General features: G+C 54.5%; 104 protein-coding genes, 4 tRNA genes and 1 other annotated feature (1 of these 109 running past the window's edge). Of the genes, 92 read left to right on the top strand and 16 right to left on the bottom strand.

Translation table 11 applies throughout. The features are described from left to right. Positions 1–309, top strand: partial view of an ABC transporter substrate-binding protein gene (locus NQZ67_RS07450; protein WP_257444254.1) — the end only. Its footprint begins 1,014 nt before the window's first position; the window shows 309 of its 1,323 coding nt (coding positions 1,015–1,323); its start codon lies off the left edge, out of view; it ends in the stop codon at positions 307–309. Positions 310–370: 61 nt separating this feature from the next. Here NQZ67_RS07450 and NQZ67_RS07445 read toward each other — a convergent pair whose 3' ends face one another. Then, positions 371–1,471 (bottom strand): coiled-coil domain-containing protein, encoded by a 1,101-nt coding sequence (locus NQZ67_RS07445; protein ID WP_257444252.1) that lies wholly within the window; start codon positions 1,469–1,471, stop codon positions 371–373. Positions 1,472–1,552: 81 nt separating this feature from the next. On the opposite strand from NQZ67_RS07445, the gene NQZ67_RS07440 reads away from it, so the two are divergent. After that, on the top strand, positions 1,553–2,722 hold the full coding sequence (locus NQZ67_RS07440) for a class I SAM-dependent methyltransferase (protein WP_257444250.1): 1,170 nt from the start codon (positions 1,553–1,555) through the stop codon (positions 2,720–2,722). A gap of 74 nt (positions 2,723–2,796) precedes the next feature. Here the strand turns inward: NQZ67_RS07440 and NQZ67_RS07435 are convergent, their stop codons facing one another. Beyond that, positions 2,797–3,033, bottom strand: a complete 237-nt coding sequence (locus NQZ67_RS07435) for a DUF2626 domain-containing protein (RefSeq protein ID WP_257444248.1) — start codon at positions 3,031–3,033, stop codon at positions 2,797–2,799. A 266-nt stretch (positions 3,034–3,299) separates the two neighbouring features. On the opposite strand from NQZ67_RS07435, the gene NQZ67_RS07430 reads away from it, so the two are divergent. From NQZ67_RS07430 to NQZ67_RS07270, 33 genes are all read left to right on the top strand, one after another. Next, a complete protein-coding gene (locus NQZ67_RS07430; RefSeq protein ID WP_257444247.1) occupies positions 3,300–3,950 on the top strand; it encodes an RsfA family transcriptional regulator in 651 nt (216 codons plus the stop codon). Positions 3,951–4,115: 165 nt separating this feature from the next. Then, on the top strand, positions 4,116–5,081 hold the full coding sequence (locus NQZ67_RS07425; RefSeq protein WP_257444245.1) for a ketopantoate reductase family protein: 966 nt from the start codon (positions 4,116–4,118) through the stop codon (positions 5,079–5,081). Between the two features lie 33 nt (positions 5,082–5,114). Next, positions 5,115–5,513, top strand: coding sequence for a DUF3397 domain-containing protein (locus NQZ67_RS07420; RefSeq protein ID WP_257444243.1), 399 nt, complete (start codon positions 5,115–5,117; stop codon positions 5,511–5,513). Positions 5,514–5,666: 153 nt separating this feature from the next. Then, positions 5,667–7,310, top strand: coding sequence for a bacillithiol biosynthesis cysteine-adding enzyme BshC (gene bshC / locus NQZ67_RS07415; RefSeq protein ID WP_257444241.1), 1,644 nt, complete (start codon positions 5,667–5,669; stop codon positions 7,308–7,310). Between the two features lie 20 nt (positions 7,311–7,330). Beyond that, positions 7,331–8,599, top strand: coding sequence for an adenosylhomocysteinase (locus NQZ67_RS07410; RefSeq protein ID WP_257444239.1), 1,269 nt, complete (start codon positions 7,331–7,333; stop codon positions 8,597–8,599). Between the two features lie 145 nt (positions 8,600–8,744). After that, positions 8,745–9,182 (top strand): division/cell wall cluster transcriptional repressor MraZ, encoded by a 438-nt coding sequence (gene mraZ / locus NQZ67_RS07405; RefSeq protein WP_257444237.1) that lies wholly within the window; start codon positions 8,745–8,747, stop codon positions 9,180–9,182. A 30-nt stretch (positions 9,183–9,212) separates the two neighbouring features. After that, complete coding sequence (rsmH, locus tag NQZ67_RS07400) at positions 9,213–10,163, top strand: 16S rRNA (cytosine(1402)-N(4))-methyltransferase RsmH (RefSeq protein WP_257444235.1); 951 nt, start codon at positions 9,213–9,215, stop codon at positions 10,161–10,163. A 64-nt stretch (positions 10,164–10,227) separates the two neighbouring features. Beyond that, complete coding sequence (ftsL, locus tag NQZ67_RS07395) at positions 10,228–10,629, top strand: cell division protein FtsL (RefSeq protein WP_257444233.1); 402 nt, start codon at positions 10,228–10,230, stop codon at positions 10,627–10,629. Positions 10,630–10,640: 11 nt separating this feature from the next. After that, entirely contained in the window at positions 10,641–13,022 is a 2,382-nt protein-coding gene (locus NQZ67_RS07390) for a penicillin-binding protein (RefSeq protein WP_257444231.1), read from the top strand. A gap of 151 nt (positions 13,023–13,173) precedes the next feature. After that, positions 13,174–15,120 carry a stage V sporulation protein D gene (locus NQZ67_RS07385; RefSeq protein WP_257444230.1) on the top strand — a complete coding sequence of 649 codons (1,947 nt, stop codon included), beginning with the start codon at positions 13,174–13,176 and terminating at the stop codon, positions 15,118–15,120. An 88-nt stretch (positions 15,121–15,208) separates the two neighbouring features. Then, on the top strand, positions 15,209–16,696 hold the full coding sequence (locus NQZ67_RS07380) for a UDP-N-acetylmuramoyl-L-alanyl-D-glutamate--2,6-diaminopimelate ligase (protein WP_257444228.1): 1,488 nt from the start codon (positions 15,209–15,211) through the stop codon (positions 16,694–16,696). Beyond that, a complete protein-coding gene (locus tag NQZ67_RS07375; RefSeq protein ID WP_257444226.1) occupies positions 16,693–18,108 on the top strand; it encodes a UDP-N-acetylmuramoyl-tripeptide--D-alanyl-D-alanine ligase in 1,416 nt (471 codons plus the stop codon). The genes NQZ67_RS07380 and NQZ67_RS07375 overlap by 4 nt, the downstream gene beginning before the upstream one ends. 4 nt (positions 18,109–18,112) lie before the next feature. Next, positions 18,113–19,069, top strand: coding sequence for a phospho-N-acetylmuramoyl-pentapeptide-transferase (mraY, locus tag NQZ67_RS07370; protein WP_257444224.1), 957 nt, complete (start codon positions 18,113–18,115; stop codon positions 19,067–19,069). 267 nt (positions 19,070–19,336) lie between these two features. Continuing rightward, complete coding sequence (murD, locus tag NQZ67_RS07365; RefSeq protein ID WP_257444223.1) at positions 19,337–20,761, top strand: UDP-N-acetylmuramoyl-L-alanine--D-glutamate ligase; 1,425 nt, start codon at positions 19,337–19,339, stop codon at positions 20,759–20,761. 45 nt (positions 20,762–20,806) lie between these two features. Continuing rightward, on the top strand, positions 20,807–21,904 hold the full coding sequence (gene spoVE, locus NQZ67_RS07360; RefSeq protein WP_257444221.1) for a stage V sporulation protein E: 1,098 nt from the start codon (positions 20,807–20,809) through the stop codon (positions 21,902–21,904). 5 nt (positions 21,905–21,909) lie between these two features. After that, positions 21,910–23,013: an undecaprenyldiphospho-muramoylpentapeptide beta-N-acetylglucosaminyltransferase gene (gene murG, locus NQZ67_RS07355; RefSeq protein WP_257444220.1), complete on the top strand. Its 1,104-nt coding sequence runs from the start codon at positions 21,910–21,912 to the stop codon at positions 23,011–23,013. Positions 23,014–23,170: 157 nt separating this feature from the next. Further along, complete coding sequence (murB, locus tag NQZ67_RS07350) at positions 23,171–24,076, top strand: UDP-N-acetylmuramate dehydrogenase (protein WP_257444218.1); 906 nt, start codon at positions 23,171–23,173, stop codon at positions 24,074–24,076. Positions 24,077–24,091: 15 nt separating this feature from the next. Beyond that, complete coding sequence (gene murA, locus NQZ67_RS07345; protein WP_257444216.1) at positions 24,092–25,369, top strand: UDP-N-acetylglucosamine 1-carboxyvinyltransferase; 1,278 nt, start codon at positions 24,092–24,094, stop codon at positions 25,367–25,369. A 106-nt stretch (positions 25,370–25,475) separates the two neighbouring features. Further along, the gene (locus NQZ67_RS07340) at positions 25,476–26,255 is read left to right on the top strand and encodes a cell division protein FtsQ/DivIB (protein ID WP_257444214.1); all 780 of its coding nucleotides are present in this window, start codon (positions 25,476–25,478) and stop codon (positions 26,253–26,255) included. Between the two features lie 309 nt (positions 26,256–26,564). Further along, complete coding sequence (gene ftsA / locus NQZ67_RS07335; protein WP_257444212.1) at positions 26,565–27,809, top strand: cell division protein FtsA; 1,245 nt, start codon at positions 26,565–26,567, stop codon at positions 27,807–27,809. Between the two features lie 17 nt (positions 27,810–27,826). Next, complete coding sequence (gene ftsZ / locus NQZ67_RS07330) at positions 27,827–28,948, top strand: cell division protein FtsZ (protein ID WP_257444211.1); 1,122 nt, start codon at positions 27,827–27,829, stop codon at positions 28,946–28,948. A gap of 254 nt (positions 28,949–29,202) precedes the next feature. Continuing rightward, on the top strand, positions 29,203–30,120 hold the full coding sequence (gene spoIIGA, locus NQZ67_RS07325; protein WP_257444210.1) for a sigma-E processing peptidase SpoIIGA: 918 nt from the start codon (positions 29,203–29,205) through the stop codon (positions 30,118–30,120). 38 nt (positions 30,121–30,158) lie between these two features. After that, complete coding sequence (gene sigE / locus NQZ67_RS07320) at positions 30,159–30,881, top strand: RNA polymerase sporulation sigma factor SigE (RefSeq protein ID WP_257444209.1); 723 nt, start codon at positions 30,159–30,161, stop codon at positions 30,879–30,881. A gap of 114 nt (positions 30,882–30,995) precedes the next feature. Then, positions 30,996–31,778: an RNA polymerase sporulation sigma factor SigG gene (gene sigG, locus NQZ67_RS07315; RefSeq protein WP_087567858.1), complete on the top strand. Its 783-nt coding sequence runs from the start codon at positions 30,996–30,998 to the stop codon at positions 31,776–31,778. Positions 31,779–31,939: 161 nt separating this feature from the next. Further along, on the top strand, positions 31,940–32,221 hold the full coding sequence (locus NQZ67_RS07310; protein ID WP_257444207.1) for a YlmC/YmxH family sporulation protein: 282 nt from the start codon (positions 31,940–31,942) through the stop codon (positions 32,219–32,221). Between the two features lie 69 nt (positions 32,222–32,290). Next, complete coding sequence (gene pgeF, locus NQZ67_RS07305; RefSeq protein ID WP_306812749.1) at positions 32,291–33,154, top strand: peptidoglycan editing factor PgeF; 864 nt, start codon at positions 32,291–32,293, stop codon at positions 33,152–33,154. A 9-nt stretch (positions 33,155–33,163) separates the two neighbouring features. Next, a complete protein-coding gene (locus tag NQZ67_RS07300; protein ID WP_257444206.1) occupies positions 33,164–33,883 on the top strand; it encodes a YggS family pyridoxal phosphate-dependent enzyme in 720 nt (239 codons plus the stop codon). Beyond that, complete coding sequence (locus NQZ67_RS07295; protein WP_257444204.1) at positions 33,880–34,359, top strand: cell division protein SepF; 480 nt, start codon at positions 33,880–33,882, stop codon at positions 34,357–34,359. The genes NQZ67_RS07300 and NQZ67_RS07295 overlap by 4 nt, the downstream gene beginning before the upstream one ends. Positions 34,360–34,366: 7 nt before the next feature. Then, entirely contained in the window at positions 34,367–34,645 is a 279-nt protein-coding gene (locus NQZ67_RS07290) for a YggT family protein (RefSeq protein WP_257444202.1), read from the top strand. 9 nt (positions 34,646–34,654) lie between these two features. Beyond that, the gene (locus NQZ67_RS07285; RefSeq protein WP_257444201.1) at positions 34,655–35,437 is read left to right on the top strand and encodes a YlmH family RNA-binding protein; all 783 of its coding nucleotides are present in this window, start codon (positions 34,655–34,657) and stop codon (positions 35,435–35,437) included. A gap of 117 nt (positions 35,438–35,554) precedes the next feature. After that, positions 35,555–36,055, top strand: coding sequence for a DivIVA domain-containing protein (locus NQZ67_RS07280; protein ID WP_257444199.1), 501 nt, complete (start codon positions 35,555–35,557; stop codon positions 36,053–36,055). Between the two features lie 74 nt (positions 36,056–36,129). Beyond that, positions 36,130–36,435 (top strand) — a binding site (T-box leader). A gap of 53 nt (positions 36,436–36,488) precedes the next feature. Then, on the top strand, positions 36,489–39,581 hold the full coding sequence (ileS, locus tag NQZ67_RS07275; protein WP_257444197.1) for an isoleucine--tRNA ligase: 3,093 nt from the start codon (positions 36,489–36,491) through the stop codon (positions 39,579–39,581). Positions 39,582–39,668: 87 nt separating this feature from the next. Beyond that, on the top strand, positions 39,669–40,004 hold the full coding sequence (locus tag NQZ67_RS07270) for a DUF5665 domain-containing protein (protein ID WP_257444566.1): 336 nt from the start codon (positions 39,669–39,671) through the stop codon (positions 40,002–40,004). Here the strand turns inward: NQZ67_RS07270 and NQZ67_RS07265 are convergent. After that, positions 40,001–40,738 carry a TraR/DksA C4-type zinc finger protein gene (locus NQZ67_RS07265; protein WP_257444195.1) on the bottom strand — a complete coding sequence of 246 codons (738 nt, stop codon included), beginning with the start codon at positions 40,736–40,738 and terminating at the stop codon, positions 40,001–40,003. The genes NQZ67_RS07270 and NQZ67_RS07265 overlap by 4 nt on opposite strands. Before the next feature lie 213 nt (positions 40,739–40,951). Here NQZ67_RS07265 and lspA point away from each other — a divergent pair, with 213 nt between their 5' ends. From lspA to pyrE, 10 genes are all read left to right on the top strand, one after another. Continuing rightward, on the top strand, positions 40,952–41,503 hold the full coding sequence (lspA, locus tag NQZ67_RS07260; protein WP_257444193.1) for a signal peptidase II: 552 nt from the start codon (positions 40,952–40,954) through the stop codon (positions 41,501–41,503). Continuing rightward, positions 41,481–42,428, top strand: a complete 948-nt coding sequence (locus NQZ67_RS07255; RefSeq protein ID WP_257444191.1) for an RluA family pseudouridine synthase — start codon at positions 41,481–41,483, stop codon at positions 42,426–42,428. Before lspA ends, NQZ67_RS07255 begins: the two co-directional genes overlap by 23 nt. Positions 42,429–42,571: 143 nt before the next feature. After that, positions 42,572–43,807 carry an LL-diaminopimelate aminotransferase gene (locus NQZ67_RS07250; RefSeq protein ID WP_257444189.1) on the top strand — a complete coding sequence of 412 codons (1,236 nt, stop codon included), beginning with the start codon at positions 42,572–42,574 and terminating at the stop codon, positions 43,805–43,807. Between the two features lie 355 nt (positions 43,808–44,162). Next, entirely contained in the window at positions 44,163–44,735 is a 573-nt protein-coding gene (gene pyrR, locus NQZ67_RS07245) for a bifunctional pyr operon transcriptional regulator/uracil phosphoribosyltransferase PyrR (protein ID WP_257444187.1), read from the top strand. Between the two features lie 2 nt (positions 44,736–44,737). Then, the gene (locus tag NQZ67_RS07240; protein ID WP_257444185.1) at positions 44,738–45,637 is read left to right on the top strand and encodes an aspartate carbamoyltransferase catalytic subunit; all 900 of its coding nucleotides are present in this window, start codon (positions 44,738–44,740) and stop codon (positions 45,635–45,637) included. A gap of 28 nt (positions 45,638–45,665) precedes the next feature. Continuing rightward, positions 45,666–46,952 (top strand): dihydroorotase, encoded by a 1,287-nt coding sequence (gene pyrC, locus NQZ67_RS07235; RefSeq protein ID WP_257444183.1) that lies wholly within the window; start codon positions 45,666–45,668, stop codon positions 46,950–46,952. A gap of 112 nt (positions 46,953–47,064) precedes the next feature. Then, positions 47,065–48,210, top strand: a complete 1,146-nt coding sequence (carA, locus tag NQZ67_RS07230; protein WP_257444182.1) for a glutamine-hydrolyzing carbamoyl-phosphate synthase small subunit — start codon at positions 47,065–47,067, stop codon at positions 48,208–48,210. After that, the gene (carB, locus tag NQZ67_RS07225; protein WP_257444180.1) at positions 48,197–51,415 is read left to right on the top strand and encodes a carbamoyl-phosphate synthase large subunit; all 3,219 of its coding nucleotides are present in this window, start codon (positions 48,197–48,199) and stop codon (positions 51,413–51,415) included. Before carA ends, carB begins: the two co-directional genes overlap by 14 nt. 74 nt (positions 51,416–51,489) lie before the next feature. Beyond that, the gene (gene pyrF, locus NQZ67_RS07220; protein ID WP_257444178.1) at positions 51,490–52,224 is read left to right on the top strand and encodes an orotidine-5'-phosphate decarboxylase; all 735 of its coding nucleotides are present in this window, start codon (positions 51,490–51,492) and stop codon (positions 52,222–52,224) included. Beyond that, positions 52,217–52,864 (top strand): orotate phosphoribosyltransferase, encoded by a 648-nt coding sequence (gene pyrE / locus NQZ67_RS07215; protein WP_306812748.1) that lies wholly within the window; start codon positions 52,217–52,219, stop codon positions 52,862–52,864. The genes pyrF and pyrE overlap by 8 nt, the downstream gene beginning before the upstream one ends. An 89-nt stretch (positions 52,865–52,953) precedes the next feature. On the opposite strand, the gene NQZ67_RS07210 is transcribed toward pyrE, so the two are convergent. Then, a complete protein-coding gene (locus NQZ67_RS07210; RefSeq protein WP_257444177.1) occupies positions 52,954–53,691 on the bottom strand; it encodes a class I SAM-dependent methyltransferase in 738 nt (245 codons plus the stop codon). Between the two features lie 134 nt (positions 53,692–53,825). On the opposite strand from NQZ67_RS07210, the gene NQZ67_RS07205 reads away from it, so the two are divergent. The 6 genes from NQZ67_RS07205 to NQZ67_RS07180 all read left to right on the top strand — a co-directional run bounded on the left by NQZ67_RS07205 (position 53,826) and on the right by NQZ67_RS07180 (position 62,937). Continuing rightward, the gene (locus NQZ67_RS07205) at positions 53,826–55,559 is read left to right on the top strand and encodes a methyl-accepting chemotaxis protein (protein WP_257444175.1); all 1,734 of its coding nucleotides are present in this window, start codon (positions 53,826–53,828) and stop codon (positions 55,557–55,559) included. 182 nt (positions 55,560–55,741) lie between these two features. Next, complete coding sequence (locus NQZ67_RS07200) at positions 55,742–56,503, top strand: ABC transporter ATP-binding protein (RefSeq protein WP_257444173.1); 762 nt, start codon at positions 55,742–55,744, stop codon at positions 56,501–56,503. Beyond that, on the top strand, positions 56,469–57,545 hold the full coding sequence (locus NQZ67_RS07195) for an efflux RND transporter periplasmic adaptor subunit (RefSeq protein ID WP_257444171.1): 1,077 nt from the start codon (positions 56,469–56,471) through the stop codon (positions 57,543–57,545). Before NQZ67_RS07200 ends, NQZ67_RS07195 begins: the two co-directional genes overlap by 35 nt. Before the next feature lie 3 nt (positions 57,546–57,548). Next, a complete protein-coding gene (locus NQZ67_RS07190; protein ID WP_257444169.1) occupies positions 57,549–60,449 on the top strand; it encodes an ABC transporter permease in 2,901 nt (966 codons plus the stop codon). Positions 60,450–60,455: 6 nt separating this feature from the next. Further along, positions 60,456–61,352 (top strand): ABC transporter ATP-binding protein, encoded by an 897-nt coding sequence (locus NQZ67_RS07185; protein ID WP_257444168.1) that lies wholly within the window; start codon positions 60,456–60,458, stop codon positions 61,350–61,352. Continuing rightward, positions 61,345–62,937: an ABC transporter substrate-binding protein gene (locus tag NQZ67_RS07180; protein WP_257444166.1), complete on the top strand. Its 1,593-nt coding sequence runs from the start codon at positions 61,345–61,347 to the stop codon at positions 62,935–62,937. Before NQZ67_RS07185 ends, NQZ67_RS07180 begins: the two co-directional genes overlap by 8 nt. Before the next feature lie 61 nt (positions 62,938–62,998). Here NQZ67_RS07180 and NQZ67_RS07175 read toward each other — a convergent pair whose 3' ends face one another. Then, on the bottom strand, positions 62,999–63,511 hold the full coding sequence (locus NQZ67_RS07175; protein WP_257444165.1) for a 2'-5' RNA ligase family protein: 513 nt from the start codon (positions 63,509–63,511) through the stop codon (positions 62,999–63,001). A 148-nt stretch (positions 63,512–63,659) separates the two neighbouring features. Between NQZ67_RS07175 and NQZ67_RS07170 the strand changes: the two genes are divergently transcribed. The 17 genes from NQZ67_RS07170 (at position 63,660) to NQZ67_RS07090 (ending at position 82,350) form a co-directional block, all read left to right on the top strand. Then, positions 63,660–63,827, top strand: a complete 168-nt coding sequence (locus NQZ67_RS07170; RefSeq protein WP_257444598.1) for a hypothetical protein — start codon at positions 63,660–63,662, stop codon at positions 63,825–63,827. Between the two features lie 89 nt (positions 63,828–63,916). Beyond that, positions 63,917–63,993: transfer RNA gene (locus tag NQZ67_RS07165), tRNA-Met, on the top strand. Positions 63,994–64,031: 38 nt separating this feature from the next. Further along, positions 64,032–64,108, top strand: a tRNA-Ile gene (locus NQZ67_RS07160). Positions 64,109–64,132: 24 nt separating this feature from the next. Then, a tRNA-Leu gene (locus tag NQZ67_RS07155) sits at positions 64,133–64,218 on the top strand. Positions 64,219–64,996: 778 nt separating this feature from the next. Continuing rightward, positions 64,997–65,212: a hypothetical protein gene (locus NQZ67_RS07150; RefSeq protein WP_257444163.1), complete on the top strand. Its 216-nt coding sequence runs from the start codon at positions 64,997–64,999 to the stop codon at positions 65,210–65,212. A 238-nt stretch (positions 65,213–65,450) separates the two neighbouring features. Further along, a complete protein-coding gene (locus tag NQZ67_RS07145; protein ID WP_257444161.1) occupies positions 65,451–66,887 on the top strand; it encodes a glycosyl hydrolase in 1,437 nt (478 codons plus the stop codon). A 59-nt stretch (positions 66,888–66,946) separates the two neighbouring features. Then, positions 66,947–67,984, top strand: coding sequence for a substrate-binding domain-containing protein (locus NQZ67_RS07140; protein ID WP_257444159.1), 1,038 nt, complete (start codon positions 66,947–66,949; stop codon positions 67,982–67,984). Between the two features lie 426 nt (positions 67,985–68,410). After that, positions 68,411–69,778: an ABC transporter substrate-binding protein gene (locus tag NQZ67_RS07135; RefSeq protein ID WP_257444143.1), complete on the top strand. Its 1,368-nt coding sequence runs from the start codon at positions 68,411–68,413 to the stop codon at positions 69,776–69,778. Positions 69,779–69,923: 145 nt separating this feature from the next. Next, positions 69,924–72,860 (top strand): extracellular solute-binding protein, encoded by a 2,937-nt coding sequence (locus NQZ67_RS07130; protein WP_257444562.1) that lies wholly within the window; start codon positions 69,924–69,926, stop codon positions 72,858–72,860. Positions 72,861–72,965: 105 nt separating this feature from the next. After that, on the top strand, positions 72,966–73,853 hold the full coding sequence (locus NQZ67_RS07125) for a carbohydrate ABC transporter permease (RefSeq protein ID WP_371825279.1): 888 nt from the start codon (positions 72,966–72,968) through the stop codon (positions 73,851–73,853). Positions 73,854–73,857: 4 nt separating this feature from the next. Next, positions 73,858–74,724: a carbohydrate ABC transporter permease gene (locus NQZ67_RS07120; protein ID WP_257444141.1), complete on the top strand. Its 867-nt coding sequence runs from the start codon at positions 73,858–73,860 to the stop codon at positions 74,722–74,724. A gap of 15 nt (positions 74,725–74,739) precedes the next feature. Further along, the gene (locus NQZ67_RS07115; protein ID WP_257444140.1) at positions 74,740–76,203 is read left to right on the top strand and encodes an SMP-30/gluconolactonase/LRE family protein; all 1,464 of its coding nucleotides are present in this window, start codon (positions 74,740–74,742) and stop codon (positions 76,201–76,203) included. Further along, complete coding sequence (locus NQZ67_RS07110; RefSeq protein WP_257444139.1) at positions 76,184–76,804, top strand: Yip1 family protein; 621 nt, start codon at positions 76,184–76,186, stop codon at positions 76,802–76,804. Before NQZ67_RS07115 ends, NQZ67_RS07110 begins: the two co-directional genes overlap by 20 nt. Positions 76,805–76,819: 15 nt before the next feature. Further along, a complete protein-coding gene (locus tag NQZ67_RS07105) occupies positions 76,820–79,393 on the top strand; it encodes a DUF5696 domain-containing protein (RefSeq protein ID WP_257444137.1) in 2,574 nt (857 codons plus the stop codon). A 20-nt stretch (positions 79,394–79,413) separates the two neighbouring features. After that, positions 79,414–80,292, top strand: coding sequence for a carbohydrate ABC transporter permease (locus NQZ67_RS07100; protein ID WP_306812763.1), 879 nt, complete (start codon positions 79,414–79,416; stop codon positions 80,290–80,292). A 27-nt stretch (positions 80,293–80,319) separates the two neighbouring features. Next, on the top strand, positions 80,320–81,324 hold the full coding sequence (locus NQZ67_RS07095; protein WP_257444126.1) for a carbohydrate ABC transporter permease: 1,005 nt from the start codon (positions 80,320–80,322) through the stop codon (positions 81,322–81,324). A 36-nt stretch (positions 81,325–81,360) separates the two neighbouring features. Then, positions 81,361–82,350 (top strand): glycoside hydrolase family 113, encoded by a 990-nt coding sequence (locus tag NQZ67_RS07090; RefSeq protein ID WP_257444124.1) that lies wholly within the window; start codon positions 81,361–81,363, stop codon positions 82,348–82,350. 48 nt (positions 82,351–82,398) lie between these two features. Here the strand turns inward: NQZ67_RS07090 and NQZ67_RS07085 are convergent, their stop codons facing one another. After that, the gene (locus tag NQZ67_RS07085; protein WP_257444122.1) at positions 82,399–82,887 is read right to left on the bottom strand and encodes a CBO0543 family protein; all 489 of its coding nucleotides are present in this window, start codon (positions 82,885–82,887) and stop codon (positions 82,399–82,401) included. Positions 82,888–83,032: 145 nt separating this feature from the next. Between NQZ67_RS07085 and ung the strand changes: the two genes are divergently transcribed. Continuing rightward, entirely contained in the window at positions 83,033–83,710 is a 678-nt protein-coding gene (gene ung, locus NQZ67_RS07080) for a uracil-DNA glycosylase (RefSeq protein WP_257444120.1), read from the top strand. A gap of 70 nt (positions 83,711–83,780) precedes the next feature. Here ung and NQZ67_RS07075 read toward each other — a convergent pair whose 3' ends face one another. Next, entirely contained in the window at positions 83,781–84,737 is a 957-nt protein-coding gene (locus tag NQZ67_RS07075; RefSeq protein ID WP_257444119.1) for an S-layer homology domain-containing protein, read from the bottom strand. A gap of 166 nt (positions 84,738–84,903) precedes the next feature. Between NQZ67_RS07075 and NQZ67_RS07070 the strand changes: the two genes are divergently transcribed. The 10 genes from NQZ67_RS07070 (at position 84,904) to NQZ67_RS07025 (ending at position 99,694) form a co-directional block, all read left to right on the top strand. After that, positions 84,904–84,976: transfer RNA gene (locus NQZ67_RS07070), tRNA-Val, on the top strand. Positions 84,977–85,745: 769 nt separating this feature from the next. Next, entirely contained in the window at positions 85,746–86,096 is a 351-nt protein-coding gene (locus NQZ67_RS07065; protein WP_257444117.1) for a hypothetical protein, read from the top strand. Between the two features lie 854 nt (positions 86,097–86,950). After that, positions 86,951–87,421, top strand: coding sequence for a hypothetical protein (locus NQZ67_RS07060; protein ID WP_257444116.1), 471 nt, complete (start codon positions 86,951–86,953; stop codon positions 87,419–87,421). Between the two features lie 165 nt (positions 87,422–87,586). Next, positions 87,587–87,949, top strand: a complete 363-nt coding sequence (locus tag NQZ67_RS07055) for a PIM7 family immunity protein (protein WP_257444115.1) — start codon at positions 87,587–87,589, stop codon at positions 87,947–87,949. A 260-nt stretch (positions 87,950–88,209) separates the two neighbouring features. Then, positions 88,210–88,383 (top strand): hypothetical protein, encoded by a 174-nt coding sequence (locus tag NQZ67_RS07050; protein WP_257444114.1) that lies wholly within the window; start codon positions 88,210–88,212, stop codon positions 88,381–88,383. Between the two features lie 328 nt (positions 88,384–88,711). After that, on the top strand, positions 88,712–89,104 hold the full coding sequence (locus NQZ67_RS07045) for a hypothetical protein (RefSeq protein ID WP_257444113.1): 393 nt from the start codon (positions 88,712–88,714) through the stop codon (positions 89,102–89,104). 100 nt (positions 89,105–89,204) lie between these two features. Next, on the top strand, positions 89,205–89,525 hold the full coding sequence (locus tag NQZ67_RS07040) for a hypothetical protein (protein WP_257444112.1): 321 nt from the start codon (positions 89,205–89,207) through the stop codon (positions 89,523–89,525). A gap of 1,050 nt (positions 89,526–90,575) precedes the next feature. After that, on the top strand, positions 90,576–95,297 hold the full coding sequence (locus NQZ67_RS07035; protein WP_257444111.1) for a VWA domain-containing protein: 4,722 nt from the start codon (positions 90,576–90,578) through the stop codon (positions 95,295–95,297). A gap of 2 nt (positions 95,298–95,299) precedes the next feature. After that, positions 95,300–99,094 (top strand): transglutaminase domain-containing protein, encoded by a 3,795-nt coding sequence (locus tag NQZ67_RS07030; protein ID WP_257444110.1) that lies wholly within the window; start codon positions 95,300–95,302, stop codon positions 99,092–99,094. A gap of 9 nt (positions 99,095–99,103) precedes the next feature. After that, positions 99,104–99,694: a hypothetical protein gene (locus NQZ67_RS07025; protein ID WP_257444109.1), complete on the top strand. Its 591-nt coding sequence runs from the start codon at positions 99,104–99,106 to the stop codon at positions 99,692–99,694. Positions 99,695–99,817: 123 nt separating this feature from the next. Here NQZ67_RS07025 and NQZ67_RS07020 read toward each other — a convergent pair whose 3' ends face one another. Next, complete coding sequence (locus tag NQZ67_RS07020) at positions 99,818–99,994, bottom strand: YjfB family protein (RefSeq protein WP_257444108.1); 177 nt, start codon at positions 99,992–99,994, stop codon at positions 99,818–99,820. 98 nt (positions 99,995–100,092) lie between these two features. Then, positions 100,093–100,257: an asparagine synthase gene (locus NQZ67_RS07015; RefSeq protein ID WP_257444106.1), complete on the bottom strand. Its 165-nt coding sequence runs from the start codon at positions 100,255–100,257 to the stop codon at positions 100,093–100,095. Positions 100,258–100,462: 205 nt separating this feature from the next. Between NQZ67_RS07015 and NQZ67_RS07010 the strand changes: the two genes are divergently transcribed. Further along, complete coding sequence (locus NQZ67_RS07010; RefSeq protein WP_257444104.1) at positions 100,463–100,678, top strand: alpha/beta-type small acid-soluble spore protein; 216 nt, start codon at positions 100,463–100,465, stop codon at positions 100,676–100,678. Between the two features lie 67 nt (positions 100,679–100,745). On the opposite strand, the gene NQZ67_RS07005 is transcribed toward NQZ67_RS07010, so the two are convergent. Continuing rightward, positions 100,746–101,027, bottom strand: a complete 282-nt coding sequence (locus tag NQZ67_RS07005; RefSeq protein WP_257444103.1) for a hypothetical protein — start codon at positions 101,025–101,027, stop codon at positions 100,746–100,748. 185 nt (positions 101,028–101,212) lie between these two features. Between NQZ67_RS07005 and NQZ67_RS07000 the strand changes: the two genes are divergently transcribed. The 3 genes from NQZ67_RS07000 to NQZ67_RS06990 all read left to right on the top strand — a co-directional run bounded on the left by NQZ67_RS07000 (position 101,213) and on the right by NQZ67_RS06990 (position 102,677). Continuing rightward, positions 101,213–101,848, top strand: a complete 636-nt coding sequence (locus tag NQZ67_RS07000) for a hypothetical protein (protein WP_257444101.1) — start codon at positions 101,213–101,215, stop codon at positions 101,846–101,848. Further along, the gene (locus NQZ67_RS06995) at positions 101,849–102,310 is read left to right on the top strand and encodes a hypothetical protein (RefSeq protein WP_257444100.1); all 462 of its coding nucleotides are present in this window, start codon (positions 101,849–101,851) and stop codon (positions 102,308–102,310) included. A gap of 157 nt (positions 102,311–102,467) precedes the next feature. Next, the gene (locus NQZ67_RS06990) at positions 102,468–102,677 is read left to right on the top strand and encodes a hypothetical protein (RefSeq protein ID WP_257444099.1); all 210 of its coding nucleotides are present in this window, start codon (positions 102,468–102,470) and stop codon (positions 102,675–102,677) included. A 20-nt stretch (positions 102,678–102,697) separates the two neighbouring features. On the opposite strand, the gene NQZ67_RS06985 is transcribed toward NQZ67_RS06990, so the two are convergent. After that, a complete protein-coding gene (locus tag NQZ67_RS06985) occupies positions 102,698–102,886 on the bottom strand; it encodes a DUF2524 domain-containing protein (protein WP_257444098.1) in 189 nt (62 codons plus the stop codon). Between the two features lie 155 nt (positions 102,887–103,041). Here NQZ67_RS06985 and NQZ67_RS06980 point away from each other — a divergent pair, with 155 nt between their 5' ends. Next, a complete protein-coding gene (locus tag NQZ67_RS06980) occupies positions 103,042–103,191 on the top strand; it encodes a hypothetical protein (RefSeq protein WP_257444096.1) in 150 nt (49 codons plus the stop codon). A gap of 59 nt (positions 103,192–103,250) precedes the next feature. After that, on the top strand, positions 103,251–103,511 hold the full coding sequence (locus NQZ67_RS06975) for a DUF3892 domain-containing protein (RefSeq protein WP_257444094.1): 261 nt from the start codon (positions 103,251–103,253) through the stop codon (positions 103,509–103,511). Positions 103,512–103,589: 78 nt separating this feature from the next. Here the strand turns inward: NQZ67_RS06975 and NQZ67_RS06970 are convergent, their stop codons facing one another. Continuing rightward, positions 103,590–104,315 carry an MBL fold metallo-hydrolase gene (locus NQZ67_RS06970; protein ID WP_257444092.1) on the bottom strand — a complete coding sequence of 242 codons (726 nt, stop codon included), beginning with the start codon at positions 104,313–104,315 and terminating at the stop codon, positions 103,590–103,592. A gap of 149 nt (positions 104,316–104,464) precedes the next feature. Here NQZ67_RS06970 and NQZ67_RS06965 point away from each other — a divergent pair, with 149 nt between their 5' ends. The 3 genes from NQZ67_RS06965 to NQZ67_RS06955 all read left to right on the top strand — a co-directional run bounded on the left by NQZ67_RS06965 (position 104,465) and on the right by NQZ67_RS06955 (position 105,858). Next, positions 104,465–104,677 carry a hypothetical protein gene (locus NQZ67_RS06965; RefSeq protein ID WP_257444091.1) on the top strand — a complete coding sequence of 71 codons (213 nt, stop codon included), beginning with the start codon at positions 104,465–104,467 and terminating at the stop codon, positions 104,675–104,677. A 164-nt stretch (positions 104,678–104,841) separates the two neighbouring features. Then, complete coding sequence (locus tag NQZ67_RS06960) at positions 104,842–105,429, top strand: stalk domain-containing protein (RefSeq protein WP_257444090.1); 588 nt, start codon at positions 104,842–104,844, stop codon at positions 105,427–105,429. Positions 105,430–105,543: 114 nt separating this feature from the next. Then, positions 105,544–105,858: a DUF1292 domain-containing protein gene (locus tag NQZ67_RS06955; protein ID WP_257444088.1), complete on the top strand. Its 315-nt coding sequence runs from the start codon at positions 105,544–105,546 to the stop codon at positions 105,856–105,858. Between the two features lie 70 nt (positions 105,859–105,928). Here the strand turns inward: NQZ67_RS06955 and NQZ67_RS06950 are convergent, their stop codons facing one another. Both NQZ67_RS06950 and NQZ67_RS06945 read right to left on the bottom strand, forming a co-directional pair. After that, the gene (locus NQZ67_RS06950; RefSeq protein ID WP_257444086.1) at positions 105,929–106,345 is read right to left on the bottom strand and encodes a DUF1885 family protein; all 417 of its coding nucleotides are present in this window, start codon (positions 106,343–106,345) and stop codon (positions 105,929–105,931) included. A gap of 91 nt (positions 106,346–106,436) precedes the next feature. Beyond that, positions 106,437–107,906: an aminotransferase class I/II-fold pyridoxal phosphate-dependent enzyme gene (locus NQZ67_RS06945; RefSeq protein WP_257444084.1), complete on the bottom strand. Its 1,470-nt coding sequence runs from the start codon at positions 107,904–107,906 to the stop codon at positions 106,437–106,439. A gap of 183 nt (positions 107,907–108,089) precedes the next feature. On the opposite strand from NQZ67_RS06945, the gene NQZ67_RS06940 reads away from it, so the two are divergent. After that, the gene (locus tag NQZ67_RS06940) at positions 108,090–109,280 is read left to right on the top strand and encodes an MFS transporter (RefSeq protein ID WP_257444082.1); all 1,191 of its coding nucleotides are present in this window, start codon (positions 108,090–108,092) and stop codon (positions 109,278–109,280) included. 48 nt (positions 109,281–109,328) lie between these two features. Here the strand turns inward: NQZ67_RS06940 and NQZ67_RS06935 are convergent, their stop codons facing one another. After that, positions 109,329–109,910 (bottom strand): GNAT family N-acetyltransferase, encoded by a 582-nt coding sequence (locus tag NQZ67_RS06935; RefSeq protein ID WP_257444080.1) that lies wholly within the window; start codon positions 109,908–109,910, stop codon positions 109,329–109,331. Positions 109,911–110,135: 225 nt separating this feature from the next. On the opposite strand from NQZ67_RS06935, the gene NQZ67_RS06930 reads away from it, so the two are divergent. Then, complete coding sequence (locus NQZ67_RS06930) at positions 110,136–113,168, top strand: efflux RND transporter permease subunit (RefSeq protein ID WP_257444078.1); 3,033 nt, start codon at positions 110,136–110,138, stop codon at positions 113,166–113,168. A 64-nt stretch (positions 113,169–113,232) separates the two neighbouring features. Here NQZ67_RS06930 and NQZ67_RS06925 read toward each other — a convergent pair whose 3' ends face one another. Then, positions 113,233–113,889, bottom strand: a complete 657-nt coding sequence (locus NQZ67_RS06925) for a DUF1054 domain-containing protein (protein WP_257444077.1) — start codon at positions 113,887–113,889, stop codon at positions 113,233–113,235. Between the two features lie 277 nt (positions 113,890–114,166). Between NQZ67_RS06925 and NQZ67_RS06920 the strand changes: the two genes are divergently transcribed. Together NQZ67_RS06920 and NQZ67_RS06915 are read left to right on the top strand one after the other, a co-directional pair. Further along, entirely contained in the window at positions 114,167–114,763 is a 597-nt protein-coding gene (locus NQZ67_RS06920) for a YkzI domain-containing protein (protein ID WP_257444075.1), read from the top strand. A 243-nt stretch (positions 114,764–115,006) separates the two neighbouring features. After that, a partial coding sequence (locus tag NQZ67_RS06915; protein WP_257444074.1) for an NAD(P)-binding domain-containing protein occupies positions 115,007–115,343 on the top strand: 337 nt, incomplete at its 3' end.

Genomic DNA, 115,343 nt, shown 5'->3' with positions numbered 1-115,343 from the left:
TGGATCCAGGAGATGACGAACGCGGCGGTTGGGATGGAGGAGCTGCTGAAGGAGCGCAAGCTGCCCGTGCGGGCGTCTTTATATGACAGCCCCGATGGACTGCTCGCCCAGACGGTCGAGACGCCTCCCGACTGGTGGTTACGCGTGCTAAACGAGAAATCGGCCGAGCCGGCAAGCTATCATCCGGATCCGGATTGGCCGCTCCGATGGAAGGCGTGGCAGGAAGCGTGGGTGGACGGGGCGGAGAACGAGACACGGTTCCGCGACTTTGCCGATGCAATCGAGGCTTTGAATCCTGCTTCGAAATGATTATTGTTCATGCTCGAAATAGAAAAAGGATGGCCCAGGGCCATCCTTTTCGCTACCGGGCTCACAGAGATACGCTAAGCTTAATGGTCAGCTCTCCGTCTTTGACGGTTACGGAATTCGCCTTCAGGAAGCTGGTAATCAGTCCGGGGTAGAACCCGAGATCGAATTCCTCCTCTAAGGCGGCCCGCGTCGTATCCGGAAGCGTAAATCCGTTGAAGACCAGCTCATCCACATGGAACATAATGCCGTTTTTCGGTTCTTCAATGAGGCTGTAGTGTCCGCTTACGCTGATTTCAATATCGTCCCGCTTGCCATAGGCCGTAATTTTGCCATCCTCGAATTTGAAGGAGAAGTAGTTGAATCGCTCGTCCTGTTCACGCAAAAATTCGTTCAGCTTGTCTTCCGGCACGCGAATCGTATACTGGAAGCCTTTTGTTTCCATCATGTCCTTGTTATTCTGAATCCATCCGGGCAGCTCGCCCATCGCTTTCGATAAGGCTTGGAAATACGAACGGACCTCCGTCAGCCCTTTCTTCTCCCAGAAGCTGGTCAGCTCCTCCATCAAGAGCCTAATTCGGTCGGCGTCGCTACGTCCGGCCAGCTCACCCTCGAGCTGCGATTCGAGAGCGATGACGCGGTCGCGCTGAATTTTCAGCTTCTCTTCCAGAGCGAGCAGCTCGGCTTGTTTGTCCTCGAGAGCCGTATATTCGTCCTGCAGTTTGCGATATTGTCCGATGTAAGCGTTCAAGGTATGCTTGTCTTGCGTAAGTATAATATCGATATAGTCCCAAATGGTGAACAGCTTCGACCATGAATCCGCCGACAGCAGCGAGAGATAAAGCATATCCCGTTCGCCCATGTAATAGGATCGAAGGACGTCGCCGGCTTGCTCGCGCTTGCCGTCTATGGCCAGCTCCTGGCTGGCAAGATCTTGCTCCTTCACGGACATCGTCTCGAGCAAAGCTTCCTTCTCAATCGCGATTCTTGAAATTTCTTTATCGATCTCAACCACGGACAGGCTCTTCTCAAGCAAAGAATGAACATCGTCAGGGGCTGGAGGACTTTCTTCGGCAAGAACGGGCAGTCGCAGCAGCAGCAGCGCGATAAGAAACGCGAATAGAATAGCGGCCGCTGTCCGAATGCGGGTAAGGCTATCAATCAATGGCATCCTCCCTCCTCAGCAACTAGTGTATGCGGAAGCCCATTCTATTATATCTTACATTTGGAAAAGGAGGAAATCGGCATGACAAGCTTTCCGGATACTCCGCTGGCCGTCCAAATCGCTGAAATGATCGCCCGATCGGACAGGAAAGGCGCATACATAGACTCGGCCGGCCGGGCGGATGCCCTGGCGTCGATAACCTTTCGTCAGTATATGGAAACATGCCTATACGACTCGCAATATGGCTATTATCGTTCCGGCAAGGCAAAGGTTGGGAAGGAAGGGGACTTCTATACGAGCTCGGCGGTCGGAAGCATCATGGGCGAAATGATCGCAAGCTATGCGCATCAGTACGGCCAATCAACAGGCGGTGCATTGTCGATTGCGGAATGGGGAGCCGGAACGGGCAGGCTGTCGGCGCACGTCGCGGCTGCTTGTCATCGTCTCGATCCGAAGCCGTGGTTTCGCCAGCTGCTCATCGAAAATCTCCCTTCCCATGCCGAAGAGGCGGCGCGTGCTCTTCGCGGGATCAGCCATACCGAACCGCCCGTCATTATTTCGTCGGAGCAGCTTTATTCCGGGTATGTCGGATGGATGAGCGAGCGGCCTTTGCTGCTAATCGCGAATGAGCTGCTGGATGCATTCCCCGTGCATCGCGTGACAATGCACAAAAGAAAGCTGATGGAGCTCGGCGTAGCGGTCAAACCCGGGCAAGGGTTTTTTTATACGCTGATGCCGTTAACGGAACCGAAGCTAGAGGACTGGCTGTCCCGGGACGGTATCATGCTTCGGGAGGGTCAGATCACGGAGGTGTGTCCAGGTGCGAGAGATTGGGTCATGCAGCTCGGAGCATTATGCGAGAGAGGCAGGGTCATGATAATCGATTATGGCCATGATGCTGCAGAATACGCGGCCGAGCACCGGATGAAGGGGACGCTGATGACATACGCCAATCATCAGGCTAGCGACTCGCCGTTCAATCGACCGGGCGAACGCGATATAACGGCTCACGTGTCGTTCGATTTCATTCGCTCTTGCGCGGATGAAGCGGGGTTTGATGTCGTCTATTTCGCTACGCAAAAACAGTTTTTGGTCGACCAGGGCGTCTTCGGACTGCTTGGGAGCCATGACGGCGCCGATCCGTTCGGAGAGTCTGCGCGACGAAACCGGGCCATCAGGCAGCTGCTGCTCAGCGACGGCATGAGCGAAAGCTTCAAAGTGATGCTGCTTGAGAAGAGGCTTCCTCTATAAAGACATAGAAAAAGGCTGTCGCCGCACGGAGTGTAATCCGTATGGTGACAGCCTTGTTTGTTGATGATAATGGTCTAGAATGGCAAGTCCATCTTGAAGACCGACCAGTAGGTGAAGCCTACGAACGATATCGCCATATATCCCCAGAACATCAATATGTATGTTCTCTCGGAGAAATTCAAGTAGCCTAAAAATACGAACGCGACAGCTTGCGCGAAGAAGAGCAGCGCGAATTCCGTCATGTGGCCTGCAAAAGCCATCAGTCCGATTACTAAGCACCAGAAGCCAAGTACTCGATACATGCGTGCCATGATACATCCCCCTTTTTACCCCAGCGCCGATTTTCTAAATTTCATTATAGCGTCTGCCTTTGGCAGTGTAAACCAAAATACGTGACGAATTCGCAAACTTTTTGCTTAAACGCGCGGATTCGTTTACAGTTTGCTCAACAATCCGCCTAATCATGTATGAGGTCGCAAAAAAATGGATATACAAATTACTATCCGATAGATTCTATGAACTCTACCAAGGGCATAGTGATAAGTAAGCGTCTTTTACGTTAGGAGGTTTTGATTGCATGACAGCAGTTAGACAAGATGCGTGGAGCCCGGACGATGATCTCATTCTCGCCGAAGTTACGCTGCGCCATATCCGGGAGGGGAGCACGCAGCTCGCCGCCTTTGAGGAAGTAGGCGAAAGAATCGGACGCACATCCGCTGCATGCGGGTTCCGTTGGAACAGCTGCGTACGAAAACGTTATGAAGATGCGATCCAAATCGCGAAGCAGCAGCGCCAGAAGCGCAATTATTTGAAGAAGCAAACGGTTACACCTACATCTCAAGTCTCTTCCCTTACGGTTTACGATACGGAGGAGCGCTCGTTCAAGCAGGAAGTCGGTGCGCTTGACGAAGGTCTGTCCGTTGATGCCATCATCCGTTTTCTGCGCGGATGGAAAACGAACTATCAAGATTTATCGAGACAGATTAAGTTATTCGAGAAGGAATTGAAAGACAAGGAAGAGGAGCTATACCGGCTGCGGAGCGAGAATGAGAGACTGACTAAAGAAGTGAACAGCGCCCAGACGGACTACCGGACCGTAAACGACGACTACAAAACGTTGATCCAAATAATGGATCGCGCACGGCGTCTCACGGTGCTATCGAACGAGGAAGAAGCCAAGCCGCGTTTTAAGATGGACGCCAACGGCAATTTGGAACGTATTGAATAAGTTTTTACCGAAGAGATAGTGAAGCAACCCAGAAACCCGCCGTTCCCGTAACGGCGGGTTTCTTCATGGGGTGACAACCCGATCGCTTTTCAGATGAAATGTTGAAAGTGTATAATACGTAGGATTGAAACGGACAGATGAAGACGGGCGGAGGAGAGGAGGAGAATGATGCGAATTGAAGTCGTTGGCGCGGGGGCTATCGGGCTGTTGTTTGCCGCTAGACTGGCAGGGGCAGGCGTTGATGTGAAGGTTTGGACAAGAACGCAGCGTCAGAGCGAGCTGATCCGAAAGCAGGGGATATCGTTGCTAAACGAAGCCGGGGAGGCGGTGCTCCATGCGGACAGCGATTGGCTGCATCCCGATCGGGTAATGGCTCATCGCCAGGAAGAGCGCACTTGGATTGTGCTTGCGGTAAAGCAGCAGGCGATCGATGCTGAGCTGATCGATTCGCTACGGGCTCTTACGGCAAGTAATGTGGGAGAAAGCTCAATACTTTGTCTGCAGAACGGGATCGGTCACTTGGATAAGCTTGCGGCAGAGCTTCCATGGGTGCCCTTGTATGCGGCCGTCACGACCGAGGGCGCCAAGAGGGAGGATGAACGTTCGGTTCGCCATATCGGAACAGGCATGCTGTGGATCAGCGAAAAGGCGCAAAACCTGGTCGCAACTGGCGAAAAAAGCGACAAAGCTCAAAAAATGTTGCTGAAATCGCTTCGAAAGGCAGGATTCGAGGCTTCACTGTCGAATGAGATGGAGAATCGGATTTTCCAGAAACTGCTCGTCAACGCGGTCATCAATCCGCTGACCGCTATATTCGACGTCGCGAACGGCGAGCTTCCGAATGATAAGAACCGTCTCTCGCTGATGGAAGCCTTGCACAGCGAGACGTACGGCATTTTGACGGAGGCCGGCATGAAGGACCATGCAGACAGCTGGAATAACGTCCTCGAGGTTTGCCGCCGCACGGCAGCCAACGTGTCTTCCATGCTTGCCGACGTGAGGGCAGGCCATCCGACCGAGATTGATGCCATTAACGGGGCCGTAAGCAAGCTAGCTGCGAAGCAAGGCATGGCATCGCCTTTGAACGACGCGATGACGGCCATAATCACAACCTACAGTCGATCTAAATAATAACTTCTTTTTAATGATGAAAGGTGGACGAGCATGGGCGCACTATGGGATAAGATCGAATGGCTTTATTCATTAATCGCGCTTATACCGATCCTCCCCTTCGCGATCGTCCTATTCGGCTATGGCGCTTATATTCAGAATCGGAAGAAAGCTTTGCTGCTCGCCATGGACGTATCGAACGCGTTTTTTATCCTATGCGTCGCAGCTTTGTTCAATATGTTGTTCGACAGCAATTTCGGTCTGTACGGCATTTTGCTTGTCATGATTTTGGGCGGAGGCTTGATCGGAAACGCGCAATTCCGCAAACGCGGCAACGTGGATGTCAAACGGGTGTTTCGGGCGATTTGGCGCATGAGCTTTTTTGCGATGACCGCGCTTTACCTTGTGTTTATGATCATTCTGATCGGACGAGTCGTATTTACCGTAGCTTAAGAGTCCAAGACCGAACGTCTCTGCGATGCAGAGGCGTTTTGTTTTGACGGGCGGCTTCGACTTTGTGTACAATGGCTGTGGCAAATCTTTTCGAAATGGGAAGGCTATATTGGACTAATTCCTTTATCGATATAATCGGGAGGCGAGAGAGGCATGCTCACGAAAGAATCGTATGAACTTCCGATTGCTCAGCCTTTGACGGAGGCTTATATGAAGCAGTCGGACGGCCGGATTCGGGAGCTGTACGGCTATCATTCGGGCAACGAGCAAGACTGGGTAAGGCGGCTTAACTCCCTGGAGGAGCACGCGGGCCGGAGAGCGGATAAGAGCAAGCTCGCCGATGCGCTGCGCGCGTATAACCAGAGGATCGGCGTGTCTAACGAGACGATGTCATCCATTGATCTCATCGCGGAAGGCTCCCCCGTCGTTATCGGCGGGCAGCAGGCGGGCTTATGGACGGGACCGCTGCTGGTCATACATAAAGCGGTAACGATTATACAAGCGGCGAAATCGGCCAGCCAGCAGCTAGGACGCCAGGTTGTTCCCGTCTTCTGGATTGCCGGAGAGGACCATGACTGGGACGAAGCGAATCACGCTTACGTGATTACGGCGGAGCAGGAGCTGCGCAAGCTTTCGGTTGCGAGACCGGAAGGGCCGCGGACCTCGGTAAGCGGCACGGCCGTCACAGCCGAAACTTGGAAGCAGCTGCTGCAGGAGCTGGAGCAAGCGCTGCCGCATTCCGAATTCAAACCGCAAATGCTGGAGAAGCTGGCGGAGCTCGCGCGCCAATCGGGCTCTCTAAGCGATTTGTTCGCGGGCATCCTCGCCCAATTGTTCGGATCCGCAGGAATGGTTCTAGTCGACGCCGACGATCCGGGGCTGCGCAAGCTGGAGTCGCCGATGTTCGCCAGGCTGCTGCGCCATAACGACGAGCTCGAGAGAGCGTATTTGGAGTCGGCGGACCGCGTGAAGTCGCTCGGATATACGCTGCAGGCCGACGTGGTGCCGGGCAGCGCGAACCTGTTCTTGTTCCATCCGGAGAGAGGCGGGGAGCGGACGCTGCTGCACAAGAATGGCGAGTCGTTCCAGGACCGCAAGGGTCTGTCGAGCTGGACGAAGGAAGAGCTCATGCGAATGGCGGAAGAACGCCCGGAGCTGCTCAGCAACAACGTCCTGACCAGACCGCTCATGCAGGATTATTTGTTCCCCGTGCTCGGAACGGTTCTCGGGCCCGGCGAAATCGCCTATTGGGCACTGACGGGCGGGGCATTCCGCGCGTTAGGCATGGAGATGCCGATTATCGTGCCCCGTATGTCATTCACCTTGATTGAAGGCACGATCGCCAAAAACATGACGAAATACGAGCTATCCTTCGCGGATGTGATCGAGAGGATCGAGACGCGCAAGGAAGCCTGGCTTAAGCAGCAGGATAACATGAACGTCGAACAGAAATTCGGGGCCGTCAAGCAGGCCTTCCAAGAGATGTACCAGCCGCTTATCGATATGGCGGCATCCGTTCAAGCGGGACTCGCGAAGCTCGGCGAGACGAACATGGCGAAAATATTGGAGCAGATCAGCTACATGGAAGCCAAAACGTCGGACGCGAACAATAAGCAATTCGAAGCGGCAATCCGGCAATTCGACCGAATCGCGACCGCGATCGTGCCTTCGGGCAAGCCGCAGGAGCGGGTGCTGTCCGTTGTCGTTTATTGGAACCGCTACGGCGACGCCTGGCTCGAGAAGCTGATGGAGGCGCCTTACAGCCGAACCGGCGGGCATGAGATCGTTTATTTATAATATTGGAGGGTGTTTATTTCATGACGAACGCAGTACAGAACAGCATCATTGCCGACCCGTCGCTTGCGCCGGAAGGACATTTGAAGATCGACTGGGCGAGCGCTCATATGCCCGTGCTTAACCGGATTAAGGAGCAATTCGAGGCGGAGAAGCCGTTTCAAGGCTTGAAGGTCACTATCTCTCTTCATCTGGAAGCGAAAACGGCGTATCTGGCGAAGGTTGTGCAAGCGGGAGGCGCCGAGGTGACGATTACCGGCAGCAATCCGCTCTCCACGCAGGACGATGTGTGCGCGGCGCTCGTAGAAGACGGCATTACGGTGTACGCGAAATATAATCCGACCCCTGCCGAATTCAAAGCGCTGAACATGAAGGCGCTGGAATGCAAGCCGGACCTGCTGATCGACGACGGCGGCGACCTGGTGACGCTGCTGCATTCCGAGAGCAAGGAGATGGCGGTTAACCTTCGCGGCGGCGCCGAGGAGACGACGACGGGCATCATTCGGCTGAGGGCGCTCGAGAAGGACGGAGCGCTCAGCTTCCCGATGGTCGCCGTTAACGATGCCTTCTGCAAATATTTGTTCGACAACCGCTACGGCACCGGACAATCCGTATTTGACGGGATTAACCGGACGACCAATCTGGTCGTGGCCGGCAAGACGGTCGTCGTGGTTGGCTACGGCTGGTGCGGCAAAGGCGTCGCGATGCGCGCCAAAGGCATGGGAGCGAACGTCATCGTGACGGAGATCGACGCGATCAAAGCGGTCGAGGCGTATATGGACGGCTTCGCGGTTATGCCGATGCTGGAAGCGGCTAAGCTTGGCGATATCTTCGTTACGGTAACGGGCAATCGCGACGTCATTCGCGGCGAGCATTACAAGGTCATGAAGAACGGCGCGATCCTGTCCAATGCGGGCCACTTCGACGTCGAAGTGAACAAAGTGGAGCTCGAAGCGATGTCGACGGGCAAACGCACGGTTCGCCGCAACATCGAAGAGTACAAAATGACGGACGGCCGCAGCATCTATCTGCTGGCGGAAGGACGCCTGGTCAATCTGGCGGCGGGCGACGGCCATCCGGCGGAAATTATGGACATGACGTTCGCCCTGCAAGCGATGTCCCTGAAATTCGTGAACGAGCAGTACAAAGAGATCGGCAAGAAAGTCGTGAACGTGCCGTACGAGCTGGACGAGCAAGTGGCAAGACTGAAGCTGGAATCGCTCGGCTTCGGCATCGACAAGCTCACTCCCGAGCAAGCCGCTTATTTGGACAGCTGGGCGGAGCACGAATAGATTCGGAAGATTAACAATCTAAAATATTTTTTCAAAAATCCTGCTCATTGGAGCAGGATTTTTATTTTAGGTGGCGAACTACTGTAATCAGGTGGGGAAAAGTGGGGCAAAGTGGAGCAAATGGGGGAAGGAGTGGAGCGGAACCATGTTTATGGGGGAATATCAGCATAGCATCGACGAGAAAGGTCGGCTAATTATTCCTGCCAAATTCCGCGACGCGTTAGGAACGACCTTCATTGCCACCCGAGGCCTCGATAACTGCTTGTTCGTCTACCCGAGAGAAGAGTGGAGCGTGCTGGAGCAGAAGCTCAAGTCGCTGCCTCTAATGAAGTCCGACGCGCGCGCGTTCACCCGGTTTTTTTTCTCCGGGGCAACGGAATGCGAGCTGGACAAACAGGGAAGGGTAAATATACCCAGCAATTTGCGCGAATATGCCAAGCTGGACAAGGATTGCATGGTGCTCGGCGTATCGAGCCGCGTGGAAATATGGAGCAAGCAGACATGGGAAGGCTACTACGAGCAATCGGAGCAGGCGTTTAACGAGATCGCCGAGAAGCTGGTTGATTTCGATTTCAACTTCTAATGTAAGACGAAAAACGGGAGGACAAACAGCGTGTTTCAGCATGTGACGGTATTATTGGAGGAAGCGGTTGACGGTCTGGACATCAAGCCGGACGGCATATACGTCGATTGCACGCTTGGAGGAGCGGGGCATAGCGAGCTAATAGCGTCCCGCCTGGGAGCGGGAGGACGTTTGATCGCATTCGACCAGGATGACTGGGCGCTGGACAACGCTCGCAAGAGACTTGCCCCCTATATGGATAAAGTAACGCTCGTCAGAAGCAACTTTCGTTATCTCGAGCAGGAGCTGAAGGGCTGCGGCGTACCGATGAAGGACGGGGTCCCGCAGGTGGACGGCATTCTGTTCGATCTGGGCGTATCGAGCCCGCAGCTGGACGAAGCCGAGCGAGGGTTCAGCTACAATCACGACGCCCCGCTCGACATGCGGATGGATCGCGAGGAAGAGCTGACGGCGCACGAGATCGTCAATACTTGGGAGGAGCGCGAGATCGCGCGAATTCTGGATCGTTACGGCGAAGAGAAGTTCGCCCGTAACATCGCCCGCAATATCGTCAAAGCGCGCGAAGCCGCGCCGATCGAGAAGACGGGCGAGCTCGCGGAGCTGATCAAGAACTCGATTCCCGCGGCCACGAGAAGGACGGGGCCGCATCCCGCGAAACGTTCGTTCCAGGCGCTTCGCATCGCGGTGAACGACGAGCTGGGAGCGGAGGAGGAAGCGCTGGAGGCCGCTGTTCGCTGCCTGGCGCCGGGAGGAAGGGCATCCGTCATTACCTTCCATTCGCTCGAGGACCGCATCTGCAAGCAAACCTTCGCCAAATACGTGGAGAAATGCACCTGCCCGCCGGACTTTCCGTTATGCGTCTGCGGGAACCAAGGTGTTCTGAAGCTAGTGAACCGCAAGCCGATCGTGCCGGGCGAGCGGGAGCTGGAGCTTAATCCGAGAGCCAGATCGGCCAAACTAAGAGTCGCCGAAAAATTATAAGAGCGGGTGTTCAAAAAAAGTCGATGTCGGCTTTTGGAACAACCTGGAAAGAGGGGGATAATTCGTGGCATACGTAAACGGTAACCTCGCGCTTCAGCCGAAGCGCAAACCGCAGCAGCAGGAAGTTATTCGCGAAACCAAAAAAGTCGTCGTCAAACGGAAGTCGCTTCCTATGCAGGAAAAGCTTCTTTATCTCTTCACCGTCATCGTTTGCGTTATTGTGGCCGGGGTTATCCTCTCGCGTTACGCGCAAATCTACGAAATGAATCTTCAAATTAAGCAAATGAATGCCGATTATCAAACTATGAACGTGGAGCTGGAAGAGCTGAAACGCCAAGTGGAGATGCTCAGCAGCCCGGAGCGCATCCGGGAAATGGCGGAGTCTCAAGGCATGGTCAGCAGCATGGACAACGGCATCACGGTGAAGAAGGACAATGACGGGTTGAGTACGGCTATGCGCGAATAGGGTGAGAGATTATGAACAAACGGATTAAATTGCGGACGCTGTTATTTGGAGGGGTAATGACCCTCCTTTTTCTCATTTTGATTGGTAGAATATTCTATGTGCAGGTGGTAGAAGGAGATTTCTATTACGAGAAAGCCAAAGCCCGCTGGTCGGCGGCGGAGAAGCTGACCGCGAAGCGGGGGACGATCACGGACCGGAACGGCAACGTGCTGGCTATGGATACGATCGCGTACAACATATCGGTCAATCCGAAGCTGATCAACGAACTCGGTATAACGGAGGAGGTCATTAAAGGACTGCAGGAAACGCTCGGCGCATCCGAAAGCGATGTCCGAAAAGCGGTTACCGCGAAGAAGGAGAACGGCGAGTTTTACGCCCATAGAGAGCTTCGTCAAGGCGGCTGGCAAATCGAGAAGCCCGTAGCGGATCGGCTTGTATTGTTCCGGGAAGAGCTCAAAAACGAGTTGATTCGAAAGAAGCTGGGCTACGATACCGGCATCGTCATCGACGAAACGTTGAAACGAACGTACCCCCAGGATAATCTGGCTTCTCAGCTAGTCGGTTACATAACCAAGGAGAGGGAAGCGAAGACCGGCATCGAAGCGTATTTCGACGAGCAGCTGACCGGCACCGACGGCATCTTCAGGTATCTGAAAGACGGCGCCCGCGTACAGCTGTCGGAAGGAGAAGTGGAGTACCAGCAGGAGAAAGACGGGAACAACATCGCGCTCACGATCGATAAAGACATTCAATATTACGTGGAGGAAGCGCTGCGCGGCATCATGGAGAAATACATGCCGAAAAGCGCGACGGCCATCGCAGCGGATCCGAACACCGGGGAAATTCTAGCCATGGCGAATTTGCCGAATTATAATCCGAACGAGTATTGGGAGACGGATTACGCCAATATGTTCAATCACGCGGTCGGATCGCTGTACGAGCCGGGTTCGACGTTCAAAATCGCGACGCTTGCCGCCGCGGTGGAAGAAGGGGTGTTCAACCCCGACGAGATGTATCAGTCCGGCCGCTACAAAATTCCGGGCGATACGCACGTTGTTCGCGATCACAATCCCGATGGATGGGGCACGATCTCCTTTCTCGACGGCCTCAAATATTCCAGTAACGTCGCGTTCGTCAAGCTGGGGATGGAGCGTCTGGGCGCGGAGAAGATGCGCGAGTATTACACGAAGTTCGGCTTCGGACAGAAAACGGGCATCGAGCTCACGAACGAGCTGACGGGCTCGATCCGGTTCCAATGGAACACGGAAATCGCCGCGGCATCGTTTGGTCAAGGGGTATCCGTCACGGCGATTCAGCAAATCGCGGCCGTGGCGGCCGTCGCGAACGGCGGCAAGCTGATGGTGCCTCATGTGATCAAGAGCATCACCGATCCGGCTACCAAGACGACAACGTTAACGGAGCCGAAGGTGATCCGTCAGGTCATCTCCGAGGAAACGTCGCGAAAGGTCGGCGAATATTTGGAGCAGGTCGTATCCGACCAGGAGATCGGCACGGGAAAGAACGCGTACATCGAAGGCTACCGGGTTGCCGGCAAGACGGGCACCGCACAGAAATCTATCGGCGGGAAATACTCCGAGGAAAAATTCATGGTATCGTTCATCGGTTATGCGCCCGTCGATAATCCGCGTATCGTCCTCTACATCGCGGTCGACGAACCGAAAGACGGCCGGTATGCCGGCGGCGGTACCGTAGCAGCTCCGGCATTCAAGGAGATCGTGCTGAAAAGCTTGCGGAAGATGGGCGTGGCGCCGAACTGGGTGCCTCAGGAAGACGCGGAGACGGAGGAGATCAAAGTCGTCGTTCCGGAAGTGAAAGAGCTGAAGGTCGCGCAGGCGAAGGAGCAGCTTCAAGCCAAGGCTCTTGCTTTCGAGGTTATCGGCGACGGCGAATCCGTGCTCGCGCAAATCCCTTCGCCCGGCGCCTACATTCATCCGACGCAGCGCGTGTATCTCATTACGGAGCAGAAGGATAAGCTTCCGGTGCCGGATTTGACGGGCGTATCGCTTCGCGACGCCCTCGAGTTGACATCGTTAATCGGGGCCAAGCTCATTCCGGAAGGCTCAGGCTACGTGGTCTCCCAGCAAGTCGCCGAGGAGAAAAACGGCAGACGCATCGTGCGGGTCAAGCTTCTGCCTCCGACCGGGTCCGAGCTGTACGATGAAGCGGTCGCCGCGATCGGAGACAGCTTCGATTCGGGCGCGGAAGCGGGTGCTGGCGACGGCGAAGCGGCCGGCGAATCCGCCGAAGGAGCGAACGCCGATACGGACGCCGGCGAGAACGGAGGATCAGGCGATGCCGGCGATCAGAGCGAGTCCGACGATGCCGGCGATTCGCAGCCATTGACGAACATCGAGCATTCAGGCGAAAACTAAGACGCGTCCATAAGGCTTGTTCTATCCCCCCCTTGTCCCGAATAGGCTGAAATGAGCGTTTCTGTACGCTCGCAGAGGCGGTTCAAGAAGTCCCAGACTTTTTGAACCCTTGCTTTCAGCGTAAACGGCTGCACGGAGGGGGAGATTTTTTTTGAAGGTTTCAAACGTGACGGTTCGAAGACGACTATTTATCGTGCTCCTATTCGCGGGCATTGCGTTTTTTGCGTTATGCCTGCGGCTGGCATACGTTCAGCTGGTGGAAGGGGCGGAGCTGTCCGCGAAAGCGGAAAATTCATGGCGGCGCGACATTCCGTACATGCCCAAGCGGGGTGAGATTTGGGATCGCGACGGCGTACGGCTCGCTTATAACGTGACCTCGCCGACCGTATGGGCGATCCCCGTCCAGGTCAAGGACAAGGAAGCGACGGCGGAGACGCTCGCGAGAATGCTGGGTTCGACCGAAGAGACGATGATGAAATTTCTGACCAAAAAAGAAATGATCGTGAATCTCGGGTCGGCGGGCCGCAAAATTTCGCAAGAAAAAGCGGAAGAAATCCAGGCGCTGGAGCTGCCGGGCATCGTGGTGGCGGAGGATAACAAACGATTCTATCCTTACGGCAGCTTGGCTGCGCATCTGCTCGGCTTCACGGGCATCGACAACCAAGGGCTGACGGGGGTGGAAGCCAGGTACGACGAGATGCTGAAGGGCATCAAAGGCAACGTCTCCTGGTTGTCCGACGCGGCGGGCAGAGAGATGCCCAATTCCTCCGACACCTACTTGGAGCCGAAGGAAGGGCTGACGCTGCAGCTTACGATCGATCAGGAAATCCAGGCCATTATGGAACGGGAGCTCGATCAGGCGATGACGGGCCTCCAGCCGAACGGCGTCATCGCCATCGCGATGGATCCGAACAACGGCGAAATACTGGGCATGGCGAGCCGCCCGACCTACGAGCCGGACAAATACAAAGAAGTGGCTTCCGAGGTATATAACCGCAACTTGCCGATCTGGATGACTTATGAGCCGGGTTCCACATTCAAGATCATCACGCTTGCCGCCGCGCTGGAGGAGAAGAAGGTCGATTTGAAGAACGAAACGTTCTTCGATCCCGGCGCCGTGGAAGTAGGCGGGGCCCGGCTCCGATGCTGGAAAAAGGGCGGCCATGGCAGCCAGACGTTCCTCGAGGTCGTGGAGAACTCCTGCAACCCTGGATTCGTTACGTTAGGCAACCGGCTGGGCAAGGAGACGCTGTTCCAGTATATCAAGGATTTCGGCTTCGGCACGAAAACGGGCATCGACATCGGCGGCGAAGAGAACGGCATCCTGTTCAAGCTGAATCAGGTTGGTCCGGTCGAGCTTGCGACGACGGCGTTCGGCCAAGGCGTATCGGTCACGCCGATCCAGCAGATCACGGCCGTATCGGCGGCGATCAACGGAGGAACGCTTTACAAGCCTCACGTCGCCAAAGCTTTTATTAACCGGGAAACCGGGGAGACGGTGCAGACGATCGAGCCGGAGCCGGTGCGAACCGTCATCTCCGAGGAGACGTCGAAGCAGGTGCGGGAGGCGCTCGAGAGCGTCGTCGCCAAGGGAACGGGACGCAACGCTTTCATCGACGGCTACCGCGTCGGAGGGAAGACGGGGACCGCGCAGAAGGTCATTAACGGGCGGTACTCGCCGAACGAGCATATCGTGTCGTTCATCGGATTCGCTCCGGCCGACAATCCGCAAATCGTCGTCTACGTCGCCGTCGACAATCCGCAAGGCATTCAGTTCGGGGGCGTGGTGGCGGCTCCGATCGTCCGCAATATTATGGAAGACGCGCTTTCGGTGCTCGAGATTCCGCCGCGCGAGAATCAGATCGACCGTCTCTACAAATACGGGGAGACGCCGATCGTAACGGTGCCGAACGTTGTCGGCAAAAGCGTCTCCGAGCTGTACGAGGACCTCAACATGAACTTCAACCTTAGCTCGGCCGGCACCGGCCAGTATGTCATCCGGCAGGCGCCCGCGGCAGGCACCCGCGTGGACCGCGGCTCCACGATCCGGATCTACCTTGGGGACGAGGAGGATCTTCCGCAGCAGCATTCCCATTAACTTTCGCAAGGACGGCTGGGCCATTAACCTGTTAGCTTTGGGCGGCATATAGTATCCCGTCAGAGTTATCGAGGGAGGCTTGGTGGATATGCGTCTGCGCGATCTAACGGATTTGCTGTTAACAGCCCGTTTGGTTGGGGATGAAATGACGGAATTTACAGGGGTGGAGAAGGATTCGAGAAGGGTTCGGCCGGGTCAGCTGTTCTTGTGCGTGCCGGGTCTGACAGTGGACGGACACGCGTTCGCCGGGGATGCCGTGAAGCGGGGTGCGAGCGCCATCGTGTGCGAGAGGCCGCTGCCGCTTGACGTGCCGCAGCTGATCGTGAAGGACAGCAAGCTGGCGACCGCGATTATATCGGATTACGTGTACGCCCATCCGAGCGAGCACGTCAAAGTGATCGGCGTGACGGGCACAAACGGGAAGACGACTACGACTTATTTAATAGAGCGCATCTTGAACGACAGCGGCAAGGCGTCCGGCGTGATCGGAACGATCGAATGGCGTTACGGCGGCAAATCGTTCCCTATGAGCGGCACGACGCCGGACGCTCACGAGCTTCAGCGCCAGCTCGGTGAAATGCGGGACGCCGGCATGCGGTACTGCGCCATGGAGGTGTCGTCCCACGCGCTGGAGCAAGGCAGGGTGAAGGGCTGCCGGTTCCGCACGGCGATCTTCACGAACCTGACGCAGGATCATCTCGATTATCACGGCACCATGGAGAAATACGCCGACGCGAAAGGGTTGTTCTTCTCCAGGCTTGGCAACGCCTACCCGGAGTCGCCCGCGGAACGCTCATACGCGGTTCTGAACGCGGACGATCCGGCTTCCGCCAGATTCGGCATGCTGACCGCCGCGGAAGTCATTACTTACGGCCTGGAGCACGAGGCCGACGTGCGCGCGACCGACATTAAGATTACCGCCCAAGGCACTCGGTTCCATGTGCGGACATTCCGCGGCGAAGCCGACATCCAGCTGAAGCTGCCCGGCAAATTCAATGTGTACAACGCGCTTGCGGCCGTCTCGGCGGCGCTGATCGAGGGCATAGAGCTGGAAGCGATCAAACGGTCGCTGGAGTCGATTCCGGGCGTGCCCGGACGAGTAGAGAGCGTAGAGGAGGGACAGCCGTTCGCCGTCGTCGTCGATTACGCGCATACGCCGGACGGACTCGAGAACGTGCTGCGCGCGGTGCGCGAATTCGCGGAGAATCGGGTGATCTGCGTGTTCGGCTGCGGAGGCGACCGCGATCGTACGAAGCGTCCCCTCATGGGGCGGATCGCGGCGAAGCATGCGGATCTCTTGATCGTCACCTCCGATAATCCCAGGACGGAAGACCCGAATCGGATCATCGCGGACATCGAAGCGGGACTCGCAGGCGCGTCCGTCTCGAGAGAAAGATACCAGCTTCTGCCGGATCGGCGCGAAGCGATTCAAAAAGCGGTTGAAATGGCAAGCCCGGGCGATGTAGTATTGATTGCGGGGAAAGGTCATGAAACCTATCAGCTCGTCGGAGACAAGGTATACGATTTCGACGATCGCATAGAAGCAAAAGAAGCTATAAGGGGACTAATACATTGATTAAACGGACTATAGGGCAAATCGCGTCCATGTGCGGCGCGATTCGCAAGGGTGGCCGCGCGGAGGAATCCGTAAGCGGCGTTATGACAGACAGCAGAATAGCGGGAAGCGGCGAGCTGTTCGTGCCGATCGTCGGCGATCGGTTCGACGGTCACGACTTTGCGGAGCAAGCCGCGGCAAGCGGCGCCAAAGCCATGCTGTGGCAGAAGGACAGGGAGATACCGGCGGCGCTCGCGGAACTTCCTTTCCTGCTGGTCGACGATACGCTGTCCGCGTTGCAGCGGCTTGCTTCGGCATACCGCGGCGAGCTGATGGCTCGGATCGTCGGCATAACCGGCAGCAACGGGAAGACGACGACCAAGGATATGACCGCTGCTCTGCTTGGCGTCCAGTATCGCGTCCTGAAGACGGAAGGCAACCTGAATAACCATATCGGGCTGCCTCTGACGCTTCTGAAAATGGACGAGGATACGGAGGTGGCCGTGCTCGAGATGGGCATGAGCGGCTTCGGCGAAATCGAGCTTCTAACGAAGATCGCTCAGCCCGACGTCGCCATCATTACGAACATCGGCGATGCCCATCTGCTCCAGCTTGGCTCGCGCGCGGGCATCGCGAAAGCGAAGCTCGAAATCGCGCTCGGACTTTCCGAGGGAGGCGTGCTGCTCTACAACGGCGACGAGCCTCTGCTCGAGGAAGGGCTTGCGGCCATGAAGCTGCCGGAGGGCGTCACGCTCCGGACATTCGGCCTGGAGAAGCCTTGCGACTGGTCCGCCAAGGATATCGGGCTGTCGCCGACGGACAGCGGCTTCACGGCTCTCTACAGAGGCGAACCGACGGCGCTGGGCGCGCTCCGGATTTCGGTGCCCGGACGGCATAACATCAGCAACGCGCTAGCCGCGATCGCGGCCGCGAGAATGTTCGGCGTGCAGCCGAAGGACATCGCGCGGGGCTTCGAATCGCTCAAGCTGACGGGCATGCGGATCGAGCCGTCGCGCGCGGCGGGCGGCGCGGTCGTCCTAAACGACGCCTACAACGCGAACCCTACCGCGGTCCGCGCGGCCATCGATTTGGTCGCGGGGCTGGAAGGCTTCGGAAGAAGATGGATCGTGCTCGGCGACATGCTGGAGCTGGGTCCGGACGAAGCGTCGCTGCATGCCGAGATGGGCGAATACTTGGCGGGCGGCAAAGCGGAAGGCGTGCTGACGCACGGTCCGTTGTCCGTCCATACCGCCGAAGCGGCGGCACGCAGCCTGCCTGACGCGGCCGGCCAAGGCCTTGTCCGCCATTTCGAAGACAAGGAAGAGCTTGCGGCATGGCTGAAGGAGAAGCTTCGGCCGGAGGACCTCGTGCTGGTGAAGGGTTCGAGGGGTATGCGCATGGAACAGGTTGTCCAAGCTTTGGAGAAGGGGTGAGAAGATGGACATGATGGTCATTTTGTTTTCGATCGGCACTTCTTTCTTGCTAGCGGTTCTGCTAGGACCATTGTTCATCCCGCTTCTCCGCAGACTGAAATTCGGTCAGCAAATCCGCGAGGTCGGCCCGCAGAGCCATCTGAAGAAGAGCGGCACGCCGACGATGGGCGGCATTATCATCATGATCGCGATGCTGATCGCGTTCCTCCGGTTCGCCGACAAAACGCCGGAATTCTGGGTGCTGCTTACCGCATCGCTCGGCTTCGGGCTCGTCGGCTTCCTGGACGATTATATCAAGATCGTGTTCAAGCGTTCGCTGGGCCTGACGGCGAGGCAGAAGCTGTTCGGACAGCTTCTGTTCTCCGTCGTCGTTTGCGCCATGCTTTACAATATGAATCACAGCACCGAAATTACGGTGCCTGGGACGGGCTTCGGCTTCGATCTTGGCTGGTTCTATTATCCGTTCGTGGTCATCATCATGTTCGCGGCCAGCAACTCCGTTAATTTCACGGACGGGCTGGACGGCTTGCTCGCCGGCACAAGCGCGATCGCGTTCGGCGCCTTCACCATCGTGGCGCTCCAGTTCTCCTCGCACGAGTCCGCGGTGTTCTCCGCGGCCATGATCGGCGCCGTGCTGGGCTTCCTGGTGTTCAACGCGCATCCCGCGAAGGTGTTCATGGGCGATATGGGCTCGCTCGGAATCGGCGGAGGCATCGCGGCCGTGGCGATCCTGACGAAGACGGAGCTGCTGCTTATCCTGATCGGCGGCGTGTTCGTGCTCGAGATGCTGTCGGTCATCCTGCAGGTCACCTCGTTCAAATTGAGAGGCAAGCGGATCTTCAAGATGAGTCCGATCCATCATCACTTCGAGCTGTCGGGCTGGTCCGAATGGAAGGTCGTGACGGTGTTCTGGTTCGTGGGGTTGCTCTTCGCAACAGCCGGCGTGCTCCTGGTCATCTGAAGAGGTAGTTCAAAAAGTCCGCTTTTGATCACGAAGAATCTCAAGGAGCTTACTCGACATCGAATATGGAATTCAGCCGAACTTTCCGGTGCTCACGTAGCCTAGGCTACGTTCCGCTCCTCAATTTCTAGCTTCTTTCCATCTTCTCGGTGCTGAAAACCGAACTTTTTGAACTCTATTTAAATTAATACTTTTAAATAATACTTAAAGCATGGGCGGTTCTCGCGGAGAGGGCCGCTTCCTGCATACATAGAAAGGAATGTCCCTATGAATCATCCTTCCACCTACCGCGGCCGGCGCGTCGTCGTCCTTGGTCTCGCGAGAAGCGGCGTCAGTGTCGCGAAGCTGTTCCATAAGCTTGGGGCGGACGTTATCGTCAACGACAAGAAAGACCGAGAATCATGTCCCGAAGCGGATGAGCTGACCGCTTTGGGCATTTCTGTGCTATGCGGCTATCATCCGGACGATCTAATAGACGAGCACACGGCTCTCCTGGTCAAAAATCCGGGCATTCCTTATTCGGCCCCTCCCGTTAAGCAAGCGCTGGAGCGCGGGGTCGAGGTCGTAACGGAAGTGGAAGCCGGCTTCTGGCTGTCTCCATCGCCAATCATCGGCATAACGGGCTCGAACGGCAAAACGACGACGACGACGTTGATCGGCGAGCTGCTGGAGGCCGCGGGCATGAAGCCGATCGTGGCCGGCAATATCGGTTTGCCGCTGTGCGACGCGGTAGACGAGGCCGCCCCGGACGGGTGGATCGTCGCGGAGCTCAGCAGCTTCCAGCTGAAGGGAACGTCCGCGTTCCGGCCGCGCATCGGCTTGCTGCTCAACCTGGCGGAGACGCATCTGGACTATCACGGCGACATGGAAGATTACGTCGCTTCGAAGCGCAAGCTGTTCGCCAATCAGGAGAGCGGAGATACGGCCATTCTGAATTGGGACGACGCGGCGTGCCGGAAGACGGCCGAAGGCTTGAAATCCTCCATTCTTCCATTCTCTCTCTACGAGAAATTGGAGACGGGCGTTTGCGTTGAGCCGCCGTATAACAGAGAAAACGCGGCAGGCACGGACGACGCGCCGCGAAGCATCGTTTACCGTGACGGCGGCGAGGAGACCGTCATCATGGCCGTCGACGCGCTGGGCATCCCCGGCAGGCATAACACGGCGAACGCGCTCGCGGCCATCGCGGCGGCTCTTGCCGCGGGAGCGCCGGCAGAAGCGCTGGCGAAGCCGCTGGAGCAGTTCAAGGGCGTCGAGCATCGTCTGGAATTCGTGGCTGAACGAGAAGGCGTGGCGTTCTACAACGATTCCAAAGCGACGAACCCGACGGCGACCACGATGTCCGTGCGTTCCCTGAAGAAGCCTATCATTCTCGTGGCCGGCGGCCTCGACCGGGGCTCCGATTACATGGAGCTGCTGCCGGTATTCCGAGGTCTGAAGGGCCTTGTGGCGCTGGGCCAGACCAAGGAGAAGCTGCTGAAGGTGGCGGAGCTCGCAGGTTTAGCGAACGCGCAATCGGTGAACGATGAGAAGGACGCCGAGAGCACCTTGCGCCAGGCTGTGAAGCAAGCCGCTGAGCTTGCGGAGGCCGGCGATATCGTTCTTCTCTCTCCCGCGTGCGCGAGCTGGGACATGTTTGCGTCCTACGAGCAGAGAGGGAGCATTTTTAAGCAATCGGCGCATACCTTGTAAGTAGGGGGCCTGTCCCTACTTTCCCATGCTAAGAGGTGTGTTGCGATGGCAAAAGCGCGGTCTGCCCCGGATATTGTGCTGCTTGCGGCAATAGGGCTGATCCTGGCGATCGGTCTCGTGATGGTGTACAGCGCGAGCGCCGTGCTCGCGTTCCACGAGTTCGGCGACCGGTTCTATTATGTGAAACGGCAGCTATTGTTTGCCGGACTAGGCGTCGGTGCGTTAGTATTTACGATGAGGACGCATTATTCCGTCTGGAAGAAATGGGCGCCCATGGCGCTGATCGTCTGCTTCGGACTGCTCGTTATCGTCCTTATTCCGGGCGTGGGCGTCGTCCGCGGCGGCGCGCGAAGCTGGCTCGGCATCAGCTCCTTCGGCATTCAGCCGTCGGAGTTCATGAAGCTGGCCATGATCCTGTTTCTCGCCAAGTGGCTGTCGGAGAAGCAGCAGATGATCACGCAGTTTACGAAGGGACTTATGCCGCCGCTTGGACTCGTGTTCCTGGCTTTCGGCATGATCATGCTCCAGCCGGATCTCGGTACGGGCACGGTCATGGTCGGTGCCTCGATCATTCTTATTTTTACGGCGGGCGCCCGGCTCGCTCATCTGGGAGGACTTGCGATGCTCGGCGTCGTTGGCTTCGTAGGGCTCATTCTGGCCGCTCCGTACCGGCTGCAGCGCATTACGTCCTTCCTTGATCCGTGGTCCGATCCGCTCGGCGGCGGCTATCAGATCATCCAGTCCTTATTTGCTGTCGGTCCAGGAGGCCTTGTCGGCCTCGGTCTCGGCATGAGCCGCCAGAAGTTCAGCTATTTGCCGGAGCCGCAGACGGACTTTATTTTCTCTATATTGGCAGAGGAGCTTGGCTTTATCGGCGGCGCCACGTTGATTCTATTATTCCTGGTCGTCGTCTGGCGCGGCGTCAGAACCGCGATCGCGGCGGCCGACACGTTCGGCAGCTTGCTCGCCGTCGGCATTACCGGCATTATCGGCGTGCAAGTATTAATTAACATCGGCGTTGTCATCGGCATGATGCCCGTTACCGGCATTACGCTGCCGCTCGTCAGCTACGGAGGCTCTTCGCTTACGCTTCTGCTGACGGCTCTTGGCATTCTGCTGAACATATCCCGTTATTCGAGGTGAACCCTATGCGTATCGTGTTAACCGGTGGAGGAACCGGCGGCCATATTTATCCCGCGGTCGCCGTAGGCAAGCATATGCAGCAGATCGATCCGGACACGAAGCTGTTATATATCGGAACATCGAACGGCATGGAGAGCCGGGTCGTGCCCGCTCAGAGCATCCCGTTCGAAGCGGTCGAAATAACCGGCTTCCGCAGGAAGCTGTCGCTGGAGAACGTCAAAACGATTATCCGTTTTCTGAAAGGCGTCAAACGATCCAAAGCGCTGCTGCGAGAGTTCAAGCCCGACGTCGTCGTCGGCACGGGCGGTTACGTTTGCGGACCCGTCGTATACGCGGCGGCCAAGCTTGGCATTCCTACTTTCATTCATGAGCAGAACGCGATTCCGGGACTGACGAACCAATTCCTCTCCCGGTACGCCGATCATATCGGCGTCAGCTTCCCGGAATCGAAGACGCAATTCCCGAAGGCCAAAGAAACATCTTATACGGGCAACCCCGTCGCTTCCAATGTGCTGAGGGCCGTCCCCGGCAAAGGGCTGCAGTCCTTAGGACTGCCATCCGGCACAAGGCTTGCCCTTATCGTAGGCGGCAGCCGCGGCGCCAGAGCGCTTAACGAAGCGGTGATCGAAATGGCGCCGCAGCTCGGCCGGCTTGCCGGCACGCGCGTCGTCTTCGTGACGGGGGATATCTATTACGAGTCGACCAAACAACGAATACTAGAGCTAGGCGCCGGCGAATCGTTGACGCTGGTTCCTTATTTAAATAATATGGCGGAGGTTCTGCGGGATTCGGCGCTCGTCGTCAGCCGCTCGGGCGCCTCGTCCCTAGCGGAGATTACAGCGCTCGGCTTGCCGTCGATTCTCATTCCGTCTCCGAACGTGACGAACAACCATCAAGAGGCGAACGCAAGAAGCCTCGTAAACGCCGGAGCGGCCGAGCTGCTGCTGGAGAAGGATCTTAGCGGGCAGACTCTCCTGACTATGATGGAGAAGCTGCTGCGCGACCAGGAGCGCATGACGGCCATGTCGGGCGCAGCCATGCGGCTTGCCGTGCCGGATTCCGCGGCCCGCATCGCCGAAGCGCTGCGTCAGTTGAATAAATCGCGCTGAGGGCACTTGGCAATAGGCGATTGTCACACAACATGAAAGCAGGGCATAAGATACCCTATATTCGTGACCAACACCACCCGCGAGCGGGAGATGCAACAAAGCGGCTACCGGCCGCGGCGAGAAGCAAGAACGGCAACACCCTAAGGAGGCACACGCAATGAAAGCACTTATAGCGGAGCTTGAGAAAGCGAGATTAGGAGAACTATTACCGAACGAACCGCTGTCGAAACATACCACATGGAAAATCGGCGGACCCGCCGATCTGGTCATTCTTCCGTCAGGGAAAGAGGAGCTGATCGCAATCGTGAAGCTGCTGCATAAGCATGGGGTGGCCTGGACCAATCTGGGCCGCGGCTCCAACATGCTTGTCGGCGACAAGGGCATTCGCGGCGTTGTCATCAAACCGGCAGGTGGTCTGGATTACGTGCGTTTCGAAGGAACGACCGCAATAGCGGGAGCGTCGTATTCTTTCATCAAGCTGTCGGTCATGGCGGGCAGGCAAGGTCTGACGGGGCTGGAATTCGCGTCGGGGATTCCGGGAACGGTCGGCGGAGCCGTCTACATGAACGCGGGAGCGCACGGGTCGGATGTGTCACGTATTTTCAAGTATGCTGACATTGTTCTGGAGACGGGTGAATTGGTTCGTTACGAAGAGAAGGATATGCGGTTTGGCTATCGTCACTCGGTCCTTCACGAGATGAAGGGACTTGTCGTCGAAGCGGCTTTCGAGCTCGAGGAAGGCGACCGGATGGAGATCGCATCCACCTTGGCTACCTACAAGGAGCGGAGACTCCGGACGCAGCCGCTGCAGCTGGCCTGCGCGGGAAGCGTGTTCCGCAACCCGCAAGGAGACTTCGCCGCCAGGCTGATCCAAGAAGCCGGCCTGAAGGGGTATACCGTCGGCGGAGCGCAAGTATCCGAGCTTCACGCCAATTTCATCATCAACACCGGGCAAGCGACAGCTAAAGATGTTCTCGCCCTTATGACACACATACAGAGCACCGTAGAGGAGCGCTTCGGCGTGAAGCTGGTGCCGGAGGTATTGGTGGAGGGCGAGCGGTAATTCGGAGGTGATACATTGGACAAATTGGTGATTGAAGGCGGGAAACCACTCTCAGGAACCATAGTCATCCAAGGAGCGAAAAATGCCGCATTGCCGATATTGGCCGCCAGCTTGCTGGCTGAAGGCACGACAACGATAGATTCCGTGCCGCATTTGCTGGATATCGACGTTATGCTGAACATTTTGCGCGAATTAGGATGCCGCGCCGAGCACACAGGGGATACGGTCGTGCTGGACACGACTTCCGCGCATACGTCCCATGTGCCGGAGACGCTGATGAAACAGATGAGGTCTTCCATATTCTTAATGGGTCCGCTTCTCGCCAGATTCGGCGAGGTCCAGGTCTACCAGCCTGGCGGCTGCGCGATCGGCGAACGCAAGATCGATCTTCATCTGCAGGGTCTTCAGGCGCTCGGAGCGGAAATTGAAGAGGCCCACAACCGAATTGTCTGCCGCGCGAGCAAGCTGGTCGGTGCAGACATTCACCTGAGCTTCCCGAGCGTAGGAGCGACGGAGAACATTATGATGGCGGCGGTGTTGGCGGAAGGACGGACGACGATAAGCAATGCCGCCCGCGAGCCGGAAATACAGGATTTGCAGCGATTCTTAAATGCCATGGGCGCCAAAATCATGGGGGCCGGCACAGACACGATTACGATAGACGGCGTCGGCGAGCTATCGCCGTGCCGCTACAAGGTCATACCGGACCGGATCGTGGCAGGAACCGTCATGGTGGCGGCCGCCGCGACGCGCGGCCAGGTTACTCTCCAGGAAACACAGCCCGCTCATCTCTCCTCCCTTATCCATGTTCTGCGCCGCGCAGGTGTTCAAATCGTCGTAGACGGTGATATAATAAAAGTCGGCAGCTCCGCAAGACCGAAGGCGGTCGAGAGAATCGTCACGTCGCCTTACCCGGCTTTCCCAACGGATCTGCAATCCCAAATCATGGTACTTCTCGCGTTAGCCGACGGTGTCAGCATTTTGAAGGAAACAATATTCGAAGGAAGACTGAAGCACGTCGATGAGCTGTCCCGCATGGGCGCGGATATACGAGTCGATCTGAATGCCGCTTTCATCAGGGGCGTGCCAAGACTATATGGCGCGACGGTGGAAGCGACGGATCTTCGGGCGGGGGCGGCGCTTGTCATTGCGGGTCTCGCCGCGCAAGGCAGGACGGTCGTCGAGCAGGTTCATCATATCGACCGCGGCTACGACCGCATCGAAACGATGTTATCCAGGCTGGGAGCGCGCATTACCCGAACCTCTCCCGTGCCGAATATGCCTAATAATTAAATCTATGCCATCCAGCGGTAAGTTAGAAACGAATGGCTACCTCAACCGGCCTTGCCTCGAGATTTTTTTGGGGCGGCCATCGTTTCGATGAAAAGAGGGACAAGTCATGAACACGCAAATGCCTGTGCTGAAGGAACCGGTTCGCAAACGCAGAGGCAATAAGAAGCTGCTTGCCGTATTGTTTCTATTGTTCATCGCCTTGCTAGGGGTATTATTCTTCAATTCTTCCATTAGCAAAATTTCCGAAATCCAAATTACCGGCATGCATTTCACAACGACCGAACAAATTGCCGCTGCCTCCAAGATCGAGACGGGAGATCCATTCTTCCAGACGGCATCGGATCTCATAGAGCGGAATGTCAAGACATTGCCTCAAGTGGAAGAAGCAAAGGTCATGAAGGTATTTCCCGGCATTGTGAAAATAACGGTTCAGGAGTATCCGGTCGTCGCTTTCGAATTAACCGCGCAAGGGGAGCTGACGGCGCTGTTATCCAGCGGGACAAGCATGCCCGCGGCGGGCGAAGGCGCGCAGCTGCTCGACAAGCCGGTGCTGTCCGGCTGGAGCGAATCGGATCCCGTCAAAAAAGAGCTGACCGAGAAGCTTGCGCTTATTCCGCAGAAGCAGCTTGCGGATCTGTCCGAAATTACGCCGATTCCATCGAAGGCTTACCCGGACCGCATTCGCATATTTACCCGCACGCACTTCGAAGTCATTACGGCGGTATCGGTGCTCCCGCAAAAAATCGACGCGCTTAACGCCGTTATCGAGACGCAGGAGCCAGGCAAGATCACGATGCTGCTGGCCGACACCTACGTGCCGTTCCAAACCGAAGGCGAAGAGGGCTCGGAAAACGGGGACAACGCAGAAAATGTGCAATCTGAGTAAAAAGAGACTACTCAATAGCTTGAAAGAATGGTAGAATTTTATTTACGACGTTTGAAGAGCGGACAAGTGCGAGCGCCGATTTTGCGGCGCAAGCCGGTCCATTCCTTCTCGTTTTCTTCGTTTTACAGGATGTTCCAGCGCCGGAAGTTCGATTTCGACAACTCCTCGCAAAAATCGCGAAAAATTTGTTGAAAAAAGAGGGAAAATATTAGCGGCGTTGAATAAGTAGAGAGACTTGATCAATCCTAGTCATGACCATCATATACAACTAAAAAGATTATTATTTTTTGGAAACGGAGGTGCCGCGAGTTGAGCAGCAATGACATCATCGTCAGTTTGGACATCGGTACATCCAAAGTTCGTGCTATTATTGGCGAAATGAATAATGGAGCCATTAATATTATTGGAGTTGGATCTGCCGACTCGGAGGGTATTCGCAAGGGAGCAATCGTCGATATTGACCAGACCGTTCAATCGATCCGCAACGCCGTTGAGCACGCGGAGCGCATGGTCGGCATTCAAATATCTGATGTATATGTAGGGATTCAAGGCAATCACATTGCGTTGCAGACCAATCATGGCGTCGTTGCCGTATCCAACGAGGACAGGGAAATCGGAGAAGAAGATATCGAGCGCGTGCTTCAAGCGGCCAAGGTCGTAGCGCTCCCGCCGGAGAGGGAAATCATTAATCTGGTGCCGAAGCAATATTTGGTCGACGGACTGGAAGGAATTTCGGACCCGAGGGGCATGATAGGAGTAAGGCTTGAAGTCGAAGCGACGATCGTGACGGGCACCAAAACGGCGATACATAATTTGATGCGCTGCGTCGAGAAAGCCGGATTGCGTATTTCCGGCGTTATTCTTATGTCGCTGGCTTCCGGCGTGATGTCGCTGACGAAGGACGAGAAGGTCATCGGAACGGTGCTTGTCGATATCGGCGCGGGCTCCACGACGATCGCCATCTACGAGCAGGGCGGATTGGCCGCCATCTCCTCGCTGCCGATCGGCGGAGAGTTCGTCACGAACGATATCGCTTACGGGCTCCGCACCCAAAGCGATCAAGCCGAGAAGTTCAAGCTGAAGTACGGCTGCGCGAACGTGGCCGATGCCGCGGAGGACGTGAAATTCAAGGTTTCCCGCATGGGCAGCAACCTGGAGAAGGAGTTCTCCCAGAGGGATTTGGCCAGCATTATCGAGCCGCGCATGCAGGAGATATTCCAGCTGATCCGCCAAGAAGTTCGCCGTCTCGGCTTTGGGGATAAGGTCAACGGATATGTGCTGACGGGCGGGGCGGTCGCGCTGCCGGGCACGGTTGCGCTGGCTCAGTACGAGCTGGAGAGCTCGGTTCGCATTGCTCTTCCGGATTATATCGGAGTGAAGGATTCGGCCTACAGCAGCGGTGTAGGCATGATTCAATATGTTTCGAAGTATATGGGCGCACGGGGCACCGGCGCCGTCAAGAAACCATCGTCAAGCCGCAAAGCGGGTCCCGCAGCTTCATCTAAACCCGGTATGTTCGAGCGGATTAAAAACATGTTTAACGAATTTATTTGACTGGGGGACTATGAGAGATGTTGGAATTCGATTTGGAGCTTGAACAGCTCGCTCAAATAAAAGTAATTGGTGTTGGCGGCGGCGGAAGCAATGCCGTGAACCGCATGATCGAAAACGGCGTTAAGGGCGTCGAGTTCATTACGGTGAACACGGATGCGCAGGCCCTGCATTTGGCGAAGTCCGAGCATAAGCTGCAGATCGGCGACAAGCTGACTCGCGGCCTAGGTGCCGGCGCTAATCCGGAAGTCGGCAGCAAAGCCGCCGAGGAGTCCCGCGATCTGATCATGAATCAGCTTAAAGGCTCCGATATGGTGTTCGTTACCGCAGGCATGGGCGGCGGCACGGGCACGGGCGCCGCTCCTGTCATCGCGGAGATCGCCAGAGAATGCGGCGCGCTGACGGTTGGCGTCGTTACGCGTCCGTTCACGTTCGAAGGCCGCAAGCGTTCCGGACAAGCCGAACTCGGCATTGAAGCTTTGAAAGAAAAAGTAGATACGCTTATCGTTATCCCGAACGACCGTCTTCTCGAGATTGTCGACAAGAAGACGCCGATGCTGGAAGCGTTCCGCGAAGCGGACAACGTCCTCAGGCAAGCGGTTCAAGGCATTTCCGACTTGATCGCCGTACCGGGTCTAATCAACCTTGACTTCGCCGACGTGAAGACGATTATGACGTATCGCGGCTCCGCGCTGATGGGTATCGGCATCGCGACGGGCGAGAACCGCGCAGCCGAAGCGGCCCGCAAAGCGATAATGAGCCCATTGCTCGAGACATCGATCGACGGCGCCCGCGGCGTTATCATGAATATTACGGGCGGAAGCAACCTGTCCCTGTATGAAGTGAACGAAGCGGCGGAAATTGTCATTTCCGCATCCGATCCGGACGTGAACATGATCTTCGGCGCGATGATCGACGAAGATCTGAAGGATGAGATTAAGGTTACCGTCATCGCGACGGGCTTCGAATCGAAGGGCGCGCCTCAACCGGCCCGCAGACCCGGTTCGCAGCAGGAAGCTTCGTACAACGAACCGAAATCTTCGCCAAGCTCGAACAGCGTGAAGCCGTTCGGAATGGGAACATCCAGCGATCAATTGGAAATCCCTGCTTTCCTTCGCAAGCAGCCTCGCGGAGACAGATAATCTAACCATTGAAATTTCGCAAATCGAAGACGGTCCAAGAGAGCCACTCTCTTGGACCGTTTTTTTTGTCATTGCTCCTAGGAGAGGCGCCGGTTGGCGAATTCTCGTTTTTTGTATGCGAAGTCGACAAAAAAAGATGGGGAAGTCCGTCATGAATAGACAGACTTTGAAATAGGATTACAATATACTAGTCTCAATCGTCTTCCCGGGGAGCAGATGAGTGCCGGTCGCAGGAAGGGAGGAGGGGGGCCGGCTTGACCGTATATATTGATATCCTGTTTCTGCGCGAATTATTGGTGGACGGCGCGATCTTGCTGACGACGGCATGGGTGAGGCATTTCCGGCCAAAGCCTTGGCGTGTCATCGCCTCTGCCGCGTTCGGAGCCTGTTATGTTGTACTTATGCTGTTTCCTCAGCTATCATTCCTGTTCACGCTGGCCGTGAAAGTGATCATCTCCTTCGGCATGGTTTGGATCGCGTTCGGGTTTTCTTCCCTACAGCATTTTATTCGGAATATCGCTGCTTTCTACAGCGTCAATTTCGTTGCGGCGGGCGCTGTCTTAGGTCTTTATTATTTGTTCATGCAAGGCTCGGGAGAAGTTTGGAAGACGATTACGATCGCAAGCGGGAGCGTGCAGGCGGAATTGAAGCTGTCCCTCTTCTATTTGGCGGCGTCGTTCTGCGTGGGGCTCTACATATACAAGGCGGTTTGGACCGGGAAACGCGAAAAGGAGCTGCAGCGCACCCATCTGGCGGATGTGAAGGTTACCATCGACGGACAGCCGTACAATTGCGTAGGGCTGATCGATACGGGTAACCAGCTGTATGATCCTCTCACCCGTACGCCGGTTATGGTGCTGGAAGTGTCGCGGCTCGAGGATGAATTGCCGGCTTCGTGGGTGGAAGGCATTCGTGAAGGAGGCGTTGACCGACTGGTAGCCGGGATGGGCGACGAATGGTTCAAATGGCAGGACCGGTTAAGACTCGTGCCGTTCCGCGGCGTCAACAAAGGCTCGCAGTTTATGCTGGCGCTTAAGCCAGACGCCGTCGAAGTGAACCGCGAAGGACAAATATTCGAAACAAAAAGAGTGCTCATTGGTTTGGACGGCGGCAAGCTTGCGGCCGACGGTGCTTATCAAGCAATTATCCATCCGGCAATGGTGCAATCGTAAGCCTTAATCGCATACTACATTGGGGAGGGATGGGCCACATGCTCGTCAAATATAAACTGATACTGCATTTATATTATTATCGAATTTTATTTTTATTCGGACTAAAGAGCGAAGAAATCTACTACATTGGCGGCAGCGAAGCCTTACCTCCACCATTGACGCGCGAAGAAGAAGAGTATTTGCTGGAGAAGCTTCCGTCGGGCGATTCCGCAATACGGGCCATGCTGATCGAACGGAATCTGCGGCTCGTCGTGTACATCGCCAGGAAATTCGAGAACACCGGCATCCATATCGAAGATTTGGTATCGATCGGCGCGATCGGGCTCATCAAGGCGGTGAACACCTTCGACCCGGAGAAAAAAATCAAGCTTGCGACCTACGCTTCGCGCTGCATCGAAAACGAAATTCTGATGTATCTTCGCCGCAACAGCAAAACAAGGACGGAGGTTTCGTTCGACGAGCCGCTGAACATTGACTGGGACGGCAACGAGCTGCTTCTGTCGGACGTGCTCGGCACCGAAAACGATACGATCTACCGCAACATCGAGGAGCAAGTCGACCGCAAGCTGCTTCACAAAGCGCTCGATAAGCTCTCGGAGAGGGAACGGATCATCATGGAGCTGCGATTCGGTCTCGCGGACGGCGAGGAGAAGACGCAGAAGGATGTCGCCGATATGCTTGGCATTTCCCAATCCTATATTTCGCGTCTCGAAAAACGAATTATAAAGCGGCTGCGCAAGGAATTTAATAAGATGGTGTGAGATTCGGGGGCCTTCGGGCCCCTTTTGCGTTTACCTGAGGATGACAGGCAAGGAATAAAATGAGGGTCCGGGGAGATAATGAACATTAATGTTTCTCCTTGGGAGGTAATCACGTTGACCCGAAATAAAGTCGAGATCTGTGGAGTGGATACCGCGAAACTGCCTGTATTAACCAATGTCGAAATGCGTGAGTTATTTACGGCGTTGCAGACCCGGAACGAGTGGGCAGCAAGAGAGAAATTAGTGAACGGCAATTTGCGGCTCGTTCTCAGCGTCATCCAACGGTTTAACAATAGGGGAGAATTTGTGGACGACCTGTTCCAGGTTGGCTGCATCGGACTCATGAAGGCGATCGATAATTTCGACCTAAGTCAAAACGTAAAATTTTCCACCTATGCCGTACCCATGATTATCGGAGAAATCCGCCGGTATTTGAGGGACAATAATCCGATTCGCGTATCGCGCAGCTTAAGAGACATCGCCTACAAGGCGCTCCAAGTGCGCGACAGCCTCACGAACAAAAATTCGAGGGAGCCGACGATCTTCGAAATATCGGAGGCGCTCAACGTTCCGAAGGAGGATGTCGTATTCGCCCTTGACGCGATCCAGGATCCCGTATCGTTGTTCGAGCCGATTTATCACGACGGCGGCGATCCGATCTACGTGATGGACCAAATCAGCGACGACCGCAACAAAGACGTGTCGTGGATTGAAGAAATCGCGCTCAGGGAAGCGATGCACAAGCTGAACGACCGCGAAAAAATGATCCTGTCGATGCGATTCTTCGAAGGCAAAACGCAAATGGAGGTAGCCGACGAAATCGGCATCTCGCAGGCGCAAGTATCAAGGCTGGAGAAATCGGCGATCCAGCAAATGCAGAAGCATGTGAAGACCTAAATGGCAGCTGAATCGGCGAGGGCGGGGCGCAAATGCGCTTCGCCCTTATTTTTTTGCAGGCGGGAAATGCTCGGGAAGTGGACATTTTGGGCGATTGGCTCATATACATAACAATAGGCAAGTCGTGGACTTACAAACCGCCGGAAGCGTGGTGAAGAGGCATGAAAATATCGGATTTTCAGACGAAAGACGTCATTAATATCGTGGACGGCAAGAAGCTCGGCCATATTAGCGATCTGGAGCTTGATCTGCGCCAAGGCCGAATCGATTCCATCGTCGTTCCGCAATATACGAAGGTGTTCGGCCTGTTCGGCAGCAACGGAACGGAAATTGTCATCCCTTGGCGAAACATCGTGAAGATTGGCGCCGACGTCGTGCTTGTCCGAATGGACGAGACGAAGGCGCTTCGTTCCGAAGAGGATGATTTGCACGTGCGGACTTAAAGAAGGTAAACTGAACATATGCGGCGAATAATCGATATCCGCCGCTTACGACTGTTCATGGGGTGAAAGATGATGGAACCGTTCGTGCACAACGATCGCGAAGAAACCTCGTTGGCGCCTTCGCTTTTTTTTATATCGAAATGGATGGAAAACGATGATCGGCTATCCTCCGGTTTCTCCGGCAGGGCCGGGGGCGTAAGCTTGGCTCCGTGGAACAGCTTGAACATCGGTTTGCATGTCGGAGACGCCCAAGCGGATGTCATCGAAAATCGTAAACGACTGGCTGACGGCATCGGATGGAGCTTCGACGCTTGGACATGCGCGGAGCAGGTCCATGGCAGCCGCGTCGCGCGCGTAAGCGCGGTGGACCGCGGCAAGGGCAGGGAAGAGCTGGGCGACGCGATCGCCGGCTGCGACGCGCTGATGACGGACGTTCCAGGCGTGCTGCTGGCTTCGTTCTACGCGGACTGCGTGCCCTTATTTTTTTATGATGCGACGAAAGGGGTTGTCGCGCTTGCCCATGCGGGCTGGCGGGGCACGGTAGGGAAAATCGCCGAAGAGACGGTGCTTGCCATGCAAGCGGCGTATGGCGTCGAGCCGGCTGACGTTCGCGCGGCGATCGGACCTTCTATCGACGATTGCTGCTACGAGGTGGACGGCATCGTCATCCAAGAGGTGAAGCGCGTGCTGGAAGAGCTGGATTTAGACGATGGGACGGCGCGCGTCTGCATGCGGCTAAAAGAAAGCGGAAAAGCGGACTTAAACTTGAAAGAAATAAACCGACAGATTATGATAAAAGCAGGAATTTTGCCGAGTCGTATCGAAATAAGTAATTGGTGTACCGGCTGCCGGACCGACCTGTTCTTCTCCCATCGCGCCGAAGGGGGCAAAACGGGGAGAATGGCAAGCTGGATCGGTATTCGGGAAAGGTGAAGCAGAACGATGTCAATCGAACAAAACATACGCTTGGTCGAAATTAAAATAGCGGCCGCATGCGAACGCTCCGGCAGAAGGCGGGAAGAGGTTAACGTCATTGCCGTCACGAAGTACGTATCGCTGGAGCGGACCAAAGAAGCTTTCGGCAGCGGCCTTGCCCATCTTGGCGAGAATCGCTGGCAGGATGCCCAAGAGAAGTGGTTCGCGCTAAACGGCGAGGGGCAACCGGATGAAGCCGGAAAACCGGTTTGGCATTTTATCGGCTCTTTGCAGACGAATAAGGCGAAAGACGTCATAGGAAGATTTACTTACATACATTCGTTGGACAGGCTGTCTCTTGCCGAGGCCATCCATAAACGGGCTGCCCAATTAGGCATCGTCGTACCTTGCTTTATCCAGGTGAACGTCTCGGGCGAAGAGTCCAAGCACGGCATGAGCCCGGAGAACGTGATGCCGTTTCTGGAGCAGATTAACGGACTGACATCGATTAAGCCGATCGGGCTAATGACGATGGCGCCTTACGAGGCGGAGCCGGAGGATACGAGAACCGTATTCCGGGCCCTGCGAGAGCTAAGGGATTGTCTTCGGAGCGAGTCGCCGCAAGGCAGCCAAATCGAGCATCTGTCGATGGGAATGTCGAACGATTTCGAGGTCGCGATTGAAGAAGGCGCGACCTGGATCCGGCTAGGAACGATTTTAGTAGGGAAAGAGGAGGAAGAGCAATGAGCGTCATGAATCGGTTTATGAATTTCTTCGGGCTGCAGGAGGAAGAAGAAGTCGTCGAGCGCGAGCGGGTGAGCCAGAATCAGATCGAAGAGCAAGAACCTGAAACCTCTCCGTTCGAGACACGTAGAAACTTCAGAACCCAAAGCGGCATAACAGGCACCGGGAACAACGTCGTCAGCATACATTCCCAGAAGAATACCCGCGTCGTGCTGAGCGAGCCTCGTTCGTATGACGAAGCGCAGGAAATCGCGGACCATCTTCGTTCGCGCAGGGCGGTCATTGTGAACCTTCAGCGCGTCAGAAGCGACCTTGCGCTGCGCATTGTTGATTTCTTGAGCGGCACGGTGTACGCTTTAAGCGGCAGCATCTCGAAGCTGGGCCCTAATATTTTTCTCTGTACGCCCGACTCGGTCGAAATTCAAGGTGCCATAACGGACTTGCTGGCAGAGGAGAACGATTACAACAAAATGAGGTGACCTTGGATTGGATACAGTACTTGGATTTGTGCACTTAGCGCTTGAAATTTACAGCTACCTTATTATCGGATACGTATTGCTGTCGTGGTTTCCTAATGCGCGGGAAAGCTTCATCGGACAGCTGCTCGGGAAGATCGTGGAGCCGTACATCGGCATCTTCCGCCGTTTCATCCCGCCGATCGGCGGCGTGCTCGACCTGTCTCCGATTGTTGCGCTGCTCGCCCTGCGCTTCATCACGATCGGCTTGATCTCCGTCATTGAATATTTGTTCAACATGGTAGGTTAGGTAACGAACATGAAGGCAGCTATTTATAATCACTTTCACCCCGAAGAGAAGCCGTTTGTCGATCGGGTGCTGGAATGGGTAGATCGGTCCGCATCGCAGCATGAGCTGAAGCGGACCGATTTTTTGGACCCTAGACAAGCCCAGATCCTGACGATGCTGGCGAGCCGTAATCCGGACGTTACGGTTAGGCTGGAAGGCGGCTATGCCGACGCGGAGCGGGTGCGGGCCCTCATTGCGCCGGATTACCGCGATTTGGACAGCGAATCCGCGGGTATCGCCGTGCTGGAGGTTAATCCGTCGGGCGCCACCTATCAGGACCTGGACCATGGAGACTTCCTGGGCGCGCTGCTTGGCCTTGGCATCAAAAGGGATCGCATCGGAGATATCCATGTTCATGACGCTTTCGCGCACATTATCGTAACGGATGAAATCGCCGATTATTTAAACGTTCATCTGAGACAAGTCCATAGGCTGAACGTGCTCACGGATATTCTGCCGCTCAGCGAGCTGAAGACAGTGGAGGTCAAGCTGGAGGAGATGAGCCTGACCGTCGCTTCGATGCGGCTGGACGGCATCGCCAGCGACGTGTACCGGGTCAGCCGGTCTAAGATCGTCGATCCGATCCGGGCCGGCCGCTGCAGAGTGAACTGGAAGTCGGAGGAGGATCCTTCGGAGCAGCTCAAGCAAGGCGATGTCGTCTCGTTCAAAGGATTGGGTCGATTCAAGGTGCTTGAAGTCGACGGAGTGACAAAAAAGGGCAGGATTCGGGTAAAAATCGGTAAATTTATTTAGCGCGTTGCAGGAAAAAACGCAGGACTGTCGAATCACTACTTCTAAGAAGGGCGAGGGCTGACAGCTAGCGCCTGCTGCCGCAAGGCGGCTCAGCTAACATTAATAGGAGGTGCGCCAATGCCGCTTACGCCATTGGACATACATAACAAGGAATTCTCCCGCCGTCTTCGCGGTTACGACGAGGATGAAGTGAACGAGTTTCTGGATCAGGTCATCAAAGATTACGAATCGCTGATCCGCGAGAACAAAGAAATACAAAACCAGATGCTCGCGCTGCAAGAGAAGCTGAACCACTTCGCCAATATCGAGGAAACGCTAAGCAAGACGATCATCGTCGCGCAGGAAGCGGCAGACGAGGTACGCAATAACGCGAAGAAGGAAGCGCAGCTTATTATTAAGGAAGCGGAGAAAAACGCCGACCGCATCGTTAACGATTCGCTCAACAAGTCTCGCAAAGTGTCCCTCGAGGTGGAGGAGCTCAAGAAGCAAGCTTCGATCTACCGCGCCAGATTCCGCACGCTGGTGGAAGCCCAGCTTGAGCTGCTTGCCCAAGAAGGCTGGGAGACGCTGGAATCCAGCTCGTCCCGCGATTCGGAACGCGAGCTGCTTCGCGGCTAGTTTCAAGTTCAGGGCGATTGCCCGTTTGACAAGTGGGATCGGATTAAGCTATAACTATTGGTAACCATAAACTTCGAACTTCGATGACGAGAACAAGTACGTCCTGCGTTCACTCCCCAGAGAGCCGGCGATTGCTGCAAGCCGGCGTGTGAGCCATTACGGAAGATCCTCTCCGAGAAGAGGCGCCTAACCCGCATCGTCATGCGGCATTAAGCATCTACGGCCGTCCCCCGTTACAGGGAATGCGAATCATAATGGTTCGCAGCTAAGGTGCCGCCAGCGGCCTCGCCCGATTTTTGCGCGATGGCTCGGCTCTTGCTCATGAATGGGCTAGGGTTGGCGGAACAAGGGTGGTATCGCGAGTTTGCCTCGTCCCTTTTCAGGGGACGGGGCTTTATTTTTTTCTGTTGAACTATTGGAAGGAGACATGAACATGCAACGCGTAGATGTGAAGGAACGCGCTCGAGCACGCGAGCTAAGAGTGCTTGAGCAATGGAGAGAGCAGGATACGTTCAAACAATCGATTCTGAACCGGGAAGGCAAGCCGAACTTCGTCTTCTACGAAGGTCCGCCGACTGCGAACGGCGCCCCGCATATCGGGCACGTGCTGGGCCGGGTTATCAAAGATTTTATCTGCCGTTACAAAACGATGGCGGGCTACCGCGTCGTCCGCAAAGCGGGCTGGGATACGCATGGCCTGCCGGTCGAGCTTGGCGTGGAGAAGCAGCTTGGCATCTCCGGCAAGCAAGAGATCGAAAATTACGGCGTGGAAGCGTTCGTGAAAAAATGTAAAGACAGCGTATTCGAATACGAGAAGCAATGGCGCGAGTTGACCGAGGCGATCGCGTACTGGACGGATCTCGATAACCCTTACATTACGCTCAAAAATGAGTATATCGAAAGCGTATGGCATATTTTGTCGACGATTCACAAAAAGGGCCTGCTGTATCGCGGTCACCGCGTCAGTCCTTATTGCCCTTGCTGCCAGACGACGCTAAGCTCGCACGAGGTTGCGCAGGGCTATGAAGACGTCAAGGATTTGAGCGCCACGGCGAAATTCAAGCTGAAGGATTCCGGCGAGTTCGTTCTCGCTTGGACGACAACCCCTTGGACGCTGCCTGCGAACGTCGCGCTTGCCGTTAACGCGGATCTCCAATATGTGAGAGCCTCGAAGGACGGTGAAGTGTACATCGTAGCCGAAGCGCTGGCCGAGGACGTGCTGAAGGAAAACTACGAAATTCTGTCCACGTTGAAGGGCTCCGAGCTTGCGGGCCTCGCATACGAGCCTCCGTTCCGTTACGTACCTATTGAGAAGGGGCATATCGTCATCACGGGCGATTTCGTCAGCGACTCGAGCGGTACGGGCATCGTCCACATCGCGCCGGCGCACGGCGAAGACGACTATAGGGTTGCGCGCCAGAACGGCATCAGCATGCTCAGCGTCGTGAACAACGCAGGCCGCTACACGGAGGAAGTGACGGACCTTGCGGGCCGTTTCGTGAAGGATTGCGACGTCGATATCGTGAAAATGCTAAGCGAGAAAGGCCTGCTCTATTCCAAGGAGCGTTACGAGCACAGCTACCCGTTCTGCTGGCGCTGCAAATCGCCGCTGCTCTACTACGCGACGGAGAGCTGGTTCATCGAAACGACGGCGGTCAAAGACCAGCTCATCGCGAACAACAGCGGCGTAGACTGGTACCCGGGCCATATCCGCGAGGGCCGCTTCGGCAAATTCCTCGAGGATCTCGTGGATTGGAACATCAGCCGCAACCGATACTGGGGAACGCCGCTTAACGTCTGGGTCTGCGAAGCGACGGGCAAGGAATACGCGCCGGAAAGCATCGCGGATCTGCGCGCCCGAGCGGTTGGCGACGTGCCGGAGGATATCGAGCTCCACAAGCCGTACGTGGATGACATCCTGCTGAAATCTCCGTTCGCCGAAGGCGCGGTCATGAGACGGACTTCGGAAGTGATCGACGTCTGGTTCGACAGCGGCTCGATGCCGTTCGCTCAACAGCATCATCCGTTCGGCGACGAGAAGACGTTCGAGGAGCAATATCCCGCGGATATTATTTGCGAAGGCATCGACCAAACGCGCGGCTGGTTCTTCAGCCTGCTGGCCGTGTCTACGCTGTACAACGGCAAAGCGCCTTATAAAGCCGTCATCTCCACCGGCCATATTCTCGACGAGAACGGCCAGAAGATGTCGAAGTCCAAGGGCAACGTCATCGATCCATGGGAGATCATCAATGAATACGGCACCGACGCGTTCCGCTGGGCGCTGCTTGCCGACAGCGCGCCTTGGAACAGCAAACGCTTCTCGCGCGGCATCGTCGGGGAAGCGAAGTCCAAGGTGATCGATACCATCGTCAACACGCACGCGTTCTACGCACTGTACGCGTCGATCGACGGCTTCGATCCTGCGGCGCACGAAGAGAAGCCGTCCGGCAACAAATTGGATCGCTGGATCGTATCGCGTCTGAACAGCTTGATCCAATCGGTTACGAAAGGTCTCGAAGTCAACGACTTCCTGAACCCGGCCAAATCGATCGAGCTGTTCGTCGATGAGCTGAGCAACTGGTACATCCGCCGCTCGCGCGACAGATTCTGGGGGAGCGGCTTGTCGGAAGACAAAGTTGCCGCTTACCAGACGCTTCGCGGGGTGCTTCTGACGCTGTCCCGTCTGATCGCTCCGTACACGCCGCTGCTAGCGGACGACGTCTACGGCAATCTGGGCGGCGGCGGAAGCGTGCATCTCGCGGACTTCCCGGTCGCGGACGAGTCGAAGATCGACGCCGAGCTGGAGCGCGACATGGACAGCACCAAAGGCATCGTCGAGCTTGCGCGCAACGTGCGCAACGAAACGTCGATCAAGACGCGCCAGCCATTGTCCGAGCTGATCGTATCGCTTGACCGCGAGTTCAACCTTTCGGAATACGAGGCGATCATCAAAGACGAGATCAACGTAAAATCGATCGTCGTGCAAAATTCGGACAGCGGCTTCGTCGACTTCAGCTTGAAGCTGAACCTGAAGGTTGCCGGCAAAAAATACGGCAAAAACGTCGGACCGATCCAAGGGGCGCTCAAGGCGCTGTCGGCTGACGAAGCTCGAGCGGTTGTGACCGGCGGCAACTTCGCTTTCACAAGCGCGGAGGGCGAAGAGCTTGCGATCGCGCTCGACGAGCTATTGGTCGAGAAGCAAGCGAAGTCCGGCTTCGCGTCGGCATCCGGAGGCGGCGTGACCGTAGCGCTGAACACGGAAATTACGCCGGCGCTCGAGCAAGAGGGTTGGGTTCGCGAGGTCATCCGCGCCGTACAGGATACCCGCAAAAAGCTGGACCTTCCGATCGAAAAACGGATCGACCTCGTGCTGGATGTGGACGCTGAGCTTAAGACCGCTCTCGAAGCGTTCCCGGACGTCCTGCATGACAACGTGCTGCTGCAGACTGTTTCATACGAATCCTCCCCGGGTATGGAAAGAGTAAAGCTGGGCGAAAAAGAAATTGGGATTTTCGTCAAGGGTTAAGGATATAGTATAGAAATGAGAAAGAAGCCCGCTTGCCCGCCTTGCTGGCGGAAGCGGGCTTCTCTGTTGCAAACGGAGGTGGCGATCATGTCGATCGTGTCGGACAAGGACAATAACTTGAACGCGCTGCAAAAATCGTTGGCCGCGCTCGATAAACGGATGCAGCATATCGCGTCGGAGATGGAGAGGACGCATATCGCGGAATACGTTGATCTTCTGAATAAGCCGTTTTCGCTTATATGGAGAAATCTTCTCGCCGGCACGGCAAGAGGTGTCGGCATCGCGATCGGTTTTACGTTTTTCGCGGCGACCATTCTCTACGTGCTTCGCATACTGGGCGCCCTCAATCTGCCGATTATCGGCGATTACATCGCGGACATCGTTCGAATCGTTCAGATTCAATTGGAAGGCAAAACGTATTAGACGAGACGGTTCAGCTCGTCATCGTATTCCAGCTCATGATCGCCTTCGTCGCTGTGCATATACCGGTTATATTCCCGGTTGCGCACGACGGAGACATGGCGTCCGGTAATATCCGTGGCGAGGAAGCTTTCGATCGACTCCACGTAGCCGTCGTTCTCGGTTGCTTCAATGCCGACATGATCATAGTCGGCCACATCGCGGTTCTCGGAATAGGCGGGGGAATCGGCGTTGCCGAATGACTCGACGATTTGCCAAGCGTCCTCCCCGTCGAAGCCGTTATACCCGTCTTCATGCTCGTCCAGGCTGGAGCGGCCGAAAGGCGGCTTGAGGAATTCTTCTTCAACGGGCCTGTGCCGGGTGGGAACGCTAATGTGGGAGTGTTCGACGCAATAGATCGTGTCCGGCACCGCGTCCAGCCGTTCGTACGGAATGGGCTCGCCGCATGTCGCGCAGGCGCCATAGGTGCCGTTGTCCATGGCTTCGAGAGCCGTTTCGATGCGGCGAAGATGCAGCTCTTCCTGTTCCAGCAGGGAGATGTCCTTCTCCCGCTCGAACAGCTCCGTGCCGAGGTCGCCGGGATGGTTGTCGATCGGCGACAGCTCGCCGGTCTCGTCGCGAAGCGAACTGGTTTTGCCGAAATGCTCGTTTTGCTCGATTCTTGCTTCGATCTCTCGGCGTTCGTCCTGCAGGCGCGCGCGCAGCAGGTCAAGCTGAGAGCTTGTCGGTATTGACATATATGTGCACCGTCCTTTGCAGCTTTACATGTTAGCATGATTGCTTCATTAGCTTTCGCCGAGAAAGGCGATTTCAGTATGGACATGCATGGAAGCCGGCTTTCGCACATGTGAGCGAAGCTGGTTTCCTTCTGTCCTCCTATGCTACACTAGGTGAAGCGCCAGCCCTCCGCGGATGGATGGGGCCATTCAACAATCAATGGGAGTGATCCGATGCGTTATCTTTATTACTACCTTATTACGATTGCCGTATTTATCGTGGACTTTATTACGAAGAAGATGGTCGCGACCAAAATGAACCTCGCGGACGAAATCAGCGTCATCGGCAATTTCTTCCTGATCACCTCCCATCGCAACAGGGGAGCGGCATTCGGTATTTTGCAGGAGCAGCGGACCTTCTTCATTATTATTACCTGCGTGATCGTCGCCGGATTGCTATGGTACACCCATTCGGTGCGCAAGACGGGGAAGCCGGCGTTGTTCTGGGGATTGACTCTCGTGCTGGGCGGAGCGCTCGGCAACTTTATCGACCGGGTCCGGTTTGGCGAAGTGGTGGATTTCTTCAAATTTAATTTCGGCAGCTATACATTCCCGATCTTCAACGTGGCGGATTCCGCGATCGTTGTAGGGGTCGGCTTGATCTTGCTGGATACGCTTCTTGCCGCCCGCGATGAACGGAAGCAGGCGCAGGTATCGGAGCAGCAGACGATTAACGAACAGCAGAACGAGGAGCAGAATAAGCATGGACAGCAACCAACCGTTTGAAGATAACGCGGACATCTCGGAATGGATCATCGCTCAGGGACAGGGCGGGGACCGCGTCGATAAATTTATTGCGGAGCATCTGGATATCGGCGGCGTCTCCCGGACGCAAATCCAGGAATGGATCAAGGCCGGCGCCGCGCAGGTGAACGGTCAAGCAGTGAAGACGAATTACAAGGTGAATGAAGGCGACCGCGTTACGCTTACGATTCCCGAAGCGGAGAGCGCGGATATCGAGCCCGAGGATATTCCGCTCGAAGTCGTTTACGAGGATGCGGACGTCATCGTCATCAACAAACCTCGCGGGATGGTCGTTCATCCAGCTCCTGGCCATTCGTCGGGCACGGTGGTGAACGCGCTTATGCATCATTGCAAGGATTTGTCCGGCATTAACGGCCTGCTTCGCCCGGGCATCGTGCATCGCATCGACAAGGATACGACGGGGCTTCTAATGGCGGCCAAAAACGATCTGGCCCACGTATCGCTGGCGGAGCAGCTGAAAGAGCATTCCGTAACTCGCAAATACATTGCGCTTGTTCACGGCAACGTGCCGCATGACCAGGGAACGATTGACGCTCCGATCGGACGGGATACGAACGACCGCAAGCTGTTCACCGTTACGTCGCATAACAGCAAGCCGGCGGTCACCCACTTTAAGGTTGTGGAACGGCTGGGCGACTACACGCTTCTCGAGCTGCAGCTCGAGACGGGAAGAACGCATCAAATACGCGTACATATGAAATATATCGGGCATCCTATGGCGGGCGATCCGGTTTACGGCCGGAACAAAACCGTCGCGCTGGACGGACAAGCGCTGCACGCCGCCGTTCTCGGGTTCACTCACCCGAGAAGCGGAGAGAGGCTGCAGTTCGAGGTTCCGCTTCCGGCCGATATGGAGCATGTGCTGAATAGTTTACGCCTGCGGTGAGCAACCGCGGGCTTTTCTTATTGTTACGGCCCTTCGAAAATAAGTGCAAACTTTTGACCAGATTCTGCATTATGTTGGTCCCGTAAGTGCGTTATTCTAAACGTAATATAAGCGACTTATTTTAAGGACGAAAGGTGATCGAAATGACAGCCATTAATCAAAATTACTTAGAGCTGCAAGGCAGCTATTTATTTTCCGAAATCGCAAAACGCCGCACCAAGTTCATTCAGGAAAACCCGAACGCCGAAATTATCAGCCTCGGAATCGGCGACGTAACGCGCGGTCTCCCCGACGCGGTTCTGAATGCCATGCACGCGGCAGTGGACGAGCTGGCACAGCCGGGCACATTCCGGGGATACGGTCCCGAGCAGGGATACGACTTCCTGATTCAGGCGATCATCGAGAATGACTACAAAGCGCTAGGCATCGACATTGCTTCGAACGAAGTTTTCGTCAGCGACGGCTCGAAATGCGACGTGGGCAACATCCAAGAAATCTTCAGCCAGGACGCTATCGTTGCGGTTCAAGACCCGGTATATCCGGTTTACGTGGACACGAACGTCATGGCAGGACGCTCCGGCAAGTACAACCAGGATACGAAGCGCTACGATAACATCGTGTACCTGGAGTGCACGGCGGAGAACAACTTCAAGCCGAGCCTGCCGGACCGCAAGGTCGACCTGATCTACCTGTGCTACCCGAACAACCCGACGGGCATGACGCTCACGAAGGAAGAGCTGAAGGTTTGGGTCGACTACGCCCGCGAGAACAACTGCCTCATTCTGTTCGACTCCGCATACGAAGCATTCATTCAGGAGAAGGACGTGCCGCACAGCATCTACGAAATCGAAGGAGCTAAGGAAGTCGCGATCGAATTCCGCAGCTTCTCCAAGACGGCTGGCTTCACGGGCGTGCGCTGCGCGTACACGGTCGTGCCGCGCGAGCTGAGAGGCACGGACGCGGACGGCAACTCCGTCATTATCAACGACCTGTGGAACCGCCGCCATACAACGAAGTTCAACGGCGTGTCGTACGTTACCCAGCGCGGCGCGGCAGCGATCTATTCGCCGGAAGGCAAGGAGCAAATCGCATCTCTCGTTGAATATTACATGACGAACGCAACCATCATTCGGGACGGTCTGGCATCCATCGGTCTCGAGGTGTTCGGCGGCGTTAACGCGCCTTACATCTGGCTGAAAACGCCAAAGGGCATGGATTCCTGGAGCTTCTTCGACAAATTGCTGTCCGAAGCGAACATCGTCGGCACGCCGGGCGTCGGCTTCGGCCAAAGCGGTCAAGGCTACTTCCGTCTGACGGCGTTCGGCAGCCGCGAGAACACGGAGAAAGCGGTCGAGCGGATCCGCAAGCTTAGCCTGTAAGCCCTATTGCCGATTACCAACGCTATCCTTGCATAGCCGCATAGGATAAGCCCACACTAACAGCAGCGACTACAAATATAGCGCATATCGCTATTGACTTCCTTAGCACAACGTGGGATAATTCCTATGATACAGCTTAGTACCTTTAACTCAGTCCCGAGAGGCTGGCAAGGTAGCGTGAATTCAAGTCAATAACTCGAATAGGACAGGTTTACCCTCAGCATCGCACCTTCCGCGAATTTTGTCGGAGATGCGACGGCGCTGCGGGACTGCTCTATACTTGACTAATCACAACTCCTTGCGAACTCCGCAAGGAGTTTTTTTGTCACCAAATTGCGAAGAGAGGTGAGCGGCAATGGCGGATGAAGAGCATCGGATCCTAATGGACGAGACGGCGATTCGAAGAGCTTTAACCCGGATTGCGCACGAGATCGTCGAGCGTAACAAAGGCATCGACGATTGCGTGATCGTCGGCATTCGAACGAGAGGGATTTATCTGGCTAACCGCGTCGCGGAGAGAATCGCCGAAATCGAAGGCAAGCCCGTACCCGTGCGTGAGCTCGACATTACGCTGTACCGGGACGACAGATCGGAATCGGCGGTCGCGAACGTGGAAGTATCGGCGGCGCTCGGCGAGCTGGAAGGCGTTCCGTTCACGACGAAGGACAAGGTCATCATCCTGTTCGACGACGTGCTCTTCACCGGACGGACGATCCGCGCGGCGATGGACGCGCTCATGGATTGCGGGAGACCGCGCAGCATTCAGCTGGCCGTGCTGGTAGACAGAGGCCACCGCGAGCTGCCGATCAGGCCGGACTTTATCGGCAAGAACGTCCCTACCTCCAAGCAAGAACAAATAAAAGTATCATTAAGCGAAATCGACGCAATCGACGAAGTGACGATCATCCATCAGAGGGGGCAAGCTTAACGATGACATTGACGCAGCTGAAGCAAAGAAGTTTGCTCGGACTAAAGGATTTGGATAAAGACGAAATCGAATCGATTCTCGAACGGGCGGCCTACTGGGAGAACCATCCCGTAAAGGTGCATGGCGGCCAGCAAGGAAAGTTTGCGGCGAACATGTTTTTCGAGAACAGCACCCGAACGAGATTTTCGTTCGAAGTGGCGGAGAAACGGCTCGGAGCGGAAGTCATCAACTTCTCGGCGGCCGCATCCAGCGTCGAGAAGGGCGAATCGATCTACGACACGGTGCGCACGCTTGAATCGATGGGCATCGACGTCGGCGTCATCCGGCTGAAGCCGACCGGCCTGCTGGCCGAGCTCGCGGCATCCATCAAAGTGCCGCTCGTCAACGCGGGCGACGGCAATAACGAACATCCGACCCAAGCGCTGCTGGATCTCTACACGATGCGCAAGCAATTCGGCTCCCTGAACGGTCTGAACGTTTCCATCATCGGCGACATTCTTCACAGCCGCGTAGCTCGCTCCAATCTGTACGCGCTGCGCAAATTCGGAGCTAACGTCAGCTTCTGCGCCCCTCCGAACATGCAGGCGACCGAGCTGGACGCTCCTTACATCACGATGGACGAAGCGCTCAGGGCCGATGTGGTGATGATGCTGAGAGTGCAGCTGGAGAGGCACGAGAGCGGCATGCTGAGCTCGGCCGAAGCCTATCGCGAGCAATACGGGCTAACCGTGGAACGAGCGAGCCGCATCTCCCCGCATGCGATCATTATGCATCCGGCGCCGGTAAACCGGAATGTCGAGATCGACGGCGAGCTGGTCGAGCATCCGCAATCCCGCATCTTCCCGCAAATGCAGAACGGCGTTCCGATCCGGATGGCCGTCATCGAACGAGCGTTAAGCTAAACCTACGGAAACTGGAGGGTCATCTTACATGTCATTGTGGATTTTGAACGGCAGCGTTTGGAATAACGAATCGAACAAGCTGGAAAGCAAACATATCCGAGTAAGCGACGGCGTAATCGCCGAGATCGTTGACGGCGGAACGAGCGTGGATACAGGCAGCTCGGAAGTGGTGAACGCGGAGGGCAAGCTGGTATCGGCAGGCTTCATCGACATGCACGTCCATCTGCGGGATCCGGGCTTCGAACATAAAGAAGATATCATGACGGGTTCTCGTTCGGCGGCCAAGGGCGGATTCACGACCATCGCCTGCATGCCGAACACCCGGCCGGTCATCGACAAGCCCGAGACGGTGCAGTACGTACTCGACAAAGCGGCCAGAGAAGGCATCGTCAAGGTGCTGCCTTACGCCGCGATTACGAAGAACGAGCTCGGCAGGGAGCTGACGGACTTCGCCGCGCTGAAGGAAGCTGGAGCCATCGGCTTCACGGACGACGGAGTAGGCGTTCAGAACGCCCAAATGATGAAAAACGCGATGGCGCTTGCGAAATCGCTCGACATGCCGGTTATCGCTCACTGCGAAGACGACTCGCTCGTTGAAGGGGCTTGGGCATCGGAAGGCAGCTTCTCCCGCAAGCATGGCATCAAGGGAATTCCGAACGAATCCGAAGCGATTCATGTCGGAAGGGACGTGCTGCTGGCCGAAGCGACAGGCGTTCATTATCACGTATGCCATGTCAGCACGGAACAGTCGGTACGGCTGATCAGACTCGCGAAGTCTATCGGAGTCAAAGTGACCGCGGAGGTATGCCCGCATCATCTCTTGTTGTCCGATGAGGACATTCCGGGTCTTGACGACGCCAACTGGAAGATGAATCCGCCTCTTCGCACGCCGCGCGACGTACAAGCGGTCATCGAGGGCCTCGAGGACGGGACGATCGACATGATCGTGACCGACCACGCGCCGCACAGCGCGGAAGAGAAGGCGCGCGGCGTCGATCTGGCGCCATTCGGCATCGTCGGGTTCGAAACAGCGTTCCCGCTGCTGTACACGAAGTTCGTGCAAACAGGTAAGTGGACGCTTGGATTCCTCCTCCAACGCATGACGGTGGACCCTGCAAGAGTGTTCAGGCTCCCGTCCGGGAAGCTGGAGCAAGGCGCGCCTGCCGACATTACGATCGTGGACCTGGAGAACGAGCGGAAGGTTGACCCGCAGACGTTCTTGTCGAAGAGCAACAACACGCCTTTCGGGGGCTGGAGCCTCAAAGGCTGGCCGGTTACGACGATCGTAAACGGCAAAGTCGTATGGAGCGAATAACGAAAATTTCATTTATAAGCGATAGATATTAGCCCATCCCGCTCATTATGCATATATGGATTAGAGCGGGAACGGGTCAAAGCAAGTCAAGACGACCAGAGGAGTGATACGGATGCAAGCAAGATTACTGTTGGAAGACGGAACGTTGTTCACCGGACTGTCCTTCGGCGCGGAGGCGCAGATGATCGGCGAGGTTGTATTCAATACGGGGATTACAGGCTATCAAGAGGTTCTGTCCGATCCTTCATACTGCGGGCAGATCGTAACGATGACTTACCCGCTTATCGGGAACTACGGCATTACCCGCGACGACTTCGAAGCGATTCGTCCTTATATTCACGGGTTCGTGGTACGTCGTCACGAGCCGGTACCGAGCAACTGGCGCGCTCAATATTCGCTTGGCCAGCTGCTGAAGGAATACGGCATTCCGGGCATCCATGATATCGATACGCGCATGCTTACCCGCAAGCTTCGTCACTACGGCACTATGAAAGGCTTGATCACGACAGGCAACGAGCGCGTTGAAGAACTGGCTGAGCGCCTGAACGTATCGCCTCTGCTTAGAGATCAAGTCGCCCGCACGTCGACAAAACACGTATTCTCCAGCCCGGGCAATCGGGAGAGAATCGTGCTGGTGGATTTCGGCGCCAAAAGCGGCATTCTGCGCGAGCTGACGCAGCGCGGCTGCGACGTCGTCGTCGTACCTCATGATGTGACGGCCGACGAAATTCGCCGCCTGGCTCCGGACGGCATCCAGCTGTCCAACGGCCCTGGAGATCCGAAAGACGTTCCGCATGCCGTGAAGATGATCTCCGAGCTGCTCGGCGAATATCCGATCTTCGGCATCTGCCTGGGTCATCAATTGTTCGCTCTCGCTTGCGGCGCCGACACCGGCAAGCTGAAGTTCGGCCATCGCGGCGGCAACCATCCGGTCAAAGAGCTGGCGACGAACCGCTGCTACATTACTTCGCAGAATCACGGCTACACAGTCGTTGATTCCTCGGTCGAAGGCACGCAGCTGACGGTCACGCACATCAACAACAATGACAAAACGATCGAAGGACTTAAACATAAGACGTATCCCGCTTTCTCCGTGCAGTACCATCCGGAGGCGGCGCCGGGACCGTTCGACTCCAGCTACTTATTCGACGAATTCCTGGACATGATCCGCGCGCACAAAAAAAACAACCCACAAAAACCTCGGCAGGCCGTGTTGTCGGAGACGTTGAAAGGAGAGCTTCAGTATGCCCAAAAATAATGAACTCAAAAAAATTCTCGTAATCGGGTCCGGCCCGATCGTCATCGGTCAGGCGGCGGAATTCGACTACGCCGGCACGCAAGCTTGCCAGGCACTTAAGGAAGAAGGCTATGAGGTTGTTCTGATCAACAGCAACCCGGCTACGATCATGACCGATACGAACATGGCGGACAAAGTGTACATTGAGCCGATTACGCTGGATTTTGTCTCCCAAATCATCCGCCAGGAGCGTCCTGACGGCTTGCTTCCGACGCTTGGCGGCCAAACCGGCCTTAACATGGCGGTTGAGCTGGCGCGCGCAGGCGTGCTTGAGCGCGAGAACGTGAAGCTGCTCGGCACGCAGCTGACGGCCATCGAGAAGGCGGAAGACCGCGATTTGTTCCGCGAGCTAATGCGCGAGCTGGAGCAGCCGGTACCGGACAGCGACATCGTCACGACGGTTGAAGACGCCGTGGCTTTCGCTAACAAAATCGGTTATCCGATCATCGTTCGCCCGGCTTACACGCTCGGCGGCACGGGCGGCGGCATCTGCGCGAACGAAGAAGAGCTTCGCGAAATCGTCGCGTCCGGCATCCGTTACAGCCCGATCAATCAGTGCTTGATCGAGAAATCGATCGCGGGCATGAAGGAAGTCGAATACGAGGTAATGCGCGACGCGAACGACAACTGTATCGTTGTCTGCAACATGGAGAACTTCGACCCGGTAGGCGTACATACCGGCGACAGCATCGTCGTGGCGCCTTCCCAGACGCTCTCCGACCGCGAATATCAAATGCTGCGTTCCGCTTCGTTGAAGATCATCAGAGCGCTGAACATCGAGGGCGGCTGCAACGTGCAGTTCGCGCTGGATCCCCACAGCTATCAATATTACGTCATCGAGGTGAACCCTCGCGTAAGCCGTTCATCCGCTCTTGCATCCAAAGCGACGGGCTACCCAATCGCGAAGATGGCGGCAAAAATCGCGGTTGGCTATACGCTTGACGAGCTCGTGAACCCGGTAACGGGCCAGACGTACGCTTGCTTCGAACCGACGCTGGATTACATCGTTTCGAAAATCCCGCGTTGGCCGTTCGATAAGTTCGTTGACGCGAACCGCAAGCTGGGCACGCAAATGAAGGCAACAGGAGAAGTCATGGCGATCGGACGGACATTCGAGGAGTCGATCCACAAAGCGGTTCGTTCCCTGGAGATCGGCGTCCATCGTCTTCACCTGAAGGAAGCGCCGAGCCTTGCCGAGGACGTGCTCCGCACGCGCCTTGCTAAGCCGGATGACGAGCGCATGTTCCTTGTGGCGGAAGCGTTCCGCCGCGGCTTCTCCCTGCAAGAGCTGCAGGACATCACGAAAATCGATTGGTGGTTCCTGGACAAAATCCAGTCCATCGTAGCCTTCGAAGACCGTCTTCGCAGCGAGGCTACTCTATCGGCGCAAACGCTGTACGAGGCGAAACGCAAAGGCTTCTCCGACCGCTCCATTGCGGAGATCCGCAAGGAAGGCTTCCCAAATGGAGCCCACACGACGGAAGCCGACGTACGAGCATTCCGCTTGCAGAACAACCTGAAGCCGGTTTACAAAATGGTCGACACTTGCGCGGCTGAATTCGAAGCGTCGACGCCTTACTACTACTCGACTTACGAGGTAGAAAACGAAGTCACCGAAACGACGAAGCAGAAGGTGCTCGTGCTTGGCTCCGGTCCGATCCGTATCGGCCAAGGCATCGAGTTCGACTACTCGACCGTGCACGCGGTATGGGCGATCCAAAACGCAGGCTACGAAGCGGTTATTATTAATAACAACCCGGAGACGGTGTCGACGGACTTCAGCACGTCCGACCGCTTGTACTTCGAGCCGTTGTTCTTCGAAGATGTCATGAACGTGATCGAGCAAGAAAATCCGATCGGGGTTATCGTGCAATTCGGCGGCCAAACCGCGATCAACCTTGCGGCGCCGCTTGCCAAAGCAGGCGTGCGCATCCTGGGCTCCAGCCTGGAGAGCATCGACGCGGCAGAGGATCGCAAGAAGTTCGAAGCGCTGCTCCGCAGCCTGAACATCGCGCAGCCGGAAGGCAGCACGGTCACTTCGGTCGACGAAGCCGTTGTTACGGCGCAAAGACTCGGCTACCCGGTGCTGGTTCGTCCTTCGTACGTCCTTGGCGGCCGGGCGATGGAAATCGTCTACTCCGACCAGGAGCTGCTGAGCTACATGGAAGTCGCCGTGAAGATCAATCCGGAGCATCCCGTTCTGATCGACCGCTACATGCTGGGCAAGGAAGCGGAGGTCGACGCGATCTGCGACGGCGAGACGGTTCTGATCCCGGGCATCATGGAGCATATCGAGCGCGCGGGCGTTCACTCCGGCGACTCCATCGCGGTATATCCGCCGCAATCCTTGTCGCAAGAGATTAAGGATCAAATCGTGGATATTACGGTGAAGATCGCGAAGGAATTGAAAGTCATCGGTCTGGTCAACATCCAGTACGTAATCCACAACGATCAGGTATACGTGATCGAGGTTAACCCTCGCTCCTCGCGTACGGTTCCGTTCCTCAGCAAAGTAACGAACCTGCCGATGGCGAACTTGGCCACGAAGGCGATTCTCGGCACGAAGCTGGCGGATCTCGGTTATACGAGCGGATTGTGGCAAGAAGACGAATACGTCTCTGTCAAAGTGCCGGTGTTCTCGTTCGCGAAGCTGCGCCGCGTAGACCCTACCCTGACTCCGGAGATGAAATCGACGGGCGAGGTTATGGGACGCGACGTTCAGTTCGCCAAAGCGCTGTACAAAGGATTGATCGGCGCAGGCATGAAGATTCCGACATCGGGCACGATCGTAGCTACGGTTGCCGATAAAGACAAAGCGGAAGCGACGGAGCTGCTGCGCGGCTTCTACAACATCGGCTACAAAATCATCGCGACCGGCGGCACGGCGGACGCGCTTGAAGCAGCCGGCCTGTACGTGACCCGCGTGAACAAGCTGAGCGAAGGCTCGCCGAACATTCTGGATCTTGTCCGCGAAGGCAAAGCTCAGTTCGTCGTCAATACGCTGACGAAAGGCAAGACGCCGGAGCGCGACGGCTTCCGCATCCGCCGTGAAGCGGTCGAGAACGGCGTTGTGTGCATGACGTCTCTGGATACGGTTCGCGCGCTGCTCAACATGATGGAGACGATCAACTTCTCCTCGCATGCGATGCCGGTCCTTCAAAAATAATAAACAAAACAACCTTGACGCTTCCAAGTGGAAGCGTCAAGTCATGTCAAGACTGTAGAAAAGGAGGGATTGCTGTGCGATTGACAAGAGAAGAGGCGGCCCGCCGAGTGATGGTGGCGCTCGATTATCCGGATGCCGCCGCCGCCGAGAAGCTGATCGAGGAATTGAAAGGCATTCCCTGTTATATGAAAGTAGGCATGCAGCTGTTCTACGCCGCGGGCCCCGGATTCGTCGCCAGTCTGAAAGAACGCGGCTACTACGTATTCCTGGACGTGAAAATGCACGACATTCCGAATACGGTCAAAGGCGGAGCGAACAGCGTGACGAAGCTTGGCGTGGATATGTTTAATGTCCATGCCGCGGGTGGAAGCTCCATGATGGAGGCGGCTTTGGAGGGCGTGGATGCTGCGCTGAGCGGAGGCACCGCAAGGCCGTCCGTCATTGCCGTTACGCAGCTGACGAGCACCAGCCAAGCCGTATTGAACGAACAGATCGGCATCGCGGGAACCGTCGAAGAAGCCGTGATCCGATACGCCAAGCTGGCCAACGACGTGGGATTATCCGGCGTCGTTGCGTCTCCTTCCGAGGTGGCCTCAATCAAGGAAGCTTGCGGACAAGCCTTCCAGACCGTCACTCCCGGCATCCGTCCCGCCGGCTCGGACGTTAACGACCAGTCGCGCATCATGACGCCCGGGGACGCCTTGCGTCAAGGCACGGATTATATGGTCATCGGCCGCCCCATAACGGCTGCGCCAAGTCCGCGCCATTCGCTTGAATCTATTATCGAGGAGCTGATATCTTTTGAGTAATCTGACGTTATCGAATTTGCCGAATGAAATTGCCAAAAGCCTGCTGGAAATCGGCGCTGTCGCGCTCCGGCCGAACGAGCCCTTCACATGGACTTCGGGCCTCAAGTCGCCGATCTATTGCGACAATCGCCTGACGATGTCCTACCCGGAAATCCGCGATCTGGTCGCGGAAGGATTCGCGACCATTATCCGCGAGCGGTTCCCGGATGCTGAAGTGATTGCGGGCACTTCGACGGCAGGCATTCCGCATGCCGCATGGGTGGCTCAGAAGCTGAACCTTCCGATGGCCTATATTCGCGATAAAGCGAAAGGTCACGGCAAGCAGAACCAAATCGAGGGAAAAATCGCGCCGGGACAGAAGGTCATCGTCATCGAGGATCTCATCTCCACGGGCGGCAGCTCGCTGAAAGCGGCTCAGGCCGTAAGAGAAGCGGGGGCAGAGGTTAGCGCCGTGCTGGCGATCTTCACCTATCAATTCGAAAGCGCCACGCAATCGTTTAAGGACGAGGGCTTCCAGCTGGAGACGCTGTCGAACTACTCGGCACTGATCGAGACGGCCGTGCAGCTGGGCAAAGTCGAGCAGTCGGACGTAGCGGCGCTCCAAGCATGGCGTCAAGACCCGCAATCCTTCGGCAAATAATCGATGCGGGCATTCCAAAGAGTACATTCGCGGGCTTTGCGAATGTACTCTTTTTTCTGAATGTTCAACTGTTGGGTGCTGCTGTCGTACTACTCGCGTAAAGCGGAAATAAGAAGAAACATAGGTCTTCGCGTCTCCGTCTGCCATTCCGGGTGCTTCTCCAGCATGTCCGCCGTCGGTTTCAGCTCGGACAAACCGGCAACGCGGAAGCCGGCTCCGATGAGCGCATTAAGGTAAGAAGAGACGGTGCGATGGACCTTCGTCACGTCATGCCCAAGAAACCGCGTATGCCTCACGCCTTCGTCATGATAGCGGTCGAGCGGCCAATGCAGCTTCTCTCCATCCGGTCCGTAATGCCAATCTTGACCGGGCAGCGCCGTGAAGATCGGATGCTCGACCGAAAACACGAAGGAGCCTCCAGGACTAAGCGCATGATAGATTTTATGGCAGAGCTGATCGAAGTCATTGACGTAATGGAGCGCGAGCGAACTAATGACGACGTCGAATTCGCTATTATCGAACGAGATATCCTCAATCGGCATCCTCCGGTATTCGATTCCCTCATCACTCGTCATTTCGGCGGCGCGAAGGAGCATTTTCTCCGATAGATCGATGCCCAGCACAGACTTCGCCCCTTGTTCGCGCGCATACCTGCAATGCCATCCGTAGCCGCAGCCCAAATCAAGGACACGCCGTCCCGCCATATTCGGGAGCATGCCGCGGAATTCCTCCCATTCGCCCGCCGCGCGGAGGCCTTCGACCGAGCGGGGCATTTGACTGTAGCTCTCGAAAAAGGGGGATTCATCGTATTTGTTTTGCTTTGACATTTTGTTTCTCCTTTGTATGTTTTCTTAAAATTAATATTTATTTTTCGTTAATCCTATTTCGCTCTTTCCCAACATCAAATTATTTCCGATAATGAGATTATACGTGTTTTTCTCAACGAGAGGTGTGAACATTCATGAGATTGTCGCTACGGGTCAAATTGATTCTCCTCGCTGCCGTACCTCTTTTGTTTTACGCGGGAACGGGCATTTTTCAGCTTGGGGAACAAAAATCGGTTTACAACGAAATGAAAACGGATGTAGTGGATAAGATGAGCCGTATCGAATCGCTCATTCTCAACGCCGACCGGGACATGTACCAAGCGAGCATGTCGTACCTGCTTCTGGAGACAGGCAAGCTGGACGCCGAAGCGAAGAACGCTAATTTGACGGAGCTGTCCGAGAACTACCGGCAAGCATTAGACAGAGTCGCGGAAGCCAAAATGCTGGCGGAGACTTCAGGATTGATGGCCGCCGCAAGCGAGCAGACGGGGAAAACGACGACCGAGCTGTACGAGGTTTTCGAGTCGGACTTCGGCAATTGGTATAAAGACGCGATCCTGCTGGCGGACGACGGACAATCCGTGCCCGTGAACGCGGCGCTGGACGAGCTGTTCGAAGGCGGCCGCTCGGCGATCGACGAAATTAGCGGAATCGCGGAGCTTCATTCGGCTGAATTGATGTCCGGTATTGAGGAGCGGCTGAACAAAAACCGGCTGAGCGTCTTGGTCGGAATCATTGCCGTATCCATTCTGTTGACCCTAATGGTAACGTTCATTATTATTCGCGTAATGGGGACGATTCGCACCGTTGTCCGGAAAATGCAGCTTGTGGGCGACGGGGATCTCACTTCCGAGAGAGAGAGCCGTTATTCGAAGGACGAGCTCGGCCTAATCTCCCGCTCGACCGACGATATGATCGACAGCATGTCGAAGCTTGTCACGGGTATTGTTAGCAGCACGAAGCAGGTCGGGGATTCGTCTTCGCAGCTGTCCAAATCGGCAGGCGAGTCGGCGGCGGCATCCGAGCATGTCGCGATCCATATCCAAGAAGTGGCGAGCGGCTCCGAGAAGCAGGCGAGAAGCGCGGAAGAGACGTCGAGAGCGATCGAAGAGATGACGCTCGGAATTACCCGCATCGCCGAGAATACGTCCGACCTTGCCGATCAATCCCAGACGACGGCTTCGCAGGCGGATCAAGGGCAAGCGGCGCTGCTGCGACTCCTCTCTCAAATGGAAGAAATCAAAGCGATCATCGGCAAGCTTTCTTCCACGATTCATATGCTGGAGAATCGTTCGCAGGAGATCGGCTCGATCGCCCAGAACATTACGGCCTTCTCGAATCAGACGAATATCTTGTCGTTGAACGCGTCCATCGAGGCCGCCCGCGCGGGCGAGCATGGGCGGGGCTTCGCCGTCGTCGCGGGAGAGATCCGCAAGCTGGCGGCCGGCTCTCTCGAATCCGCGGAGAGCATTAACGGTCTTGTGTCGCTAACGCAAGGGGAAATCGCGGGCGCTTCCGCTTACATGAGCCGGACGCTCGTGGAAGTCGAACGGGGGAGCGAGCGGGTGAACGAAGTGAACGAGAAGCTGACGGCCATTACGGCGGCTATCGTTCAGATGACGGAGCAGTTGCAGGAAAATTCCGCGATCACGCAGCAAATGTCGGCGAGCTCGGAGGAAGTGAGCGCCTCCGTCGAGCAAAGCGCTTCGACCGCGGCCGCCAATCTTGGCAAGACGGAGAGCGTCGCGGCCGCCACGGAAGAGCAGCTGGCGCTGATGGAGAACATCTCGTCGTCCGCCAATGAGCTGGATGAGATCGTGAAGCAGCTGAGCAGCGCAGTTTCGCATTTTAAAGTTAAGGTTTCATAAGGTATGCCCCCGGGCAAGGCAACTTGCTTCGGGGGCTTTTGTATCATCTGGCTGAAGATTCGCTGAAAAAATGTTTCTTTCAAAATCATTTTCACCGTAACTTTTTGCGATTACGCACCGTCTATGTCTTTAGATTAGAATTATGAAGATGGTGTACCGGATAGGGGGGAGAGAAACGAAATATGGCTATGACACAAAAGATAGAGTCGGAACAACGGGAAGCAGACGGTAGGTCCGTCGATTCCATAGAGAGGGACGATCGCCCGGATAAGGACGAAGTGCTCCTTACCGTCAACCAAGTCGAGAGAATGTTCCCGGTCGGCGGCAATACGCTGCATGTGCTGAAGGGCATCCAGATGGAAGTGAAGCGGCGGCAGCTCGTCATGCTGAAGGGCCGGTCGGGCTCGGGCAAGACAACGCTGCTGAACTGCCTAGGCGGCCTGGATACCCCAAGCAAAGGGGATATCTGGTTCAACAAGCAGCCGTTCAGCCGAATGAGCGACGATGAGAGAACGCTGGTCAGACGGAAGGATATGGGGTTTATATTCCAGGCGTTTGCGCTAATGCCTCTATTATCCGCCTGGGAGAACGTGGAGCTGTCGCTTCGCATGGCGGGAACGCCTCGTTCGGAGTGGAAGGAGCGCGTCGCGGAATGTCTGGAGCTTGTCGGTCTCGAGAAGCGGATGCATCATCGTCCGTTCGAGCTGTCCGGCGGGGAGCAGCAGCGCGTCGCCATAGCCAAAGCCATTGCCCATAAGCCGATTCTGCTGCTGGCCGACGAGCCGACGGCGGAGCTGGATACCGGCATGTCCGCGCAAATTATGGCAGTCTTTCAAAATATCATTCGAACAGAAAACGTCTCTATATGCATGACTACACACGATCCTACAATTTTGGAGGTTGCCGACCATGTCTATGAAATGGTGGACGGAAAATTTATCTAAACGTTCATTAATTGCCGCTATGTGCGTGACGATGGCATTCACGAGCGGCTGCGCTTTGCTGCCCGACGAGAAAGCGGAAGAAGAGCTGCCTGAGATCGCGCCGCCGCAAATTTCGAAGAAGCCCGAATACGAGGTGACGACGAAGACGCTGGAGACCAAGGTACAGGTGATCGGCAAGCTGATCTCTCTAGAAGAAGAAACGATGTTTTTTACGCTTGGCGACAAACACGTCAAGGAAGTATTCGTGAAGAACGGCGCCGAGGTGCAGGCGGGCGATCCGATTGCCGCGCTTGACGTCGAGGATCTCGAGAAGCAGCTGCGCAACGAGAGATTGGCGTTCCGCCGCGAAGAGAATTTAATGAAGCAGACGCTGCGCACCCGCGACGAGATGGACGCGATCGAATTCGAAGAGAAGCAGATCGCCTTCGAAGAGAAACGCCAGAAGCTGGTGGATCTGGAGGAGGAGATTGCAAAAGCTACGATCTACGCGCCGTTTGCGGGAACGATCGTCTCGCTCAGCGTGCAGAAAGGCGACCAAGTCAAAGCGTACGCCCCGGTCGCGATCGTAGCCGATACGGCGCTTATTACGCCGGCGGCGAAGCTGACCAAGACCGAGCTGGCCAAGGTCTCCGTCGGCATGGAAGCCGTCGTCACGATCAGCAACGTCGGGAACTTCAAGGGCAAAGTGGAGCAGCTGCCGATCAAGTCGACGGAGCAGGAGAACGGCGGAGGGAACGGCGGCGATCCGAACGCGCCGAGCAAGCCGGAGAGACCGGAGGATTTCATGATCGTGGATCTGCCGGAGCTGCCGGGTGGTCTTGACCGCGGAACGCCTATCTCCATCAACATTATTACGAAACGGACGGAGAATGCCGTCGTCATTCCGCCATCGACGCTGCGCAGCATCGGTTCCCGCACTTATGTTCAAGTTATCGACGAAGAAGGCAAGCGCGAGGTGGACGTGGAGGTCGGCCAACAAACCGCGACCGATATTGAAATATTGGCGGGACTCGAGCCGGGACAGAAAGTCGTAGGTCGATAGCCGATGGGTATTCCGCTGTTTCGATTCCTATTCCGCAAAATGTGGAATACGCGTTGGCTGACGCTTAGCACGCTGGCCGGTCTTACCTTAGCCGTCGCCTTCGCGACGAGCATACCCATGTACGCGGACGGCGCCCTTAAACGGGTCGTCGCCGATTCCTTGCAGCAGAAGAGCGAAGGGATGCCAGCGGGCTCCTTGCTCATGAAGTACCAGTCCACCCCCGGCCAGAGCACGGATCTCGGGGCGCTCGCGGAGCTGGAAAATTACATCAAAACGAACGTGCCGGACGACATTGGTTTTACATACGACACTTATCTCAAGAGCTACTCGATTCGCAGCTCCGATGTCGTGCCGGAGGATCCGAATAAGGTCGACGCGGGGCGCGCGAGGCAGCTGTCGCTTATGACGATGACGGATCTCGCGTCCAAGACGGAGCTCGCGCAGGGCCAATGGTTCAAGGAAGGAGCGGGCGATTCCGATCTGATCGAAGCCGTCATGCTCGAAGAGGCCATGTTCCGGAACGACGTGCACATCGGCGATATTTTCGAATATCCGGTGTACGGAGGGCTGGATCTGACGCTTCGGGTGAAAATCGTCGGAGCCGTGAACCCTCTGGATGCCTCGGACGCGTATTGGTATCAAGGACTCGAGAGCCTGTTCAGCACGCTGCAGGTCAGCGAAGAAACGTTCCAGAAGGTGCTGCTCGAGCAATTCAAAATACCGCTGCATAACGCGGGCTGGTACTATGCGTTCGATCTGTCGGACGTTCAAACGAGCCAGCTTACGCCGCTCGGGCGCACGCTTAATCGATTGAACATCGAGCTGTATCAACGGCTGAAGGATACGCGAGTCGAAATTTCCTTCGCGGATACGCTGAAGGAATTCCGCAGCCAAAGCCTGCAGCTGCAGACGCTGCTGTTCACGCTCGCCGCGCCGATGATCGCGATGGTGTTCTACTTTATCGCGATGAACGCCAGACAGGCGCTCGACAAACAAAGAAGCGACATCGCGGTGCTTCGAAGCCGCGGAGCGGGGACGAAGCAGATTATATGGATTTATTTGCTGGAAGGTCTGCTGCTGGGAGCCGTCGCGCTTGCAAGCGGGCCGTTCATCGGCTGGTTCATGGCTAAGAGCATCGGCTCCGCTAACGGCTTCCTCTCCTTCGTCAATCGGAAATCGATTCCGGTCGGCTTCTCGACCGAGGCGATCATCGCGGGAGGCAGCGCCGTGCTGCTGGCCATCATGGCGACGGTTATACCCGCCATCATTTATGCGAGATCGTCCATTGTCAGCTACAAGCAGGAGCTCGCGCGTTCCGACCGCAAGCCGCTCTGGCAGCGCTGGTTCCTCGACGTGCTGCTGCTCGGCGCGGCCGGCTACGGCTGGTATATGTTCAATGAACGCCAGATGCTGACGTTCCAGACGGGCATGACGACGGATCAGCTGAACGTGCAGCCGTTCCTGTTCTTCGTGCCGGCGCTCTCGATCTTCGCGCTGGGCCTGTTCTTCCTGCGGCTGTTCCCTTGGCTGCTAAAGCTGTTCAACTGGCTAGGACGCAAGTTCCTGCCGGTACCGCTCTATCTGACCTTGACGCAGCTGTCCCGGTCGTCCAAGGGTTATTATCCGCTTATGATTCTGCTCGTCCTGACGTTAGGTCTTGGCGTGTACAACGCTTCGGCCGCAAGGACGATCGACCTGAATTCCACCGAACGCACCTTATATAAATACGGATCGGATGTCATTATTCAGTCCGTATGGCAGGGCACGCCGGAGGTAACGCCCCAGCAGCCGCCTAGCGGCGGAGGCAATGGCGGCGGAGGAAACGGCGGAGGCGGCAATGGTGGCGGCGGTGGTAATGGCGGTGGAGGCAATGGGGGAGGCAACGGCGGCGGCGTGCCGTCCCGCATCCTGTACAGCGAGCCTCCGTTCGAGATTTACCGCGATCTGGACGGCGTCGAGGCGGCAGCCCGCGTGCTTACGGCCAAAGGCAATGTCGTCATCTCCTCGAAGTCGATCGGGCAGGGCAACATTATCGGCATCGATAACGTCGACTTCGCGAAAGTCGCCTGGTTCAGGGATGATCTGTATCCCACGCACCCTTTTAACTATTTGAATGCTCTCGGTTACTTTGAACAGGCTGCCATTATCCCTTCCAGCGTCGCCGAGAAATATCAGCTCAAGGCGGGCGACACGGTTTCGGTGGGCTTCCCGGACGGCATGATCGATTTCTCGATCGTCGGCATTCTGCCGTACTGGCCGAGTCAATATCCGGACAAAACGCCGTTCGTCATTACAAACCTGGATTATATTTATGATCAGCTGCCCATCATGCCCTATGAGGTTTGGCTGAAGATGGAGCCGGACGCGCTCCTCGCACCCGCGATCGAGCAGCTTCAGAAGGCCGGCATCGAGCTGGCGTCGGTCGAGGACGTGCGGACGGAGCTGATTATCCAATCCAAGCATCCGACGCGCGGCGGCGTATTCGGCATCCTGAGCCTTGGCTTCCTGGTGTCGGTCGTCATCACGCTGGCCGGTTATATCTTGTATTGGTTCTTCAACCTGTCGGGCCGCGTCGTGCAGTTCGGCGTGCTTCGCGCGATGGGGCTGTCGCGGAAGCAGCTGACCGGCATGCTTCTGCTCGAACAGCTGTTCACCGCGGGTCTGGCGATCGGTCTCGGCATTCTTATCGGCAAGCTTGTCAGCATGCTGTTCCTCCCGTTCCTGCAAACCGCAGAGAACGTCGCTGAGACGGTGCCGCCGTTCCGCGTCGTATTCGAAGCGAGGGATACGAACCAGCTCTTCATCGTGGTCGGCGTTATGATGCTGATCGGCGCGGCGCTTCTCTTCCTGCATATACGCAGGCTGAAGGTGCACCAAGCGGTGAAGATGGGAGAGGAGAGGTAACGGCTTATGATTCATTGCGAAGGCTTAGTCAAAATATACAAAACCGAAGATCTGGAAGTCGTTGCCCTTCAGGGCCTCAATCTTACCGTCGAAGACGGAGAGCTGATGGCGATTATCGGCAACAGCGGCAGCGGCAAATCGACGCTTCTCAATACGCTTGGGGGACTTGACCGGCCATCGGCCGGCCAAGTCAAGGTCGGTCCATGGGACCTCCTGAAGATTACGGAAGAAGAGCTTGTGCAGTACAAAAGAGAAACCGTCGGCTTCATCTGGCAAAATAACGCGCGAAACCTGCTCCCTTATCTGACGGCGCTGGAAAACGTGGAGATGCCGATGATGCTCTCGGGCAAGGTGGATCGGACCTACGCGAAGCAGCTGCTGGAGTGGGTCGGCCTGAAGGAGCGCATGCATAACAAGCTGCATCAGCTCTCCGGGGGCGAGCAGCAGCGGGTAGCGATTGCCATCTCGCTCTCCAACCGTCCGAAGCTTCTGCTCGCGGACGAACCGACGGGCTCCGTCGACACGGCAACCTCCGACCTTATCATGGGTATTTTCCGAACGCTAAACCGCGAGCTCGGCATCACGATCGTCATCGTCACGCACGACATGTCGCTGGCCAGCAAGGTCGACCGCGTCGTCGCGATCCGGGACGGCCTGACGAGCACGGAATTTATTAAGCGAAATCCGAATATTACGGATGGAGGTGAGATCGAGCAGAAATCGGCTCGGGGCCTTAACCAGGTACACGAAGCCTATGTGGTCGTCGACCGGGTCGGCCGTCTGCAGGTTCCCAAGGAATATTTAACCGCGCTCGGCATCAAGGACAAAGCGTCTATGGAATTCGACGGAGAGCGGATCATTATCTCTTCGCCAAAATCATTGGGGGGTAATAACCATGAATAGTAAAGGCATCATGAAATCACGTTTATCCAAATGGACGGTTCTCGGCCTGACGCTGACCTTGTTCACCGGACTTCTGTCCGCGTGCAGCGGCGGCAGCGAGCCATCCGAATCCGAAAATCGCGTGCTTCGCATCGGCGTCTTGTACGGCGGTGCGGATAACGAGCCTTATTTCCGCCAGCAATACACGGATATGTTCGAGATGCAGCATCCGAACATTACATTCGAGATCGTGGGCGCGATCAACTATGACGATCAACGCTTCGAGACGACGGAGCCCGGCAAGGAACCGGCCGAGCAGCCGGACCCGTACGAAGAGATGAAAGAAATGATGACGGGCCAGAATCCGGTTGACGTCGTCGTGCTCGATTACAACATGCTGCGCCGTTTCACGCAAGACAATCTGCTTCAATCGCTCGATCCGAAGATTCAGCAAGACAAATTCGATATCAGCGACTACGTGCCGACCGTCATCGACGGCATCAAAGACGCGGGCGACGGCAATATCTATGCCCTCACGCCAACCTTTACGTCGTCGGCTTTGTTCTACAACAAGAAAATTTTCGCGGAAAAAGGCGTCGAGCCGCCAACGGATAAAATGACATGGACCGATCTGTTCAACAAAGCGCGTCAAGTGGCCACCCCGAGCGAAGAAGAGCCGGTATTCGGCTTCTCGTTCAACAGCTGGGTGAACGACGGCTTCAGCACTTTGTCGTCCTATACCTCGATGCTGCAGCTGCGCTACTGGGACGAAAAAGGAGAGAAAATGGTCGTCAACAGCGAGCCATGGGCTCAAGCGATGGACACGATCGTCGGTCTCTTCAAAGACGATATCATCCCGGATCAAGAATATATGAATAAGCTTTACGAGAAGCGAAACGCAGAGGGAGAGCCGGTCAACGATCCGTTCTTCGGCGATCTGTTCCTCGGCGGCGACCTGGCGATGGTAATCGGCGGATCCTATTACGTGAACGAACTAAGACGCGCAAATGATAATGCCAGCAAAATCGAAGGCTTCGAAATGATCGACTGGGATGTCGTGACCGTGCCGGTCGATCCGATGAATCCGGATGCCGGCGGCAACATCGGACTCAGTCAGCTGATGGGGATCAACACCAATGCCCAGAACGCGGAAGACGCTTGGGAATTCATCAAATTCTCCAACAGCAAGGAATGGGCGAAGCTGAAGGCAAGAAGTAACTATGAAATGGTTGCCCGCAAGGAGTTCCTGCAGCCTATAGGCGGCTTGACGTACAACATCGATGCGTTCACGACGCTTAAACCGCTCCCTCCTAGCTCGATCAACGACGAAAAAATTTACCGCGAGAAGCCGGGCATCTGGGAAGCTCAAAACGTGGGCTACGAGATGTTCCAGGCGGTGCTCGACGGGACGAAGGAAACGAAAGACGCGCTTGCCGAATGGGAAACGAGAGGCAATGCCATTCTCGAAGGCAAGTCGGAGATGGGAGAAGGCGGCGGCGTCATCGATCCGATGCCGATGCCTAGAGCCGACGTTGCCGTTGACACGGACGCAGCAGTCGAAGAGGAAGTTGTCGTAGAAGAAGAAGCTGTGGAAACAGCCGAATAACATTTTGAACAATAGAGCCAACAGCCCTCATTCTTGCGGGAGTTGGCTCTTTTTTCTCTGATTAGCCTCTAAGCTGAAACGATTGATATGCGGTCCAGCCGCCTTGCTCCGTCTGGTAGAGCAAATGAATACGGTCGATGTAGCTCGTCAGGTTCACTCTGCTCATCCGAAGCTTGCCGTACAGATCGTGCAGCTCACCCTCGGGCATATTTCTCCCAATCGTGACATGAGGCGTGTAAACATAGTTATATGGCTGCTGCATGCCTGGACCGCTGCATATGGCCTGATGAAGCTTCTCGACCTCAGAAGGGTCTTCCAGGGCGTAATACAGCACGTTTGAAACGGGGAAGAAGGAGGATACCCGGTTGAAAGTGACATGAAACGGCTTCACCGAGCCTGCTACCTCTTCCAGATGCGTCACGGCCCGCTCAACCATGATATCGTCCCATTCCTCGGCTTCGCGTAGCGTCATATGGGCGGGAATGTTGCAATAATGCGGGTCATGGCGAATTCTCCAGCTATTGGCCGCATCCTGCACGTCTTTGTCCGGAAATAAAGCAATCCCGTAAATCATCTCATTTCACTCCTTTTCGTGTTCCGAGCTTATACCTATAGTATACCCGACTAACGGCGGCGCTAAGAATGCCTCATGCTTGATTTTCTGAAGATTTGGGCATTCTATAGACATCATCGATTCGATTGTACAATTGGAGGCGATCACCATGATGAAATGGATTTATTGGCTGCGATTATACGATACTAAATTCCAAGCGGGATGCCTGGTTCGGCGTATGGAGAACGATTGGTGGATATACGGCTACGATTGCCCGCGGGAGGTTGAAGTTTTCCGTTCCCGGAAAGGCCGGTATGGCGTACGTTTTCTCCCGTAGAATTTTTAGGAAAAAAGAGCTTGACGTTGGACATTCATTTATAGTATATTAATTGATGTCGCCATTGAATTGCTTTGAATGGTTAATGTCGCGGGGTGGAGCAGCTCGGTAGCTCGTCGGGCTCATAACCCGAAGGCCGCAGGTTCAAATCCTGCCCCCGCAACCAAACTTATCGATCAACACGTTGAAATAGACGTTATTCGAGGGCCCTTAGCTCAGTTGGTTAGAGCGGTCGGCTCATAACCGATTGGTCGGGGGTTCGAGTCCCTCAGGGCCCACCATTTTGTAAGCAATTGCAACACCATGCCGGGGTGGCGGAACTGGCAGACGCACAGGACTTAAAATCCTGCGGTGGGTGACCACCGTACGGGTTCGATTCCCGTCCTCGGCACTTCTACTACACATAAAGGTATTCACCTTTTATGCCGTACATACAGCTCGGACAGCTTCCTCTGACCGGAAGCAGGGAAAAGCTCCTTCTCTACACTTGATACTATCGAGTGAATGAGAAGGAGTTTTTTTGTGGTGGGAAGGATCGGAATAAGGATCGTATATTAGGGATACAATTGGGATTGCAGCTCATTTCGTTATAAACGGGTGGAGGAAACCAGTTGTGACGTATTTAATCGCTTCATCGCTACTCTTCAGTCTGGCTACCTTCTTTGTTCCTAAAAGACTGAGCGCTATAGAAATGTATTCGTCTGTATTTTCAGCTTTGTATTTACAAGTAGTGGTGGACATTTATTTGGAGATTAAATTGAAATGGTATTACTATTTAAAGGAGGATGTTATTGAATGGTCTGCATTGCTCCTTATCCCTGTATACATTGGGGTGAACGTCTTGTTTTTAAATTTTTACCCTTTTCAAAAATCCTTAATAAAGCAATTTCTTTACATCATCATATGTGTGGCTGTATCGATTGTTTATGAATATTTTGCTTTACGATTCGAGATGCTTCATTATAATGAATGGAAGCTATCGTATTCAGCCATAAGTTATTTCGTCCTATTCCCGCTCTTGGCGCTCAATATGAAGGGGATTAGAGTGATAGCATCTAGGTATGCTGGCGGCAGGAGATCGGCCTGATGATTTTGGTTTTGCTTTTTGCACCGGAATCAGGTTATTATATACTTTAGTGTGTTTAACTGAAAATAAGGGAGAAATTACAGTGAGCAAACGTCGTATTCAAGCGGATCAACAAATTGTTACGGATAAAGATTTCGAATTTGCCATTAAAGAAAAGACACTCGTTCGAGTCGTCCAGAACGGCATGCAGATCAGACCGACCTCGACGATCGCCGGTTATAACCCGGACGCGATTCGGATGGAAGATGGCAGCGTCGTACATAGAAAGGCCAATTCGTTTTTTGCTATCTCGGAATAAGCGAAAGAAAGCAGGCTATCCATCATGAACAGCCTTGCCCGAACAAACACGCCGATCTCGGCGTGTTTTTTGTTTGGCGCGCGGAAATCCGCTATTTTATTCGCTCTTTGTTTAGACTATTGACGGAAATCTGTATTGAAGCTAAAGTATTAACTAACAAAACCAAACAAAACATAATATTTTGTTTGGTAGATTGAAATGGTTTTCCGCTTGTTGCAACGATATCTGCAATAAAGGGGTGATCACGATTCGCAAGAAACGCATCTCGGCGGCGCTTGCCGCAGCGCTGCTCGCATCCGTATTGGCGTCCTGCAAAAGCGCGGATGAGCAAAGGCCGCTCCTTGTATTCGAAGCCGAAGCCGGTCAATTAAGCGGAACGGAAACGGAGACGGCCGCGCAAGGTTATACGGGAGCAGGGTACGTGACGGGGTTCGACGCGGAGTCAGACTCGGTGGGCGTGACGGTTGAAGCTCCAGCCGAAGGTCTGTATGAGGTAAGCGTCGCGTATCGAAGTCCGAGCGGGGAGAAAACCGCCCGCCTGTCGCTGAACGGTTCTTCGATGGGCGATTTGAAGCTGGCGGCATCCGAAGCGTTCTCCGAGGCCTACGCGGGGAAGATGCTCTTGAACAAAGGGGCAAACACCATAGCGGTAACTTCCTACTGGGGCTGGTATGATATCGACTCCGTGTCGATCCGGGAGGCAGGGCCGAGGTTAGGTCATCAAGTAACCGCCTCGCTTGTCGACCCGGAGGCGTCGCCCGAAGCGAAGGCGCTGCATCGATACTTGACGGAGCAGTACGGGAAGGGCATACTGGCGGGGCAGCAGACGCTGAAGGACGCTCTGCAGCTGAATTGGGATTATGGGAAGCTCCCGGCTGTCGCGGGCTTCGATCTGATCGAATATTCGCTGACGCGGGCAGAGCGAGGCTCGTCCTCGCGGGAGATCGAGGATATGCTGCAGTGGCACGAGCTGGGCGGGATCGTGACGCTCGCCTGGCATTGGAACGCGCCGGCGGATCTAGTGGATTCTCCGGATCAGCCATGGTGGACCGGATTTTACGCGGATGGGACGACCTTCGACCTTCAGGCCGCGCTGGATGACGCGAATTCGGAGGGCTACCAGCTCCTGCTGAGGGACATCGACGCGATCGCCGTCCAGCTGAAGCGGCTTCAGGAGGCGCGCATCCCCGTTCTATGGCGTCCGCTTCACGAAGCGGAAGGCGGCTGGTTCTGGTGGGGCGCGCAAGGCCCGGAGCCCGCCAAAGCGCTTTGGCGTTTGTTATTCGACCGGCTGACGACCGAGCATCAGATTCATAATTTGATATGGATTTGGAATTCCGAATCGCCGGATTGGTATCCGGGAGACGATACGGTCGATATCGTCAGCGTCGATTCCTACCCGCAGCCGGGCGATTACAATCCCGTCAGCGGGAGCTATGAGCGGCTGGCCGGACTGGTGAAGGACAAGAAGCTTGTGGCGCTTACGGAGAACGGCCCCATCCCGGATCCTGATCTGCTTGCCGCATACGGGGCGCATTGGAGCTGGTTCTGCACCTGGACGGGCGAATTCATAGCGGATGGCCGTCACAACAGCAAGGAGCATATTAGGCACGTGCTGGAGCACGAATATGTCATTACGCTTGACGAGCTGCCCGATTTCGGTCATGCTCCTTGATGAAATAAGGCTTAATTTGTAGAATGTCCTTATATCTTCTATACGAATGGATGAGGCAAATGCGAGGCAAGGTTACGATACAGGAAATTGCCGATTTGGTTGGCGTCTCCAAATTCGCGGTGTCCCGCGCGCTCAGCTCCAAGCCGGGCGTCAGCGCGCAGACGAGGGAAACGATCCTGAAAGCGGCGGGTCAGCTCGGCTATTTCAAGAAATCCGAGCTGCCTAAGGCTGCGGCGGAGGTTCGGCAGCAGGATGCTTCTTCGCCCACGGGCACGATTCTGATCTTATTCCCGAATATCAGGTACCAGAACAAGGAGTCCGTGTACTGGGGGCCCGTGTTCGACGGCATAACGAATAGGCTGAACCAGGAAGGGATGGATATCTTAACGCTCACGGAGCCGTCCTCCGACAATTTGTTCAGCTTGCTTAATCCGGGAGCGATTCGCGGCATTATTACGGTCGGTTCCATCTCGACGCAAATTTTGCTGGACATCGGCAGGCTCGGGATACCGGTCGTCATGGTCGATCACGTGGATCCGGCTTTCCATTGCGATACCGTGTTCGCGGACAACTTCAAAGGCATGAAGGAGCTGATGGTGAAGCTGGTCAGCAAAGGCTACCGGACGTACCAGTTCGTCGGCAACATCCATGACGCGCAAAGCTTCTACGAACGCTGGATCGCCTTCAAAACGACGCTGGAGGAGCATGATATCGAGCATCGCCAGGACCCGCTGCTGATCGGTCCCGACGCTAACGATCCGTACGAAGTTATGAAGCGGGTCTCGCTTGACGTGCTTCCCGAAGCGTTCATCTGCGCGAACGATACGAACGCGGCCTATATGATCGAAGAGCTCGCCAAGCGCGGCATACGGGTTCCCGAGCATTGCGTCGTTACCGGCTTCGACAACACGGATGAATCGGCGCCGATCCTCGCGACCGTTAACATCGAAAAGGGCCAGCTCGGCGAACGCGCGATCGATCAGCTGTTGTGGAGGAGCCAGAACCGGCACGTGGCCTTTGAACGGAAGCTGATTGCCGGCGAATTATTGATGAGGGAGCAATATGCCCGCTCTTCATCCGAGCGAGCAATGCGATAATGCGGTTTGTTCCGAACGAACGCCTTGCGTATGCAAGGCGTTTTTTTGTTTGGTTGTCTTTCTAGGCGAGGCTGCGGTTCCTTATAAGGCGATTATTTTTCGACATGTTTAGCTAATGTTTTTCTTTAATTAGACTAACAGAAATAACAAATAAATAATTTTTACCAAAATAAGTTGCCAAACTAATTGACGATGTTTGCCGAGGGTGTTATGATGGGTTTGCGCCCGACGAACAAGACAGGATTAGCCAACCAAGGGCGAAGCAACCACCTATTATTTAAACCTCTATGCGCGGACTCGCCAATCGAAAGTCAGGTATAGAGGTTTTCTCAAAGGAGGTTTGTAAGCGGTTACTTTTATCGAGGGGTTAAAACGGCAAAAGCATGAAAAGGTGCGTCAATTAACTCGGTCTGGGGAGGATTGCAGATGAAAAAAATGAAAGTGCTTACAGCAGTCTTGTTCGTGATGATGCTTGTCGTGACGGCTTGCAGCGGCGGGAGCGGCGGCAATGGCGGCAACGGCGGAAATTCTCCGGAGCCTTCCGGAGCAAGCACGCCGGAAGCAAGCCAGGAGCCGGTCGTATCGGAGGAACCGGCCAGGATTGATCTAGGTGGAAGAACCGTCCGGATCGCCGCGTGGTGGGACGAAAAACCGAAGGGCGAAACGGCTGGCGAGAAGGCGCGTCTTGAGAAGATGGCGCAGCTGGAGAAGGATTATAATTTCAAGTTCGAATTCATCAATATTCCATTCGACGAATACATGGATAAATTTACGACGACCGTGCTTGCCGGCGAACCGTTCGCGGATGTGCTCGCAATGGAATACAAGCGGGCGATCGTCCCGGTGAAGTCCGGTCAAGTGCTTCCGCTGAGCGAATTCACGACATCCGCTAGCAACATTAACAACGATCAGATGCTTGTGGTTAAGCTTCCTCCTCTCGGTGGCGGCGAGTACGCCTTCAGCCCGCCGAGCGTATCGGTCGTCGGCATGCATTATAACCGGGAGCTGTTCAAGCAGCTCGGGTTGCCGGATTTGCAGGAGCTATATGCGAACGGCGAATGGAATTGGGAGAAATTTCTCGAGGTGGCCAAGTCGGCGACTCGCGATACCGATAATGACGGGAAGCTCGACAAGTTCGGTTATTCCGGATGGCCTGCCGATCTGGCGCGCCACTTCGCGGCCGCCAACGGGGTGGCATTCGTCGACGATGCGACGCTGACGGATCAGTCCGGCGATCCGAAGATGCTCGAAGCGCTCGAATTCGTTAACCGAATCGTCAACGTGGAGAACGTGATGAAGGTGAAGACGGGCAACAAGATGGACTGGAACGAAACGAATACGTTCAAAGACGGCGACGTCGCGATGTCGATTCAGTATGACTGGAATATCGGCGATCTGTCCTTCGAGGCCGGCGTCGTGCCGATCCCGGCGGGACCGCAGTCCGACGGCAAGCATACGTACGCGAATACCGCGCTCAACGGCTGGTTTATTCCGAAGGGCGTCAAGGATCCGCAGCTGGTCTATCAAATCTTCGAAGAGATGCGCGACGTGCCGCCGACCGAGGAATATGTCGGACAGGATTGGCTCGAAGCTCGCTATAAGACAGAAGGCGACATTCAAATCGCGCTGGAGAAAATTAACGGAACGGGATTGATCTCGATCGAGGAAGGCATTCCGGATTATCCGTTCTACACGATCATGGACGAAATCATACTTCAGAATCAATCCGTGACGGCGACCGTCGAGAAGCATAAAGCTACCGCGGAAGCCGCGCTGCAGAAGGTTGGCCAATAAACGGGCGATAGCGGCAGGAGTTGGAGGGGGGCGCCGCGGGCCGGCGCGCCCTCTCTTTATGACGAGATCCCGAGCCGCTTGCCGCTGACGCTTGTTCAAGGAAGAAGGAGGGCTGACAGTGAGCGAAAAAAGGTTGAAGCGCGCGATGCTTGCTCTATTATGCATAGCGCTGGCCGCCGTCTGTCTTCCCGGTTACGCGTACGTCTCGTCAGCCGACGGCGCGACGAGCGCCGCGGAAGCGGAGCCGGTAACGGACTCGAATCGTTTGTTCCGGATGATGATGGACGGAATGAACTATTCCGAATATACGGAGGCTCACGCCGATGCTGCCCGGCCGGATCGCGCCGTCACGATAGCCGCCGCGGAATACGACAGCGTAACGGGCGAAGGCTTCGAGAGGCGGAACGGCTTCGAGGGGATGGACGGAACGGTTCTGCTGACGGGAGAGAACGGAGCCGTCGAATGGAAGGTCGATGTTCCCGAGGAGGGGCTGTATCATCTGGCAATCGTTTACTACCCATCTGCCGGCAAAAGCTCGAGCATCGAACGATCCCTTCTGATCGACGGGGAGATTCCGTTCGAGGAAGCCTCCTACTTGCAATTCGACCGCGTATGGGACAACAAGCTGGATGAGATCAAGCGGGATAACCGGGGCAACGAGCTGCGGCCGAGCCAGCAGGAGAGGCCGGTCTGGCAAGAGGCGCTGGTGAAGGATTACGAAGGCTATTACGAGGAGCCGTTTCAATTTTATTTGACGGCGGGAGAGCATACGCTTGCCCTGGTGTCGAAGAGAGAGCCGATGGCGATTCAAAGCCTGAAGCTGTTCCAGCACGAAGCGGCCCCTGCCTATGAGCAGCTCGCGGAGAGCTATAGGGAGAACGGCTATAAGGAAACGAAAGGGCAGTTGATTACCTTGCAAGGCGAAGACGCCTCGGCCAAGTCATCTCCGACGTTGTATCCGCAGATCGAACGAGCTAGTCCCGCCGTCCAACCATATAGCGCTACGGAGACGAGGGTGAATACGATCGGCGGCTACAACTGGCGGATTCCCGGCCAATGGATTGAGTGGGAATTCGATGTGCCGGAGACGGGGTTATACAAGATAGGGTTCAAGTCTCAGCAAAATTTTGTCCGCGGCATTTATTCGACTCGCAGGCTGACCATCGACGGACAAGTGCCGTTCGAGGAAATGAAGCGGGTGCCTTTCCGTTATGGAAGCGATTACCGGATTGACGTAATGGGAGGCAAGGAGCCGTACCTCTTCCAGCTGGAGGAAGGCAAGCATGTGCTGAGGCTGGAAGCGAGGCTTGGCGAATTCGCCCCGCTCATTCGCGAGGTGGAAGACAGCTTGTTCAACCTGAACGCCATGTACCGCAAAATATTGATGATTACGGGGGCTTCGCCGGACCAATTCCGCGATTACCGCGTCGAGCAGCAAATTCCGGATCTGCTGGAAACGTTCGCCGCGGAGAGCAAGCGGCTCAAATCCGTCAGCGGGCAGCTGCGGGAGCTGTCGGGAGGCAGCGGCGATTCGGAGGCCCTGCTGAAGACGATGGCGGTTCAGCTGGACGAGATGATCGAGGATCCGCATACGATTCCGAGACGGCTCGGGGCCTATAAGTCCAATACGGGCGGACTCGGCACCTGGCTGCTTAAGGCGAGGGAAATACCGCTCGAGATCGACGAGATTTACGTGGCGTCCCCGGACCGTAAGCTTCCGAAGTCCGGCGCGGGCTTCTGGGCGAACTTGAAGCATGAAGCCTCCACGTTCGCCGGTTCGTTCTTCGTCGATTACAATTCGATCGGCAACGTGTCGGGCGAAGGCGGACGTTCGGTCGACGTCTGGATCGGAAGCGGGCGCGACCAAGCGAATACGATCAAGTCGCTGATCGACGAGACGTTCACGCCGGACACGGGCATCGAGGTCAACCTGAAGCTCGTGCAGATGAACACGCTTCTTCCCGCCACGCTGGCGGGGCAGGGGCCGGATGTGGCGATGCAGATCGGCAACGATATTCCGGTCAACTACGCGATGAGGAACGCAGCCGTCGACTTGGCCGAGTTCGATGATTACGAGCAAGTGGCTCGGCGCTTCCGCGAAAGCGCGCTGGTCCCGTTCACTTACGAGGGCGGCGTCTACGCGCTGCCGGAGACGCAAACGTTCAACATGCTGTTCTATCGCAAGGACGTGCTCAGCGAGCTTGGGCTCGAGGTACCGGACACATGGGAAGATGTCGCGGCGCTGCTCGCGGTGCTGAACAAAAATCGGATGGAGTTCGGTCTCCCGCTTACGATGCAGCCGCAATACCCGGGGGAAAACATTCCTCCGAATTCGGTCTTCGCCGCGCTGCTCATGCAGAATGGCGGCCAGTTCTATCGGGACGGGGGCAAGGAATCCGATCTCGACTCGAGAATCGGCATCGAGACGTTCAAGCAATGGACGGAATTTTATACCGATTACAAGCTGGAGCGGGAGTTCGATTTCCCCAACCGGTTCCGGACCGGCCAGATGCCGATCGGCATCGCGGATTACACCACCTATAACCAGCTTACGGTGTTCGCGCCGGAAATTCGCGGTTTATGGGGATTTGCTCCCGTTCCCGGGACGCGGCAGGAGGACGGGACGGTGAACAGAGACGTCCCGAGCGGAGGCAGCTCCACGATCATGCTGCGGCAAGCGGAGGATAAGGAAGCCGCGTGGGCCTTCATGAAATGGTGGACGAGCGACGATACCCAGATCGCCTTCGGCCGCGAGATGGAAAGCTTGATGGGCGCGGCGGCGCGTTACCCGACCGCCAATATTAAGGCTCTCGACAGTCTGCCGTGGCCGGTGGAAGATTACGAAAGCTTGAAGAAGCAGTTCGAATCGGTGCGCGGCATACCCGAGGTGCCTGGAGGATATTTTACCGGCCGTCATCTCCTTAACGCCTTCTACAAGGTTGTCGTGAACAGCCAGGACCAGTCCGTGGTTGGCATCACCATCAAAGGGGAAAAAGCCGAGCCCCGGGAGACGATCGTGGAATACGTGCAGTACATGCACGAGGAAATTAGAGCGAAGCGACAAGAATTCGGATTGCCGTAGGCAGGAAGGGAGGGGATCACCGTGTCAGAAGTCGTCACCGAGGAGCGGAGGCCGGACATCGGTTCAAGCCTGCAGCCCGCCCGGCGTCCCGAATCGCGGTGGAGCGTGAAGAGGCAGGCCATCAAGAAGAATAAGCATGCGTATGTGATGATGGCCCCGTATATGCTCCTGTTCGCGTTATTCACGGTATTGCCGGTCGTCATGTCCGTGCTCATCAGCTTTTCCTATTTCAATATGCTGGAATTCCCGAAATTCATCGGCTGGCAAAACTACTCCAGGTTATTCCTGGAGGACGATATTTTCCTGATCGCCGTGAAAAATACGCTGCTGTTCGCCGCGATAACGGGTCCGCTCAGCTATTTGGCCTGCTTCCTGTTCGCTTGGATTATTAACGATCTGAGGCCGAAGCTGCGGGCGTTCATGACGCTCGTCTTCTACGCGCCTTCGATCTCGGGCAATGTGTTCTTTATTTGGCAGATGATTTTCTCGGGGGACCGTTACGGCATCGCGAACGGCTTCCTTATCAATTGGGGCTTCATTCTGGAGCCGATCCAGTGGCTCAAGACGGAAATGTATATACTCGCGATCATTATATTGGTCCAGCTGTGGCTTAGCCTTGGCACCGGATTTCTGGCTTTCATCGCCGGGCTTCAGACGGTGGACAAAACGCTGTACGAAGCGGGCGCGGTGGACGGCATCAAAAACCGGTGGCAGGAGCTTTGGTACATTACGCTGCCTTCCATGCGGCCGCAGCTTATGTTCGGCGCGGTCATCCAGCTCACGACCTCGTTCGCGGTAGCGGACGTGTCGATCTACTTGGCCGGCTTCCCGAGCGTCAATTACGCGGCGGAAACGATCGTTACCCATCTGATGGATTTCGGGACGATCCGCTTCGAGATGGGCTTCGCGTCGGCGATCGCAACCGTCTTGTTCGTGCTGATGGTCGGCACGAATCTGATCGTGCAGCGGCTGCTGCGGAGAGTGGGGGAATGAGACGATGAATCTGATCTTGCAGCTGCGGAAGAAGCGGACGAATCGTTCGTTCATGGGCAATGCGGCGATGTTCGCGTTTCTAGCGGTCGTCGGCTCGTTCATGGCGCTGCCTCTTGTCTATGCGATCAACGCCGCCTTCAAGCCGCTGGACGAAATCTTCCTGTTCCCGCCCACGCTATTCGTGCGCAATCCCACGTTGACGAACTTCGTCGATTTAGTTGCGCTTCTGGGCAATTCGTGGGTGCCGTTTTCCCGGTATATTTTCAACACGGTATTCATAACCGGCATGGGCGTCGTGGGGCACGTGCTGCTCGCTTCCGCGGCGGCGTATCCACTCGCGAAATTTAACTTCCCGGGGAAGAACATCATGTTCACGACGGTCGTGCTCGCTCTCATGTTCGCGCCTCAGGTGACGGCGATCCCGAACTACATGATCATGTCCTGGATTGGGTGGATCGACACGTATTGGGCGGTTATCGTGCCTGCCTTCGCGTTCCCGCTCGGCCTGTATCTCATGAAGCAATTCATGGAGCAAATTCCCGACGCGCTGCTCGAAGCGGCTAAGATCGACGGGGCGTCCGAATACAAAATTTTCTGGAGCGTCATTATGCCGAACGTCAAGCCCGCCTGGATGACGCTGATCATCCTGCTGTTCCAGCTGCTCTGGGGCACCGACGGCAACGGTTTCATCTACAGCGAGGAGCTGAAGACGCTCCATTACGCGACGAACCAGATTATCCAGGGCGGCATCGCGAGAGCGGGCGTCGGCGCTGCCGTCGCGCTCATCCTGATGAGCGTGCCGATTACGCTGTTCGTATTCTCGCAGAGCCGGATCATCGAGACGATGGCGACTTCCGGCATGAAGGATTAAGGGGGCGATCCAGAGATGAGAAAGCTGTTGATCATGCTGGCCGCGGCGGCGCTGCTTGCGGCGTCGCTCCCCGCCGCCGCGTTCGCCGCAGCGCCTTACGAGGCGTACACCTACAATTACTATCGCGATTCCGTCCCGCTGCCGGCCCCGTTCTTGCCGGAACGCGCGGTCTCGGGGCAAGAGCTTGGCGTCGGGAGCTTCAAGGACCCGAACGATATCTACGTGACGAATGACGGGACGGTCTATATTCTCGACAGCGGCAATAATCGCATTATCCAAACGGATGACAGCTGGAGCCAGGTCGAAGTGATCGCGGAATTCGAAGCGGATGGCAAGCAGGATACGTTCAGTGATCCCTGCGGCCTCTTCGTCACCGATGAAGGACGAATATACGTGGCCGACACCGGCAACGCCAGGATCGTGGTGCTGAACGGAGAAGGCGAGGCGGAGAAGGTGATTCGCGCGCCCGAATCGGATATATTGCCGGATAATTTTACGTTTGCGCCGGTCAAGCTGACGGTTGATCGGGCGGGCCGCATTTTCGTCGTCGCGAGAGGGATATACGAGGGACTGATGCAGTTCGACGAGAACGGAGCGTTTATCGGCTATGCGGGCACGATCGGCGTCACCCAGACGTTCTCCGACAAGCTGTGGCGGATGCTGGCCACCGACGCGCAGCGGGAGAGGATGCAGCTGTTCATTCCGACCGAATTTTCCAATGTGGATATCGATTACAAAGGCTTTGTCTATTCGACCAGCATCGACTTGAACTCGCAGACGCCGATCAGACGGCTAAACCCATCGGGGCAGGACGTGCTCAAGCGCTTCGGCTACTATCCGGTTATGGGCGATGTGCGGTTCCGCATTTTCGGGAGCAATTCGGGCCCGTCGAGACTGACGGATATTAAGGTGCTGGGAGACGGCATGTATACGGCGCTCGACGCGTTTCGCGGCCGGCTGTTCACCTACAACGACGAAGGCGAGCTGCTGTACGCTTTCGGCGGCAAGGGGACGCAGCTCGGCGTGTTCAATACGCCGGTGGCGGTAGAGCGGATCGGGGAGAAGCTGGCCGTGCTCGACCGGGGGAAAAACAATATCGTCGTGTTCGAGCCGACCGCGTTCGGAAGCGCCGTGCATCTTGCAAGCGCGCACCGCTTTAACGGCCGGGACGCCGAAGCCGTCGAGATGTGGCGGGAGGTGCTTCGGATGAACGCCAATTACGACATCGCTTATTTGGGCATCGGCAAATCGCTTCTTATGGAGAAGAAAAACAAGGAAGCGATGGAATATTTCAAGCTGGGCTTGCAGCGCGACTATTATTCGCTAGCGTACAAACGGTATCGCAGAGAACAGATGCAGGAGAACTTCGGCGCTTTCATGACGGGGGCGCTAACGTTCGCCGCTCTGCTGGCCGCGATCGTCCTGGCGAGAAAGCGGAGCAAGGGAAGGGAGGCTCGCCGTGAAGCCGGAGCATTATAAATTTCCGCTGCACGTCATGTTTCATCCGTTCGACGGATTCTGGGACCTGAAGTACGAGGGCAGAGGCAAAACGAGAGTCGCTCTCGCGATCCTGGCGCTGCTCGTGCTGAACGTCATCCTGCAGAAGCAGTTCGCGGGATTTGTCGTGAATTACAACGACCCTCGCTACTTGAACAGCCTGGATGACCTCCAATATACGGTGCTGCCGTTCCTGCTGTTCTGCCTGTCCAACTGGTCGATCACGACGCTGATGGAAGGAGAAGGGAAATTTAAGGAAATATTTATGGCGACCGCATACGCGCTCCTTCCGCTGGCGCTTGTCAATCTGCCGATGACCTACGCCAGTCGGTTCATGACTCTGGACGAAGCGCCCTTCTTTTATTTGATTAACGGATTCGCGGTCGTATGGTGCGGCTACCTGCTGTTCGTCGGCATTATGACCGTGCATCAATATACGCCGGCCAAGACGGTGTTGACGCTCGCGCTAACCGTTATCGCCATGGGGATCGTCGTGTTTCTCGGCACGCTCGCGTTCAGCATGGCCATGCAAATCTATTATTTCGTATACGATATTTACCGCGAACTCATATTCCGGATGTAGAGGAGGGCGCCTCATATGAAGACCAAGACGAAACGTTACGTGGCGCTGGCCTGCGTTCTGGCGGCGTCAGTCGCCGGACTGCTCATCTATTCGCAGAACAAAGGCGTCCCGGCGATTCGCGTAGACGCCTACGCGGAAGCCTCCGCCGGGAAGATCGAGCGCGTCGACCTCAAGCTTGGGGCGGGCGACGAGCTGGTGCCGGACATGCGGCTCGCGGCGGAGACGGACGAACTCGCGCTCTATTACCATCCGGAGACGGCGGAGTTCGCCGTGCTGAACAAGAACAGCGGCAAAGTCTGGCGCAGCAACCCCGCGGACCGGGAAGAGGACGCGGTGGCGTCGGCGTTCGAGAAGGAGGTGCTCGCCTCCCAGCTGACGCTGACATTCCGGGACGAAGCAGGCCGGATGAACACCGTCTCGAGCTATGCCGACAGCGTCTCGAAGGGTCAGTTCCAGGCGGAGGGCATCGAAGGCGGCTTCCTCCTGACCTACACGATGGGCGATATGTCGCTTGGCATCGACGCTCTGCCGAAGCTGATCAGCAAGCAGCGGATGGAGGAGAAGGTGCTGGCACAGCTCGACGAAGATCAGGCCAAATACGTCAGCACCCGGTATTATCCGCTGGATGGTAATCCTGATGTGCTGGAGAGGCTGGATACGGCCGTTTCCCGCGAGCTCGTCCTGAAGCGCATGCTCGAAGCGTTCCAGCAGGCGGGGTACACGGCCGAGGATTTGGCGTTCGACAATGAGGAGAACGGTATCGGAAGCGGCGGCGCGGCTGATCGCCCCAGCTTTACCGTGCCGATTCATATTCGATTGGACGGGGATTCCTTGGTCGCGACAATTCCGACCGGCGAAATCGAAGAGAGCGCTGGTTACAACATTCGAATGCTGAACATGCTCGGATTTTTTGGCGCGGCGGGCACGAAAGAGGAGGGCTATATTCTCGTTCCGGACGGAACCGGCAGCCTGATCCATCTCAATAACGGCAAGACGAATCAAGAGGTGTACGCCCAGCGGCTCTACGGAGAAGACGAGAATGACAACAGCGGGCGCCGCGGACAAGTGGCCGAGAGCGCTCGGCTGCCGGTGTTCGGGATGAAGGCGGGAGACGAAGCTTGGTATGCGGTGATTGAACAAGGCGATGGCATCGCAACGGTTCAAGCGGACATTAGCGGCCGGAACAATTCTTATAACCAAGTGTTCGCCGCTTTCGCCATCCGGGGCGAGGATGAGCTGGAGCTGTACAAGGGCAATCAGGTCGAGGAAATCCAGCTGCTGACGGAAGAACGGTATACCGGGGATGTACAGGTTCGATATCGGTTCCTTTCTGGAGACGACGCCGATTATTCCGGAATGGCCAGAAGCTATCGGGCTCACCTGGAGCAGCAGAGCGTGCTGAAGCCTCTCGAGGAGCAGGCAAGCATTCCGTTCTTCGTCAGCGTGCTGGGAGCCGTCGATAAGCGGAAGTCGTTCCTAGGCGTTCCGTATCAAGGTCTTGTCCCCATGACGACCTTCGAGCAAGCGGGCAGCATGGCCGAACGGCTCGGGGCGGATGGAATAACGGCGGTTCAGATGCGTTATTTAGGCTGGTTTAACGACGGAATGAATCATGATATTCCCGCGAAAGTGGACGTGGAGGGCGCGCTGGGCGGTTTGGACGCCCTGCGCGGGCTGTCGGGCAAGCTCGAAGCGATGGGAGGTAAGCTTTATCCGGACGTCGCGTTCCAGCATGTGTTCCGCGACCAGGGGAGGTTCGCACCGGCTTCGGACGCGGCCCGGTACGTAACGCGCGAGGAAGCGACGCGCACGCCGTATAATCGGGCGTTCAATTCGATGGATACCGATCTCGGCATTTATTATCTGCTGTCGCCGGCCAAGCTGCCGTATTATGTGGATCGGTTCCTGGACGGCTATCGAAAAACGGAGCTGGACAGCGTTTCGCTGCGGGATCTGGGAGATAAGCTGCATGCCGATTACCGGGTGAACCGGGTGGTGTTCCGCGAGACGGCCAAAGCGATAGTGGAGGAGCAGCTGGCCGAAATAAAGAGCCGTTACCCGAACGTCATGGTGTCGGGCGGCAACGCTTATACGCTCGCGTATGCCGATCGAATCATCAACGTGCCGTCCTCCTCCAGCGGGTTCAATATTACGGACGAATCGGTTCCGTTCTACCAAATGGTTCTGCACGGTTACGCGGATTACGCGGGATCGCCGCTCAATTTGGACAACGAACAAGATTTGAACCTGCAGCTGCTGAGAGCCGTCGAGCTGGGCTCGGCGCCGCATTTCCTGTGGTCCGCCGAGTCATCTTCCAGGCTGAAATTCACGGCTTACGATACAATGTATTCAACGAACTACGAAGACTGGTACGATCTGGCGGTCGACTTGTACGAGAAGGCAAACGAAGCGCTGTCCCCGCTCCGGCATGTGAAGATGGATCGTCACATTCGGCATGGGGAGGACGTCGTCGAGATGCGGTACGAGAACGGCGATTCGATCTTCGTCAACTATTCCAGCCAGCCGGTTACGATTGACGGCGTACGAATTGAAGCGATGAACTTCGCGAAGGGCGGTGACGGCGGGTGAGCTTGAAAAAACTGTCTCTCATGCAGAAAAGGGCGCTCGTCGGGCTTACGTTTATATTGCCTTGGCTGATCGGCTTCGTGTTCCTGTTCGTGACGCCGCTTCTCCAATCGGTGCAGTTCAGCTTCCATGAGCTGAACGTCGCGCCGGGCGGCTACGAGCTCGTCTACTCGGGGCTTGAGAATTTCAAGGAAGCGTTGTTCGTGGACGCGAATTTCAATCGGATCTTAACCGAATCGGTAGCGGAAATGGTGCTGAACGTGCCGATGATCCTGTTCTTCAGCCTATTCTCCGCCGTGCTTCTTAATCAGAGGTTTAGAGGAAGAGGGCTGGCGAGAGCGGTGTTCTTCCTCCCCGTCATTCTGGCGTCGGGCGCCATTTCCGCCGCGGAGACGGCCGGCCTGATCAGCATGACGGGAAGCTCGCAGGTCGCGCAGGAGCTGGGCGAAGCCCAGGGAGGCTTCGATACCTTGTCGCTGATCCTGCTGCTGGACAGCGCGGGTCTTCCGGAATGGTTCATCGATTATATCGTGAACTGTACGACGCGCATCTACGAAATCATTCGCAGCTCGGGCGTGCAAATTCTTATTTTCCTCGCTGCGCTGCAGTCGGTTCCGCCCGCGATGTACGAGGTCGCGAAGATGGAGGGCGCGACGGCTTACGAATCGTTCTGGAAAATTACGTTTCCGATGGTAAGCCCGCTGATCCTGACGAACATCATCTATACGATCATCGATTCGTTCTCGAACAGCACGGTGACGCAAACGATATACGAGACGGCGTTTCAGTCGCAGAACTTCGGATTAAGCGCCGCGATGTCCTGGCTTTATACGATCGTGGTCAGCTTGATTCTGCTGGTGATCGGCTTTCTCGTCTCGAGGAAAGTGTTCTACTACGAGTAACGACGAAAAGGAAGGGAGGAGGAAGCCATGGACGCGTCCAAGAGCCTCAAGCAGAACGAAATGATCGTCTACCGGCTGAACAAATTCCGGAACAGAACAGTCGAGAAGCTGTGGAAGCTCGCGCTCTACGTGCTTGTGACCGGCATCTCTTTCGTCATTCTGTATCCGCTCTTCAAACGGATATCGATGGCCTTCAAGGATCCCGTCGACATCTATAATCCAACGATATACATGGTTCCGATCCATTACACGCTGGATAACATCAGGCATGCGATGAACGTCCTTGATTATTGGCCGATGCTCGGCAACACGCTCACTTTCGTGACGGTGATGACGCTGCTGCAAGCCGCTTCCTGCGCGCTGGCCGGGTACGGGTTCGCCCGGTTCTCGTTCCCCGGAAGCAAGGTTCTGTTCACGTTCGTCATTTTGACGATTCTGATTCCGATGAACACGCTTATGGTGCCGATGTATTTGCATTTCCGCAGCTTCGATGTGATGGGATTGGTTACGTTGTTCTCCGGCAAGGAAGGCGTTAATTTGCTGAATACGTACTGGCCGTCGATCATCACGTCGGCAACTGCCAATGGATTAAAGTCGGGTCTGTATATTTATATTTTCAGCCAGTTTTTCCGAGGTCTCCCGAAGGAGATCGAAGAAGCCTCGCTGATCGACGGAGCGGGGGCCTACAAAACGTTCTTCCGCATCATGCTACCGAACGCGATTCCGGCGATCGTGACCGTTATGCTGTTCGCCTTCGTATGGCAGTACAACGATACGTTCTATACGTCGTTGTTCATGAGCGATAACTCGCTGATGTCGGTGCGGATCGCTTCCCTTCCGGCAGACGTCAACCAGTTTCTGCCCGCGCTTCTCGGGCTAGGCTCGAACGCGGAAATGCGGGCCGATCCGAATCATGTGGCGTTGATCGTCGATACGGGCATTCTGCTTGCCATCGCGCCGCTCATATTGATGTATTTGTTCGTGCAGCGTTATTTCGTAGAGAGCGTCGAGCGAACGGGAGTAGTGGGATAAATCAATTTGGACGAATAGACACGGGGAGGAAATTCAATGACGACGAGGCCCTTCTTCAAAGGAATGACGTACGGCTGGGGATCGAAGCGCGGCGAATACAGGCAGCCTTACGCCATCGATTCCTTGCGCAAGCTGAAAGAGACGGGCAGCGAATGGATCGCGCTTTCCTTCTGGACGTATCAGGAGCATATCTTCTCGACGAGCATCCCGTTCGATTACGGGTATACGATGACCGACCGGGACATCGAGTTCGCGGTCATGCAAGCAAAGGAACTGGGGCTTAAGGTGTGCCTGAAGCCCGTCGTCAACTCGCGCGACGGCATCTGGCGGGCGCATATCGGCTTTCCCGACGAAGCGGGAAGCAAGCCGTATTGGGATGCCTGGTTCAAGTCCTACGGCGATTTCATGTGCCATTACGCCGAGCTGGCGGAGGAGCTGGGCTGCGATATGCTGTGCATTGGCTGCGAGATGGTGAAGACGGAAGCGCAGTCCGAGCGTTGGCGCGAGGTCATCGCGAGAGTCCGTTCGCTGTACGGCGGCCCGATTACGTATAACGCCAATCACGGCAAGGAGGAAGGCGTCGACTGGTTCGACGCCGTCGACTTCATCGGTACGAGCGCTTATTATCCGGTGGCCAAGAAGGCGAACGACAGCCTGGCTTCCATGCTGGAGGGCTGGGAGGCGCAGAAGCCGAAGCTGGCGGCTTTGTCCGCTAAGTTCCGCAAGCCTATCGTCTTTATGGAGATCGGCTGCCGGAGCGCGCTGGGCTGCGCGACGATGCCCTGGGACTTCCTTCATCAAGAGCTTCCCTATCACGAAGAGGACCAGGCCAATTTCTATCGCTCCGCCCTGCAGTCGTTCTGGGACGAACCTTGGTTTGCCGGGTACTTCTGGTGGGATTGGAGCGTGAAGCTGTATCCGATCGAGGATGCTCATTGCAACAAAGGCTTCGACATTTACGGGAAACAAGCCGGACAGGTGCTCAAGGAGTTTTACGGGAGAGAGCTTAATCTGCAGCTTCAATAAAGGAAGGGCCCGCGCTGCTGGAGCGCGGGCCCTGTTGCTTTGCCGCTGTCAAGATTCGCTGCCTATCGTAACTTTGCTGCGTTTAATAAACCATAGGTAGTACTGGCGCGAAAGAAAAAACGTGATCATTAAACCAAACCAAGTCCAGTACCAATGCCAAGTTACGTAAAGGATAAGCTTCGTGTATTTTTCGATCAGAACTTCGATAACCGTCATCCAGCTCGGGAACAGCAGGTACCAGCCCACCCGTTTAAGCAAATTTTCCCCTTCGGGAAAACGCAAAACGAACAAAACGCAGGTCGCCGGATAAATAAAATAGTCAAACGAGAAGCTCGAATGGAAGGCTTGCGGAAATTCCCGAACGGGATACTCGATGAGACCGAACTGCACGATGAGCACGCCAAGCGGCCAGGTCAACACTTGCTTAAACATGAACACGATTTGAGCCTCGCGTATTTTCGAGCGGGGGATGAAGCAAACAATAAGAATGATCGTTAAAAGCCAAGCCGACAGAAGGACGATCCGATCGAGCGTCATGAATTTGCTTCCTCCTCATCAGCTTCTTGGATTTTCCTACATCCTATTTTGCCAATTGTGTTCGGATTTAAACGCCGAAACGGCGTCTCATGTGTTATTGTAGAGAGAAGATGTACGGAATGTTGAAAGTACGGGGGAAATAAGCATGAACATCAGGTTGCCTGAGAACGATTGGGGAGACCAGTTGGTAAAAGAATGGGAGCAGCCGTATATGGCGGAGCTGCTTCAGCATCTCGAGTTGAGATACGGCACGTCAGAGGTTTATCCGCCGCAAGAAGATTTGTTCCACGCGCTGAGATCGACTTCATTGGCGGAGGCGAAGGTCGTCATTCTTGGACAGGATCCGTATCATGGAGCGGGACAAGCACACGGGCTCAGCTTCTCCGTGCGGAGAGGCGTGAAGATCCCGCCATCGCTTCGAAATATGTACAAGGAGCTTGAAGAGGATCTTGGCGTCCCGCAAGCCGGCCACGGCTGCCTGGATCATTGGGCGAATCAAGGCGTATTGCTTCTGAACACGGTTTTGACCGTGGAAGAGGGAAAGCCGGGCTCCCATCAGGGATTTGGCTGGGAGCTATTTACGGATCGAATCATTTCGCTTCTGAACGAACGGGAGATGCCGCTCATATTTCTCTTGTGGGGCAAGCACGCCCAAGAGAAGGCCAAAGGAATCGATGGCAATAAACATTTGGTCGTTTCGACGGCGCATCCAAGTCCGCTTGCGGCCCGCAAAGGCTTTTTCGGCAGCAAGCCTTTCTCGAAGGCGAATGATTTCCTGACCGCCAACGGGCTGGAGCCCATCGACTGGAGGCTGCCTGACTAAGGCGCCGCGCGAAAAAAAAGCTTCCCCTCCGAGCCGTGCTCGGAGAAGGGAAGCTTTTTTCGTTGGATTATTATCCTGCGATGGCTTCTTCGATGCCAACGGAGGCGTCGGAGCCGCCGCCCGTCTCAGGCAGAACCGGCTTGAACTTCGCGTCTACGTAAGTGGATACTTTCACTTCCGTAATGACTTGCGGATACATTTTGTCCGGATCCGGCTCGACGGCTTCCGTGTAAATGACGGCTTTGTCACCTTCGAACGAGATGGAGGCAATGCGCAGGCCATAACCCGGATGCGGCATTTGAGCGGTGATCGTTACTTTGTTTACGTCAGAGTTAACCGCTTCGACCGACAGCGTTTGTTCGAAAACCGGCAGCTCCGGCTGAGGCTCGACGGTCGGCGTTTCTTCTACGAACTTCATGCCATCATGCAGCCAGACTGCCGCTTCGCCGCGCGTGATCGACTGCGTCGGGTAGAAGTTGTTTTTCTTGTCGAGCGAAGCGATTTTCGTAATCAGAAGCTTCTGCACGCTGTCCATATAGGCAGGGTTCACGTCTGCTTCGTCGTTGATGACAACGAACAGCTCGATGAACGCGTATTCGCCTTTGGTCATCATCGCCTTGAACAGATGGTGGGCGAATTGCTCTTTCGTCATTTTATCGTTCGGCTTCACGTCTTTCGGAATATCGAGGCCGTAGAAGTCCGCGATGACGAAAGCCTGGGAGTACCAAGCGTCATCCTTTAGATTCGGGTGGTTGTCGCTTGCCAGCGGCATTCTAATGAAACGAACATGGTCGATATTCAAATCCAGACCTTTAACGATCATGGAGATGCCTGCCGCGTAAGTAAGCGTGCCTTTGGGATTAAAATGATCCTTGGATATGCCGTTCACAATGCCTTTTTCCTTTAATACTTCAATTTTCTCCTTGTCCGAGCCTTTATCCACATCGGAGAAGGCCATGACGGACTGCCCAAGCGTGAAGAGAAGGACGAACGTAAGGGCGATCATTAACCACGATTTTTTCTTCATATGTTCACCTCAATCGAATTTTTTGCAGCTGCACCTTCACAGACGAAGGCTCGAAAAAATAAGTTGCAACGTTTTTCCACATAAAAATAATTCTGCTTAAAATATTTTATTGCCTAGTGTTGACGAGCTTATTACTTTCTGATATATTATTAATTGTCGCCGATACGATCTGTTAGCTCAGCTGGGAGAGCACCATCTTGACAGGGTGGGGGTCAGTGGTTCGAGCCCACTACAGATCATACGAAGAAAACCCTTGGGAAACCAAGGGTTTTTGTCATTTCTACGGAATTTTATCGTTGTGATTTCGAAGTGATTTGGTGCCTTGATACGAATTTAATACGAATTAGATTGGTAAACTTGGAGGTGGCAACGGTTATCAGCGCAAAGTTCTTCCGAGGCGACCAATCGCAGTTTAATAAGACGCTCAACGTGGTCAATGCTGCGACGGGGCAATGTACTCTTGGCTGATCTTACGGTGAAGCCACGTAATCGTGTCAGGTGACAGCGTTTGAACAGAAAGACGGGGCGCTGGCTGGATTGCTTCCGGCGATCCTATTAAGTTCATTGTGAAGCCGCGGATGGAGCGTAGCGAATAATTGATAAACCGGGAAAATGGGACGCCGAAAGGCGTCCTTTTTCGTGGGAAAATAGACCTGAAAAACGGAAAACAACATTTCGAAAATCGGACTCCATATATTCACTCTCGTTAACGAAAAAACAGAAGCGTTCAGTTTGCGAATAAAAAAGCGTGACATATGTATGCCGCCCATGAAGGGCAGAGGCAGGAATTGCTCTATGAGAGCATCGATTGCACATCAGCTCGAGTGGATCCGGAAGAACGTGAGGTGTTCCAGTGTATTATGAAAAGGATTCTTAATAGTCTGGAGATTGTTGGAAGGGATATCGAAAATAATGTCGAATCTTATCATGAATAAAACCAAAAATTTAATAATCGCTTTAATCATGCATTTTTTCGATTGAAATTAATTTGTTATGGGGGGATTTGCTGTGAGAAGTAAATTGATGGTACTTGCGGTTCTTTTGGTCACGCTAACAGGATGTGCAGAACGTTACGAGACCACAACGGTAGAGGCGGTTGTCGTGGACAAAGAATACGACAAGGCGGAAAAGAAAACGAAGACATACAAGGATTCGGAAGGTAAGACAAAAACAAAGACAGAAATAATTCCCGAAGAGTGGGAAGTTACCGTGGAATACGACGGAATTGAAAAGGAATTTGAATTTAGAAATGATGACTTCTATGACTCCGTTGAGGTGGGAAAGACCGTTCCAGTTGAACTTCGTACTGGACTTGATAAAGAAGGAAAGGTAGTTTCTCGCTCCTTACAACTCCCTTAATTTGCGAGTCGGGATAGTGGTCAAAAGGTCGGGCGCATAGCTCGGCTTTTTTATTTTGGTGAGGATAACTAACTCATACGAAAAGGTTTGCTCCGACAGACATGAGGAACTGTCGGATGAAGCAACCAAGTTCGGCATGAAACGCAATAAAGTTTGGGCATGGTGTCCTAATTGCAAGATGAAGGTGGACGAGAAGGAAGCGAAAATCTTAGCATTATAATTCCTCAACAACAGTCTGCCGATAATTCGTCAGACTGTTCAGCTTACGGGCAGGATAGCGCAACTAACTACCGATTATGAACGTTGACTATATGGAGGCATCTAGGAATTAAAATAACTAAATAAGTGGGCTTCACGAGTGTTATAGCGGTTCAAACGCTCATCTTACAAGTAACTTCTGGAGGTGTGATATGGATAATAAGTACAATCCTTTTGATGATAAAACTATTCATATAACTCAATCAGATGACCGAACTGTTAATGACTCAGACAGACAAGGTTTTAATGATGTAATAAAGCATTATGATGCTGTAAATGGATTTCAATATCCAAAACAACTCAATCAAACTCCAAAGTCTCTAAGACAAATAATTCGATGGTCTATAATAATAAGTGTCTCAACTTTTTTGGTATTTCTTATCTATGACTTATTCAAAACCATACTCTAATTCATCTGCCATAACCATGGGGAGACATAAGTTTGAAGCCAGCCAGGAGCAGTTTGCCATTGCAGCAGCTGCTCCATTTTTATTACGCTAAAGGGCAGGATAACGTAATGAAGATTCCCTTGGAATGCATGAATTTGCCTTTGTTTTTTTGGACAAAATAACCAAAAACTGAATTGGGGCTAAATCATGAGGATACTTTTGTTTTCCCTTATATTCCTGCTTGCCTCTTACACATCAATGAGACCTGTACTTATTGAGGAAGATGTAGTAAACATGCAAGTTTTTAGTAATACTCCGCGGGGTGAATGTCATTCGTTTGACTACGTGAATGCTTCAGGGAAATCTGTAATCAAAGAAGTTGTGGGTTGGATTAACACTTCTATTCCAACCGAAGGAACATCCGAATTTGGAAAGTATACGGTACTAATGGATATTCGAATGAATGATGGAAAGCTATTTACTATTGCAAGGGCATACAGTTGGGAACATGGAAAATTGCCTAATGGGTATAGCTACTCATCGGCAACGCCTATTGAAGGAGAAATTGTCATTAGAAATGGTAGTGAAACGATGCGAGCCAAAGCACCAGAATTATACGACTGGCTTGAGAACCAATGGAAACATCAAGTGAGTGGGGCATGTCTGGACAAAACTTGAGTGAATTTAACGACAGACCACTCTGCTAATGGAGAACGTTAGTTCTATTACACAATCACGACGAGGCTGCCGAAAAAAAGTCGGCAGCCTCGTTAAGCTATTGGGCAGGATTCATCAACCGTTTGTTATAATGGTTTAGTGCGAAATTCGGAGGAGGATCGGGTTATGAGAGCAAGCAGCAGTACAATTATGCACCGGCTACTTGATACTGGTTATATTGATGCGAAGTTAAAAAAGCTATCATATGACCATGAATCACATGTTGTACGTATGATGTATGGTGACCCGACTAGTGATGACAATGATACAACCGTTTTTTTCAAAGACTGTTTTTCAGCGAATTTCAACTCTTGGCTGGAAGGTATAACAGGAACTATCCCGAGTAAACCCGGTGATTCTGACTTCTTTATTCATGATATATTAATTCAAGACGTTGAAATCAATGGAGTTCAACTTTACAAATGTCTTATGAAAATCCCAATGATGGACAGCACAATTACCTGCTTGAGAATTGAAATTATAAGCTGATTTCGTTGAACTATCGGGGAACGTTAGTTCAGAGCCAATCGGGAGCAGTTTGCCGCCGCGCAGCTGCTCCCTCTGTCGTTGATCGGGCAGGATGGCGCAACCAACTGCTTTTTATGAACGTTGAGATTATAGGAAGATTGATACCTTATTAAACAATCGAGATGACCACAGTCTATAATTATTCCTCAAAGCGACATTCATTGAGCTATCGGGGAACATAGAATATAAGAGCCGTCTATTAAATCTAAGGGGGTGTTTTTATGCTATTACTTATCTTTTTAACACCTATTGTCGCCATTATCTTTTTTGTTAACTGTGTTGGACTCGCAAAGAAAATAGCAATGGGGAATCAGAATACAGCTATAAATACAGGTTGGGGTGCAATAATGTTTGGCTTTATTGTGTTTTCGATTATTTTGTTTTGTTTGCAATAGCAAGCAAAGTAGATTCAATCAAAAAGAAACAATAAAATATAACAGAACTTATTTCATGTAGGTACGAATCATTATACAAGCAACTCCATTGCGCTATCTGGGAACGATTGTTCAATAATACAACTAAGAAGAGGCTGCCGATTTTTCCGGCAGCCTCTTTACGCTATTGGGCAGGAAAACGTGATCATGTGATTGAAGTATATAAATCAAGAAAATGGAAGATCGGATAGAAAGGAAACAAGATTTGATGAAATTCATAAATTTCTTCAATAAACAACCGAGGTATAAGAAGGCAGGTATCTATGTTAACAACAGAGGCGACATGTACATGATTCCAATTGGATACTCTAAAAAATTGAAATCTGATGTAGATATTAATATTGTCAACGAGCTGGAATCACCGTTTTCAGATGAGAATGTGGAGGAAAAGCTATTGTTGACATTGGATCAATGTTTCACCAAAAATCCAGATGAATTAATAAATACTACGCCTATTGAGCTGTATTTCAATATTAAAGGATGGTCTAATGCCATTAGAGGATTAATCTATTTTAGTTGCTTCTGGAATGATGAGATTGGTTATGTAATTAAACCGGCTAGAAAGGTCCCTAATAAAGGTTTTCACTTTCAGAAAGAAGAGGAAATCGTGCTAGGCAAAAGTGTTAAACCAGGTGATTTAGCAAATTCAATGAAAATTGCGATTGAGAAATCAAAAAAATAGGTCTACCGGTTTCCAATTACTTGTCTATCTTTGGTTCAACTAACTGGAAACGTTAGTATGAAAAAGTATTTAAACCAAAGATTTCGAAGTAGCAAGCAGAATGTATGATATTGAAGCAAAAATAACTTTATTAAAAGGGAATGAAAAAGATCTAAGGAAACATAAGCCAGTTTCCTCAGGATACCGTCCGGCACATCTGATTAGAGATGATTACCTAACGACAGGGGAACACCATTATTACGATGATGTGGTTCTAATGCCTGGTGAGACAGTGATGGGGACAATTACTTTTATATCCCCAGAGGCATATCCACGAACGCTATGGATTGGTAAAGTAATTAGAATTCAAGAGGCATCAAGAATTGTCGGATATGCAGAAGTAACGCAAATCTTCAATGATTTATTGAGAAAACAGGATTAAGCTATCTGGGAACGTTAGTTCAGAGCACCAGGAGCAGTTTGCCATCGCGGTAGCTGCTTTTTTCCATTAAGCTAAAGGGCAGGATAGTTTAGTTCCAGTATGTGGTATTGTATGATTTAGGCATAAGTAATCGTTAGCAGGCAGTAATAGGCTGCTGTTTTGCAATATATAAGAGTATTTCTAATTGATTTCACTGCTGGTAACGGGAGGAGTTCAAGCTTGCGACAACAACTATTTACGTTAAAACGAGTTCTTATGATTTCTGGTGGGGTATCTAATGGCATGGAGACAAGAACTAATTGAGTCTACTATGAAACAAATGTCACTCACGCGAGAGGAAGTAGTGAATCTGCCTGACCACAGCGTATAACAGTAACCAATATCGAGTTATTGTTTATCGTGTTACGGGAGTCGTTAGTTGAACCCTTCATGGAGCGGTTTGCCCGACGATAGCTACTCCATTTGCATGAAGCTAAGGGGCCGTTTTATAAAAATGCTAAGCTGCAGAATCTATACGGAACTGACAGCCGTTATTCCCTGTATTTCTGGCGGTGTATGGCTACTAACGGAACTGACAGCCGCTATTTGCACTATTTTGGTGGTGGACAAGGGCTATTCGGATGAATAAGAGCTTATAGTTCCGTAAGATTCCAGAAATGCGATTTTAAGCGCAGATAAGGTCTGTGAGTTCCGTTAGCTGCTTAAAACATCGGCAGATTGTCATTCGGCTATGGGCCTTCGGGCGAGCATTAAATCCAGACGAGAAGGTGCTTTGTCCTGAGTGTGGGAATCATTCACTTATAGTTAGAGATGTAGAACGATTGTTTAATAAGTTTCAACAGAAACGATACAGTCACTGCGAGGAAAGCGCGGGAGCCGACAATTCAATTCAACCTTATATTAATCTCACCCTAATAAAAGCCGCCTTCCACGGAAGGCGGTTATTTCGTATGTTCATTAAAAATAAGCAAATTAACAAATTTCGACAGTTTATGCAAAGGGTTCATACTATCATTCTACTTGCAACTATTACACATAGGAGGAAAGAGCATGATTCAGTTGAGAGCGCGAAAGGGAGGAACGAGATTCAGCGTCGTTATGATTGCGGCCGCGATGATGGTTTCTCTTCTTTCACCTGCGAATCTGGCATTCGCGGAGGCTTCAGCAACAGTTGAAGCACCGACCATTCAGACGGCTATTGAAAGCGGCGAACGGTATCTTCTTGCCGATCAGCAGCCGGATGGCTCTTGGGGAGCCGAGGATTACAGCAAAATCGAGTACACCTCCCAGGTAGCCTTGTATTTGAATCAGCTGCCTGCAGCTGAGCAATCCGAGCAGTCGGCGGCGGCCATACAAGCCGCGGCGGCTTATTTAATCGCTCAAGTGCCCTATAACAACGGCGAGCGGGCCCGCATTCTTCCTTTCTATGAAGAAGCGATCAAGACTTCTGAAATTCAGAATCTAGCAGCCGAGCAAAATGATGACGGCGGATGGGGAATAGCCGACGGCTTCGGAAGCGATGTTCTATACACCTGGACGGTGCTGGAGCATTTGCTTCCCGAACAGCCGGACCCTGCGGTAATCAACCGCGCTATCGCTTATTTGCTGCAGCAACAAAATAACGATGGAAGCTGGGCCTATGTTGCCGGCCAGCCTGGAAGCGTCCCGCTCACTTCCGCCATCATTCTATGGCTGCATGAATACCAAGCAAAACAAGGCCAATCGTACACGGAGCTATTGTCTGCTATGCAGGAAGGCGGGCAATATGTGGCGGGTCAGCGAGGCGCCGAAGGCCACTGGGGAATGACCGGCTACGGCCTCGAAAGAACGCTGATCGCCGCGCGAGCCGTTCAGGCCTCTCTGGGCGGTCAATATGTAGAGGAGCTCGCCCAGCCTATTCTTGCCTTGCAGAGCGGCGACGGCAGCTGGGAGCAGGATTCGTCCCTTACGGTGCTGGCGCTGGAAATGCTGCGGGATATGAAGAGATACATAGAACGCAAGCATTTAATCGAAGACATCGTGCTGTCGACGGAGGGCGGCGACGGTCAGCCTGTCACAACCGATGAGTTCGAGGCTTTCCAAACCGTGAAGATCACGGCTGTCCATCATGCGCCTATCGATCAGGTGCAGGAAATAGCTTTCATTCAGCATCCGGACGGACTGGTAGAAGCGATTCTAAAACAAGAAAGTCTGCAGTGGAATACCCAAAGCTATGCCCCGGGAAGCTATGCGGTCATTGTACAGCTGAAGGATAAGCAGTCTGGGGAGATTCTGGCGGAGAAGCAAGCCTCGTTTACGATCGTCCCGACCTTTAAAGTGGAGGGCGTTTCGGTAAGAACCACTCCGTCGGAGGTCGTCCTGAATGAACCGCGAGAGGTAGCTTATTCGGCGACCATCTTCAAATCAAGCAATGTGGACGGACAGCTTACGCTTCAAGCGGAGGTTATCGCGCCAGACGGCCAGATCATGAAGGAGTTGGATTTACCGGTCCATGCGCCTATGGAGGAGCCGGCTTACCGCGTTCAGCTGGGCACCTTCACACCGGATGTATCGGCGGAAGGATCCTATGTCATCAAAGCATATGTCAGCCTGACTGATGGCACTATTGCAGCCGAAACGGCGCAAAACGTTACTATCGTGCCGCCTCCTCCTCCAACGAGGGTGGATGGGGAGCAAAGCATAACGCCGGATTATTTGTATCCGGGATATAACGACATAACCGCTTCGGTCACGCTGCAAGGGCTTGGATTGCCGACTACTCCAGAGCGTCAACCGCTCGACATGGTGTATGTCCTGGATGTGTCGGGAAGCATGGCCGGCACTCCGATCGTTAAAGCGAAGGAAGCATCGAAGCAGCTGCTTGAGCTGATTCAGGAGAATGACCAGGGCGCGGTTGTGTTCTTTGAATCGAGCGCTCGATTAATTCAAAGTCTGACGAGCGACGTCACGCTGCTGACGAGCGCAATCGACAAAGCCTACGCTAGCGGCGGAACGGCCATCCACTCCGGAATCAGCGCGGCAAGGGCAGCATTAAGCAACAGCGAACCGGACAGAGAGAAGATCATCGTTCTGCTGTCCGATGGCCAATCCACCCGAACGTCCGCGATCCAAGAAGCTCGGCGCGCGGCAGAAGAAGGAATCACGATCTTCACGCTTGGCCTGGGAAGCGTTGATCAATATCTCATGCAGACGATTGCGGACGAGACGGGAGGGCTCTACCAATACAGCCCAACGCCTGAGCAGCTGGAAGAGATCATTAATGAAATTGGCGGAGAAATATTCAATACGGCAGGAACGGACGTGAAGCTGACGACGACGATTCCGGCCGGCATCGCTGTCGATCTCTCCAAGACATCGCCGCTGCCTGCTTCGATGACGGTTCTGCCGGACGGAAGCACGCAGCTGGTCTGGAATAAGGATTTAATCGTAATGGGGCAGGAAGTGCCGATCCAGATTGGTTTGTACGGGGAGCAGTTCGAATCCGGGACAACAGCCTTGATTACGACGGGGACTCAAATCGAGTACACCAATAAAAACGGTCTTCCTGAAATCATTAAGCTCGACGATATGAAGCTTAACGTGACGAATGCGGTGAAACCCGAAGTGAGCGCAGATAAAGAGGTTTATAGCGCGAACGAGCCTGTAACGATCAGTGCCACCGTCACAAATCTGATGGAAGCGGCCGCTGATGTCGAAGCCAAAGTCGAGATTCTGGACGGGGAGGGTCGGCAAGTAGCGGAGGTTGCCCGCTATACCATCACGGGACTAGAGAAGGTGCAGACGGATGAGCAGAGCTTTGTGTGGAATACAGGCTCCACTTATTCGGGCAGCTATACGCTGCGCCTGTCAATTGAAGATTCCAGAGGCATCACGGCTGTAAGCGAAACGGTCTTTACCATTTCCTCTAATGGTTCGTTGTCGCTCAGCACGGTGCCGAATAAGACGGAGTATGCACCGGGAGAAGCTGTAGCTCTGCTGCACAGCTTGGAGAACGCCAGCTTGAACCATGACCTAAAGCAAGTTTCCTTGTTGGTAACGATTGTCGATGAACAAGGAGCTGAGGTATGGGCGGATGCGATTGAGGTTGGCTATATGTCGCCGGATGAGCAGGTTAGCAAACAGTCCTTGTGGAGCGACGTGCAAGCCCCGGCTGGATTGTATACCGTAATAGCTCGTGCTGTGGATATATCCGGAGCGGAGGCAAGCAGTACAAGCGAGTTCCGGATTCAATCGACAGGCGAGACGGGGTATGGATTGGAAGCCACGGTCGACGTGGATAAGCGAACTTTGTTCTACGGAGAGTCCGCTACAATCAGCTATACGTTCAACAATAGCGGCAATGCGGCATTAACGGATGCCAGCTATCAAATATTGCTGGTTGACCCTGAGCAGCAAGGAGCGATAGTTAGAACCTTCGAAGGACCGCTGCAGCTTGGAGCGGGAGAAAGCGCCGGCGGCCATTACGCGCTGGACACCGACGGATTGGATGTTGGACCATACATGATCGTTCTTCAGGCAACGCTTCCGAACGGGGAGGTGCGCACGCTTGCGACGACGGCTTTCACCATCGCCATTTCGCTTGCGATAGATGCTTCGGTCGATAATCAATCGACAAGACTGCTGGTGTGGTCGGAGGATCCATCCCGTCGCCAGCGGCTGAATCAGATTCTCCCGGCACTGCAAGGGGATGACTACACGATCGTGACGGACAGCGAGTCTTTCATTCGCGAGCTTCGATCAGGCAGCTATAACGTGTATTTCATAGCGGATACCCAAACCGGACTTCCTGCGCAGCTCGATCAGGAGCTGATTGGAAAACTGCATGCGGGAGCAGGCGTCATCACAACTCCTGCCGCCAATATGAACAACTACAAAACCTTTGAAACCATTGGAGCAAAGCTTCATGGGGTAGAGCAGGTGAGGGAAGGCCAATGGCAATCATCGGCGTGGACGGATATAACGGCGGCCTACAGCGGCAAGGGAGACAAGCTGACGATCACTACCGCCTCTGTTGTAGCAGAGTGGGCGGTGAGCGCCAAAAAAGGCGGATCGTCCACTCCTGCTGTGACTCTGAACCGTTATGGACAAGGAAATGCCGTGCACATCGCCTTTGACGCTTTCCAGTTGTCCGACGAACAGCTCGGTCTGCTGCTGCAGCATGCTCTAGATGCGGCAGCGCCGATCGCGAGCGCAAATGATTTGGGAGCCGGGCAGGCCGTCCAGGTGAATGTCCATGCGCTAGGAGGGCCGATCGAAGCGGAAGTGCGTTTAGTTTTACCTGAGCAGGGCATAGCGGCAGCGAATGCCGGCGACTTCGAGGTTCAAGGGAATCAGCTGGTCTGGCGCCAATTGATATCCGCCAATTCGACGCTCTCCTTGGACGCCGTCTTGACGGTTACGAATGCCGAGTATTCGGAGTTGTACGTGGAATACGGCTTCTGGCAGGAAGGCAGCTTCATTACATTGGGCACGGAAACCATACGCCTTGCGATCCATCAACCTGAAGACGAGCTTCTAACGGATACGATCGAGGAGCTTGCCGCCTATGACGCGCAGCATGGCCGCGGAAAAGTGAACGCAACCCTAGCTCTGCTTAAGCAATGGCAGACGGAGCCTCCGGCAACGACGGAGCAGCTGAGCTTCGCTATTGGAGAAATCAACAAGACGCTTCATTTGTTGATCAAGGACACCTACTCCGATGAGGTCAGGTACCATTTGGAGCGCATTCTCACCCTGTATGAATCGATGTGGTATCAAGGAGGTCGCAGATAGATATGTTTTCTCGGAATAAAAAGTGGTTTAGGTCTATCGTGTTCGCGGTGCTCGCGGCATTCAGCTTCACATACGTGCTGCCCACCCAGATCTTTGCGGCCGAAAAACGGATGGAATATGCCTTGGAGCAATGGAAGACGCAGGGTATACAGCCACTAAGCGAACCCGTGCAACAGGAAACGGCGAACACAGAGCTTCAGAATCTTATGCTTCAATTAGATCAAGCTTATCAAGCATTGGATGAGCACGTGACGAAGCAGGATTTGAAGCAGCTCAAGGAAACGCTGAAGCAGCTCGACCAGGAGCTGAAGGAAGCGGGTAAGCGAGTGGAACAAGAATTCAAGGAGCACGGCGTTAAGCTGAACAAGCTGAAAGCCGCGAATGGCTTAGCCCGCAATGATGCGTTTCAAGCGGAGTTCATGCAGCAGTACGGCGAGCTGCAAAGCATCATGAAGGAGCTGCGGCAGATGGTATCGAAGGGGCAATCCTTTAAGCACTTAGATGCCAGCGACATCCAGGAGAAGCTGCTGCAGCTGAAGCAGCTTATGAGTCCGGAGAGGCCGGAGGCTTCAATCGGTACGGAGCTGCCTCATCGCGACGTGACGCGGGAACCGGCGGAACCTATTACCGGGAACGGCGGATCCGCGGCGTTCATGGCCGCTTCGGCGGATGCGCAAACGTTGCTGTCATTGCCTTACGTGCCGGAAGCGGCCGACTTAGAGGCAACGAAGGAAACGCGCATGACGCCTGAACTGGAAAGCAAGGCGCAGGAGATTGGTAGCAATCCGGTTAAGCTCTATGAATATGTAAGAAATCATATTGATTTTGTCCCTTATTACGGTTCGCGCAAAGGGGCGTCGGGAGCGCTGCTGGAGCAGAGCGGCAACGATATGGATCAGGCGTCCTTGCTGATCTCGCTGCTGCGCTATCACGATATTCCCGCACGCTATGTCAAGGGCGTGGTGGATTTCCCGGCGGCCCGGGTACAGAACTGGGTAGACGCCGAAACGCCGGAAGCCGCGATTCGGACACTGGGCGCGCTCGGCATCCCCGTTACGGGCATCGTCTCGCAGGGCAAGCTTTCCGAGATTCGCATGGAGCATGTATGGGTAGAAGCCTATGTTCCTTATGGCGACGGAAGAGGCTTACCCGGCACAGCGGGGGATTCTATATGGGTTCCGCTTGATCCGAGCTTTAAGCAGTATAAGTATACGACGGGCCTCGACTTTGAAGAGATTGGCGGCTGGGATGAGCAGAACTTCCAGAATATGCTGCTGACCGGCGAGCGCTCAGGCGATCTGCTCAGCACCACCAATCTGGATCTGCTGGGCTATCAGGACAAAGTCGGCGCCTCCATGGACGCCATTCAAGCTTATATCGAGGAGCACCAATTGGAGAACGGACAGATCGAAGCTCTAATTGGAGGCAAGGAAATCATACCGCAGCAATTGCGCGCGCTTCCGCTGTCTCTGCCAGCTAAGCTGGTAGAGGTTCAAGAAGAGTTCCGGGAGGTAACCGACACGGACTCCGATCGGGTTACGTTCGCCATTAGCGGCGCGAACCCGTTTGGCCTATCGTTCTCCTCGGCGCCGGATTTTGTCTATGAAGCTAGCGCCGTCGATTTGTATGGCAAGAAGATTACGCTATCATGGATTCCTGCTACGAAAGAAGACGAGGCGATTATCGCGAGCTATGGAGGGCTATTCCAAACGCCGGCGTATCTCGTGAAGGTTAAGCCTGTGTTGTATATGGACGGCGAGGCTGTCGCAACGGGCACTGCAGTTGGGCTTGCTTACCAGCAGCAGTTCACGATGACCATGCATGCGCCGGGACATGCGCCGCAGAAGATCGTGAACCCGGTCACGGCCGGGGGCTTCTACGCCGTCGTATTGAATTACGGGCATATGTCCTCGAGCCAGCTGAGCCAAATTCAAGAGAGCCTTGACCAAATCAAAGGATCGGTTACCGAGCAGACCATGTACACCAACGAAGCGTTGGGCGAGATTCTGCATGCGGCTGGCAGCTCGTACTTCGCGCAAGTCGACGTGAACGATGCGATCATGTCCGCCCGGCTGAAGGTGAACGTCAATCCGATGCTTCGGGAGCTGATGACCGGGTATAACGTGAGTGTCGGCTATATGTTCATGAGCCCGGTGCAAATCAGCGAAGGCGGCTTGTACATCGATGTTGATCACAACGTGTATTCCGTAGTCAGCAAGAACGGCGACAAGCAGAGCCAGAAAGCCTTTATGCTGGGCTCGGGTGTATATGCATCCGCGATGGAGCATGCCATTTATGAGCAAATCCTGAATCTGCCATCGGTATCCGCGATTCGCATTCTCGAAGAAGCCAATGAGCGCGCGGTTCCGATCTATACGGTTTCGAAGAGCAATATCGCCACGGTCCTGCCGAAGCTGCAGGTAAGCTCCATGGTGAAGAGCGATATTACGAACGCGGTGAATCAGGGCCGGATTGCCATTATCCCGGAGCATAATATTCAATTTTATGACTGGAACGGCACGGGTTATATCGTCCTTGATCCCAATACGGGGGCAGCCGGATATATGCTCAGTGGCGGAACCGCCGGAGGCTCCTCCGCTCTGGCTGTCGGGCTGGCGGCGCTTGTCGCCATTATCGATCTGGTCCTCATGATATTGAGCACGGCTGCTTTGCTTGCGGCGGGAACGCTTGTGGGAGGCATCCTGGGTTTGGTCATGCTGGCTCTCACCATTTCGTTTGCCATACAAATTATGGATCTCATGATGCAATATTATTTGTACGGGGACAGCGAAGCGGGACAGGCGTTGATCACGGAAGCCATTATAGGGATACTCGCTGCCATTGGCGGCGGTATATTGGCTAAGGTTTTACCGGGCTTGGCGAAATTCGCCGATGACGCCATCCAAGCGATTAAAAATTTGCTGAAAAATACGGATCCGGTCGAGCGCATAGCCAGAGATTACGGAGATGACTTCCTCGACGATGTGCTCCGCAACTCGGGCACGGATTCCGTGGATGACGTGGTGAAGGCAATCGACGATTTGCAAAAAGCGGGCGCCAGCAAAGAACTGATCGACGATGTTGGCAGCCAATACGGCAAAGAAGGTCTGGATCGGGTTCGGGACCTGCTTAACAAGGGGTTGGATGAGAGTCAGATCAGGCAAATCCTAGATAGCAAGATTGGTCTGGACGATGCGGTCAAATTGGCCGATAATGGAATACATCCAAGCCAATACGATCAATTCGGCATTAAAGACAGTACGGAAGCGGCCGAGGCTGCCAAGCAATTAGACAATGGCTTCTCAGCGGCGGATCTGCGTTCTCTTGCGGGCGAGAAGATTTACCCTTCGGATTTCGACGCGTTAGACATCAAGACGCCTGCGGACGCGGCCGCCATTGTTAATGCCTTGCAGAATGGTACGGCACAAGGACTTAGCTTCTCGACGGGAAGGGGCGGAGAGGCGTTTCTAAGAGCGTTGGCCGGCGTGGACAAAACTCCCGGCACGACGCAATTTTATCGTCAAATTTCCGACCCTGCTCTCGGCAACCGTTTTATTGACGTCTATGATGCGGCGTCTAAGACCGCCTACGAATCCAAGGTGGGCTACATGACGCTGACGGACAGCATAAGAGAACAAGTGCTGAAGGATGCCTGGCTGCTCAAAAACGATCCCAATACGGTACAGCATGTCGAATGGCATTTCTTCACGAGCGGCGTAACGGGCAGAGCGGGTCCTTCCGGACCGCTGGAGCAATTCCTTACAAGCAACGGCATTACCGTTGTCAAACACTACTGAGGTGAGCAGATGAAGTACACGTTAATGGAACCGCCGTTCGAGCATCGCCCTTTTGCGGAAATGAGCAAAGAAGAAGCCAAACGGTTCTTTGATTGGTATGTGGAGCAAATTCCATCGCGAATGAAGCTGTTATCGCTTGCCTTTCAAATGACCGGAGGAGGGGATCGGGATCAGTTGGATTTCTCGCCGGCTTCCTTAAAGGCATTGTGGGAATGGTTTCTGAAGCAAATCGAATGGAGCCCGAAGCCGAAGGAAGTTTTTGATGCCGAGTACGAGAAGGCGAACGGTTTCATCAAAAGAAAGATGCTCAGCAGAAAAGTTTATCAATATGAGTTAAGCACGGGTTCTTTGGCGATCGGGATGGATATTGCCATGTACTTGGGGGAAGTGTTCGTACGCAATCATGAGGCGTTAAGCTGGGGATATTCTATCGCTGAACGATTCGCGGACCGCAACCAGCCGATTATTGTCGGCTTCCCTCATGACTACAGCATGAATCCGCGGGATAATGTACATGGCCTAATGATCAAAGCATTGGAAGACGAGGCGCATGGGGGAGACGAGCTGTTCAAAACCTATGAAAGACTCATCCATCTTTGAAGTATCGCACCATCACCAGCTCGCAAGGGTAATCAGAGACGAGGGAAATCCGCTCTTGAAAGCGGATTTCCTTTTTTTTTTGTGGAGTTAAAAGAAAAACCCGCCGAAGCGGCGGGCATAGGGCTAGACGCGAAGATCGAGGTTCTTGCCGAGGTTGGGATCCAGGCTGGCATTCATCATCTGCACAAGCTGCTGGCTTTGCTGCTCAGCTTGTCCTTTCGCCATATTAAGGACTTTAATTCCCACGGCCTGCGACAAGGAAGCTTGGCTAAGCATCGTCGACATAGCTGCGATATCCATTCGTCTCACCTCCTGTTATTACTATCGGCCGCGCGCGCTTGCGATGTAATAAAAGGAAAGAAAAAAGGAGGCCATGCCGGCCTCCCGTCCTGCTAATCCTATTCCTTGCGATGTTCCACGAGATCGATCGCGCCAAGCACGACATGGGCTAGGCCGAATCCAAGAACGCCGGTTCCTACAAGCTTGTACTTGCTCTTCAGCATGGTTGCGCCCGATGCGGTCACCACGGCGCCTAGAACGGTCGGAATCAAACCTTCACGCACATGAAACACTCCTCTGGATGGTTTTTTGCAAGACGGTTTATTTTGCTTCATTCCTTGTTCTCACATACTCGGAGTCAGGGCGTTGCTAGTAAATTCAAGGTTTTTTCGGGTAGCAAAAAATTTTTTTGAAATTACCCATGTTCAGGTGTATAGTTCTCGAGTTTCGCGACAAAATAATATCACATCCAACTAAGGAGTGACTAACATGAGCAGACAAAATTCAAACACACTGGTAGTACCGCAAGCGAAACAAGCGATCAACCAAATCAAAATGGAGGCGGCTTCCACACTGGGCGTTGCTTACCAACAAGACGGCTACAACGGCAACCTGTCCACTCGCGACGCTGGTTCGCTTGGTGGCTACATCACGAAGAAGCTGGTTCAAATCGCTGAGCAACAAATCGGCGGCCAACGTTTCTAAGACGCAAACGAAGCAGCAAGACCGGAAAAACCCTTACAATCGTAAGGGTTTTTCCTTTTGGTCGATATTAAGTTTGCCGCAAAGCCCGTTCGATTCGTTCAGGATCGACAACGACCTGTTTCATCCGTTCATAGTCAGCTTCGGCCATCATTTGAATGCCTTTATTAAGTCCCTTATAGGGACCCTCGCCCATCCGGACAACGCTTGATTCCTTGGCGATCTGCAGCAAGCCGAGCGAGGTGGCGTAAAGCGCGAATCCCTTCTCCCATAATGCGCCTTTATCGGCTGCCTGGTCGGCTGCGGGCGGATTTGAAGCAGCCCTAGCTTTGAATTCAATAATATTGCTCATTACGTATTCCATTCTCCTTTGTTCTGCTCAATGCTACAGCAGGAAAGAACATCCAGAATCCATTATTAATCGCATAGGTGCGTTTTTCAACAGGAAATAAAAGCCATTTTTTAAGGCGTAGGCTGTAACTATTTTGGGCCCCGGATCGTTTGAACAATGGAGAACATTTGTGGAGGGGACGAACGATGCCATGGCCTATGGTACATTTTGCAATTGCGGAGCAAGCTTCGGGAGGAAACGCTTCGCCGTCTTTACTGCTCGGCAGCATCGCTCCCGACGCCATTCACGCAAGAGAGCATGCGACGAGGGCGGATAAACGGATAACCCATCTCATGACGGAGGGCGGCGATTTTCCAACCTGCGAGCTTCTGCGGTCCGAGCTTTCAACCTGTCTGGATCAAGCTTCGGGATGCGAGGAGCGTCAATATATTCATGGATATTTCCTACATATTTACACGGATATTCGATGGACGCTGGACTTATATTCCGATTTCGAAGCAGGCTTTCATGGTACTCGGGATGCGGAGCGGGAAGCTTATCATAAAGAAGTGAGCCAGCTTGAATTTATTCTTTTGCGGTCTGGTCTATGGTCAAGCAGCGTTTTCGATCGCTTGGTACTAGGGAAGGCCGGATTCGCGCCATCCCTCGTCAAGAAGGATGAGGTCCTAAGGTATCGGGAAATGAAGCTCGAGTGGCTGCGCGAGTCCGCGAACGAACCCCGAATCGCGCCAGATTATTTCACGGAAGAGCTCGTGCGCGATTTTATCGACCGTACGTCCGAAGAGTGGCGTTCGCTGCTCATCGAATGGAGGTTAGCTTAAGTGGGCATCCGGAAGACTTATTTTATGATATTAACCTTCTTAATGCTATTATTAATGGTTGTTTTGGCGCTCTGGATCAGAGGAAGCGATTCTCACGATAAGTACATGCAGGGTCTCCGTCTGCCGGATCGGGCATGGGTCGAGGAGAAGCTCAAGAGATCCAAAATGCAAATGACGGAAAACGAGATGCGCGAACCGTTTAAGTTATCAGTTGGTCCAGATTACCAACAGGCTTACCGTCTCGACGACGGAAGCGAGCTGTACGTCTATACGTTCCCATCCGAAGAGGAGCGAGTTCAAGGGCAGAAAACGATTATGCGGCAGTCGGCTATCCTGAGCAGCCAGCCGCCAGCTTCATATGAAATCAATAATGTGCTTTTGCTGTATTTCGAGGCAGTCTCAGGCGGAACAAATTCTGATTATGTTAAGAAGCTGGCCGACGGCCTGCTCGAACAACATTAACGAAAATTAGCTCCATTAATTTTAAGCGGCTGGTCCGAATCCGCACCAGGGAGGCTACCCGGTTCATCCTTACACGCCCAATTAAGGAAATGCCCACTCCATTCTTGCCTACATGAATAGACTACTATCATCATAGGACGATGGGCGGGAGTCGGCGATGTCCAAATCCAAATCCGGAAAGGGCGGCAATGGTGGGTTATCTGCTGATGATTTGGCCATTATTGCGGGCGTTGTCGTTGTAATCGGCGATATTCTCGCATTGTGGGCGGTCATCCAAGCGAAGAGGGAAGATGATGCGGCGGATGCGGAAGCGCAAGCAAATACGAGCGCATATAGAGGGGCGCGCAAGAAGAGGAAATCTTCTTAGCGCGCCTCTTTTTATTCCAATCAGGATTCCTTCGTAATGTCGCATTTGTTCCGGATGAATTGGATTTGATTCCGCAGATGGTTCACTTGGTCTTGCCATTGCTGGTTCTGCTCATGGGTGCCGCTTTCGAGCTGTTGCAGCTGGCTGATCAGCTCGGGCAAATCGGAGGACGCGTTCGCGCAATCATATTGGCTGTTCAAATTCGTCATGTTGTCCACTCCATTCTTATCGATTCGGTCGGGATAATGAAATCACCGTTATGTAGTGTTTGTTGCTCGGCGCATTCCGTATTCGCGGAAGTCGTTAGACTATTTTCCCGCCTGTGCGCATAGAAGGTTAAAAAGGGCTTAGGGAGGCGATGAGGATGGCTGCGCTGTATGCATTCCTGGCAATTTGGGTCGTTGGTTTGTTCGGCCTTATCGGCGTTTGCGTTACGGGTCTCGCACATCTCGTTACACATGACACCTGGTCTTACGACGAAGAGTTCGTCTGGCTGCGGAAGGTGAAGGAATAAGGAGGAAGGGTTTCCGGGCATGCTAACCTCCGTATGGCTAGAGAAAAGGAGGAACAGGCATGGAATCTTTTACGAACGATAACCAAATTGCGGATCAACGCGAGCGAATCGTAGCGGTTCAGAAAAACGGCGATGGAGACATTACGGCGTGCAAAACCTCCTCAGGCCGCGAGCTGGATTACCAATCGGCCCTGCAGGCTGTGCAGGCTGGTCAAATCGCGGGCGTGAACGCGTTCAAAGGCCGCGACGGCGAAATGTACATTCGCGGCGACGCGGACGGCGACCCGACCAACAATTTAGACAACTTGCCGTTGTTTTAGGACATTAAATAAACAAAAAGCCGACATCAGGCCCTTCAGGGGCCTAAGATGTCGGCTTTTTGACGATTGCACACAAACTTAAACTTGGTATGCCGTTTGCTGACGGACAATCCGCATGCGGCCCGTCTTGCCTTCGTACTGCTCCATGGCGTCCCCGTAATGCATGAGCCACGTTTTCTCCTGCACCGGCTCCGGCAGCGTCAGCAGCTCCTCCAAGCTCGCATGCACCACTCCTGGCGCCTCCAGCTGGCAGTCGTGATAGATCGTCTCGACGCCGCTCTCCACAAGGTCCTGCAGCAGCTTGCCGTCGAACCGCATATCGGCGGAATAGAAAAAACGCTTGTTAAATAGGAACGAGAAGCTCGCTTTGCCTTCGATATGCTCCGTTTGCATAAGCTCGACGGCCAATCCTTCGGCGAGCTCATAAGCAACACCGGCTTGAAGAGGCCTCACATCGAAGAAGTCGGATATGTCGTTCAACTCGCCTTGCGTCAGACCGCCTCGAAGCGTATGCTGCCAGAGGGGCTCGACCAACACGTCGGCAATATAGAGCACGGGCTTGCGCTGATGCTTAAACATCATTTGGAAGGCGTACTCTTCGAGACCTCCTACGTGATCCCCATGAATATGGCTAATAAGGACGGCGTCAAGCTGCGGGAAGTCCATGCCTGCGTCATGCAGCGCTTTCGGCAGCGTGATGCCGCAATCCACAAGTAGGCGATAGCCGTTTGCCTCGATCAGCGCGTTATTGTTGTTATACCGTTTGGCGAAGGCGCTGCCGGTACCCAGCATCGTTATTTGCATGGTGCGTCTCCACTCCTTTCCCATTTGTTTCGTCTGACATCACTTTATCAAATTTTGTTCGCGTAAGCCAATGCGACAGAAGCACACTCGCCCATTCCGGCATACAATGTGTAGCAGGTAGAGGATGAGCGACGAAGGAGTGGGCGGGCATGAGCAAAAACAAAGGAGCCAAAGGAAAAGCGGCGAAAGGAAAGCAGCTGGCGAGCGATCGGAGACAAGTGAATTATAAACTGGTGCTTTCGGACACCTGCAAGGTGTGCAAGACGCCGTGCGCGCGGGGAATGCGCTACTTGGCCAGTATGCAGCAGCCGGGAGCCGTCGGCAAAGGCGTGCCTTGCATACTGACCAAAACGTACGGGTAATAACGAGAAATCATTTCCCAGGCAAGCGCAGGTTTCAACAGCATTTGACAAGTGAGGAATCATTTGATCTCAGGCTCGAAAATATATTCAAGGCCGCGCAACTTTGTGCGGCGGACAGAGTATAACCTTACATCCAGAATATGCGGATGGGGGTAAATGCAGCCATGAAGTTCAGGAAGGTAGCGGTTTGGCTGGTGCTGCTCAGCTTGTGCGGGGGCACCATTATTTTCGCAAACGACGCTGCTCAGAAGGTGCGGGTTTTAATTAACGGCGGAGAGTTGGACGAAAGCGGACTTATGCTCGACGGCAAAACCTACTTGCCGCTTAGAGAAGTGGCGAACGCCTTGAACGCGATCGTGAAATGGGATAACGCCAACAAGCGCGCGACGGTTTACAAGCCGAACGTACATATGTTCCTCTATAATAAAGGGAATAGTCCATTCGGCGTCGTCGAGAAAGGCTTCCAAGGCAAGATCAAGGTTTTCTCGCAGATCGACAATTTGCAGACGGATATTGCCGCCGTTAAATTTTCGATCGTAGACCCGTACGGGAAAGAAAAAACGATTCAAAGCAAGAACGTGGCAAGCGAAATGAAGGATAAGGATATCTTCTGGTTCGTCTCCGAGGAGTTTGATTACAAATTCGAATCCACGGGAATTTATACCGTGAAATTCTACTTGAAGGTCGAGAGCTCGGAGGAATGGGCGGTCGTATCCGAAAAACAAATTCCTTCGCGCGTGCCGAAGGATTAATGGGATTAACAATCTGAAGCTCCGCATAAACGCGGAGCTTTTCGTTTGACCGCCTATGGGCATACATGGTACGATGGGCAAGTATGATCAATATAGTGAAATGGGGTAACAATCATGAGCGAGCACAAGCATGAGCACGGCGAAGACTGTGGCTGCGGACATGATCACGAGCATGAAGAGCATGTCTTCATCGTAACGAACGATGAAGGCGAAGAGCGCGAAATGGTGATGGTGTATACTTTCGAATCCGAAGACAACGTATATGCAGTCCTGCTGGATCGTCAAGATCCGGAGCAAGACGGCGTAATCTTCCGCATAGAAGAAGAAGACGAAGAAGCGTTCCTGGTCGGCATCGAAGACGACGAGGAATGGGATCGCGTAACGAAAATTTACGAAGAGATCGCCCGCACGGAGAACGAAGGCCAATAAGCCTGAGCGATTAAGCGGATAGATAGAAGGGCTCCCGGATCGGCATTTGCCGTTCCTGGGAGCCCTCTTCTCATTTGCGCGGGTTGTAATATACGGTTCTGCCGTTGAACATCGTCAGCTCGGCAAGCCATGATTTTGCGATGTATTTGCACAGCTCGTTCGCTTTGGACTTATCGCCGTGCGTGGATTCCTCGGGCAGCACGACTTGGACGCAGCGGACTGGATCCCCGCCGACGGTCGTCGTTTCGGCCGTGCCGATTATGATGTGCTTGTAAGGAGACGTGACGCCTTTCAGGTAAAACCAGCGCTCGTCCCCTTGGGTTTCGATCGTGTAGGGGAAGGCGGCGTTCTCGTAATCCCAGCCTAACTGCTTCCCCGTGAGCGCGGTCATCTCCCGGTAACGAAGCAGCGCGTCCTGTACATCCTGAAGTGTGAGTTGCAGATCCTTGGAGCCTTTCACCAGCTTGATATAAGCGCTTTGACTCATCGGCATCACCTCTAGAGCCATCTTAGCATGGGCTGGAAAGCTTTACAAGAAGCAAGAAGCGCCTGAAAACCGGCCTTTTTGAACACGCATTTTAGGAAATCGCCGTTTCTTCGACGATGACCTTCACGTACTCGATGCTGCGGTCCTCCGGTCCTTTGACCGGCAGGCCGACTTCGACGTGATCGACGATGTAATCGATGTTTTTCTGCGAGATGACTTCACCCGGGAGCAGAATCGGAATGCCCGGCGGATACACGTAAATAAATTCCGCGATAATGCGGCCGGCGGATTCCTTGAACGGAATGACCTCCGTCTCGGCGTAGAACGCGTCGCGCGGCGTTAGGGACAACTGAGGGATGTCCGGAATTTTGACGACGAGCTCTCTTGCTTCCGCTCCTTCATAGAAGGCAGCCGACAATGCTTTCAGCGCCTCGATTAATTTTGCGACCGAATCCGAGGTATCGCCAGGCGTTATCAGGCAAAGAATGTTATACATGTCGCTAAGCTCGATTTCAAGATTAAAGTGTTCGCGCATCCAGTTTTCCGTTTCATAGCCGGTGATGCCAAGGTGGCGGACATGGATCGTGACTTTGGTCGGATCGTAGTCGTAGGTGGCTTCGTCGCCCAGGATGTCTTCCCCGAAGCAATAAAGACCCGGGATTTCGTTGATCTGACGGCGCGCGTCTTGCGCGAGGGCGATCGCTTGCTCGGCCATGACGCGGCCGTTCAGCGCCAGATTGCGTCTCGACGTATCCAGCGACGCCAGCAAAATATACGAAGTGGACGTCGTCGTCAGCATGCTGATGATCGTCTGCACGCGCTGCGGATTGACTCGGCCCTTGCGGATGTTGAGCACGGAGCTCTGCGTCATCGAGCCGCCCAGCTTATGTACGCTCGTTGCCGCCATATCGGCGCCCGCCTGCATGGCCGACATCGGGAGCTTATCGTGGAAATGGATCAGCACGCCGTGCGCTTCGTCGACGAGCACCGGAATATCGTAGCCGTGTACGAGATCCACGATCTCTTTCAGATTCGCGCATATGCCGAAGTAGGTCGGGTTAATGACCAGAACCGCCTTCGCGTCCGGATGCCTCTCGAGCGCCCGCCGCACGGAGCGGGTCGTAATGCCATGGTCGATGCCGAGTTTGCTGTCGCGAGCCGGGGAGATGAACACGGGCCGGGCTCCGGCGAAAATAATGGCGGCCATGATCGACTTGTGAACGTTCCGAGGAACGATGATTTTGTCCCCCGGCGCGCAGACGGCCATGATCATCGTAATTATCGCGCCGCTTGTTCCTTGCACGGAGAAAAAGGTATAATCGGAGCCGAATGCGTCCGCCGCCAGCTTCTGAGCCTCTTCGATGACGCCCGTCGGCTGATGAAGGTCGTCAAGCGGCGCTATATTAATGAGATCGATCGACAACGCGTTGTCGCCGATAAATTCGCGGAATTCGGAGTCGCTTCCGAGGCCCTTCTTATGTCCCGGAATATGGAATTGAACAGGATTCTGCTCCGCATGCTTGCGAAGCGCAGTGAAGAGCGGGGTTTTGTTATGGTCCATCGCTATCATCCCTGCCTTTCATGGAGTGTACAAACAAAGTAGAGTATAACAAAAACAAGGGGGAATGCAAGCGGATAATGAGGTTGTCCGCCTCTTGCGGAAAGCCGAAGTCCGATTTGTTCCCGAATTGTTCAAAGATCGCGCAAATCTAGTTGTGGTACGATAGTTTGGTGGAGGGATCGCATGAAAGATACACGTCTAGCCATTGTTATGGCAATCCTTATGATTACCTTTATCGGGTTCGGCATTATCATCCCGGTTATGCCGGAAATTATTCAAGAAGCGGATCCGAGAACGGCAGAGCTGCATACAGGCCGCATGCTCGCGCTTTATTCGTTAGTGTCGTTCATCCTGTCGCCTTTCTGGGGGACGCTGTCGGACAAGATAGGCAGAAGACCCGTTATTCTGACCGGATTGATCGGGTTCGCGGCGAGCTTCCTGCTGTTCGGATTGGCGGGAGACAGCCTGACGCTCATGTATGCGTCAAGGGCTCTCGGGGGCTTGTTCTCCGGAGCGGTCGCTTCCGTTATCGTCGCTTACGTGGCGGATATTACGCCTCCGGAGAACCGGACGAAAGGCATGGGGCTGGTGGGGATGTCCATCGGACTCGGATTTACGCTGGGTCCCGGCATTGGCGGTCTGCTTAGCGTATTTTCGCTGCATACGCCGTTTTTCGCGGCATCGGCGCTTGCGATGATTACCTTCTTCCTGGCGTTCTGGAAGCTGAAGGAATCTCTCACTACCGATAAACGGAGAGTAGCGGGCGAGAAGCGCGTATCCAGATGGACGGCGTTTCAAGGACCGCTCAAATATTTGTACGTGCTCGCCTTTTTTGTCACGTTTACGCTGGCGGGCATGGAAGCGACGCTTCAATTTTTCGGCATGAGACGATTCGACGTAACGCCGCTGCAGGTGGGGCTGTTGTTCTTCGTCTGCGGCTTGGTGGGAGCGCTCGTGCAAGGGGGCGTCGTGCGTCGCAGAATCAAGAAGGGCGAAGAGGCGAAATACATTACGATCGGCTTGATCGTATCGGCCCTGGGCTTCTTCCTGCTGCTGTACGCCTATTCGTTGTGGTGGGCCATTATGTCGCTGGCGATATTCGGTATAGGCAACGCCCTGATCCGTCCGTGCGTGACGTCTTTGATTACGCAGAAGACGAAGGTTGGACAAGGCGTCGCTTCCGGTTTAAGCTCGTCGATGGACAGCCTTGGCCGGATCGCCGGACCTTTGCTCGGATCGATGCTGTTCACCGTGCAGCTCGGGCTGCCTTATCTCGTCGGAGGCATCTTGTGCCTGGCCGCGTTGGCATTCGTTTTGCGTTTCCGTCAACTGGATGCCAGGGAGCAAGGGCTGGATGCGGCCGAGCAACGCTAAGATGGAAAACGCCGGGCTGGCGGAGTTTCGCCAAGCCCGGCGTTTTTTTTATGTCGCCGGCCGACCCGCGCCTGCTAACATTCCCTCCAAACGATCCTTTTTTTCGGGCCATTCCTTGTCAATCATGCTGAATACAACGTAATCCATCCCATTGTATTTTTGGCGCAATACGCCTTCCCTAACGGCTCCCAGACGTTCAATCGCCGCTTGCGAGCGGGAGTGAACCGTCGTCGTGATCAATTCGACGCGGACCGCGCCCCATTGTTCGAACGCGTGCCGGAGCAGCAAATATTTGCACTCCGTATTGACGGATGTGCGCCACACGTCCTCCGAATACCACGTCCAGCCGATATTCAAATTGCGGTGCGCGGCGGCTATCCGCAAATACCTGGTCGTCCCGACGATTCTCCCTTGCGATTTGTCCCACACGACAAACGGAAATTCATCTCCGCGTTTTTTGCCCTCCAACGCTTGGGCCACGAATTCCTTCATTTGTTCCAAGCTCTGCACTTTGACCGGCAGACGCTCCCAAATATGCGGCGATCTCGAGCACTGGTACAAAGCCTCCGCATGGCTATCCTCCATCGGAATTAACAGGACGCGCGAACCTTCCAGGGGATTCACGATCATCGGCCAACACTCCTCTTCGCAGCAAATGTATATTTTCTTTTCGGCGCTGCTCTTTCAAAAACCTTTCTTTTGGCTAGCCCGCAACTCGACTTTGGTCGTATGCCTGCTCCGTCCGGCGGTTCAGATGAAATACCGACCTGAGACGTTTCTCCGAAAGATTTCCAATCGGTATGATGGGGTAGACATGAAACAGAGATCCGATAGGAGAAGGAGTTAGGGGAAAAAATGAACAAAATGACAGAATGGTCATTCCGAAACAAAGCGGCGATCCTCTTACTGGTCGTCATGGCTCTCGCGATGGGAGCCCTCAGTTATTTCCGGCTGCCGATGGAATTTTTGCCGTCCGCGGATAATCCGCAGGTCGTCATCACGGCCATAGGGCAGGGGAGCAGCGCGGGATCGATGGAGACGCAAGTAACGAACCCGCTCGAAGAGGCGGTTATGTTCGTGAAAGGCAAGAAGTCCGTCTTCTCCACGACGGGAGACGGTTATTCCCAGATCTCCATCAACTTCGATTCCAAAACAAATATGAAGGAAGCGAAAACCGAGATTCAGGAGCTTATCGCAGGCGTTTCGCTTCCTTCGAACGTGATGAAGCCGTTCGTCACGCAGCTGAATACGTCGATGATTCCGATCGGCTGGATTACGGTATCCTTCAATGAAGGGCTGACCGAAGCGGAGAAGAAGGAGAAGCTCGCCGAAGTCGAAAGCGCTCTGAAGTCGATCGAAGGCGCGGGACAGCTGACGGTTTCGGGAAGCGCCTCTTCCGTGATTACGGTAGCGCCGAAGACGGATAAGCTGCAGGAAGCAGGACTGCCGGTGCTCTCTCTTCTGAACGTGCTGCAGGGCAGGGGCGTATCCGTTTCGCTTGGAGACCGGACCATAGAGGGGACGGCGGCTAATATTCAGCTCGTTGACGAGATCGCCGATCTGGAGACGTTGAAAGCTCTGCCCGTTGCTCCGGCGCTCAAGTTGTCCGACGTGGCGGACGTGGAGCTGAGCACGGAGCAGGAAAGCATAAGCCGGATGAACGGCAAAGAAGCCGTCATGCTGACGATCTCCAAGTCGGCGGAGGCGAACGCGGTAGCGGTCGGCAATAAGATCGAAGACAAATTGGAAGAGCTGAACGCCGACGATCCGCAGCTGGAAGCGAGACTGCTGATCAGCACGGCGGAGTCTGTCGTGCATTCCGTGAACAGCATGCTGCGCGAGGTGCTGCTTGGCGCGTTGTTCGCGACGATCGTCATCCTTCTGTTCATGCGCAATTTCAAAGCGACGATCGTGACCATCGTGTCGATCCCATTATCGCTCGGCATAACCTTGTATATGCTTCAGTTATCCGGCGTTTCGCTCAACATTATTACTTTGGGCGGCGTTGCGGTCGCCGTTGGACGATTAGTCGACGACAGCATCGTGGTCATCGAGAATATTTACCGCAGGCTGCAGAGAGAGCCGTTCTCGATCGGACTTATTACGGATGCGACGAAGGAAGTGGCTTCCGCGATTACGTCTTCAACCATCGTAACCGTGGCCGTCTTCCTGCCGATGGGGCTTCTGCGTGGTTCCTTGCAGGATTTCCTCCTTCCTTTCGCGCTGACCGTCACGTATTCGCTGCTCGCTTCGCTTGTGGTCGCTTTGACCGTCGTGCCGCTGCTCAGCGCCGTGCTGCTCCGCGGCACGAAAGAAGCGGAGCACAAGAGCTCGCCGCGATTCGCCGCCTTTATCGGCTGGAACTTGAAGCATAAGTGGGTGGCGCTGACGTTGTCGGCCGTGCTTCTCGTCGGATCGGTAGGCGCTTATATGACGATGCCCAAAGGCGCGCTCGATTCATCCAGCGCGGAGAACGTCAGCGTGGAGCTCCAGTATGCAAGCGATACGCCGTATGAACAGGTATTGGCGGGCGGCGAGAAGCTGGAACGCTTCATAACGGACAGCAAGGACGTCGAGTGGGTGCTCATGACGATCGGCAACAGCTCTGAGAACGCGCAATTCGGTTCGATCGTTTCCCCGACGCTCGTGAGCTATATCGTCGATATGAAGGAAGGGGCGGACGCCGAAGCGTTCATGGATTCGGTTCTTGAGCAGAAATCCGAGCACGCGGATGCCGATCTTGCCGCTAACGCGCTGGATCTTATGATGGGCGGCGGTTCTTCCGCGATCCATCTGGACGTGACGGGCGAGAATCCGGAACAATTGGCGGAAGCAGCCGAGCTCGCGGTTCAAGCGGTTGCGGGCATCGAAGGCGTGCTAAAGGTCGAAAGCAATCAAGAGGAGAAAAAGCCCGTTTATACGTTCGAACTGAATTCGGAGCAGGCGAGAGGCGAGGAGGCGGCCATGCAGCTGCAAAGTCTGCTGAATCCGATGCCGCTTGGCGCCATACAAGTGGATGGCGCGGCTACGCCGGTCATGCTTCTCCCTACGGTTAACCCCGATTCCGTCGATGAGCTGGGCTCCTTGACCGTCATGACGGAGAGCGGTCCGCAAGCCGTATCCGCGATCGCAACACTGACGCAGACGGAGCAGCCCGCTCTTTCCTACCACAAAGACGGCGAAACCTACATTCGCGTAACGGCGAACAGCGATCCGAAGAAGCTGTCCGTCGTTGGACAGGAAATCACGAAGGCCATCGACGGTCTGGAGCTCCCCGATGGCGTGGCGATCGCCGTAGGAGGCGCATCGGCCGAGCAGTCGCAGGATTTCGCGGATCTGGGCGTCACCGCGCTCATTTCCATCGGTCTTGTGTATCTGATCATGGTTCTAACCTTCAAGACATTGCGGGCGCCGCTGGCGATCATGATCTCGCTGCCGCTGGCCGCGATCGGGGCGGTGACGGGATTGCTCGTCACGGGAGTGACGCCGGACTTCACGGCCATGTTCGGGGCGCTGATGCTGATCGGCATCGTCGTGACGAACGCTATCGTGCTGATCGATCGCGTTAGACAGAACGAGTCGACGATGACGATTCGCGATGCCTTGATTGAAGCGGCTACGACCCGCATGCGCCCGATCGTCATGACGGCGCTGGCGACGATCTGCGCCATGCTGCCGCTCGTGTTCGGCAGCCACGAATCGGGCAGCATCGTATCGCAAAGCTTGGCCATCGTCGTTATCGGAGGCTTAGCCGCGGCCACGCTGCTTACCCTTATCATCGTGCCTTGCGTCTACGAGCTCCTGTTCTTCCGCAAGTCCCGCAAGGAAAGAAAAGCGGCGTCTCGCATGCAAGGAGCGGCCGAAGCGGCAAGCGCGCTGGACGCTTAGCAGCCAATAGCATTTAAAAAGGCCTTCCCCGCAGTTCCGATGCAGGGAAGGCCTTTCCATAGGATTATTTGTAGGAGCATGCCATGCGGTAAAGCGGCATTAAAGTTTCGTAAGTAGACGCGGCGTATTCGAGCAGCGCATCTCCGTTCCGGAGCAGCGCGTCTTCCGACTGGACGTGACGGCCGATCAGGAGCTCGGCTTTCTGCACGTCGCGGAAACGGGTAAGCGCGGCTTTCCAGCCCTCGTCGCCTAGCCCGCTGATCGGGCTGCTTTCTTTTTTCATATGATCCATGGACAGGACATAGACGTCCGGCACGGCGGAGATCACGTCATCCAGGTTCTCCAGCAGTCCGGCGGCGATGCTCTTCTTGTTCGGCACCTCATAGATCAGAGCCAGCCAGATGAACAGGTGATCGTCGAACAAGCCAAGCTGGAAATGGGGATGCGCCTTGTACCCCCGTTTGTTGTCGCAGATCGCGAGCCATGTGTCTTTGGGCGGATTGACCGTGCGTCTCGCGTGCTTGGCGATATGCAGGTGAAGCTCCTTGCCCGCGAGAGGGGCGAGCTCGGCAATCAGCCGTTCGCCGATCGCGCGGAATTTCGGGCGGATGAGGCTGTCGATGCCCTGCATTCTCTCCTCCAGTCCTTGCAGCTGGAATACTTGGAAATCGGAAGGTTCGAAGCCGGGGAGGACCGGCGTTGTCAGATTTGTGGTCGTCATGTTCTTGCTCCTTTGCTGTCATGAATGAGAAGTTTTATTAATTGATAATCATTATAACATAGATTCGAGACATACGCCTGAAGTTAAGATGAAAAGAAGAAAGGGACGGTCATTTCGTAAAATTAGTCAATAATCCAAGTTGCCAGAACATAAGATGGAGTATAAGATATGGATAAGAACAAATTTTCAGACTATTTCGTCAACTGTCGGAAAGCGAATGCTTCTGAGGAGATTTTGTTCGAAGGAAGCGTTACACCAAGCTTAAGGAGGGATTGCCGTGAACAAAAGTTATGAAGTCGAATACTGCAATTTGGAGCTACGTTTCGAACGCCGGCAAATCCAAAATCTCATCCGTGATCTTATTCAGGAAGGGTACTCCTTGTATTGGAGCGAGACGGAGGGACAGTTTCTCGTGTCGATTCGGACCGGGCGCAAGCTCGTGAAACTGCATTTCCAGCGCATGAACAGCCGATACAAAATTGTGGGCGATTATGTAATTAAGGATGAAAAATTGTCGGAGCTGCTCGAAAAGCTAATTAATGACACACGTGGACATGCGGTCGTGAAACGGATCAAGGATCGTCAAATCGTCATTGAGAACATCATGTTCGGCGAGATCATACGACTTGTGGAGGTGTCAGGCATGGAACATCGGATTATTTATCAGAAGAAGCCTTTCGTCACGATAGAGGAAATGATCAAGGCGTTTCAATCGAAACGAGCGGAGGAGCGGGCGGCCGTGCTGCGTTACGAGCTCGATTACGAGCTTTACGTTCTGCACGAAGCTTTGGAGGCCAAAGACGAGGAAGCGGTTACAAAATCGAAGGAAAGGCTAATGGGGCTTCGTTCCGAGATGCTTCAACTGGAGCTATGACTAATGGATGACCGAACGGAGTGCCAGGATTAAAAACGATCTTATGCTTCGCGTGGAGGACGCGGGCGCGTAGGGTCGTTTTTTTGCGTTCGGATCCGTTATAAGAAAATCTTTTGATGACCTTTAATAAATCTGATGCGGCGAGTGTGACATTTTTCCATGCAAAGAGTTTTCATCTCGAACCAAAAAGAGTAGAATATAGCTATTGTGGACCAAACTACAGACAAAGGATGGAAGAACCAGATGTCAAAACAACAGATTGGCGTTATCGGATTGGCCGTTATGGGTAAAAACCTGGCCCTTAATATTGAAAGCAGAGGCTTCACGGTGTCGGTGTACAACCGTTCCCGCGAGAAGACGGATGACTTGATGAAGGAAGCCGCGGGCAAAAACCTGGTGCCGGCTTATTCGATCGAAGAGTTCGTGCAATCGCTCGAGACGCCTCGCAAAATCTTGATCATGGTGCAAGCCGGCGCGGGCACGGACGCGACGATCGACTCGCTCGTTCCGCATCTCGACCAAGGCGACATCATCATCGACGGCGGCAACGCGTACTTCCCTGACACCCAGCGCCGCAGCA

This window comes from Paenibacillus soyae (genome assembly GCF_024623455.1).
Taxonomy (GTDB): domain Bacteria; phylum Bacillota; class Bacilli; order Paenibacillales; family Paenibacillaceae; genus Pristimantibacillus; species Pristimantibacillus soyae.
Note: the sequence above shows the minus strand (reverse complement) of the source record. Positions and strands in the feature narration are given on the sequence as shown.

Coding starts and splice junctions, on each gene's coding strand:
- NQZ67_RS07440 (WP_257444250.1), top strand. CDS start 1,553: ATGACAAGCTTTCCGGATACTCCGCTGGCCGTCCAAATCGCTGAAATG.
- NQZ67_RS07435 (WP_257444248.1), bottom strand. CDS start 3,033: ATGGCACGCATGTATCGAGTACTTGGCTTCTGGTGCTTAGTAATCGGA.
- NQZ67_RS07430 (WP_257444247.1), top strand. CDS start 3,300: ATGACAGCAGTTAGACAAGATGCGTGGAGCCCGGACGATGATCTCATT.
- NQZ67_RS07425 (WP_257444245.1), top strand. CDS start 4,116: ATGATGCGAATTGAAGTCGTTGGCGCGGGGGCTATCGGGCTGTTGTTT.
- NQZ67_RS07420 (WP_257444243.1), top strand. CDS start 5,115: ATGGGCGCACTATGGGATAAGATCGAATGGCTTTATTCATTAATCGCG.
- bshC (WP_257444241.1), top strand. CDS start 5,667: ATGCTCACGAAAGAATCGTATGAACTTCCGATTGCTCAGCCTTTGACG.
- NQZ67_RS07410 (WP_257444239.1), top strand. CDS start 7,331: ATGACGAACGCAGTACAGAACAGCATCATTGCCGACCCGTCGCTTGCG.
- mraZ (WP_257444237.1), top strand. CDS start 8,745: ATGTTTATGGGGGAATATCAGCATAGCATCGACGAGAAAGGTCGGCTA.
- NQZ67_RS07390 (WP_257444231.1), top strand. CDS start 10,641: ATGAACAAACGGATTAAATTGCGGACGCTGTTATTTGGAGGGGTAATG.
- NQZ67_RS07380 (WP_257444228.1), top strand. CDS start 15,209: ATGCGTCTGCGCGATCTAACGGATTTGCTGTTAACAGCCCGTTTGGTT.
- mraY (WP_257444224.1), top strand. CDS start 18,113: ATGGACATGATGGTCATTTTGTTTTCGATCGGCACTTCTTTCTTGCTA.
- murD (WP_257444223.1), top strand. CDS start 19,337: ATGAATCATCCTTCCACCTACCGCGGCCGGCGCGTCGTCGTCCTTGGT.
- spoVE (WP_257444221.1), top strand. CDS start 20,807: ATGGCAAAAGCGCGGTCTGCCCCGGATATTGTGCTGCTTGCGGCAATA.
- murG (WP_257444220.1), top strand. CDS start 21,910: ATGCGTATCGTGTTAACCGGTGGAGGAACCGGCGGCCATATTTATCCC.
- murB (WP_257444218.1), top strand. CDS start 23,171: ATGAAAGCACTTATAGCGGAGCTTGAGAAAGCGAGATTAGGAGAACTA.
- NQZ67_RS07340 (WP_257444214.1), top strand. CDS start 25,476: ATGAACACGCAAATGCCTGTGCTGAAGGAACCGGTTCGCAAACGCAGA.
- ftsZ (WP_257444211.1), top strand. CDS start 27,827: ATGTTGGAATTCGATTTGGAGCTTGAACAGCTCGCTCAAATAAAAGTA.
- sigE (WP_257444209.1), top strand. CDS start 30,159: ATGCTCGTCAAATATAAACTGATACTGCATTTATATTATTATCGAATT.
- NQZ67_RS07310 (WP_257444207.1), top strand. CDS start 31,940: ATGAAAATATCGGATTTTCAGACGAAAGACGTCATTAATATCGTGGAC.
- pgeF (WP_306812749.1), top strand. CDS start 32,291: ATGATGGAACCGTTCGTGCACAACGATCGCGAAGAAACCTCGTTGGCG.
- NQZ67_RS07300 (WP_257444206.1), top strand. CDS start 33,164: ATGTCAATCGAACAAAACATACGCTTGGTCGAAATTAAAATAGCGGCC.
- NQZ67_RS07295 (WP_257444204.1), top strand. CDS start 33,880: ATGAGCGTCATGAATCGGTTTATGAATTTCTTCGGGCTGCAGGAGGAA.
- NQZ67_RS07285 (WP_257444201.1), top strand. CDS start 34,655: ATGAAGGCAGCTATTTATAATCACTTTCACCCCGAAGAGAAGCCGTTT.
- NQZ67_RS07280 (WP_257444199.1), top strand. CDS start 35,555: ATGCCGCTTACGCCATTGGACATACATAACAAGGAATTCTCCCGCCGT.
- ileS (WP_257444197.1), top strand. CDS start 36,489: ATGCAACGCGTAGATGTGAAGGAACGCGCTCGAGCACGCGAGCTAAGA.
- NQZ67_RS07270 (WP_257444566.1), top strand. CDS start 39,669: ATGTCGATCGTGTCGGACAAGGACAATAACTTGAACGCGCTGCAAAAA.
- NQZ67_RS07265 (WP_257444195.1), bottom strand. CDS start 40,738: ATGTCAATACCGACAAGCTCTCAGCTTGACCTGCTGCGCGCGCGCCTG.
- lspA (WP_257444193.1), top strand. CDS start 40,952: ATGCGTTATCTTTATTACTACCTTATTACGATTGCCGTATTTATCGTG.
- NQZ67_RS07255 (WP_257444191.1), top strand. CDS start 41,481: ATGGACAGCAACCAACCGTTTGAAGATAACGCGGACATCTCGGAATGG.
- NQZ67_RS07250 (WP_257444189.1), top strand. CDS start 42,572: ATGACAGCCATTAATCAAAATTACTTAGAGCTGCAAGGCAGCTATTTA.
- pyrR (WP_257444187.1), top strand. CDS start 44,163: ATGGCGGATGAAGAGCATCGGATCCTAATGGACGAGACGGCGATTCGA.
- NQZ67_RS07240 (WP_257444185.1), top strand. CDS start 44,738: ATGACATTGACGCAGCTGAAGCAAAGAAGTTTGCTCGGACTAAAGGAT.
- pyrC (WP_257444183.1), top strand. CDS start 45,666: ATGTCATTGTGGATTTTGAACGGCAGCGTTTGGAATAACGAATCGAAC.
- carA (WP_257444182.1), top strand. CDS start 47,065: ATGCAAGCAAGATTACTGTTGGAAGACGGAACGTTGTTCACCGGACTG.
- carB (WP_257444180.1), top strand. CDS start 48,197: ATGCCCAAAAATAATGAACTCAAAAAAATTCTCGTAATCGGGTCCGGC.
- NQZ67_RS07210 (WP_257444177.1), bottom strand. CDS start 53,691: ATGTCAAAGCAAAACAAATACGATGAATCCCCCTTTTTCGAGAGCTAC.
- NQZ67_RS07205 (WP_257444175.1), top strand. CDS start 53,826: ATGAGATTGTCGCTACGGGTCAAATTGATTCTCCTCGCTGCCGTACCT.
- NQZ67_RS07200 (WP_257444173.1), top strand. CDS start 55,742: ATGGCTATGACACAAAAGATAGAGTCGGAACAACGGGAAGCAGACGGT.
- NQZ67_RS07195 (WP_257444171.1), top strand. CDS start 56,469: ATGTCTATGAAATGGTGGACGGAAAATTTATCTAAACGTTCATTAATT.
- NQZ67_RS07190 (WP_257444169.1), top strand. CDS start 57,549: ATGGGTATTCCGCTGTTTCGATTCCTATTCCGCAAAATGTGGAATACG.
- NQZ67_RS07185 (WP_257444168.1), top strand. CDS start 60,456: ATGATTCATTGCGAAGGCTTAGTCAAAATATACAAAACCGAAGATCTG.
- NQZ67_RS07180 (WP_257444166.1), top strand. CDS start 61,345: ATGAATAGTAAAGGCATCATGAAATCACGTTTATCCAAATGGACGGTT.
- NQZ67_RS07175 (WP_257444165.1), bottom strand. CDS start 63,511: ATGATTTACGGGATTGCTTTATTTCCGGACAAAGACGTGCAGGATGCG.
- NQZ67_RS07170 (WP_257444598.1), top strand. CDS start 63,660: ATGATGAAATGGATTTATTGGCTGCGATTATACGATACTAAATTCCAA.
- NQZ67_RS07140 (WP_257444159.1), top strand. CDS start 66,947: ATGCGAGGCAAGGTTACGATACAGGAAATTGCCGATTTGGTTGGCGTC.
- NQZ67_RS07135 (WP_257444143.1), top strand. CDS start 68,411: ATGAAAAAAATGAAAGTGCTTACAGCAGTCTTGTTCGTGATGATGCTT.
- NQZ67_RS07130 (WP_257444562.1), top strand. CDS start 69,924: ATGCTTGCTCTATTATGCATAGCGCTGGCCGCCGTCTGTCTTCCCGGT.
- NQZ67_RS07120 (WP_257444141.1), top strand. CDS start 73,858: ATGAATCTGATCTTGCAGCTGCGGAAGAAGCGGACGAATCGTTCGTTC.
- NQZ67_RS07115 (WP_257444140.1), top strand. CDS start 74,740: ATGAGAAAGCTGTTGATCATGCTGGCCGCGGCGGCGCTGCTTGCGGCG.
- NQZ67_RS07105 (WP_257444137.1), top strand. CDS start 76,820: ATGAAGACCAAGACGAAACGTTACGTGGCGCTGGCCTGCGTTCTGGCG.
- NQZ67_RS07100 (WP_306812763.1), top strand. CDS start 79,414: ATGCAGAAAAGGGCGCTCGTCGGGCTTACGTTTATATTGCCTTGGCTG.
- NQZ67_RS07095 (WP_257444126.1), top strand. CDS start 80,320: ATGGACGCGTCCAAGAGCCTCAAGCAGAACGAAATGATCGTCTACCGG.
- NQZ67_RS07090 (WP_257444124.1), top strand. CDS start 81,361: ATGACGACGAGGCCCTTCTTCAAAGGAATGACGTACGGCTGGGGATCG.
- NQZ67_RS07085 (WP_257444122.1), bottom strand. CDS start 82,887: ATGACGCTCGATCGGATCGTCCTTCTGTCGGCTTGGCTTTTAACGATC.
- ung (WP_257444120.1), top strand. CDS start 83,033: ATGAACATCAGGTTGCCTGAGAACGATTGGGGAGACCAGTTGGTAAAA.
- NQZ67_RS07075 (WP_257444119.1), bottom strand. CDS start 84,737: ATGAAGAAAAAATCGTGGTTAATGATCGCCCTTACGTTCGTCCTTCTC.
- NQZ67_RS07060 (WP_257444116.1), top strand. CDS start 86,951: ATGAGGATACTTTTGTTTTCCCTTATATTCCTGCTTGCCTCTTACACA.
- NQZ67_RS07055 (WP_257444115.1), top strand. CDS start 87,587: ATGAGAGCAAGCAGCAGTACAATTATGCACCGGCTACTTGATACTGGT.
- NQZ67_RS07050 (WP_257444114.1), top strand. CDS start 88,210: ATGCTATTACTTATCTTTTTAACACCTATTGTCGCCATTATCTTTTTT.
- NQZ67_RS07045 (WP_257444113.1), top strand. CDS start 88,712: ATGATTCCAATTGGATACTCTAAAAAATTGAAATCTGATGTAGATATT.
- NQZ67_RS07040 (WP_257444112.1), top strand. CDS start 89,205: ATGTATGATATTGAAGCAAAAATAACTTTATTAAAAGGGAATGAAAAA.
- NQZ67_RS07035 (WP_257444111.1), top strand. CDS start 90,576: ATGATTCAGTTGAGAGCGCGAAAGGGAGGAACGAGATTCAGCGTCGTT.
- NQZ67_RS07030 (WP_257444110.1), top strand. CDS start 95,300: ATGTTTTCTCGGAATAAAAAGTGGTTTAGGTCTATCGTGTTCGCGGTG.
- NQZ67_RS07025 (WP_257444109.1), top strand. CDS start 99,104: ATGAAGTACACGTTAATGGAACCGCCGTTCGAGCATCGCCCTTTTGCG.
- NQZ67_RS07020 (WP_257444108.1), bottom strand. CDS start 99,994: ATGGATATCGCAGCTATGTCGACGATGCTTAGCCAAGCTTCCTTGTCG.
- NQZ67_RS07010 (WP_257444104.1), top strand. CDS start 100,463: ATGAGCAGACAAAATTCAAACACACTGGTAGTACCGCAAGCGAAACAA.
- NQZ67_RS07005 (WP_257444103.1), bottom strand. CDS start 101,027: ATGAGCAATATTATTGAATTCAAAGCTAGGGCTGCTTCAAATCCGCCC.
- NQZ67_RS07000 (WP_257444101.1), top strand. CDS start 101,213: ATGCCATGGCCTATGGTACATTTTGCAATTGCGGAGCAAGCTTCGGGA.
- NQZ67_RS06990 (WP_257444099.1), top strand. CDS start 102,468: ATGTCCAAATCCAAATCCGGAAAGGGCGGCAATGGTGGGTTATCTGCT.
- NQZ67_RS06985 (WP_257444098.1), bottom strand. CDS start 102,886: ATGACGAATTTGAACAGCCAATATGATTGCGCGAACGCGTCCTCCGAT.
- NQZ67_RS06980 (WP_257444096.1), top strand. CDS start 103,042: ATGGCTGCGCTGTATGCATTCCTGGCAATTTGGGTCGTTGGTTTGTTC.
- NQZ67_RS06975 (WP_257444094.1), top strand. CDS start 103,251: ATGGAATCTTTTACGAACGATAACCAAATTGCGGATCAACGCGAGCGA.
- NQZ67_RS06970 (WP_257444092.1), bottom strand. CDS start 104,315: ATGCAAATAACGATGCTGGGTACCGGCAGCGCCTTCGCCAAACGGTAT.
- NQZ67_RS06965 (WP_257444091.1), top strand. CDS start 104,465: ATGAGCAAAAACAAAGGAGCCAAAGGAAAAGCGGCGAAAGGAAAGCAG.
- NQZ67_RS06960 (WP_257444090.1), top strand. CDS start 104,842: ATGAAGTTCAGGAAGGTAGCGGTTTGGCTGGTGCTGCTCAGCTTGTGC.
- NQZ67_RS06955 (WP_257444088.1), top strand. CDS start 105,544: ATGAGCGAGCACAAGCATGAGCACGGCGAAGACTGTGGCTGCGGACAT.
- NQZ67_RS06950 (WP_257444086.1), bottom strand. CDS start 106,345: ATGAGTCAAAGCGCTTATATCAAGCTGGTGAAAGGCTCCAAGGATCTG.
- NQZ67_RS06945 (WP_257444084.1), bottom strand. CDS start 107,906: ATGGACCATAACAAAACCCCGCTCTTCACTGCGCTTCGCAAGCATGCG.
- NQZ67_RS06940 (WP_257444082.1), top strand. CDS start 108,090: ATGAAAGATACACGTCTAGCCATTGTTATGGCAATCCTTATGATTACC.
- NQZ67_RS06935 (WP_257444080.1), bottom strand. CDS start 109,910: ATGATCGTGAATCCCCTGGAAGGTTCGCGCGTCCTGTTAATTCCGATG.
- NQZ67_RS06930 (WP_257444078.1), top strand. CDS start 110,136: ATGAACAAAATGACAGAATGGTCATTCCGAAACAAAGCGGCGATCCTC.
- NQZ67_RS06925 (WP_257444077.1), bottom strand. CDS start 113,889: ATGACGACCACAAATCTGACAACGCCGGTCCTCCCCGGCTTCGAACCT.